Annotated in this window: 94 protein-coding genes and 1 tRNA gene (1 of these 95 running past the window's edge); 66 read left to right on the top strand and 29 right to left on the bottom strand. The window is 62.7% G+C overall.

What is annotated here, in order from left to right:
• From VIF40_RS04630 to VIF40_RS04560, 15 genes are all read left to right on the top strand, one after another.
• Window positions 1–93, top strand: partial view of a D-2-hydroxyacid dehydrogenase gene (locus VIF40_RS04630; RefSeq protein WP_331936353.1) — the final stretch only. Its footprint begins 849 nt before the window's first position; 93 of the gene's 942 nt are visible here — the last part of the coding sequence; its start codon lies beyond the left edge, outside the window; the stop codon is at window positions 91–93.
• A gap of 118 nt (window positions 94–211) precedes the next feature.
• Window positions 212–1,072, top strand: coding sequence for an NADP-dependent methylenetetrahydromethanopterin/methylenetetrahydrofolate dehydrogenase (locus VIF40_RS04625; protein ID WP_331936352.1), 861 nt, complete (start codon window positions 212–214; stop codon window positions 1,070–1,072).
• 21 nt (window positions 1,073–1,093) lie between these two features.
• On the top strand, window positions 1,094–1,723 hold the full coding sequence (gene fchA / locus VIF40_RS04620; RefSeq protein WP_331936351.1) for a methenyltetrahydrofolate cyclohydrolase: 630 nt from the start codon (window positions 1,094–1,096) through the stop codon (window positions 1,721–1,723).
• A 49-nt stretch (window positions 1,724–1,772) separates the two neighbouring features.
• On the top strand, window positions 1,773–2,942 hold the full coding sequence (locus VIF40_RS04615) for a malate--CoA ligase subunit beta (RefSeq protein ID WP_331936350.1): 1,170 nt from the start codon (window positions 1,773–1,775) through the stop codon (window positions 2,940–2,942).
• Between the two features lie 22 nt (window positions 2,943–2,964).
• Window positions 2,965–3,852: a succinate--CoA ligase subunit alpha gene (gene sucD, locus VIF40_RS04610; RefSeq protein ID WP_331936349.1), complete on the top strand. Its 888-nt coding sequence runs from the start codon at window positions 2,965–2,967 to the stop codon at window positions 3,850–3,852.
• Window positions 3,853–4,045: 193 nt separating this feature from the next.
• Complete coding sequence (locus VIF40_RS04605) at window positions 4,046–6,796, top strand: phosphoenolpyruvate carboxylase (RefSeq protein WP_331936348.1); 2,751 nt, start codon at window positions 4,046–4,048, stop codon at window positions 6,794–6,796.
• A gap of 29 nt (window positions 6,797–6,825) precedes the next feature.
• Window positions 6,826–7,800, top strand: coding sequence for a CoA ester lyase (locus VIF40_RS04600; RefSeq protein WP_331936347.1), 975 nt, complete (start codon window positions 6,826–6,828; stop codon window positions 7,798–7,800).
• A 96-nt stretch (window positions 7,801–7,896) separates the two neighbouring features.
• Window positions 7,897–8,367: an endonuclease domain-containing protein gene (locus tag VIF40_RS04595; RefSeq protein WP_331936346.1), complete on the top strand. Its 471-nt coding sequence runs from the start codon at window positions 7,897–7,899 to the stop codon at window positions 8,365–8,367.
• Between the two features lie 213 nt (window positions 8,368–8,580).
• Window positions 8,581–9,858 (top strand): glycerate kinase, encoded by a 1,278-nt coding sequence (locus VIF40_RS04590; protein ID WP_331936345.1) that lies wholly within the window; start codon window positions 8,581–8,583, stop codon window positions 9,856–9,858.
• 49 nt (window positions 9,859–9,907) lie between these two features.
• Window positions 9,908–10,081: a hypothetical protein gene (locus VIF40_RS04585; RefSeq protein ID WP_331936344.1), complete on the top strand. Its 174-nt coding sequence runs from the start codon at window positions 9,908–9,910 to the stop codon at window positions 10,079–10,081.
• A gap of 10 nt (window positions 10,082–10,091) precedes the next feature.
• Window positions 10,092–10,853 (top strand): ABC transporter ATP-binding protein, encoded by a 762-nt coding sequence (locus VIF40_RS04580; RefSeq protein WP_331936343.1) that lies wholly within the window; start codon window positions 10,092–10,094, stop codon window positions 10,851–10,853.
• Window positions 10,843–11,712 carry a metal ABC transporter permease gene (locus tag VIF40_RS04575; RefSeq protein WP_331936342.1) on the top strand — a complete coding sequence of 290 codons (870 nt, stop codon included), beginning with the start codon at window positions 10,843–10,845 and terminating at the stop codon, window positions 11,710–11,712. The genes VIF40_RS04580 and VIF40_RS04575 overlap by 11 nt, the downstream gene beginning before the upstream one ends.
• 5 nt (window positions 11,713–11,717) lie before the next feature.
• Window positions 11,718–12,677 (top strand): metal ABC transporter substrate-binding protein, encoded by a 960-nt coding sequence (locus VIF40_RS04570; protein ID WP_331936341.1) that lies wholly within the window; start codon window positions 11,718–11,720, stop codon window positions 12,675–12,677.
• 91 nt (window positions 12,678–12,768) lie between these two features.
• Window positions 12,769–13,338, top strand: coding sequence for a DUF3617 domain-containing protein (locus VIF40_RS04565; RefSeq protein ID WP_331936340.1), 570 nt, complete (start codon window positions 12,769–12,771; stop codon window positions 13,336–13,338).
• 10 nt (window positions 13,339–13,348) lie between these two features.
• The gene (locus VIF40_RS04560; protein WP_331936339.1) at window positions 13,349–14,479 is read left to right on the top strand and encodes a GTP-binding protein; all 1,131 of its coding nucleotides are present in this window, start codon (window positions 13,349–13,351) and stop codon (window positions 14,477–14,479) included.
• Between the two features lie 210 nt (window positions 14,480–14,689).
• Here VIF40_RS04560 and hisS read toward each other — a convergent pair whose 3' ends face one another.
• From hisS to VIF40_RS04545, 3 genes are read right to left on the bottom strand one after another with little or no spacing between them, the layout of a single operon-like run.
• Entirely contained in the window at window positions 14,690–16,180 is a 1,491-nt protein-coding gene (hisS, locus tag VIF40_RS04555; RefSeq protein ID WP_331936338.1) for a histidine--tRNA ligase, read from the bottom strand.
• A 41-nt stretch (window positions 16,181–16,221) separates the two neighbouring features.
• Complete coding sequence (locus VIF40_RS04550) at window positions 16,222–16,650, bottom strand: GIY-YIG nuclease family protein (RefSeq protein WP_331936337.1); 429 nt, start codon at window positions 16,648–16,650, stop codon at window positions 16,222–16,224.
• Between the two features lie 31 nt (window positions 16,651–16,681).
• A complete protein-coding gene (locus tag VIF40_RS04545) occupies window positions 16,682–17,212 on the bottom strand; it encodes a DUF4274 domain-containing protein (RefSeq protein WP_331936336.1) in 531 nt (176 codons plus the stop codon).
• A gap of 451 nt (window positions 17,213–17,663) precedes the next feature.
• Between VIF40_RS04545 and VIF40_RS04540 the strand changes: the two genes are divergently transcribed.
• Together VIF40_RS04540 and VIF40_RS04535 are read left to right on the top strand one after the other, a co-directional pair.
• Window positions 17,664–18,971, top strand: coding sequence for a TIGR03808 family TAT-translocated repetitive protein (locus tag VIF40_RS04540; RefSeq protein WP_331936335.1), 1,308 nt, complete (start codon window positions 17,664–17,666; stop codon window positions 18,969–18,971).
• 60 nt (window positions 18,972–19,031) lie between these two features.
• The gene (locus tag VIF40_RS04535) at window positions 19,032–19,829 is read left to right on the top strand and encodes a DUF1217 domain-containing protein (protein WP_331936334.1); all 798 of its coding nucleotides are present in this window, start codon (window positions 19,032–19,034) and stop codon (window positions 19,827–19,829) included.
• A 13-nt stretch (window positions 19,830–19,842) separates the two neighbouring features.
• Here the strand turns inward: VIF40_RS04535 and VIF40_RS04530 are convergent, their stop codons facing one another.
• Window positions 19,843–20,274, bottom strand: a complete 432-nt coding sequence (locus VIF40_RS04530; RefSeq protein WP_331936333.1) for a hypothetical protein — start codon at window positions 20,272–20,274, stop codon at window positions 19,843–19,845.
• Window positions 20,275–20,483: 209 nt separating this feature from the next.
• Between VIF40_RS04530 and VIF40_RS04525 the strand changes: the two genes are divergently transcribed.
• Together VIF40_RS04525 and rpsA are read left to right on the top strand one after the other, a co-directional pair.
• On the top strand, window positions 20,484–21,134 hold the full coding sequence (locus VIF40_RS04525; RefSeq protein ID WP_331936332.1) for an outer membrane protein: 651 nt from the start codon (window positions 20,484–20,486) through the stop codon (window positions 21,132–21,134).
• A gap of 254 nt (window positions 21,135–21,388) precedes the next feature.
• Entirely contained in the window at window positions 21,389–23,116 is a 1,728-nt protein-coding gene (rpsA, locus tag VIF40_RS04520; RefSeq protein ID WP_331936331.1) for a 30S ribosomal protein S1, read from the top strand.
• 229 nt (window positions 23,117–23,345) lie between these two features.
• On the opposite strand, the gene VIF40_RS04515 is transcribed toward rpsA, so the two are convergent.
• Both VIF40_RS04515 and VIF40_RS04510 read right to left on the bottom strand, forming a co-directional pair.
• A complete protein-coding gene (locus VIF40_RS04515; RefSeq protein ID WP_331936330.1) occupies window positions 23,346–25,064 on the bottom strand; it encodes an ATP-binding protein in 1,719 nt (572 codons plus the stop codon).
• Complete coding sequence (locus VIF40_RS04510; protein WP_331936329.1) at window positions 25,061–26,671, bottom strand: SagB/ThcOx family dehydrogenase; 1,611 nt, start codon at window positions 26,669–26,671, stop codon at window positions 25,061–25,063. Before VIF40_RS04510 ends, VIF40_RS04515 begins: the two co-directional genes overlap by 4 nt.
• 225 nt (window positions 26,672–26,896) lie before the next feature.
• Between VIF40_RS04510 and VIF40_RS04505 the strand changes: the two genes are divergently transcribed.
• From VIF40_RS04505 to VIF40_RS04490, 4 genes are all read left to right on the top strand, one after another.
• Window positions 26,897–27,214 (top strand): hypothetical protein, encoded by a 318-nt coding sequence (locus VIF40_RS04505; RefSeq protein ID WP_331936328.1) that lies wholly within the window; start codon window positions 26,897–26,899, stop codon window positions 27,212–27,214.
• Between the two features lie 294 nt (window positions 27,215–27,508).
• On the top strand, window positions 27,509–29,089 hold the full coding sequence (locus VIF40_RS04500) for a 2-isopropylmalate synthase (protein WP_331936327.1): 1,581 nt from the start codon (window positions 27,509–27,511) through the stop codon (window positions 29,087–29,089).
• A gap of 230 nt (window positions 29,090–29,319) precedes the next feature.
• A complete protein-coding gene (acnA, locus tag VIF40_RS04495; RefSeq protein ID WP_331936326.1) occupies window positions 29,320–32,049 on the top strand; it encodes an aconitate hydratase AcnA in 2,730 nt (909 codons plus the stop codon).
• A gap of 172 nt (window positions 32,050–32,221) precedes the next feature.
• Entirely contained in the window at window positions 32,222–33,136 is a 915-nt protein-coding gene (locus VIF40_RS04490; protein WP_331936325.1) for a LysR substrate-binding domain-containing protein, read from the top strand.
• 65 nt (window positions 33,137–33,201) lie between these two features.
• On the opposite strand, the gene VIF40_RS04485 is transcribed toward VIF40_RS04490, so the two are convergent.
• Window positions 33,202–33,783, bottom strand: coding sequence for a L,D-transpeptidase (locus VIF40_RS04485; RefSeq protein ID WP_331936324.1), 582 nt, complete (start codon window positions 33,781–33,783; stop codon window positions 33,202–33,204).
• Between the two features lie 241 nt (window positions 33,784–34,024).
• Here VIF40_RS04485 and mepA point away from each other — a divergent pair, with 241 nt between their 5' ends.
• Window positions 34,025–34,939, top strand: coding sequence for a penicillin-insensitive murein endopeptidase (mepA, locus tag VIF40_RS04480; RefSeq protein ID WP_331936323.1), 915 nt, complete (start codon window positions 34,025–34,027; stop codon window positions 34,937–34,939).
• 84 nt (window positions 34,940–35,023) lie between these two features.
• Here the strand turns inward: mepA and msrA are convergent, their stop codons facing one another.
• Both msrA and VIF40_RS04470 read right to left on the bottom strand, forming a co-directional pair.
• Complete coding sequence (gene msrA, locus VIF40_RS04475) at window positions 35,024–35,605, bottom strand: peptide-methionine (S)-S-oxide reductase MsrA (protein ID WP_331936322.1); 582 nt, start codon at window positions 35,603–35,605, stop codon at window positions 35,024–35,026.
• Window positions 35,606–35,837: 232 nt separating this feature from the next.
• Complete coding sequence (locus tag VIF40_RS04470) at window positions 35,838–36,155, bottom strand: hypothetical protein (protein WP_331936321.1); 318 nt, start codon at window positions 36,153–36,155, stop codon at window positions 35,838–35,840.
• Window positions 36,156–36,341: 186 nt separating this feature from the next.
• Here VIF40_RS04470 and VIF40_RS04465 point away from each other — a divergent pair.
• A tRNA-Ser gene (locus VIF40_RS04465) sits at window positions 36,342–36,431 on the top strand.
• Window positions 36,432–36,572: 141 nt separating this feature from the next.
• Here the strand turns inward: VIF40_RS04465 and VIF40_RS04460 are convergent.
• The 6 genes from VIF40_RS04460 to VIF40_RS04435 all read right to left on the bottom strand — a co-directional run bounded on the left by VIF40_RS04460 (window position 36,573) and on the right by VIF40_RS04435 (window position 46,670).
• Window positions 36,573–36,932, bottom strand: a complete 360-nt coding sequence (locus VIF40_RS04460) for a type II toxin-antitoxin system PemK/MazF family toxin (RefSeq protein ID WP_331936320.1) — start codon at window positions 36,930–36,932, stop codon at window positions 36,573–36,575.
• Entirely contained in the window at window positions 36,929–37,153 is a 225-nt protein-coding gene (locus VIF40_RS04455) for an antitoxin MazE family protein (RefSeq protein WP_331936319.1), read from the bottom strand. Before VIF40_RS04455 ends, VIF40_RS04460 begins: the two co-directional genes overlap by 4 nt.
• 201 nt (window positions 37,154–37,354) lie before the next feature.
• A complete protein-coding gene (locus VIF40_RS04450; protein ID WP_331936318.1) occupies window positions 37,355–40,621 on the bottom strand; it encodes an efflux RND transporter permease subunit in 3,267 nt (1,088 codons plus the stop codon).
• Window positions 40,618–43,734 (bottom strand): multidrug efflux RND transporter permease subunit, encoded by a 3,117-nt coding sequence (locus tag VIF40_RS04445; protein ID WP_331936317.1) that lies wholly within the window; start codon window positions 43,732–43,734, stop codon window positions 40,618–40,620. The genes VIF40_RS04450 and VIF40_RS04445 overlap by 4 nt, the downstream gene beginning before the upstream one ends.
• A gap of 39 nt (window positions 43,735–43,773) precedes the next feature.
• The gene (locus VIF40_RS04440; protein WP_331936316.1) at window positions 43,774–45,075 is read right to left on the bottom strand and encodes an efflux RND transporter periplasmic adaptor subunit; all 1,302 of its coding nucleotides are present in this window, start codon (window positions 45,073–45,075) and stop codon (window positions 43,774–43,776) included.
• Window positions 45,076–45,173: 98 nt separating this feature from the next.
• The gene (locus VIF40_RS04435) at window positions 45,174–46,670 is read right to left on the bottom strand and encodes an efflux transporter outer membrane subunit (RefSeq protein WP_331936315.1); all 1,497 of its coding nucleotides are present in this window, start codon (window positions 46,668–46,670) and stop codon (window positions 45,174–45,176) included.
• Window positions 46,671–47,295: 625 nt separating this feature from the next.
• Between VIF40_RS04435 and VIF40_RS04430 the strand changes: the two genes are divergently transcribed.
• From VIF40_RS04430 to VIF40_RS04285, 30 genes are all read left to right on the top strand, one after another.
• A complete protein-coding gene (locus VIF40_RS04430; protein ID WP_331936314.1) occupies window positions 47,296–48,327 on the top strand; it encodes a DUF1403 family protein in 1,032 nt (343 codons plus the stop codon).
• A 9-nt stretch (window positions 48,328–48,336) separates the two neighbouring features.
• Window positions 48,337–49,068, top strand: a complete 732-nt coding sequence (gene scpB, locus VIF40_RS04425; protein WP_331936313.1) for an SMC-Scp complex subunit ScpB — start codon at window positions 48,337–48,339, stop codon at window positions 49,066–49,068.
• Between the two features lie 182 nt (window positions 49,069–49,250).
• A complete protein-coding gene (locus VIF40_RS04420) occupies window positions 49,251–49,616 on the top strand; it encodes a DUF6481 family protein (protein WP_331936312.1) in 366 nt (121 codons plus the stop codon).
• 1,598 nt (window positions 49,617–51,214) lie between these two features.
• Complete coding sequence (locus VIF40_RS04415) at window positions 51,215–51,934, top strand: polysaccharide biosynthesis/export family protein (protein WP_331936311.1); 720 nt, start codon at window positions 51,215–51,217, stop codon at window positions 51,932–51,934.
• Between the two features lie 203 nt (window positions 51,935–52,137).
• Complete coding sequence (locus VIF40_RS04410; RefSeq protein WP_331936310.1) at window positions 52,138–54,444, top strand: GumC family protein; 2,307 nt, start codon at window positions 52,138–52,140, stop codon at window positions 54,442–54,444.
• Window positions 54,445–55,200 (top strand): hypothetical protein, encoded by a 756-nt coding sequence (locus VIF40_RS04405; RefSeq protein WP_331936309.1) that lies wholly within the window; start codon window positions 54,445–54,447, stop codon window positions 55,198–55,200. It begins immediately after the preceding gene.
• Window positions 55,181–56,896 (top strand): hypothetical protein, encoded by a 1,716-nt coding sequence (locus VIF40_RS04400; RefSeq protein ID WP_331936308.1) that lies wholly within the window; start codon window positions 55,181–55,183, stop codon window positions 56,894–56,896. Before VIF40_RS04405 ends, VIF40_RS04400 begins: the two co-directional genes overlap by 20 nt.
• Before the next feature lie 174 nt (window positions 56,897–57,070).
• Window positions 57,071–58,354 (top strand): Vi polysaccharide biosynthesis UDP-N-acetylglucosamine C-6 dehydrogenase TviB, encoded by a 1,284-nt coding sequence (tviB, locus tag VIF40_RS04395; RefSeq protein ID WP_331936307.1) that lies wholly within the window; start codon window positions 57,071–57,073, stop codon window positions 58,352–58,354.
• 110 nt (window positions 58,355–58,464) lie between these two features.
• A complete protein-coding gene (locus VIF40_RS04390) occupies window positions 58,465–60,483 on the top strand; it encodes an acyltransferase family protein (RefSeq protein WP_331936306.1) in 2,019 nt (672 codons plus the stop codon).
• A 280-nt stretch (window positions 60,484–60,763) separates the two neighbouring features.
• On the top strand, window positions 60,764–62,089 hold the full coding sequence (locus tag VIF40_RS04385) for a DegT/DnrJ/EryC1/StrS family aminotransferase (protein ID WP_331936305.1): 1,326 nt from the start codon (window positions 60,764–60,766) through the stop codon (window positions 62,087–62,089).
• Between the two features lie 10 nt (window positions 62,090–62,099).
• A complete protein-coding gene (locus tag VIF40_RS04380) occupies window positions 62,100–62,669 on the top strand; it encodes an acyltransferase (RefSeq protein ID WP_331936304.1) in 570 nt (189 codons plus the stop codon).
• Window positions 62,608–64,305, top strand: a complete 1,698-nt coding sequence (locus VIF40_RS04375; RefSeq protein WP_331936303.1) for an oligosaccharide flippase family protein — start codon at window positions 62,608–62,610, stop codon at window positions 64,303–64,305. The genes VIF40_RS04380 and VIF40_RS04375 overlap by 62 nt, the downstream gene beginning before the upstream one ends.
• 66 nt (window positions 64,306–64,371) lie before the next feature.
• Window positions 64,372–65,493: an FkbM family methyltransferase gene (locus tag VIF40_RS04370; RefSeq protein WP_331936302.1), complete on the top strand. Its 1,122-nt coding sequence runs from the start codon at window positions 64,372–64,374 to the stop codon at window positions 65,491–65,493.
• A 215-nt stretch (window positions 65,494–65,708) separates the two neighbouring features.
• The gene (locus tag VIF40_RS04365; RefSeq protein WP_331936301.1) at window positions 65,709–66,659 is read left to right on the top strand and encodes a glycosyltransferase family 2 protein; all 951 of its coding nucleotides are present in this window, start codon (window positions 65,709–65,711) and stop codon (window positions 66,657–66,659) included.
• 40 nt (window positions 66,660–66,699) lie between these two features.
• Window positions 66,700–67,365 (top strand): class I SAM-dependent methyltransferase, encoded by a 666-nt coding sequence (locus VIF40_RS04360; protein WP_331936300.1) that lies wholly within the window; start codon window positions 66,700–66,702, stop codon window positions 67,363–67,365.
• A gap of 30 nt (window positions 67,366–67,395) precedes the next feature.
• Window positions 67,396–68,388, top strand: a complete 993-nt coding sequence (locus VIF40_RS04355) for a glycosyltransferase (protein ID WP_331936299.1) — start codon at window positions 67,396–67,398, stop codon at window positions 68,386–68,388.
• 177 nt (window positions 68,389–68,565) lie between these two features.
• Window positions 68,566–69,687, top strand: a complete 1,122-nt coding sequence (locus VIF40_RS04350; RefSeq protein WP_331936298.1) for a glycosyltransferase — start codon at window positions 68,566–68,568, stop codon at window positions 69,685–69,687.
• A gap of 23 nt (window positions 69,688–69,710) precedes the next feature.
• On the top strand, window positions 69,711–70,928 hold the full coding sequence (locus tag VIF40_RS04345; protein ID WP_331936297.1) for a glycosyltransferase: 1,218 nt from the start codon (window positions 69,711–69,713) through the stop codon (window positions 70,926–70,928).
• Window positions 70,925–71,608 carry a haloacid dehalogenase-like hydrolase gene (locus VIF40_RS04340; protein ID WP_331936296.1) on the top strand — a complete coding sequence of 228 codons (684 nt, stop codon included), beginning with the start codon at window positions 70,925–70,927 and terminating at the stop codon, window positions 71,606–71,608. The genes VIF40_RS04345 and VIF40_RS04340 overlap by 4 nt, the downstream gene beginning before the upstream one ends.
• Window positions 71,605–72,387, top strand: a complete 783-nt coding sequence (locus VIF40_RS04335; RefSeq protein WP_331936295.1) for a hypothetical protein — start codon at window positions 71,605–71,607, stop codon at window positions 72,385–72,387. The genes VIF40_RS04340 and VIF40_RS04335 overlap by 4 nt, the downstream gene beginning before the upstream one ends.
• Window positions 72,388–72,391: 4 nt before the next feature.
• Window positions 72,392–74,338 (top strand): asparagine synthase (glutamine-hydrolyzing), encoded by a 1,947-nt coding sequence (asnB, locus tag VIF40_RS04330; protein WP_331936294.1) that lies wholly within the window; start codon window positions 72,392–72,394, stop codon window positions 74,336–74,338.
• 1 nt (window position 74,339) lies between these two features.
• Window positions 74,340–75,491: an EpsG family protein gene (locus VIF40_RS04325; RefSeq protein ID WP_331936293.1), complete on the top strand. Its 1,152-nt coding sequence runs from the start codon at window positions 74,340–74,342 to the stop codon at window positions 75,489–75,491.
• A 168-nt stretch (window positions 75,492–75,659) separates the two neighbouring features.
• The gene (locus VIF40_RS04320) at window positions 75,660–76,796 is read left to right on the top strand and encodes a glycosyltransferase family 4 protein (protein ID WP_331936292.1); all 1,137 of its coding nucleotides are present in this window, start codon (window positions 75,660–75,662) and stop codon (window positions 76,794–76,796) included.
• Window positions 76,793–77,809, top strand: a complete 1,017-nt coding sequence (locus VIF40_RS04315) for an acyltransferase (RefSeq protein WP_331936291.1) — start codon at window positions 76,793–76,795, stop codon at window positions 77,807–77,809. Before VIF40_RS04320 ends, VIF40_RS04315 begins: the two co-directional genes overlap by 4 nt.
• A 78-nt stretch (window positions 77,810–77,887) precedes the next feature.
• Window positions 77,888–78,583 (top strand): class I SAM-dependent methyltransferase, encoded by a 696-nt coding sequence (locus VIF40_RS04310; RefSeq protein ID WP_331936290.1) that lies wholly within the window; start codon window positions 77,888–77,890, stop codon window positions 78,581–78,583.
• A 277-nt stretch (window positions 78,584–78,860) separates the two neighbouring features.
• On the top strand, window positions 78,861–80,984 hold the full coding sequence (locus tag VIF40_RS04305; RefSeq protein WP_331936289.1) for a DUF4838 domain-containing protein: 2,124 nt from the start codon (window positions 78,861–78,863) through the stop codon (window positions 80,982–80,984).
• 199 nt (window positions 80,985–81,183) lie between these two features.
• The gene (locus VIF40_RS04300) at window positions 81,184–81,630 is read left to right on the top strand and encodes a hypothetical protein (protein ID WP_331936288.1); all 447 of its coding nucleotides are present in this window, start codon (window positions 81,184–81,186) and stop codon (window positions 81,628–81,630) included.
• Between the two features lie 64 nt (window positions 81,631–81,694).
• A complete protein-coding gene (locus tag VIF40_RS04295; RefSeq protein WP_331936287.1) occupies window positions 81,695–83,188 on the top strand; it encodes an O-antigen ligase family protein in 1,494 nt (497 codons plus the stop codon).
• Between the two features lie 251 nt (window positions 83,189–83,439).
• Window positions 83,440–83,796, top strand: coding sequence for a hypothetical protein (locus VIF40_RS04290; protein ID WP_331936286.1), 357 nt, complete (start codon window positions 83,440–83,442; stop codon window positions 83,794–83,796).
• 142 nt (window positions 83,797–83,938) lie between these two features.
• The gene (locus VIF40_RS04285; RefSeq protein ID WP_331936285.1) at window positions 83,939–84,370 is read left to right on the top strand and encodes a hypothetical protein; all 432 of its coding nucleotides are present in this window, start codon (window positions 83,939–83,941) and stop codon (window positions 84,368–84,370) included.
• A 1,347-nt stretch (window positions 84,371–85,717) separates the two neighbouring features.
• On the opposite strand, the gene VIF40_RS04280 is transcribed toward VIF40_RS04285, so the two are convergent.
• Window positions 85,718–86,053 carry a hypothetical protein gene (locus VIF40_RS04280; RefSeq protein ID WP_331936284.1) on the bottom strand — a complete coding sequence of 112 codons (336 nt, stop codon included), beginning with the start codon at window positions 86,051–86,053 and terminating at the stop codon, window positions 85,718–85,720.
• Window positions 86,054–86,208: 155 nt separating this feature from the next.
• Between VIF40_RS04280 and VIF40_RS04275 the strand changes: the two genes are divergently transcribed.
• From VIF40_RS04275 to tnpC, 3 genes are all read left to right on the top strand, one after another.
• Window positions 86,209–86,610 carry a transposase gene (locus VIF40_RS04275; protein ID WP_331936283.1) on the top strand — a complete coding sequence of 134 codons (402 nt, stop codon included), beginning with the start codon at window positions 86,209–86,211 and terminating at the stop codon, window positions 86,608–86,610.
• Complete coding sequence (gene tnpB / locus VIF40_RS04270) at window positions 86,607–86,960, top strand: IS66 family insertion sequence element accessory protein TnpB (protein WP_331936282.1); 354 nt, start codon at window positions 86,607–86,609, stop codon at window positions 86,958–86,960. The genes VIF40_RS04275 and tnpB overlap by 4 nt, the downstream gene beginning before the upstream one ends.
• A 139-nt stretch (window positions 86,961–87,099) precedes the next feature.
• Window positions 87,100–88,659: an IS66 family transposase gene (tnpC, locus tag VIF40_RS04265; RefSeq protein ID WP_414684758.1), complete on the top strand. Its 1,560-nt coding sequence runs from the start codon at window positions 87,100–87,102 to the stop codon at window positions 88,657–88,659.
• Between the two features lie 332 nt (window positions 88,660–88,991).
• Here the strand turns inward: tnpC and VIF40_RS04260 are convergent, their stop codons facing one another.
• Window positions 88,992–90,059, bottom strand: coding sequence for an NAD-dependent epimerase/dehydratase family protein (locus tag VIF40_RS04260; RefSeq protein ID WP_331936280.1), 1,068 nt, complete (start codon window positions 90,057–90,059; stop codon window positions 88,992–88,994).
• A 718-nt stretch (window positions 90,060–90,777) separates the two neighbouring features.
• Here VIF40_RS04260 and VIF40_RS04255 point away from each other — a divergent pair.
• Both VIF40_RS04255 and VIF40_RS04250 read left to right on the top strand, forming a co-directional pair.
• The gene (locus tag VIF40_RS04255; protein WP_331936279.1) at window positions 90,778–91,608 is read left to right on the top strand and encodes a tyrosine-protein phosphatase; all 831 of its coding nucleotides are present in this window, start codon (window positions 90,778–90,780) and stop codon (window positions 91,606–91,608) included.
• 197 nt (window positions 91,609–91,805) lie between these two features.
• Entirely contained in the window at window positions 91,806–92,435 is a 630-nt protein-coding gene (locus VIF40_RS04250; protein WP_331936278.1) for a FecR family protein, read from the top strand.
• A gap of 9 nt (window positions 92,436–92,444) precedes the next feature.
• Here VIF40_RS04250 and VIF40_RS04245 read toward each other — a convergent pair whose 3' ends face one another.
• Window positions 92,445–94,388, bottom strand: a complete 1,944-nt coding sequence (locus VIF40_RS04245; protein ID WP_331936277.1) for an adenylate/guanylate cyclase domain-containing protein — start codon at window positions 94,386–94,388, stop codon at window positions 92,445–92,447.
• Between the two features lie 345 nt (window positions 94,389–94,733).
• Here VIF40_RS04245 and VIF40_RS04240 point away from each other — a divergent pair, with 345 nt between their 5' ends.
• Genes VIF40_RS04240 through VIF40_RS04225 form a run of 4 tightly spaced genes read left to right on the top strand, consistent with a single transcriptional unit; the run spans window position 94,734 to window position 97,209 of the window.
• Window positions 94,734–95,018: a DUF2282 domain-containing protein gene (locus tag VIF40_RS04240; RefSeq protein WP_331936276.1), complete on the top strand. Its 285-nt coding sequence runs from the start codon at window positions 94,734–94,736 to the stop codon at window positions 95,016–95,018.
• Between the two features lie 45 nt (window positions 95,019–95,063).
• Window positions 95,064–95,933, top strand: a complete 870-nt coding sequence (locus VIF40_RS04235) for a DUF692 domain-containing protein (protein ID WP_331936275.1) — start codon at window positions 95,064–95,066, stop codon at window positions 95,931–95,933.
• A complete protein-coding gene (locus tag VIF40_RS04230) occupies window positions 95,930–96,709 on the top strand; it encodes a DNA-binding domain-containing protein (RefSeq protein ID WP_331936274.1) in 780 nt (259 codons plus the stop codon). Before VIF40_RS04235 ends, VIF40_RS04230 begins: the two co-directional genes overlap by 4 nt.
• Entirely contained in the window at window positions 96,706–97,209 is a 504-nt protein-coding gene (locus VIF40_RS04225; protein WP_331936273.1) for a DoxX family protein, read from the top strand. Before VIF40_RS04230 ends, VIF40_RS04225 begins: the two co-directional genes overlap by 4 nt.
• Before the next feature lie 51 nt (window positions 97,210–97,260).
• Here the strand turns inward: VIF40_RS04225 and VIF40_RS04220 are convergent, their stop codons facing one another.
• The 11 genes from VIF40_RS04220 to VIF40_RS04170 all read right to left on the bottom strand — a co-directional run bounded on the left by VIF40_RS04220 (window position 97,261) and on the right by VIF40_RS04170 (window position 112,686).
• Window positions 97,261–98,049 (bottom strand): DNA-binding domain-containing protein, encoded by a 789-nt coding sequence (locus VIF40_RS04220; RefSeq protein WP_331936272.1) that lies wholly within the window; start codon window positions 98,047–98,049, stop codon window positions 97,261–97,263.
• The gene (locus VIF40_RS04215) at window positions 98,046–98,891 is read right to left on the bottom strand and encodes a DUF692 domain-containing protein (RefSeq protein ID WP_331936271.1); all 846 of its coding nucleotides are present in this window, start codon (window positions 98,889–98,891) and stop codon (window positions 98,046–98,048) included. The genes VIF40_RS04220 and VIF40_RS04215 overlap by 4 nt, the downstream gene beginning before the upstream one ends.
• Window positions 98,892–98,979: 88 nt before the next feature.
• The gene (locus tag VIF40_RS04210; RefSeq protein WP_331936270.1) at window positions 98,980–99,243 is read right to left on the bottom strand and encodes a hypothetical protein; all 264 of its coding nucleotides are present in this window, start codon (window positions 99,241–99,243) and stop codon (window positions 98,980–98,982) included.
• Between the two features lie 287 nt (window positions 99,244–99,530).
• A complete protein-coding gene (locus VIF40_RS04205) occupies window positions 99,531–100,472 on the bottom strand; it encodes an alpha-amylase (protein ID WP_331936269.1) in 942 nt (313 codons plus the stop codon).
• Window positions 100,473–100,970: 498 nt separating this feature from the next.
• Complete coding sequence (locus VIF40_RS04200) at window positions 100,971–102,533, bottom strand: hybrid-cluster NAD(P)-dependent oxidoreductase (RefSeq protein ID WP_331936268.1); 1,563 nt, start codon at window positions 102,531–102,533, stop codon at window positions 100,971–100,973.
• A 22-nt stretch (window positions 102,534–102,555) separates the two neighbouring features.
• Entirely contained in the window at window positions 102,556–105,342 is a 2,787-nt protein-coding gene (locus VIF40_RS04195) for a cyclic nucleotide-binding domain-containing protein (protein WP_331936267.1), read from the bottom strand.
• Window positions 105,343–105,566: 224 nt separating this feature from the next.
• A complete protein-coding gene (locus VIF40_RS04190) occupies window positions 105,567–107,216 on the bottom strand; it encodes a cytochrome-c peroxidase (protein WP_331936266.1) in 1,650 nt (549 codons plus the stop codon).
• A 40-nt stretch (window positions 107,217–107,256) separates the two neighbouring features.
• A complete protein-coding gene (locus VIF40_RS04185; protein WP_331936265.1) occupies window positions 107,257–108,144 on the bottom strand; it encodes a hypothetical protein in 888 nt (295 codons plus the stop codon).
• A gap of 596 nt (window positions 108,145–108,740) precedes the next feature.
• Window positions 108,741–109,997, bottom strand: a complete 1,257-nt coding sequence (locus VIF40_RS04180) for a PepSY-associated TM helix domain-containing protein (RefSeq protein ID WP_331936264.1) — start codon at window positions 109,995–109,997, stop codon at window positions 108,741–108,743.
• Window positions 109,998–109,999: 2 nt separating this feature from the next.
• A complete protein-coding gene (locus VIF40_RS04175; RefSeq protein WP_331936263.1) occupies window positions 110,000–112,207 on the bottom strand; it encodes a TonB-dependent siderophore receptor in 2,208 nt (735 codons plus the stop codon).
• A 77-nt stretch (window positions 112,208–112,284) separates the two neighbouring features.
• Window positions 112,285–112,686 (bottom strand): hypothetical protein, encoded by a 402-nt coding sequence (locus tag VIF40_RS04170; protein ID WP_331936262.1) that lies wholly within the window; start codon window positions 112,684–112,686, stop codon window positions 112,285–112,287.
• A gap of 273 nt (window positions 112,687–112,959) precedes the next feature.
• Between VIF40_RS04170 and VIF40_RS04165 the strand changes: the two genes are divergently transcribed.
• Together VIF40_RS04165 and VIF40_RS04160 are read left to right on the top strand one after the other, a co-directional pair.
• A complete protein-coding gene (locus tag VIF40_RS04165) occupies window positions 112,960–113,637 on the top strand; it encodes a response regulator transcription factor (RefSeq protein WP_331936261.1) in 678 nt (225 codons plus the stop codon).
• Window positions 113,634–115,001, top strand: coding sequence for a HAMP domain-containing sensor histidine kinase (locus VIF40_RS04160; RefSeq protein WP_331936260.1), 1,368 nt, complete (start codon window positions 113,634–113,636; stop codon window positions 114,999–115,001). The genes VIF40_RS04165 and VIF40_RS04160 overlap by 4 nt, the downstream gene beginning before the upstream one ends.
• Window positions 115,002–115,343 lie beyond the last annotated feature (342 nt).

The following is a 115,343-nucleotide window of genomic DNA, read 5'->3' as shown; positions in this document are numbered from 1 at the left end:
TCCAAAGAGGCGATGCAGGTGCTGGCCGATCAGCTCGTGGACAATATCGACGCTTTCGTCGCCGGCGCGCCGCGCAATCTCGTGACCGCGTAAGCGCCGTTGCAGAACATCTCGCGCCCGACCCCTAGCGTCATGACCAGGACGGGCCGGGCCGGGTCGAGCACGGCAATGACGAGCCCGCCATGACAGCCAGCCTTTTGCAGGAACTGCTATGACTCAGAAGCTTCTCTTCCTTCTCGACACCGACGCCGTTCCGAGCGTGTTCGACACTGTGGTCGCCTATGACGGCGGCGCGGATCACGTCATCGGCTACGCCAATGTGACGCCTGCGAATGTCGGCGCGCTCGTCGACGGCGCCATCTACACACGCGGCCCGAAGGAGAAGCAGTTCACGGCGCTGTTCGTCGGCGGCGGCGATATGGTCGCCGGCGAGGCGCTGTTCAAAGCGGTGCGCAAGCGGTTCTTCTCGAATTTCCGCGTCTCCGTGATGCTCGACTCCAATGGCTCCAACACGACCGCCGCCGCGGGCGTGGCGCTGCTCGCCAAGGCCAAGCCGCTCGCCGGCAAGAAGGCGATCGTGCTCGCCGGCACCGGCCCCGTCGGGCTGCGCGCCGCCGCCTTCCTGCATTCGGAGGGCGCGGAAGTGGCCATCACCTCGCGCGTGAAGGCGCGGGCCGACGCCGCGGCCGCGGCGCTCCAGGAGCGTTTCGGCTTCACGCCCACGGCGATCGAAGCCTTCGACAATGATGCGCGCGCTTCCGCCGTCAAAGGCTCGCATATCGTCTTCGCGGCCGGCGCCATCGGCGTGCCGCTGCTCGACGAGAAGGATTGGCAGAACGATCCGACCATCGAGCTGATCGCCGATGTGAACGCGCAGCCGCCGCTCGGCGTCGGCGGCGTCGAGGCGATCGACAAGGCCAAGGAGCGTCATGGCAAGATCGTCATCGGCGCGCTCGGCGTCGGCGGCTTGAAGCTGAAGCTGCATCGCGCCTGCATCGCGCAGCTGTTCGAGAGCGCCGACAAAGTGCTCGACGCAGAGGAAATCTACGCGCAGGCCAAGGCGAACGCCTGATTTTTTTAAGGGATCGACGAGATGACCAAGAACGAGACGATCGGCAAGTTTCTCGACGATCTCGCCAGCGAGCGCCCGACGCCGGGCGGCGGCGGCGCGGCGGCCGTGTCGGGCGCGATCGGCGCGGCGCTGGTGTCGATGGTCGCCAATCTCACCATCGGCAAGAAGAATTACGAAGCCGTCGAGGACGATCTGAAAGCCGCGCGCGCCGAGGCCGAGCGCCTGCGCGCCGAGCTGACCGCGGCGATCGAGGAAGACGTCGTCGCCTTCAATAGCGTGATGGGGGCCTATGGCCTGCCGCGCGCCACCGATGAGGAGAAGGCCGCGCGCAGCGCCGCGATCCAGGCGGCGCTGAAGGACGCCACGCTCGCGCCTCTGCGCGCGGTGAAGGCCTGCTTCGAGGTCATCCGCCTTTCGGAGATCGCCGCCGACAAGGGCAATCTCAACGTCATCAGCGACGCCGGCGTCGCCGTTCTCGCGGCCAATGCCGGATTGCGGAGCGCCGCGCTCAACGTCTACATCAACGCAAAGGCGATCAAGGATCGCGCTTTCGCCGAGACGCAGATCGGCGAGGTCGAGGCTCTGCTCGCGGCGGCGGCCGAGAAGACCGAGGCCGTCTACACGACCGTGAGAAACAAGATCGGCTCGTGACGATTTCGCCGCTCGCGCGGCGACAATAACGGAAAGCGGGAGAGGGAACATGGACGTCCATGAGTATCAAGCCAAGGAATTATTGGCGAGCTGCGGCGTCGCCGTGCCCCCCGGCACCGTCGCCTTCAGCCCCGACCAAGCCGTATACGCCGCCACCGAGCTCGGCGGCTCGCATTGGGTGGTGAAGGCGCAGATTCACGCCGGCGCGCGCGGCAAGGCTGGCGGCATCAAAATGTGCCGCACCTATCACGAGGTTCAGCAGGCGGCGCGCGAATTGCTCGGCAAGCGTCTCGTCACCAAGCAGACGGGGCCGGAAGGCAAGCCGGTGCAGCGCGTCTATGTCGAGCTCGCCGACCCTTACGAGCGCGAGCTCTATCTCGGTTTCGTGCTCGATCGTAAGCTCGAGCGCGTGCGCGTCATCGCCTCCAAGCATGGCGGCATGGAGATCGAGGAGATCGCCAAGACCGATCCGGACGCCATTCTTCAGGTCATCGTCGAGCCGGCCGTCGGCCTGCTGCCCTTTCAGGCGCGCGAGCTGGCCTTTCAGCTCGGCTTGAACCTGAAGCAGGTTTCGCGCGCGGTGCAGTCGATCCTCGGCGCCTATCGCGCCTTCCGCGACAATGACGCGACCATGCTGGAGATCAATCCGCTGGTCGTCACCAAGGACGACAAGGTGCTCGCGCTCGACGCGAAAATGTCCTTCGACGACAACGCCCTGTTCCGTCGCCGCAATATCGTCGACATGAATGATCCCTCGCAGTCCGACCCGCGCGAGGCGCAGGCGCTCGAGCATGCGCTGAACTATATCGGCCTCGACGGCGAGATCGGCTGCATCGTCAATGGCGCGGGCCTCGCGATGGCGACGATGGACATGATCAAGCACGCCGGCGGCAATCCGGCGAACTTCCTCGATGTCGGCGGCGGCGCCTCGGCCGAGCGCGTTGCGACGGCGTTCCGTCTCGTGCTCTCCGACGCCAATGTGAAAGTGGTGCTGGTCAACATCTTCGCCGGCATCAATCGCTGCGACTGGGTCGCGCAGGGCGTCATCGACGCGGTGAAGGCGACCAACATCACCGCGCCGCTCGTCGTGCGTCTCGCCGGCACCAATGTCGAGGCCGGCCGCAAGCTGCTCGATGAAAGCGGCATCAATGTCATCACCGCCGATTCGCTGGCCGACGCCGCCCAAAAGGCCGTCGCCGCTTACCGCTCCGTGAAGTGAGCGGCGTGGCCGGGAGGAAACAATGAGCATTCTGATCGACGAAAAAACGCCCATCCTCGTCCAGGGCATCACCGGCGACAAGGGCAGCTTCCACGCCAAGGAGATGATCGACTACGGCACCAATGTCGTCGCCGGCGTCACGCCGGGCAAGGGCGGCAAGACGGTGCATGGCGTGCCGATCTTCGACACGGTGCGCGAGGCGGTGAAGCAGACCGGCGCGACGACGAGCATCACCTTCGTGGCGCCGCCCTTCGCGGCGGACGCGATCATGGAGGCGGCGGACGCCGGCATTCGCCTCATCTGCTCGATCACCGACGGCATTCCGGCGCAGGACATGATGCGCGTGAAGCGCTATTTCCTGCGCTATCCGCGCGAGCGCCGGCCGATGATGGTGGGGCCGAACTGCGCCGGCATCATCAGCCCCGGCAAGGCCATGCTCGGCATCATGCCCGGCAATATCTACCGCCAAGGCAATGTCGGCCTCATCTCGCGCTCGGGCACGCTCGGCTATGAGGCGGCCTCGCAGCTCAAGGAGCTCGGGATCGGCATCTCGACCTCCGTCGGCATCGGCGGCGATCCGATCAACGGCTCGTCGTTCCTGGATCATCTCGTGCTGTTCGATCAGGACCCGGAGACGGAAGCCGTGCTGATCATCGGCGAGATCGGCGGCCCGCAGGAGGCCGAGGCCGCGGCCTGGATCAAGGAGAATTTCTCCAAGCCGGTGGTCGGCTTCGTCGCCGGCCTCACGGCGCCGAAGGGCCGCCGCATGGGCCATGCGGGCGCGATCATCTCGGCGACCGGCGACAGCGCCGCCGAGAAGACCGAGATCATGAAATCCTACGGCCTCACCGTCGCGCCGAGCCCGGCGGATTTCGGCTCCGCCGTCGCCTCGGTGCTGAAGCGCGCGTGACCTGAAACAGCGGCCTCTCCCCGCCCTGTGGGGAGAGGCCGTCGATGCGAGCGGGAAAGGCTCCGTGTGTCGCGCGCCATGCAGATGACGCCGGCGCATTCCTCCTGTCATCCGAGTTCCGGATAAAGCCCCGGCCCCTCACCCGGCCTCTCTCCGCAAAGCGGGGAGAGGAGCAAACCGCCAGGAAGACTGCATGACCGCCGAACAGAAGGTCTCATTGCCCGAATCGCCTTCGCCCGCCGCCCCTTCGGCGCTGGCGACGCGATCGGTCAAAGAGGCGTCGGCCTTTCTGTTCGATCAGCTCGTCGGCGTGGTGAATCGCCATCAGCCGGAGATCGCGCCGGTGCTGCGCGGCTTCGGCTCCTCCGCCGGACTGCCGCCGACGCTGATGGCGCGCGCGCTGCAGGCGCAGGGCATCTGGTTCCAGCTGCTGTCGATCGCCGAGCAGGCCTCGGCCATGCGCCGCCGCCGCACGATCGAGCGCGCCAAGGGCCGCGACGAATTGCTCGGCTCCTTCGCCCATGTGCTGGCAGACGCCGCCAAATCCGGCGTCACCGCCGACGAGATTCGCGCGCAGCTCAAATCGCTGCGCATAAGGCCGGTCATCACCGCCCATCCGACCGAGGCCAAGCGCGTCACCGTCCTCGAGAAGAATCGCAAGATCTATCTGCTGCTGAAGGATCTCGAATCCTCGCGCTGGACCGATCGCGAGCGCGCCAGCCGCATCGGCGCCGTCGGCGATCAGATCGAGCTTTTGTGGCTCACCGGCGAATTGCATCTCGAGAAGCCGACCGTCGAGCACGAGGTCGCCTGGGGTCTGCATTTCTTCGCCGAGAATATTTTCGATCTCGCGCCGGAGATGCTCGCCTCCTTCGAGAGCGCCTTGCAGAGCCATTATCCGAACGAGCGTTTCGACGTGACGCCGTTCTTCCAATTCGGCTCCTGGATCGGCGGCGACCGCGACGGCAATCCTTTCGTCACCAATGCGGTGACGCGCGAGACCATGGTCGTCAACGCGCTCGCCAGCCTCGAATATTATCGCCAGCGCATTCTCGATCTCGCTCGCGTGCTGTCGATCAGCGAAGGCTCGGTGACGATCCCGGCCGAATTCCGCGCGGCGCTCGAGGCGGAGCTGGCGCAGGTCGAGGACGCCGACAGGATCAAGACGCGCAATCACGGCGAGGCCTTCCGCCAATATCTCACCTGCGTGCTGCGCAAGCTCGACGAGACGATCCTCACGACGAAGGGCGAGGCGCGCGGCAAGCCGCGCTACGCCAACGCCGACGAGCTGATCCATGATCTGCGCATTCTCGAGCAGGCGCTGACCGAGAGCCGCAGCCCCTCGCTGGCCAATGACATGGTGCGGCCGGTGCGGCGCGCGGTGGAGATTTTCCGCTTCAGCACCGTGCGTCTCGATCTGCGCGAGAATACGACGCGCACCAATAACGCCTTGCGCGACATCTATCGCGTCAAGACCGGCAAGGACGCGCCGGAATGCGAGTCGCCCGAGTGGCAGGCCTGGCTCATCGCCGAGCTGGCGCAGCCGCGCAACGGCGTCGCGCTCGCCGGGCTCGCGCCCGAGTCGCAGGACACGCTGGACATGTTCGCGCTCGTCGCGGACATGCGCTCGCGGCTCGATCGCGAGGCCTTCGGCAGCTTCATCCTTTCGATGACGCATACGGTCGCCGATGTTCTCGGGGCCTATGTGCTGGCGAAGGAGGGCGGGCTCTATCTCGACGACGCCGGCCTCGAGCTCTGCACTCTGCCCATCGTTCCGCTATTCGAGACGATCCCCGATCTGCGCGCCGCGCCGGTCATCATGCGCGAGCTGCTGCGCGTGCCGGTCGTGCGTCGCAGCACGCGCTGGCAGGGCAATGTGCAAGAGGTGATGATCGGCTATTCCGACTCCAATAAGGACGGCGGCTTCATGGCGTCGAACTGGGAGCTGGCGAAGGCGCAATCGAAGCTCACGCGCCTCGGCGAGGAGCTGGGCGTCGCCATCGCCTTCTTCCATGGCCGCGGCGGCTCGGTCAGCCGCGGCGGCGCGCCGACCGGTCACGCCATCGCCGCGCAGCCGGCCGGCTCCATTCGCGGCCGTTTCCGCGTGACCGAGCAGGGCGAGGTCGTCTCCTTCAAATACGCCAATCGCGGCACGGCCTCCTATCAGATGGAGCTGCTGGCGAGCAGCGTCTTCGCCCATGCGCTGAAGTCCGAGCGCGAGGATGCGCTCGTGCCCCGCGCCGAGTTCGACGATGCGCTGGAGGCGCTGTCCGGCGCCTCGCTCGCGGCCTATGGCAAATTCATCGCCGATCCCGATCTCGTCGCCTATTTCCAGGCGGCGAGCCCGCTCGAGGAAATCTCGCTGCTCAACATCGGCTCGCGGCCGGCGCGGCGTTTCGGCGCGCGCAGCCTCGCCGATCTGCGCGCCATTCCGTGGGTCTTCGCCTGGGCGCAGAATCGTCACGCCATCACCGGCTGGTATGGCGTCGGCTCCGGCCTCACCAGCTTCATCGAGGTGCGCGGCGAGCGCGGCCTTCAGCTGCTGCATCGCATGTTCGAGGATTCGCGGCTCTTCCGTCTCATTCTCGACGAGGTGGAGAAGACGCTGGCGATGGTCGATCTCGGCATCGCCCGGCAATACGCCTCGCTCGTCGCCGACGAGGCCGTGCGCAAGAATATCTTCTCGGCGATCGAGGCCGAATATCATCTCACTTGCGAGAGCGTGCTGCGCATCACCGGCGGCGGCGAGATCGGCGCGCGCTTCACCGACTATCAGGCGCGGCTCGCGCATCGCCTCGTCACCATCAACGAGGTCAACCGCGAGCAGGTGGAATTGCTGCGCCTGTTCCGCACCACCGAAGAGGAAGCGCTGAAGGAGGAATACAAGTCGGCTCTGCTGCTGTCGATCAGCTGCATCGCCGCCGGCCTCGGCGCCACCGGATAAAGTCACAACGAGGGAAAGGAAGAATACCCATGAGCTTCACTTTGATCGAGCAGGCGACGCCGCGTCTCCACCGCTCCGAGCTGGCCGTTCCGGGCTCCGCTCCCGGCATGTTCGAGAAGGCCGCGACCTCCAAGTCCGACCAGGTCTTCCTCGACCTCGAGGACGCCGTCGCTCCGGACGACAAGGAGCAGGCGCGCAAGAACATCATCCAGGGCCTCAACGAGATCGATTGGGGCACGAAGACGATGACTTTGCGCATCAATGGTCTCGACACGCATTTCTGCTATCGCGACGTCGTCGACGTCGTCGAGGCCTGCCCGCGTCTCGACGTGATCCTCATTCCGAAGGTCGGCGTGCCGCAGGACGTCTACGCCATCGACATGCTGGTCACGCAGATCGAGAGCTACAAGAAGCGCACCAAGCGCATCGGCTTCGAGCTCTTGATCGAGACCGCGCTCGGCATGGCCAATGTCGAGGCGATCGCTCAGGCGTCCAAGCGCAATGAGGCGCTCTCCTTCGGCGTCGCCGACTATGCCGCCTCGACCCGCGCCCGCACCACCGTCATCGGCGGCGTGAACCCGGATTACGGCGTTCTCTCGGACAAGGACGCCGAGGGCAATCGCCAGTATTTCTGGGCCGACCAATGGCATGCGGCGCAGACGCGCTTCCTCGTCGCCGCGCGCGCCTATGGCCTGCGTCCGATCGACGGTCCGTTCGGCGACTTCGGCGATACGGACGGCTATATCGCCGCCGCCAAGCGCGCCGCGGTTCTCGGCTTCGAGGGCAAGTGGGCGATTCATCCCTCGCAGATCGAGCTGGCCAATCAGGTCTTCACGCCGTCCGAGGCGGAAGTGAAGAAGGCTCGCCGCATTCTCGAGGCGATGGAGCAGGCGGCGAAGGAAGGCCGCGGCGCCGTGTCTCTCGACGGCCGCCTGATCGACATCGCCAGCATCCGCATGGCCCAGGCGTTGATCGACAAGGCGGACCAGATCGGCGCTGCGTAAGCTCCGAGTCGTCGGGCGCGCTCCTTCTCCCACTCGTGGGAGAAGGTGGCCCCGCCATAGGGCGTCCTTTAGGACGCCCGTCGCACGCGACGGGCTATGGCCGGGTCGGATGAGGGTCCTCGCATGCCGACGCGAGTCTCGAAATCCAAGACGGCCTTCGCGAGAAGGCTGCGGCGCGAGATGACGAACGCGGAGGAAATCCTCTGGCGTTCGTTGCGCAATTCTGGGCTCGACGGTCTGAAATTCCGGCGGCAAGTCCCGATAGGGAATTATGTCGCGGATTTTCTCTGTGTCGAACTCCGGCTCATCGTCGAGCTCGACGGCCGGCCTCACGAACAAGAAGACCGACGCCGCCATGACGTGATCCGGGATCGCTGGCTGCGTGAGCAAGGCTATCATGTCCTTCGCCTAGACAATGACCTCGTCATCGGCGGCGGCAATATCCCGCTGGAGCGGATTCGAGAGGCTGTCAGGACGATCGCAAATCGTCGCGGACCCTCATCCGACCCGACTTCGTCGGGCCACCTTCTCCCGCCTGCGGGAGAAGGGAGAACACGAAGATCGTAGCGCGCTCTTCCTTCTCCCGCAGGGCGGGAGAAGGTGACCCTCGCGTCAGCGAGGGTCGGATGAGGGCCGGCGCGGCGACTCGGATTCGGTTGGAAACACTTCGCGAGGCGGATAGAACGATCGCGAAGCGGCGAGGACCCTCATCCGACCCGGCTTCGCCGGGCCACCTTCTCCCACGAGCGGGAGAAGGAAAGAACACCGAAGGCGTAGATAATGTCTGACGACTACCGCACGCTTCTCCGCGCCATGTTCGACGCCGCTGTCGGCGCGGCGCATCCGTCCGTCTGCCTGCCGGCCTTCCTCGAGACGATCGCGCCGCCCAAGGGCCGCACCATTGTCGTCGGCGCGGGCAAGGCGGCGGCGTCCATGGCCGCGGCGGTCGAAAAGCACTGGCCGCATCCGCTCGAGGGCCTCGTCGTCACCCGTTACGAGCATGGCGCCCCCACCGCGAAGATCGAGGTGATCGAGGCCTCGCATCCGGTGCCGGACGCCGCCGGCCGCGCCGCCGCGGGCCGCATCCTCGCCAAGGTGCAGGGGCTCACGGAAGACGATCTGGTGATTGCGCTCGTTTCCGGCGGCGGCTCGGCGCTGATGGCCTTGCCGGCGGACGGCGTCAGCCTCGAGGAGAAGCAGGCCGTCAACAAGGCGCTGCTGAGAAGCGGCGCGACCATTTCCGAGATGAACAGCGTGCGCAAGCATCTCTCGGCGATCAAGGGCGGACGCCTCGCCCGCGCCGCGGCGCCGGCCAGGGTCGTCGCGCTGATGATCTCCGACGTGCCGAACGACGATCTCTCCGTCATCGCCTCCGGCCCCACTGTGCCGGACCCGACGACGCGCGCGGACGCGCTCGCCGTCATCGCCAAATATAAGATCGACGCGCCGGCCGCCGTGCTCGCCTATCTGTCGACCGACGCCTGCGAGACGCCCAAGCCCGGCGACAAGATTTTCGATCGCGTCGAGAACATCCTCGTCGCGACGCCGCAAGGCTCGCTGGACGCCGCCGCCGAGGTGGCGCGCAAGGCCGGCTTCACGCCGCTCGTCCTCGGCGATCTCGAGGGCGAATCGCGCGACGTCGCGCTGGTCCACGCCGGCATCGCCCGGCAGATCGCCCGCCATGCGCAGCCGATCGCGCCGCCCGTCGCCATCATCTCCGGCGGCGAGACCACCGTCACCGTGCGCGGCAACGGCAAGGGCGGCCGCGACGCGGAGTTCCTGCTGGCGCTGACGCTGGCGCTCGAGGGCTTCGGCGGAATCTCCGCCATCGCCTGCGACACCGATGGCATCGACGGCAGCGAGGATAACGCCGGCGCGATCATGACCGCCGATACCTTCGCGCGGGCGGCGGCGCAGGGCGTCGACCTCAAGGCGCTGTTCGCCAACAATGACGCCTATACCGCCTTCGAAAAGCTCGGCGATCTTCTCGTCACCGGCCCGACGCGCACCAATGTGAACGATTTTCGCGTCATCCTTGTGCCCGGACGCGCGCGCTGAGGGGATTCCGAGCTTGCCGGCGGCTGGTGTTATAATATAACATTTGGAAATGAACCGTCCGCAATCGGCGACTTTCCAAACTGCGGCGCCCGCCGCTCACGCGCATAACGAGCGCGCGGGCGACCGCGTCTCGCTGCTTCGCCTGTCGGCGGCCCAGCGGCTGCTCGCCGCCGCCGTCGTGCTGGCGCTGCTGTGGGCGGGCGTCTATTGGGCGTTGAACTGAGGCGCGACGCATGAGCGCTGCTGGCTCGATCCGGCTGGACAATGTGACGCTCGGCTATGAGCGCCGCCCGGCCGTGCATCATCTGACCGGCGTCGTCGAGGCCGGCGCGGCGCTCGCCATCTGCGGGCCCAATGGGGCCGGCAAATCCACCCTGCTGAAGGGGCTCGCCGGCCTGCTCGCGCCTATCGGCGGCCGTATCGTCTGGGACGGCTTCTCGCCGCGCGATATCGCCTATCTGCCGCAATCCGCCGAGATCGACCACGCCTTTCCGATCGACGTGCTGGATTTCGTCTCCATGGGCGCGATGCGGCGCATCGGTCTTTTCGGCCGCATCGGCGGAGAGGAGCGCGCGCGCATCGCGACGGCGATCGCCTCGGTCGGGCTCGAGGGGTTCGAGGATCGCCAGATCGGGACGCTCTCCGGCGGCCAGATGCAGCGGGCGCTGTTCGCGCGGCTTCTGGTCGAGGACAGCCCGATCATTCTGCTCGACGAGCCCTTCGGCGCGATCGACGCCAAGACGATCGACGATCTCGTGACGATCATGGCGGGCTGGCGCGAGGAGCGACGCACGGTGATCGCCATTCTGCACGAGCTCGATCTCGCCCGTCGCGCCTTTCCGCAGGCGCTGCTGCTGGCGCGCGAGCCTGTCTTCTGGGGTCCGACGCGCGAGGCGCTGTCCGACTCGCGGCTCGCCGAGGCCAACCGCATGGTCGAGGCTTTCAATCGCGACGCGGAAGACTGCAGGCGTGACGAGACCCCCCATGCTGCATGAACTCCTGGTAGCGCCTTTCGTCGATTATGAATTCATGCGCCGCGCGCTCATCGGCGCGGTGGCGCTGTCGATCTCGGGCTGCCCGCTCGGCGTGTTCCTGATCCTGCGGCGCATGTCGCTCGCCGGCGACGCGCTCTCCCATGCGATATTGCCGGGCGCGGCGATCGGCTATCTGGCCTGCGGCCTGTCGCTGCCGGCCATGACCTTCGGCGGGCTGGTCGCCGGCCTCGCCGTCGCCGTGGCGTCGAGCGCGGCGGCGCGCTGGACGGCGTTGCGCGAGGACGCCTCGCTGGCCGCCTTCTATCTGGTGTCGCTCGCGCTCGGCGTGGCGCTCGTCTCGCTCAAGGGCTCCAATGTCGATCTTCTGCACGTGCTCTTCGGCTCGGTGCTGGCGCTCGACGACGCCACGCTGATCTTCCTCGCCGCGATCGCCAGCGTCACCTTGACAGCGCTCGCGCTCGCCTATCGGGCGTTGGCGCTGGACACTTTCGATCCCTTGTTCGCCCGGCGCGCGAGTCCGCTGGGGGAATGGATTCCCTTCGCCTTTCTGGCGCTGGTCGTGCTCAATCTGGTGGCCGGATTTCACGCGCTCGGCACGCTGATGGCGGTGGGAATCATCATGCTTCCGGCGGCCTCGGCGCGGTTGTGGACGCGCGATCTCACGATGACGCTCCCGCTGGCGGCGGCGATCGGCGTCGCGTCCTCCTATTTCGGCCTGGTCCTGTCCTTTCACTCGGGCCTCGCCGCGGGCCCGGTCATTATCCTCGTGGCGGGCGCCGCCTATTTCGCCTCGCTGATTTTCGGACAGACGGGCGGAGTCGTTCGCCTGTGGCGGCCGAAGCGACATTTGGAAGGATGACGCGCATGGATTTGTCTCGCGAGACTCGCGCAGCCTGCCCCCGGCCCCACACGCTCGTGTCGAGACGCGCGCTCCTCGGAGCGCTCGCGCTTCTCGTCGCCGCGCAATTTCCGTCGGCGCAATTTCCCTCGGCGCTCGCCGCCGAGAAGGCGCCGCCGCCGCGGCTTCCCGTCGTCGCGAGCTTTTCCATTCTCGGCGATCTCGTCCGCACAGTGGGCGGCTCCCGCGTCGATGTCGCCGCCATCGTCGGGCCGGATGGCGACGCCCATGTCTACCAGCCGACCCCTCAGGACGGCCGCCGTCTCGCCGCGGCGCGCCTCGTCTTCGTCAACGGCCTCGGTTTCGAAGGCTGGATCGACCGGCTCGTCGCCGCCTCCAAGACCAAAGCGCGGATCGTCATCGCGAGCCGCGCCGTCACGCCGCGCACGGACGGGGAGGGCGTCGATCCGCACGCCTGGCAAGATGTCGCCAATGTGAAAATCTACGTCGCCAATATTCGCGACGCCCTCGTCGACGCCGATCCGGAGGGCGCCGAGCTCTATAAATCCAACGCCGCTCGATATCTCCACGATCTCGGCGGGCTCGACGCCGAGATCGTGGCGGCGATCGGCGGAATTCCGCAGGCGCGGCGGCGCGTCGTCTCCACGCATGACGCATTCGGTTATTTCTCCGCGCGCTACGGCGTCGAGTTCATCGCGCCGCAGGGCGTCTCCACCGACGCCGAGGCGAGCGCGCGCGACCTCGCTCGCATCGTCGACGCGGTGAGGGCGCATAGGGTGGGGGCCGTGTTCCTCGAGAATATCGTCGATCCTCGCTTCGCCCGCCGCATCGCGGCGGAGACGGGGGCCAAGGTCGGCGGCACGCTCTATTCGGACGCGCTCTCCGCGCCCGACGGGCCGGCCCCGACCTATCTGCGGCTGATGCGCCACAATGTGAAGCAATTGACCGAAGCGCTGGCGCCGTGAGGCCGGCGGCCGGGCCGGCCCCTTTCGGCCCGATTTTCGTCTATAATGGGCGATAGCGCGCCGACGATCGCGCGCCGCGGAGCCCGACCCCATGCGATTTCACGTCTCTCTCGGCGCGGCTTTTTGCGTTCTCGGTCTGCCGGTCCTCGCGGCCGCGGCGGACGACATCCCGCATCGCAAGGCCGGGCTGTGGCGAATCGAGCGCATGACGCAAGGCGCGCCGTCGCGGTTCGGCCCGATGGAAATGTGCATCGACGAAAAGACCGACGACATCATGCGCCAGCGCATGGGCGATCAGGAGCAGAAATGCGACAAGATCAGCTTCAGGCGCGAGGGCGATAAATATCGCGTCAGCTCCGTCTGCAAAATGGAGCAGACCGTCGCCACGACGGAAGGGACCTTCACCGGCAGCTTCGACTCCGCCTATCGCGCCGAGCTGCATGTCACCTTCGACCCGCCGCTGCGCACGCGCGCCTCTTCCGATATCGTGCGGTCTTCTTCCGATATCGTCATGGAGGCGAAATGGCTCGGTCCCTGCAAGCCGGGGCAGAAGCCCGGCGACATAGACGCGCCGGGGCTCAAAGGAATGGGCGGCCCCGGCCAGATGAATGTGCAGGAGCTCATGAAAATGCGCGACCAGCTCCGCAAGGGCGCGCAATAGGAGACAGGCCTTGACCGACAAGATTCCCGTCACCGTCCTGACCGGCTATCTCGGCGCCGGCAAGACGACGCTTTTGAACCGCATCCTCACCGAGCAGCACGGACGGCGCTACGCCGTCATCGTCAACGAGTTCGGCGAGATCGGCATCGACAACGACCTCGTCGTCGGCGCCGACGAGGAAATCTTCGAGATGAACAACGGCTGCATCTGCTGCACCGTGCGCGGCGATCTCATCCGCATCATCGAAGGGCTGCTGAAGCGCCGCGGCAAGTTCGACGCCATCATCGTCGAGACGACCGGCGTCGCCGATCCGGCGCCGGTCGCGCAGACCTTCTTCGTCGACCAGGATGTGAAGGCGGCGGCGCGGCTCGACGCGGTGGTGACGCTCGCCGACGCCAAATTTTTGGCGCAGCGCCTCGCCGACGCGCCGGAGGCGAAGAATCAGATCGCCTTCGCCGATGTCATCGTGCTGAACAAGACCGATCTCGTGACGAGCGAGGAGCTGGCCGAGGTCGAGGGCCGCATTCGCGCCATCAATCCCTACGCCACGCTGCATCGCGCCGTTAAGGCGCAAGTGCCGATAGCGGCGGTGCTGGAGCGCAACGCCTTCGATCTCGAGCGCATCCTCGAGATCGAGCCGCATTTCCTCGAGGTCGAGGCGCATGACGAGCACGACCACGGCCATCATGAGCATGGCCATCACGAGCATGACGAGGCGTGCGGGCCGGATTGCGGACATGATCATCACGACCACGCCCATCACGACCATGGACATCACGACCATGGCCCCGCGCATCACGACGATCACGATCACGGGCTGAAGCATTATCACGACGAGGAGATGGGCTCGGTCTCGATCCTCCACGAGGGCGAGGTCGATCCCAACCTGTTCGTGCCCTGGCTCAATGAGTTCGTGCAGCGCGAAGGAGCGGATATTCTGCGCTGCAAGGGGATCGTCGCCTTCGCCGACGAGCCGAAGCGCTTCGTCTTCCAGGGCGTGCATATGATTCTGGACGGCGACCTTCAGCGCGAATGGCGCGCCGACGAGAAGCGCAACGCGCGCCTCGTCTTCATCGGCCGCAAGCTGAAGGAGGAGACGATCCGCGAGAGCTTCGAGAAGGACGTGCTGCGGCGGACGTAGTTTTCCAACAATCTCGACGCGCGACTCCTTCTCCCGCTCGTGGGAGAAGGCGGCTCGGAGAAGCCGGGTCGGATGAGGGCGCTTCGAGAGCGGATGTTTTGTCGCGAAAGCGAATGACGAAGACCGCGCGGCGGCCCCCTCATCCGTCGCGCATTCGCGCGACGCCTTCTCCCGCGAGGGGAGAAGGGGCGCTAATGATCGGCGTCGTCGTTATCCCTGGCGGGAGAGCAGCGCCTTGATCTGCTCCACCAGCTCGCTCTCCGGCGTGGAGAATTGCGCCGGGCGGGCCGATTTCCATTCCTCATTGGTGGCGATGGCGGCGCTGGCGCGGGCGCCGGCGATCAGATCCTTGATCTGCACCTCGCCCTTGGCGCGCTCGTCCGAGCCCTGGATCACCACGGCCGGGCTGTTGCGCTTGTCGGCGTATTTCATCTGCGCCTTCATGCCGGAGGAGCCGAGATAGAGCTCGGCGGCTATTCCGGCGTTGCGCAGCCCGGCGACCATGCGCTGATAATCGGCGATATGGTCGCGGTCGAGCGCCAGCACCACCACCGGGCCGAGCCGCGTCGTCGCCGAGACGACCGGGCTGCCGACCAGCTTCAACGCCGCATAGAGACGCGAGACGCCGATGGAAAATCCCGTCGCCGGCGTGCTCTCCGAGCGGAAACGGCCGATGAGCCCGTCATAGCGCCCGCCGCCGCCGACCGAGCCGAAGCGCACCGGATGGCCCTTCTCGTCCTTGGTCTCGAAAGTGAGATCGGCCTCGAACACCGGGCCCGTGTAATATTCGAGCCCGCGCACGATGGAAGGATCGATGCGGATGCGGTCCGGGCCGAAGCCGGCGTCGCGGACCAGGTCCTCGATCTCCAGCAGCTCCTCGGCGCCTTCCGCCCCGACATTGCTGCGGCCGAGCAGCTCGAACAGGCCGAAGCGCGGCTCGCCGTCCTTATATTGCCCGCCGAGCGTGAAGGAGAGGATCGTCGCGACGGCGTCGTCGGGAAGGCCGGCGCCTCTGGTGAAATCGCCGCTCTCGTCCTTGCGGCCGGGACCGAGCAGCAGCTTCACCCCGTCGGGGCCGAGCCGGTCCATCTTGTCGACGGCGCGCAGCACGGTGAGGCGGCGGCCGGCGTTCTCGTCGCCGTCGAGGCCGATGGCCTTCATCACCCCGTCCAGAACCTTGCGGCTGTTGATCTTGATGACGTAATCGCCGCGCGGGATGCCCAGCCGCTCCAGCGTGTCGGCGGCCATCATGCAGATTTCGGCGTCGGCGGCCGGCGAGGCCGCGCCGACGGTGTCGGCGTCGAACTGCATGAATTGGCGGAAGCGCCCCGGCCCCGGCTTCTCGTTGCGGTAGACATTGCCGAAGCGGTAGCTGCGGTAGGGCTTGGGCAGCCGGTCGAAATTCTGCGCGACATAGCGGGCGAGCGGCGCGGTGAGGTCATAGCGCAGCGACAGCCATTGCTCGTCGTCGTCCTGGAAGGAGAAGACGCCCTCATTGGGGCGGTCCTGATCCGGCAGGAATTTGCCGAGCGCGTCGGTATATTCGATCGCCGGAGTCTCCAGCGCCTCGAAGCCGTAGAGCTCGTAGACCGAGCGAATCACGTCGATCATGCGGCCCGTGGCGGCCAGCTCGGCGGCGTCGCGATCGGCGAGGCCGCGCGGAGAGCGGGCCTCGATCTTGGATTTTTTTTCGTCTGACATTTTTTCGTCTGACATGAGGATGCGCCTTTTCGGCGCTCTTCCTAGCATTTTTGCGCGGCGAGGAAAGCCGGGCCTTCGCCCTCGGGCCAGAACAGCAGATGGCTGCGGCAGCGTGGGCAGTCCGAGGAGCCGAATCCGGCGAGCGGAGCCGGCAGCGTCGCGAGCGCCGCGACGAGGTCGCATTCGCCCTTGTCCGGCGTGATCCAGGCGCCGGGCGATTCGCCCGCCTCGGTCAGCTGGTCGATATGCCAGCGGCGCGTCTTGCCCCGTCGCATATGCCGGCCGAGACGGGCGCGCAGGCCGCCCGGCCCTCTGGCGGAGCCGCAATAGAGATAGCGCCCCGGCGCGAGCGTCGCCTCGCTGCGGCCGGCGCGGGCTGCGAGCGGATGCGCAAGCGCGACGAGCAGCACATAGGCGCCCGGCGTGGCGGGCGCTCGGGATGCGGCGTGGAAGAAAGCGAGCGATGACAAAAATTCATGCGTCGTGTCGGCGGTCGAGCGGCTAAGCTTCGAGGAAGCCGTTTCTGGCGTCATGCCGCAGGCCGAGCTTTCTTCCGACGATCGAAATTCGCATGTCCGGCGGAATGACGAGGTCGACAGTCGTTTCGTCGAAACGCGCCGGCGGCCGGGCGTCTCGGCGCAGAGCTTCGGCCGTGTCGAAGCCGATCGTCGCCGCCCGATAGAAGCCGTTGACATAGCGCATTCTGATCTCGCCGATCAAATCGAAGGCGCGCTTCATCCGATCGGGAACTCTGTCGCGGTCTTTTCCATAGGCGAGCAAGAGGCCGGGGCGGGAGAGAAAGAAAATGGCGAGCGCGGTGGCTTTCTCGCAGCGGGCCTGCCGTATGATCCAGAATAAGGGCGCGTCGCCGAGGGCGCGATTATGGCCGAGGATCATTCGGTGCCAATCGTCGCTCGACGCGAGCGGCAGCCAATCGGCGATGAATTGCGCATATTCGCCGTCGCCCGGCTCGGGGCTCGCGGCTCGCTCCGCGACCCAGCGACGCAGCAGATCGTCGACCGCGGGCGGCATCGGTTGAAGCTCCTGATGTTCGAAAGGGTAGAGCGGCGTCGCGCGATCGCTCTTGATCTCTTCCCGCGCGACGGATTTTCGGGATAGATTTGAGGGGCTCCCCGCCCCGCGCGTGCGCGAGACGGGGAGTTTGGACAACACCGTGAGAACCTGGACCGCAAAGAGACCGACCTCGACGGATGAGGCCGCGCTCCGGAGGGAAGAGCGTGATCGAAGGGAGAACCGCCTCTACGAACAGAGCGATGTCGCAAGTCGCAGAGCCATCGAGGCGGGACCTAAGCGAGTTCTTTGCAAGACGATTACCCGTTTGGGCGCACTCTTTATGCCTCGTCTCGTTATGTAATGCAACTACATAAACGAGGCAGCCTGCCCAATTTGGCGCGCCGCCGGCGCCGAAACAACCGGCAATTCGCGCTCGACGCGCCGCGTCGCGCGCGCTAATCCGGCGCTGGTGCGACAGACCCGACGAGACATTTTCGCCTTTGGAGCGGCGGCCATCGCCGCCCTCGCGTCGCCCGCGCGCCTTCACGCCGCCGCGCCCGACTCCACCGAATGGTTGCGCCGCCGCCTGAGCGAGGCGGCCCGCGCAGGCGGCGCGCTGCGCCTGCCGGCCGGCGTCTTGCGCATTCGCCCCATCGCGATCGAGGCCGAGGTCACGCTGCTCGGCGCCGCGGCGGGAACGGTGCTGCAGGCGATCGAGCCCGGGCCTTTGCTGCGCGCGGCCAATGTCCCGGCGCTGACGCTCGAGAATCTGCGTTTCGAAGGCTCCGGCGCGCGCTTCGCCGATCCGAAGCAGGGTCTCGTCGCGCTCGCCGATATTCCCAAGCTCGCCATCCATGGCTGCACGATTCGCCGCTCCGGCGGACGGGGGATCGATCTCCTGCGCTGCGGCGGGCGTTTCGCGCAGAATATCGTCGAGGATGTGCGCGACGCCGGCTATTTCTCGCTCGATGGTCTCGGAATCGACATCGACAATAATAAAGTGCGCCGCTGCGGCGACAATGGCGTGCAGGTGTGGACCACATCGGCCGGGCGCTATGAGGGCTCGCGCGTCCGCAACAACGAGATCAGCGATATTCGCAATCTCTCCGGCGGCGACGGCGCCTATGGCAATGGCGTGAGCATTTGGGGCTCCGGCTTCGTGCGGGTGGAGAAGAATGTCATCCGCCGCTGCGCCTACACGGCGGTGCGCAACAACGCCGGCCATGACGTCGAGGTGGTCGGCAATGACTGCTCGGGCTTCGGCGAGCGCGCCATGTATGCGGAATTCGGCGCCAAGCGCGCCAGCTTCCGCGACAATAAGATCGACGACGCCGGCGCCGGCATAGCGCTCGCCAACGCCGAGCGCGGGACCGACATCGGCTTCGTCATCGGCAATCGGATCACCGGCCTGCACGAGACCCATCCGGACGAAGAGTTCGGCCCCATCATGAGCTGGCTCACCGGCATAGAGGCGGAGAGCAATGTCGAGATCGCCGGCAATACGGTGGTCGGCGGTTGGATGGGCGTTCGCTGCGGCGGCTATCGCCAGAATATTCGCGTCGAGGGCAATCGCCTCGTCGACAATGATTATGGCGTGACCTTCCAGATCGGCGAGGGCGTCGGGCCGGCGGTCATCGCGCGCAACACCATCATCGGCGCGAAAAAGGCGGCCATCGCGGCGATCGCGGGCCAGGACATTCTGCCGGGCGACGTCGCGCGGCCGGGCGCCGCGGCCAAATATCCGCGGCTTATCGTCGAGGCCAATGAGCTCGGCTGAACCTTAACATTGCGTCAAGACATTCGGGCGCATGATGGAGCAGTCCTTTGGAATGTCACGATGACGACGCTCTCGACCTATCTGCAGATCACCAATAATCTGCCCAAATGGCAGGCGATGACCACCGCTTCGCCGGACGTTGCGACGCAGACCAAATATTTCAAGGACAATATCGGCAAGGTGACGTCGGCCGACGCCTTCATGAAGGATGCGCGGCTGTTCAATTACGCGATGACCGCCTTCGGCCTCAGCGACCTGACCTACGCCAAAGGGCTGATGCAGAAAGTGCTGGCGGGCGGGGTCTCCAGCAGCTCGGCGCTCGCCAACACGCTCAACAGCGCCAATATCAAGGCCTTCGCGACCGCCTTCGATTTCGCCGACAATGGCGAGACGACGACGACCTCGTCGACGCTGGTCGACAATGTGGTCGGCAAATATACGGAGCAGGCGCTGGAGACGAATCAAGGCCAGCAGAATCCCGGCGTGCAGCTCGCGCTCTATTTCCAGCAGCATGCGCCGAGCCTCACCAGCGTCTACGGAATACTCGCCGACAGCAAAATTTTGACCGTCGTGCAGACGGCGCTCGGCATTTCGTCGAGCACCTCGTCACAGTCGATCGACACGCAATATCGGCTGCTGTCGTCGAAGGTGAATCTCGCCGACTTCAAGGATCCGACGAAGCTGCAGCAGTTCATCTCCCGCTTCGCCGCCCAATACGACTACAACAATGGCGGCGACGCCAATTCGCAGAGCTCGCTGCTCTCGACGCTGTTCGACACCTCGGGCTCCGGGTCGAGCTTTGGACTCGACACGAGCCTGCTGATGAGCGTCCAGGGGACGAAATTCGGCTATTTCTGATCCCGCGCGAGCGCTACAGAATATTCACCGAGACGGTGAAATGCGCGACGCCGCCCGAGCCGGAATACCAGTCGTAAGAGAAGGTGTCCGTCCCGGAGGCGTTGGGATTGGCGTGGTAGAAGAGCTTCGTTCCGGGCACGCGCTGGGTGTTGCAACGCGACCGCGGATTGGCCGGACGGAAATAGGCGTAGCCGCTTTCGTGCCGGATATCGACCCGGCCCTGCGACGGCGCCTGGGTGAGGGTGACGCGATCGGGGCTGTCGGCGCGCGTGCAATCAGGATTGATCTTGGCCGCAAAGCCCAGCGAGGCGGTGGACCCGCGCGGAACGGAGATGGTCCGCTGCACGGATGCCTGGCTGCCGCCGGCGTAGATATAGGCGTGCGGACCGTTGCAGGCGGACAGGCCGAGCGCGGCCGCCAAGAGAGCGATGCGTGGAAATGACATTTTCCGCAATCCATTCGAGAGTGACGACGCTTTTCTAGCGCGACCGCAATTTGTCCACAATAGCGACGTTCGAGTCGGCCGGCCGCCGATCCGTCGGAAATTCGGCCCGGCTTCGCCGCGAGCCGGAAATATTTTCAACCGGCCGGACAAACCGAGGAAATCCTGATCGACCAAGCCCGAGCGGGGGCGTCGAAACGAGGGATTTTTCTATGAAGCATGACAATACGGCTCTGGCTCTGGCCGCCGTTTTCTCCTCCGGCGCGGCCTTGGCGGCGGATCTGCCGTCTCGCAAAATCGCGTTCGAGCCGCCCCCGACGCCGCCGGCCTTCGCCTGGAGCGGCGTCTATGCGGGTCTCGACATCGGCGCCGGCTCGCTCGCCTCCGGCAAGTCGGACGTCGGCGTCTCCGGCGGCGGCCTCGTCGGCTATAATCATCGCATCGGCCCGCTCTTCGTCGTCGGCCTCGAGACCGATATTCAGGGAACGAGCCTCAGCGGCGGCGGCGCGGACCCTCTCGGCCTGCGCCCGCCGGGCGGCGCGCGGACGCTTCCCTGGTTCGGGACCGTCCGCGGGCGCGCCGGCGTCACCGGCTTCGATTCCCGCGTTCTCTTCTACGGAACCGGCGGCTTCGCCTATGGCGAGACCGGCCAGGCCATCCGCGAAGGCTGGACCGCGGGCGGCGGCCTGGAATGGGCCTTTGCGCCGTATTGGTCGGTGAAGACCGAATATCTCTTCACCGATCTCGGAAAGGGCGGCGGCCGCGACCTCGGGCCTTTCCGCGCCGCCGCCGATTTCCATACGGTCCGCGTCGGCGTGAACTATCATTTCGATTTGCTGAAGCAGCCGGCCGGCGCACGCTGAAGCGCTTGCCCCGAACGGTTCGACTTGCTAAATAAATCGGTGGATGGCTGGCGGGGTTTCCCTTCCAGCCTCTCCGTTTTTGAAAACCCGGGCATTTTTGATCGGGCCGCGCCGGCCAGTTCTCTCGACAGAACGCTCGTTTCCTCCACAGGCTCGCCTCGGCGGCCGGAGGGAACTTCCGATCGAAGACGCCCGTTTCGCAACGCAAACCTCAAGCCGGCGCCACGCCCGAAGAGGGCATTCCAGGAGAACTCATGTCAACTGCTACTGAGCGCACCCCGTCGCGCGAGGATTTTGCCGCCCTGCTCGAAGAAAGCTACGGAGAAAACGAAGCTTTCGAGGGTTCCGTCATCAAGGGCCGCGTGGTCGCCATCGAGAAGGACGTCGCCGTCATCGATGTGGGCCTCAAGACCGAAGGGCGCGTCGCCCTCAAGGAATTCACCGGCTTCGGCCGCGACCCGGCCCCGAAAGTGGGCGAAGAGGTCGAGGTCTATCTCGAGCGCATCGAGAACGCGCTCGGCGAGGCCGTCATCTCGCGCGACAAGGCGCGCCGCGAGGAGAGCTGGGTCAAGCTCGAGAAGGCCTTCGAGAATAATGAGAAGGTCGAAGGCGTCATCTTCAATCAGGTCAAGGGCGGCTTCACCGTCGATCTCGACGGCGCCGTGGCCTTCCTGCCGCGCAGCCAGGTGGACATTCGCCCGATCCGTGATGTCGGCCCGCTGCTGAACGTGCCGCAGCCCTTCCATATTCTGAAGATGGACCGCCGCCGCGGCAATATCGTCGTCTCTCGCCGCACCGTGCTCGAGGAGAGCCGCGCCGAGCAGCGTCACGAGATCGTGGCCAACCTCGAGGAGGGGCAGGTCATCGAGGGCGTCGTCAAGAACATCACCGATTACGGCGCTTTCGTCGATCTCGGCGGCATCGACGGCCTGCTGCATGTCACCGATGTGGCCTGGCGCCGCGTCAATCATCCGAGCGAGGTTCTGTCCATCGGCCAGAGCGTGCGCGTGAAGATCATCAAGATCAATCACGAGACGCATCGCATCTCGCTCGGCATGAAGCAGCTGCTCGAGGATCCGTGGCAGGGCATCGAGGCCAAATATCCGATCGCCGCGAAGTTCCATGGCCGCGTCACCAACATCACCGACTACGGCGCCTTCGTGGAGCTGGAGCCGGGGATCGAGGGCCTCGTCCACGTCTCGGAAATGTCCTGGACGAAGAAGAACGTGCATCCCGGCAAGATCGTCTCGACGAGCCAGGAAGTCGACGTGCAGGTGCTCGAGGTCGATCCGGTCAAGCGCCGCATCTCGCTCGGCCTCAAGCAGACGCTGCAGAACCCCTGGGAGGCTTTCGCCGAGAAGCATCCGCAGGGCTCGACCGTCAGCGGCGAGGTCAAGAACAAGACCGAGTTCGGCCTGTTCATCGGCCTCGACGGCGATGTGGACGGCATGGTCCATCTCTCCGATCTCGACTGGAACCGCCCCGGCGAGCAGGTCATCGAGGAGTATAAGAAGGGCGACGTCATCACCGCTCAGGTGCTCGACGTCGACATCGAGAAGGAGCGCATCTCGCTCGGCGTGAAGCAGCTCGCCAGCGATCCTTTCGCCTCGATCTCCGCCGAGGAAGGCGCGGGCGAGGTGAAGAAGGGCGCTGTCGTGACGACCGAGGTGCTCGAGGTGAAGGAAGCCGGCCTCGAGGTGAAAATCCTCGGCACCGACCTCACCACCTTCATCAAGCGCAACGAGCTGGCGCGCGATCGCGCGGATCAGCGTCCGGAGCGTTTCGCCGTCGGCGAGAAGGTGGACGTTCGCATCACCCTCTTCGACCGCAAGGCGCGCAAGGTCGCGGTGTCGATCAAGGCGCTGGAAATGGCCGAGGAGAAGGAGGCGATCGCCCAATATGGCTCCGCCGATTCGGGCGCTTCGCTCGGCGACATTCTCGGGGCGGCCCTCAAGGCCCGCGAGGACGCGCCGAAGAAGTAACAGCACTTGGCGAGAAGCCTTCTCCCACTCGTGGGAGAAGGCGGCCCTCGCGTCAGCGAGGGTCGGATGAGGGTCCTTCGTGTCTTGTGGAAACCACGAGGACACGAAGGACGAGAAAGAAGTGGCGAAGGCGGCGTCGGGCCCTCATCCGACCCGGCTTCGCCGGGCCACCTTCTCCCGCAAGCGGGAGAAGGAATACGCCCTCTCTGCTTAGATTGCGTGAGCCGCTTCACTCCGCCGCGGTCTTCAACTCCTCCACGCGCATGACGTCCAGCCCGCGGAAGATGGCGCAGCGCTGGAACACGCCGAGATCGGGCGGCACCTGCTTCTGATGGCAGAATTTCGCCGTCAGCTTGGCGAGGCCCTTGATGTCGCGGCCGGTGGCGCGGGGGAACACCGAGACCAGATCGTCGATCAGCGCGTCGGCGAGCTTCAGCTCGAATTGATCGGCCATCACGCGCCAGATGCGCCGCTTCGCGTCATCGTCCGGCGGATTGTATTTGATGAGCGCGATGCAGCGCGACACGATCGCCTCGTCGATGTCGTCGACGCGATTGGTGGTCAGGAACAGCAGGCCGTTGAAATATTCGAGCACGCGCAGGAACACGCCGACGACGGCGTTCATGGCGATATTGTCGTCGCGCCGCTTGATATAGACGTCGGCCTCGTCGATCAGCATCACCGCGCCCCAGCGTTGCGCCCGGGTGAGGATTTCCTTCAGCGCCGTCTCCATCGTCGCGACATTGAGGCCGAGCTGGCCGGAATGCACGCGATAGAGCGGGCGCTGGATGATCTCCGAATAGACCTCCGCCGTCAGCGTCTTGCCGACGCCGGGCGGGCCGGCGCAGAGCACTGTGGTGCCGCCGGACTTGCCGGCGACGATATCGTCCATCAGCATGTCCATCTCGGCGGTCAGAATGTCGATGAGATCGGTCTGCTCGGGCGGCAGCACCAGCTTCTGCTTCAGCGCCGGCTTGTATTGATAGAGCGCCATCTCGTCGACATGCACCCACACATGGTGATGCAGATCGAGATGGAACATCAGAATGTAAGGATGCACGGGAATGCGCTTGAACAGCCCCTCGGGGATGTGCTGCTGCATTTCCGCGAGCTCGTCCTCGACATTGAAGCGATTGCTCTTGGACGCCTTGCGGATGAAATGGCCGAGCACGTCGCCGGGCGATTCCAGCGTCAGGCTGCGGGCCGCCAATATGGCTTCGTCATTGACGAGGCGGGCGTCGCCGCCGCTCGTCGACAGCACGACGACATCCTTGCGCGACCAGTCCATGTCGCGATGCGAGGCGTTGGGGTCCTCGGCGTGAAAGCCGGTGCCGCGGCCGGTGAACTGCTGGCCATAGCGTCCGCGCCAGTCGAAATAAGTCTCGGTCGCCGCGTCGAAAGCCTCGATCAGCTCCGGCGTCTCGCGCAGAAAGCCCCGGCTGGCGAGGATCTCGTTGATGGTGCGCCCCGCGACGTCCGCCGCCGTGATGCGAATGGCGTTGGTGGTCAGCACGCCCTTGGCGTTGGACTTCAACTCGATCATCACCTTGCCGGTCTCGTCGTTCGACGCCGGCACATAGTCGAAGCGCGAGATGACATAGGGCAGCGGCTTGGCGGCGACGCTCGCGGTGAACAGCCAGCCGTGAATGGCGTCGGCGGTCAAATAGCGCACCATCGCCGGGAGCACTTGCTCGAGCTCATTGGGCTCGAAGCGCTTGCCGCCGGCCTTCAGCGCGTCACGCAGCGTCGCCAGCTGCGCGGCGCGCGCCCGCATGTCCGGACCCGCCGCGCGGTAGATGTCCTCGAGGAAGCTCAACTCCTCGTCGGAGAGCTGGACGAAGTCGACCTCGACCTTGTCGCCGAAGCGCAATTGCTCGGCGAGTCCGGCGCGGGCCGGAAAACGCTCCATCAGCGCTTCGACATATTGGCGTTCGATTTGAATATTCATCGCCGCACTCGCCTGTCATCGGGATAGGGGGGAAGCGTCAGAATGCGCGTGTCCTCGACGGGCGCTCCGACCGTGAAGTGGTAGACATCCTGGAATTGCGTGTCTCCCGGCGGCAGGCCCAGGAGCTCGTGGACCGTGTCGTCGAAAAAGCAGCCTATGCCGGTCCCCGCGACGCCCAGCGCGGTCGCCCAGAGATAGAGCGCCTGGCCGATGAGCCCGGCCTCGAAATGCAGGCGGCGATAGGCGAAGGCGCCGTCGTCCGCGAGTCCGCGATCGAAATCGGCGATCATCGCGACGCTGAAGCAGCCCTTGCCGGAAATGGGCTGGAGACAGGCGAGCTTCGTCGCCTCTTTTTCCACAGAGCCGGCGTAGAGCCGATAGAGCGGAAGCCCGTCGAGATCGACGAGCGCCCATTCGAACTCCGGCCGGCTGGCGGCGCGCAGCCGCGCGGCGACGTCGGAACAGCGTTGCAGCGCATAGAGGCCGGGCTCCACGCCCTCGACGCGATGCACGAAGACGATGAGCGTCACCGAGGTCGGCCAGGGGAAGGCCGCGAGCAAAGTCGACTCGCTCGGCAGAGTGGAGGCGAGCAGCGCCACAAAGGCCTCGCGCGACATGCCGGTGGCGCCGTCCATGCGCTGGGCGCTGCGCCGCTTGCGCACGGCGGCGCCGATCGAGACGCCGTCGATCCCCGGCGCCGGCGCTTGCGCGCGGGTCGGCGTCGTCGGCCTCGGCTGGCGCGGCTTGCGGCAGAATTGGCCGGCGAGATCGATGATCGGCCAGCCGTCGTGATCCTCGCTCAGCCGATTGGCCTGGCCGTGGAACGCGCGCGGCGCGTCGATCAGCGCGAAAAGGTCGAGCGGCGTCGCCGGTCCCGGCTCGGTCGCGATCCACATCAGCAGATCGGGATGCTCCGGCTCACGCTTGTGCCAGGCGTCCTCGCGATCGAGGCCGATGAGCGCCGCGATCTCGCCGTCGGAGGGCTCGGCCAGCGCCTGCGCGCGCCAGCCGAGCGCGGCGGCGGCCTGGGCGACGGCGCCGATCGCATGGCCGGCGTCGAGCTGGCAATAACGATAGGCGCGCTCGCCATATTTCCAGGCCTCGCGCCAGGGAACCGAGGAGAGCGCGAACAGAAAGCCGCCCTTCGGCAGCACGCGCGCAGCCGTATAGACCGCCCGCTCCTCGAGCGCGTGCAGCAGCGGCGTGTAATGATAGAGCGCCGCTGCGCCCGCGAGGCCCTCGACCGCGTCGAGCAGCACATAGGATTCGGTCGGATGCAGATTGCCGGAGGAGGGGTTGTTGCGCAGCGCCCAGGTCGAGCCCTCATAGTTCTTCCAGGCGCTTATGCCGAAGGAGAGCTCGAGAAACAGCCCCAGCGCCGCGAGATCGAGCGCCGCCGGCTGCGGCGCCGGCCCGGGGAAGGCCGGGGTTTCGTCGATCAGCGGCAGCGGCGTCTGGGTCGCGCCCTCGAACAGGCGGAAAGGCGCCGGCTGCGACGTCCAATCGAGAAAGCCCGGACCCATCGCATAGCGGTTCGGCGCATGTTTGGTGCGCCGATGATAGCCGCGAATATCCGTCGGCATGGTGTCGCGGTCGTCGGAACTCATCTCGTCTCCCGCTCCGCCGCTCTTCAAAGCGGGGAAGGTATGGATTTTGATTGTCGGTCCCCTCGCGAGACCAACTCGGCGGAGCGCGCCCCGCGGCCTATAGGATTCAAGGATCGTGCCTTGTTCGCTGCGCCGCAAAAAAATGATCGATACTCGTAAAATCAACAGGTTAAAAAATCAAAGCCGTATCGTGTCGGGAACGGCTCGAACAAAAGGAGCCTCCGAATGTCGCAAATCGTCGAAGTCGCGGCCGTCGAGCACAGGCATTTTGGCGCATTGGTGACGATTCGCGTGGGCGCGCAGCCGGTGCGGCGGCTGACCCCGAACGAGGCCGGCATTCTCTCCCGCGCGCTGGCGGCGGTCGCCAATGGGACCAGCGCCGAAAAGCAGATTTTCATGAGCCCGATCGCCAGCGACCATGAATTCGAGGCGCTGGCCCAGGACGATGGCGTCGCCGTGACGGCGCCCGGCTTCCCCGACATATTTCTGGACTGGACGCAAACCCGCGTTCTGGCCGAGGCGCTGGCCGGGCTGTCGGTCTGACGCGCTTTCATGCGTCTCGAGCTTGCAACCAGAGGCGAAGGCGCGTATTTTCGTGGCGGATCGGCGTAGCGCCGATGAGACCGAGGACGTTTGGATTTGGCGGCAAGGGCCACCATCACGAATGACGCGACGCGCTCCTCGGCGCGTGGAGCCGTGCGTCTTCTTTCGAGCCTGCTGCTTCTTAGTCGCCCCTGAACGCCCGCAGGGCCATCCGGCCCAGGCATTCAGGGGATCCACGACCGAGACGATAGAAAGCGCCCGCGCGCCGGGCCGAGCAGCTCAGGACGAAACATCATGACCGACAATTCCCCCGCCGCATCAATCGCCGATCGCGCCGCCGACCGCGTCGTCATTTTCGACACCACTCTGCGCGACGGCGAGCAATCGCCCGGCGCCTCCATGACCTTCGAGGAGAAGCTCGAGGTCGCCGATATTCTGGACGAGCTGGGCGTCGACATTATCGAGGCCGGCTTTCCCGTCGCCAGCCAGGGCGATTTCGATTCGGTGCGCGAGATCGCCGAGCGCGTGAAGAATGCGACGATCGCCGGTCTCGCCCGCGCCGGCGCCAAGGACATCGACCGCTGCGCCGAGGCGCTGCGTCACGCCCGCAATCCGCGCATCCACACCTTCATCTCCACCTCGCCCGTCCATATGAGATACAAGCTCCAGATGGAGCCGGAGAAGGTGCTGGAGATGATCGCCTCCTCGGTCTCGCGGGCGCGCAATCTCGTCGCCGACGTCGAATGGTCGGCCGAGGACGGCACCCGCACCGAGCACGACTTCCTGTGCCGCTGCGTGGAGACGGCGATCGCCGCCGGGGCGACGACGATCAACATCCCCGATACGGTGGGCTATTCCACGCCGCAGGAATATGAGGCGCTGTTCCGCATGGTGCGCGAGCGCGTGCCGAACGCCGACAAGGCGATCTTCTCGGTCCATTGCCATGACGATCTCGGCCTGGCCGTCGCCAATTCGCTGGCCGGCGTGCGCGGCGGCGCGCGACAGATCGAATGCACCATCAACGGCATGGGCGAGCGCGCCGGCAACGCCGCGCTGGAAGAGGTGGTGATGGCGATGCGCACGCGTCCCGACGCGCTGCCCTTCCACACCAATATCGACGCGAAAATGTTGACGCGCGCCTCCAAGCTGGTGTCCGCGGTGACGTCCTTCCCGGTGCAATACAATAAGGCCATCGTCGGGCGGAACGCCTTCGCGCATGAGAGCGGCATCCACCAGGACGGCATGCTCAAAAATGCGCATACGTACGAAATCATGACGCCGGAGAGCGTCGGCGTGTCCAAGACCTCGCTGGTCATGGGCAAGCATTCCGGCCGCCACGCCTTCAAGGAGAAGCTGAAGGAGCTGGGCTATGAGCTGGGCGAGAATGCGCTGGAGGACGCCTTCAGGCGCTTCAAGGATTTGGCCGATCGCAAGAAGCTCGTCTATGACGAGGACATCGTCGCGCTGGTCGACGACGAGATCGTGACCGCCAATGACCACATAAAGGTCGCGGCGCTCACCGTCATCGCCGGCACGGCCGGGCCACAGACGGCGGCGCTGACCCTGGACATAGACGGCGAGAAGAAGACGCATCAGGCGACCGGCAATGGTCCCGTCGACGCCATTTTCAACGCCATAAAGGCGCTGGCGCCGCATGAGGCCGCGCTCGAATTGTTCCAGGTCCATGCCGTAACGGAAGGCACGGATGCCCAAGCGGAAGTCTCCGTGCGTCTTTCGGAGGACGGAAAATCGGTGACCGGCCGCGGCGCCGATCCGGATACGCTGGTCGCCTCGGCGCGCGCTTACGTGGCCGCGCTCAACCGACTGATGGTCAAGCGCAACAAGACCAAGCCCGAGGCGATGAAGGCGGGCTGAGGCTCGCATTTCCATGGGGACGCGACGTCGCGTCCCCGCTTCGTCTTTGCTCACTGGCCTGAAATTCTCTAGAAGGATGTGCCGCGGGCGCGACGCGGTCTTTACGAGGAGCGGAACGACGAAGCAATCCAGAGCCGCCCCCATGGCTCTGGATTGCTTCGTCGTTCTTAATGATGCAACGACCAGCGTCCATATTCCTTATCTGACCCCACCATCGAAGGAAGCGCGAAATGCCGTCGCTCGACAGTTTCAAAGCCCTAGAGACGCTAAAGGTCGGAGACGACGCCTATCACTTTTTCTCGCTGAAGGCGGCGGAGGCCAATGGCCTCGAGGGCGTGTCGCGGCTGCCTTACTCCTTGCGCGTGCTGCTCGAGAATCTGCTGCGCCATGAGGACGGCCGCTCCGTCACCAAGGAGCATATCGAGGGCTTCTCCAAATGGCTCGTCGAGAAGGGCAAGGCCGAGCGTGAGATCGCCTTCCGCCCCGCCCGCGTGCTGATGCAGGATTTCACCGGCGTGCCCGCCGTCGTCGATCTCGCGGCCATGCGCGACGCTTTCGTCGCGCTCGGCGGCGATCCGCAGAAGATCAATCCGCTCGTCCCCGTCGATCTCGTCATCGATCACTCCGTCATCGTCGACGAATTCGGCACCAAGAAAGCGCTCGACGCCAATGTCGAGCTCGAATACGAGCGCAATGGCGAGCGCTATCGCTTCCTGAAATGGGGCCAATCCTCCTTCGACAATTTCCGCGTCGTGCCGCCGGGCACGGGCATTTGCCATCAGGTCAATCTCGAATATCTCGCCCAGACCGTCTGGACGAAGAAGGAGAAGACCCGTAACGCCGATGGCAAGAAGGAGACGATCGAATACGCCTATCCCGACACTCTGGTCGGCACCGATTCGCATACGACCATGGTGAACGGCCTGGCCGTGCTCGGCTGGGGCGTCGGCGGCATCGAAGCGGAGGCCGCCATGCTCGGCCAGCCGCTGTCCATGCTCATTCCCGAGGTTGTCGGCTTCGAGCTGACCGCCGAGCCGAAAGAGGGCGTCACCGCCACCGATATCGTGCTCACCGTCACGCAAATGCTGCGCAAGAAGGGCGTGGTCGGCAAATTCGTCGAATTCTACGGCAAGGGGCTCGCGCATCTCTCGCTCGCCGATCGCGCGACCATCGCCAATATGGCGCCGGAATATGGCGCGACCTGCGGCTTCTTCCCCGTGGACGAGGAGACGCTCGACTATTTGAAAATGTCCGGCCGCTCCAATTCGCGCATCGATCTCGTCGAGGCCTACGCCAAGGCGCAGGGCCTTTTCCGCGAGGCGGACGCGCAAGATCCGGAATTCACCGACACCATTTCTCTCGATCTTTCGACTGTCGTCCCCTCGCTCGCGGGGCCGAAGCGCCCCGAGGGGCGCGTCGCGCTCGAGGATGTCGGAACCGCTTTCGCGAGCGCGCTCGCGACCGAATATAAGAAGCCCGGCGACACGACGCAGCGCTTTTCCGTCGAGGATACGAATTACGATCTCGGCCATGGCGATGTCGTCATCGCGGCGATCACCTCCTGCACCAACACCTCCAATCCGAGCGTGCTGATCGGCGCCGGCCTGCTCGCCGCCGCCGCCCATGAGCGCGGGCTGAAGGTGAAGCCCTGGGTGAAGACCTCGCTCGCGCCGGGGAGTCGCGTCGTCGCCGAATATCTCGAGAAGGCCGGGCTGCAGAAGGATCTCGACAAGCTCGGCTTCAATCTCGTCGGCTTCGGCTGCACGACCTGCATCGGCAATTCCGGCCCGCTGCCGCCCGCCGTCTCCAAGACGATCAACGATCATGACATTGTCGCGGCGGCGGTGCTGTCGGGCAATCGCAATTTCGAGGGCCGCGTCAATCCGGACGTGCAGGCGAATTATCTCGCCTCGCCGCCGCTGGTCGTCGCCTTCGCGCTGGCGGGCTCCATTGCCAAGGATTTGACCAAGGAGCCGCTCGGCCATGACAAGAAGGGCGAGCCGGTGTTCCTGCGCGACATCTGGCCGAGCAACGCCGACATTCAGAAATATATCCGCAAGAATGTCACGCGCTCGCTGTTCCGCGACACTTACGAGGATGTCTTCGAGGGCGACAAGCATTGGCGCAAGGTCGACGCTCCCTCGGGCGAGACCTATAAATGGTCGGGCGGCTCCACCTATGTGCGTAACCCGCCCTATTTCGAGGGGCTGACCAAAGAGCCCAAGCCCATCGTGGATATCGTCGACGCGCGCATTCTGGCGCTGTTCGGCGACAAGATCACCACCGATCACATCTCGCCGGCGGGCTCCATCAAGGCCGCCTCGCCCGCGGGCCGCTGGCTCACCGAGCGCCAGGTCGCGCCGGCGGACTTCAATCAATATGGCACGCGCCGCGGCAATCACGAGGTGATGATGCGCGGCACTTTCGCCAATATCCGCATCAAGAACCATATTCTGCGCGACGAGGCCGGCAATACGCCCGAGGGGGGCGCCACCAAGCATTTCCCCGACGGCGAGACGCTCTCCATCTATGACGCCGCGGCGAAATATGCCGAGGAGGGCGCGCCGCTGGTCGTCTTCGCCGGCGCCGAATATGGCAATGGCTCCTCGCGCGACTGGGCGGCCAAGGGCACGATGCTGCTCGGGGTGCGCGCGGTGATCGCGCAGAGCTTCGAGCGCATCCACCGCTCCAATCTCGTCGGCATGGGCATATTGCCGCTGACCTTCGAGGCGGGGACGAGCTGGGCCTCGCTCGGCCTCACCGGCGCGGAGACGGTGACGATCCACGGCCTCGCCGGCGACACGCTGGCCCCGCGCCAGACTCTGCACGCCGAGATCGTCTATCCCGACGGAAAGGTCGCGACCGTCCCGCTGCTGGCGCGGATCGACACGCTCAACGAGCTCGAATATTTCAAGAATGGCGGCATTCTGCCTTACGTCCTGCGCCAGCTCGCCGGCTGAAAAAGCGCGAGCTCGCCGTTCGCCCCTTCTCCCGCAAACGGGAGAAGGGAGCGCCCTTCCGGATAGATGATCTGAATTCATCTATCTTCGCAATCTCTTCCTATTGCAAAGCCTTTGACAAAAGGGCAAATCGCGTCCATGAGATGAGTTGATTTCATCTATGGAGACGTCGATGCGTTCTCTGCCCTCGCTGGTGTCCTTACGGGCTTTCGAGGCGGCCGCTCGGCGCGAGAGCTTCAAGCTCGCCGCCGCGGAGCTCGGCGTCACGCCGACGGCGATCAGCCATCAGATCAAAGGTCTCGAAACCGAGCTCGGCCTGCGTCTCTTCACGCGAAAGGCGCGCGAGGTCGTTCTCACTCCGCAAGGGCTGGCGCTCTATCTCGATCTGCGCGTCGCCTTCGACGCCATCGCCGAGTCCATCGATCGCGCGCGGCGGCCGGCCGAGCGGCGGCAGGCGGCGACGCTCTCCGCGACAGTCGCCTTCACCTCGCGGGCGCTCGCGCCGCGCGCCGAATCCTTCCGCTCCCGCAGCCCGGGCTGGGATCTGCGGCTGCATGCGTCCGATCGCCCCGCCGATCTGCGCGCCGGCGAGGCGGACGCCGCGATCCGCTGCGGCGCCGGCCAATATTCCGGCCAGGTGGCGACGCCGCTGTTCACCGATCGCTACGCGCCGGTCTGCAGTCCGCGTCTCGATATTCGCCGTCCCAAGCATCTCGCCGGGACGGTGCTCATCCATCGCGAATGGGGGCCGCACGCCAGCGGGCCGCGCCTGCCGAGCTGGCGCCGCTGGGCGGAGGAGCGCGGCGCCAAGAGCGTCGACCCGGAAGCCGGCGTCGTCGCCGCGGATGAGGAGAGCGCAATTCGAGCCGCCGTCGCCGGACAGGGCGTGGCGTTGGCGAGTCTGACGCTCGTCGCCGCGGAGCTCGACGCCGGGGCGCTGGTGCAGCCCTTCGGCCCCGTGCTCGACGGGTTGCAATATGACTTCGTCCACCCTCTCGGCGCCGACGATCGACCAGCGGTCGCCGCGCTGAAGGAATGGGTCGTCGCCGAATTCGGGGCGGACTCGGCCCGCGTCTCCGCCGGCTGAGCCGAGAGCAAGAACGCCGCCCTTATGAACGGCTCGGGAGGCGCGCCGCGCCTCCGCGCTTTCCGTCAATTGCCGAAGGGGCTCGTCATCGGCGCCGACTGCCAGCTCTTCACGCTGGTGACGGAGCGATAGCGGTGGCCGGGCGCATAGGCGAGCGCATGGGAGTGATGCGACCGATGCAGGCTCGCGACATTGGTCCGGTGCGGCTTATGCGCCGCATAGCGCGCGGGCGACGAGCCGGTGATGGAGATTTGCGCTCCCTCTTCCTGCACCAATTTATAGAGGGTCGCCGCATTGCCCGGCGAGACGCGCACGCAGCCATGCGAGGCCGGACGGCCGAGCGCGCCGGTCGCAGACGTGCCATGGATCGCGTAGCCGCCGCTGAAGAAGATCGAATGCGGCATGGGCGACATGTGATATTTGCGCGAATAGTGCATTTTCTGCAGGCCGGTCGGCGCATAAACGCCGCGCGGCGTCACATAGCCCGCGCGCGCCGTCGAAACCGGCCAGCTATACGAGCCCTTGGACGACTCGACCTGCATTCGCTGGGTCGAGAGATCGATATGGATTTGCACGGTCGCCTGCGCCGCTCCGATCGATGCGATCATCGCAGCGAGAACGAGCACGAGGGCTTTGAAACAACGCATCACAAACACTCCCCGCGAACACTGAGACACACGCCGCACAGTTAGGGCGGCATAAAATCGTGATCCCTACGTAGGGGCAATCTATATCCGACGGTAAGGTTGACATGAAAGAGGAAAAACGAGGCGAATCGAATCACCTCTTCTTCGTGTTGCCGCGCGGGCTGGCGAAAAGCCCGAAAAGCGACGAGAATCCGACCGATTCTCGCGTCCCGTCACTCACCTCGCCACGAAAGCCGCAGACATGGTCCATTGGAGATCGGCCGCATTCGTTCTCTGGCTCGCCGCAGCGGGGCCGGCCTTCGCGCAGGACAGGGGGACGCTCGACCCCAAGCCCTTGCCGCCTCTCGCTCATCCGGATGATCCGTCGACGCCGGCCAAGGAGCTCTTCGGCCGCGCGACGAGCCCCGCCCCGCTCGATCCCGATCCGATCGGCTTCTATTCGCACGGCTGTCTCGCCGGCGCCGAGCCGCTGCCGGTCAATGGGCCGAGCTGGCAGATCATGCGGCTCTCGCGCAATCGCTTCTGGGGCCATCCGGCGCTCATCGCCTTTTTGCAGCGCCTCGCGCCGGCGGCGGCGCAGGCCTCCGGCTGGCCGGGCCTGCTGATCGGCGATATCTCGCAGCCGCGCGGCGGGCCGATGCTCACCGGCCACGCCTCCCATCAGATCGGCCTCGACGCCGATATCTGGCTCACGCCGATGCCGCAGCGGGAATTGTCCCGCGCCGAGCGGGAGGAGATGTCGGCGACCGACATGGTGCGCGAGGATCGGCTGGATATCGATCCGAGCGTGTGGAGCGAGGGCCATCTCGCCGTTTTGCGGACGGCGGCGCGGGCGCCGGAGGTGCAGCGCATCTTCGTCAACGCCGCCATCAAGCGGGCGCTGTGTCGGCAGGCGACGGGCGACCGCTCCTGGCTGGCCAAGGTGCGCCCGATGTTCGGGCACAATTATCATTTCCACATAAGGCTCTTTTGCCCGCGCGGCGCGGAGAGCTGCAAGGATCAGGACCCCGTGCCGCCGGGCGACGGCTGCGATTCATCGCTTGCCTGGTGGTTCACCGACGAGGCGCTGCACCCGAGGAAATCGACCAAGACCTGGCCGCCCATGACCATGTCGAAGCTGCCGACCGAATGCCGCCGCGTGCTGAAGGCCGATTAGCGTCTCCCCGCGCAAAGGAGATGAATTGAATTCAGCCGAGCGGGCGTTCGTCCGCTCGGGCTGTTCTGTCCCGCTCGGCCCGCCTCACGCCGGATCGACGCCGAGGCCGACCGGGCAGGCGACGCCCGTGCCGCCGAGCCCGCAATAGCCGTCCGGATTCTTGGCCAGATATTGCTGGTGATAGTCCTCGGCGTAATAGAAGTGCGGGGCCGGCGCGATCTGCGTGGTGATCGGTCCGAAGCCCCGCGCCGCGAGCGCTTCCCCATAGGCGCGCTTCGAGGCCTCGGCGAGCCGCAGCTGCTCATCCGAATAGCAGAAGATCGCCGAGCGATATTGCGTGCCGATATCATTGCCCTGGCGGTTGCCCTGCGTGGGGTCGTGGCTCTCCCAAAAGACGCGGAGCAGCTCCTCGAACGAGATTTTCGCCGGATCGAAGACGACGAGCACCACTTCCGCATGGAAAGTGCGGACGGTGCAGACGTCCTTATAAGTGGGGTTTTCCGTGGTCCCGCCGGCATAGCCGACCGCGGTCGAATAGACGCTCTCGCCGAGATTCCAGAAGCGCCGCTCCGCGCCCCAGAAACATCCGAGCCCGAGGACGATCTGCTCCAGCCCCGGCGGAAAGGGGCCGTGAATCGGATGGTGATTGACGAAGTGATCGCTCATGTCGGTCGACCTTTCGCGAGAGTCTCTCCCAGTTTCAATGGTGAGCGGGAGAGACTTTCGGCTCTTGTTTTGACCCGTTTCCGACGCCGAGCCGGTGTCCGCTTCGGCTGGAAACGCTCTGTATCGCTCCGAATGGAAGGCCGGATCGGTTTCGGATCCCATTGGATCGCAAACTGGTCCGAGCGTCGCGACCCCCGATATGGCCCCAGGGCGCCGGCGGCGAAAGGGGCGGTCAGCGCAAGGGATAGTCGATCGGGCGGCGGCGCTTGCGGCTCAATGCAATGAGCAGGCCGCCGAGGCCGGTGAGCGTGAGGCTCAATGGCGCGAGCAGCAGGGCGAAGATGACCGAGCCCCAGATTTGCGGGGCCTTCTGCTCGATGGCGATGCGAAACGCCTTCATCTGAGCAGGCAGGAGATCGGCGGCCCCCTCGCTCAGCGGCGTGACATGGAGCCCGTCGCCGGCCAGCGAGCGCGTGCCATCGACGATGAGGGCCGCGAATCCCCCGGCCAGGAGGATGAGACCGAGGAAACGGATGAGCAATCTCAGCATGACGGTTTCGAGCCCGATGCGGAGGCATAGGAATAGAATGAGTGGGGCCGTCTGTCCACGGCGGGCCGCTACGGGCGTCGAGCTGCATCTAGAGTGTGGACGCCTTGCGGAATGATTTGCACTCTGGCGGCTTGTGAATATAGTGCGCGCCGATCCGGGGCCGAATCTGAGCCGGCCGGGATTCGCGGAGGGGTGGCCGAGTGGTTGAAGGCGCACGCCTGGAAAGTGTGTATGCGGGAAACCGTATCGCGGGTTCGAATCCCGCCCCCTCCGCCAGCTTCTGACCCTGAGTGAACACTGCGTTTGCGCCGCGATTCGCCACGAGCGGTCTGGAGCAGCCGGGACTTCGATCCTCGGCGCGCGCGGCGTCGGCTTTCGCCTGATCGCGGATGGCCTCCAGGCCGTTGATGCGATCTTTTAGCGCGCGGGGCGGCGGCCCGTTCTCGGCGATACCGCCAGACCCAGGAACACCATCACGGCCTGGTTGAGCCGGACCATGTCCTCATCGTCCAGCCGCCCGATCCGCTCGCCGACCTTGGACTTCGGGACGGTCGTGATCTTGTCCACCATCAGCCGGGAGGATAAGCGCAGCCCGTTGCGCTCGCTCGGCTCCACCGGCAGCCGGAACAAGGGCGCCTCGATCGGATCCGTGGTGAAGGCGCAGATGGCGATCGAGTTCGTCGCGTCGAAGGCGTCGTCCTGCACGATCACGACGGGGCGCGGCGTGCCCGCGTAATCCGCGCCGCCGGAGACGGTCCAGACCTCGCCCCGCCTCATTCATCGTCCCAGTCGGACACAGCGTCGATGAACGCCTGATCCTCGGCCGCATGGGCGCTCGCCGCCACGGCCAGCGATTGCCGATGCGCCTCCGCCCGGAAGGACGAGGCGCGAACGTCGGGCACCCAAATCTGGATAGGCCGCAGGCCTTGAGCGCGCAGACGATCGCGATGCTCCTGAACCTTCACCTTGGTGGGCTTCGCGCCCCGCGCCTGCGCCATGGCTCGGTTCTCCGCTTTAGTTACATGTAACTTAACATGCGACGCTCGGCATGGAAACGATTCGATCCCGCAGATCCCGCTGTCGATGAAACAAGGTTATTCGACAATAGGTCGACGGCGCTGCGCATATTGTGATCCTTGCGCGATCCCTTCGATCGTGATCATGCGCCGACGCTCCGGCGTCGCCCGCGCTTTATGGAGTCATCGCCACACGCGCCGGCCCCAGAAACCCACGACCCGGTCGCGCAAGTCGCTGAAGGTCAGATAGAGGACGGGCGTCGTGTAGAGCGTCAGCATCTGGCTGGCGACGAGCCCTCCCACAATGGCGACGCCAAGCGGGCGGCGCAGCTCCGCCCCGTCGCCGAATGCGACGATGAGCGGAATCGCGCCGAGCAGCGCCGCCGCGGACGTCATCATGATCGCCCGAAAACGAAGCCGGCACGCCTCGACGATCGCGTCATGCGGGCTCAGCCGTCGCTCGCGCTGCGCCTCGAGCGCGAAGTCGATCATCATGATCGCGTTCTTCTTGACGATGCCGATGAGCAGGAAGAGGCCGATCAGCCCCATGACGTCGAAGGGGAAGCCGAAGACGTAGAGCGTCGCCAGCGCGCCGAGGCCCGCCGAAGGCAGCGTCGACAGGATCGTGATCGGATGCACGAAGCTCTCATAGAGCATGCCGAGAACGATATAGACGGCGATGAGCCCCGAGAAGATCAGAAATGTCTGGCCGTCGCGGGACGACTGGAATATGCGCCCCGTTCCCTGCATCGAGCCGTGAATCGACGCCGGCAGATGGATCTCGGCGACGATGCGCTCGACCTCGTCGACGGCTTCGCCGAGCGAGGCGCCCTCGGCGAGATTGAAAGAGATCGTCGACGCGACGAACGGACCTTGGTGATTGATCGCGAGCGGCGTCGCCGCACGCTTGAATCGCGCGAAGGCGACCAGCGGCGTCATGGTCTCCGACGCGGTGCTGACCGCCGCGCCGATCGATCCGCCGCCGCGCGTCGAGACGGCGATCGAATTGGTCGAGGCGTTGCGTGCGGAGTCGAAGAAGGAGCTCGTCGCCGACGACCCCGCGCTCGCCGTCACCGAGCCGACCGGAAGGACGGTGGCCGCGGAGCCGCTCACCGGCTTGGCCGTCGCGCTCACATAGATATCGCGCAGGAATTGCGGGTCCTCGCGGTAGCGGGCGGCCGCCTCCATCACGACGCGGAATTGATTGAAGTCCCCGTAGATCGTCGACACCTGCCGCTGGCCGAAGGCGTCGTTGAGCGTGCTGTCGACCTGCGCCGGGGTGAGGCCCAGCCGCGACATCGTATCGCGGTCGAGCTCCAGATAGGTCTCGACGCCGTTCTGCTGCTGATCCGAGATCACGTCGAGGAGGATTTTATTGTGCTGCAGCGTCTTGGTGATCTTCTCGGTCCATTCGACCAGCTCCGCATAGCTGTCGCCCAGAAGCGTATATTGATAGAGCGCGTCGCTCTCCCTTCCGCCGCCGACGAGGTCTTGAACGGGACGCATGACCATGCGCGCGCCGACGACCCGGCCGAGTTCCGGCCGCAGTCGCTCCATGACCTTGGCGCTGCTCACGTCGCGTTGCGCGCGCGGCTTGAGCGCGATCGAGAGTGTCCCGCCATTCGATCCGCCGCGGCCGCCGCCGCCGCCTCCCCCACTCGCGCCGACCGAGCCCGTGACCAGTTCCACCGCCGGGTCGCTTTGCACGATGGCGGCGAATTCCGCGAGCTTGGCGCGCGCCACCTGGAAGGACGCTCCTCGGTCCGTTCGGAACGAGCCGACCAGGCCGCCGGTGTCCTGCTCGGGAAAAAAGCCTTTGGGAATGATGAAGAGCAGCTCCAGCGTCAGCACGAGCGACACGCCGAGGGCGGTCAGGATCAGGCCGCGCCGACGCAGCGCCCAGGTCAGGCTGTTCTCGTAGGCGCGCGCCATGCGCGAGAATAAATCGTTCCATCGCCGCTCGCGGCGCGGCGCGGCTCCGAGGAGGATCGAGCAGAGCATGGGCGTCGTCGTCAGCGACACGACGAGCGAGACGAGAACCGCGATGCAGAGCGTCACCGAAAACTCGCGGAACACGCGCCCGAGAAGGCCGCTCTGCAGCAGCAATGGCAGAAACGCCGCGACCAGCGACAGGCTGATCGAGACGACGGTGAAGCCGACCTGGCGCGCGCCGCGAAGCGCCGCCTCGCGCGGGGACGCGCCATTTTCCGAATGGCGTTGGATGCTCTCGAGCACGACGATCGCGTCGTCGACGACGAAGCCCGTCGCGATGGTGAGGGCCATGAGCGACAGAATGTTCAGACTATAGCCGAGAAAGTCCATCGCGATGAATGCGCCGATGATCGACACCGGCACGGCGACCGCCGGCACCAGCGTCGCGCGCCAATCGCCGACGAACAGATAGACGACGCCGACGACCAGCACGACGGCGAGCGCCAGGGTCAGCTCCGTGTCGGCGAGCGACGCGCGGATCGAGGTGCTGCGATCGGACGCCTGGATGAGCTCGACGTCGTTCGGCAGCGACGCGGCGAGCTTTGGAAGCTGCGCCTCGATCCGATCGACGGTCTCGATGATGTTCGCGCCCGGCTGCCGGAAGACGGTCACCAATACCGCCGGCTCGCCGCGCGCGATCGCGGCGTTGCGCAGGTCGACGTTCGAATCCTCGACCTCGGCGACCTCGCTGAGCCGCACCGCGAAGCCGTTGCGATACGCGATGACGAGATTGCGATAATCGGCCGCGCGGCTGGCGCGGTCGTTGGTGTAGATCTGCCAGCGTTCCCCATTGCGCAGAATGTCGCCCTTGGGGCTGTTGGCGTTGGCCGAGGCCAGCGCCGCGCTCACATCCTCGAGGCCGATGCCGTATTTGAATAAGGTGGAGATGTCGAGGTCGACGCGCACCGCGGCCGAGGCGGCGCCGCCGACCGTCACCTGCCCGACGCCGGCGAGCTGGGAGAGACGTTGCTGGAGAATGTCGTTCGCCGCGTCGTAGAGCTGCGCGCGGGTGAGCGATTTGGAGATCAGCGCGAGGGTGACGATCGGCGCGTCCGCCGGATTGAACTTGCGATAGGACGGACTGGACGAGACGCCAGCGGGCAGATCGGCCGCCGCGGCGTTGATCGCCGCCAGCACGTCGCGCGCGGCGCCGTCGAGGTCGCGGCCAAAGCCGAACTGCAGCATTATGTTCGTCTGGCTCGCATTGCTCGACGAGGTCATCGTCGTCACATCGGCGATCGTCCCGAGACGGCGCTCCAGAGGACCGGCGAGGCTCGTCGCGACGATTTCGGGCGAGGCGCCGGGCAGCGAGGCCGACACCGACAGGACCGGAAAATCCATCTTCGGCAGCGGCGCGACCGGCAATCGCATGTAAGCGGAAACGCCCGCCAATGCGAGCCCCAGCGTGAGCAGCGTCGTCGCGACCGGCCGCTTGATGAACGGAGCCGAGAAATTCACTTCGCCGCCTCCTCTCGCGCGTCGCGGCCGGAGGCGCCGAGCCGTCTGACGCGATGCGCCAGGCGATCGAAGTAGAGATAGACGACGGGCGTCGAGAAGAGCGTCAGAATCTGGCTGAAGACCAGGCCGCCGACGATGGCGACGCCGAGCGGCTGCCGCAGCTCCGATCCGACGCCCGAGCCGAGCAGCAGCGGAACGGCGCCGAGAATGGCGGCCATCGTCGTCATGAGGATCGGACGGAAGCGCAACAGGCAGGCGCGATAGATCGCCTCGCGCGGCGAGAGTCCGTCGACGCGCTCCGCCTCGAGCGCGAAGTCGATCATCATGATGGCGTTCTTCTTGACGATGCCGATCAGCAGAATGATCCCGATGACGCCCATCACGTCGAGGTCGTGGCCCGTCGCCATCAGCGCGAGCAGCGCGCCGACGCCCGCGGAGGGAAGCGTCGACAGGATCGTGATCGGATGCACGAAGCTCTCATAGAGCACGCCGAGCACGATATACATGGTCACGATCGCCGCGATGATGAGCATGAGCCGATCGGTGGAGGAGGTCGTGAAGGCGGCGGCGGCGCCCTGCATGGCGAGCGTGAAGCTCTGTGGCAGGTCGATTGCGGCCTTCGCGGTCTCGATGGCGCTCACCGCCGCGCCGAGCGAGACGCCCGGCGCGAGATCGAAGGAGATGGTCGTCGCCGGGAATTGCCCGAAATGCGTGATCTGCAGCGGGCCGTCGCGCTCCTCCAGATGCACGATCGCCGCGAGCGGGACCTGCCCGCTCGACGAGGCGGACGATGGCAGATAGAGGCTGGCGAGCGCGGCTTCCGACGCTTGAAATTTGGGATCGATCTCGAGAATGACGCGATATTGATTGGATTGCGTGTAGATGGTCGAGACGATGCGCTGGCCGAAAGAATCGTAGAGCACATTGTCGACGGCCGCCATGGTGATGCCGAAGCGCGCCGCCGTGGCGCGGTCGACCACTATGTCGAGCGCCTTGCCGCGGTTCTGGAGATCGCTCGCGACATTGGCGAGCGCGGGCGCCTCGCGCAGCCGCTCGACGAGCTTGGGGGTCCACTCGGCGAGAAGCGGCATATTGGCGTTCTGAAGCACGAAATGATAGGCGGCCTTGCTGACGGTGGAGTCGATCGTCAGATCCTGCACCGGCTGCATATAGAGCCGCATGTCCGGGATCTCCGCCGCCGCCGACTGGAGCCGCGCGATCACATCGGCGACGCTCGATCTGCGCTGCGGAAGCGGCTTCAGCGAAATATAGAAGCGGCCGGCGTTGAGCGTCGTGTTCTGACCGTCGACGCCGACCAGCGAGCCGACGGTCTCGACGTCCGGATCGCGCAGGATGGCTTCGCCGAGCGCATGCTGCTTCGCGACCATGGCGGAAAAGGAGATCTCCTGCTTGGCTTCGGAAATCGCCTGGATCGCGCCCGTGTCCTGACTGGGAAAAAAGCCCTTGGGGACGACGACATAGAGAAGGCATGTCGATATGAGCGTGGCGATCGTCGCCGCGAGCATGGCGGGTTGATGCTCGAGAACGACGTCGAGCGCGCCGGCATAGGCGCGAATGATCCGATCGAGGAGGCGCTCCGCGGCGATGTCGAAGCGTCCGCGCTGCGCGAGCGTCCTGTGGCGCAGCAGCTTGGCGCAGAGCATCGGCGTGAGCGTGAGCGAGACGATGGCCGAGATCACGATGGTGACGGCGAGGGTGACGGCGAATTCGTGAAACAGCCGTCCGACGACGTCGCCCATGAACAAGAGCGGAATCAGCACGGCGACGAGCGAGACGGTGAGCGAGACGATCGTGAAGCCGATCTGCGCCGAGCCGCGCAGCGCCGCCTCCAGGGGCGAGACGCCGCGCTCGACATAGCGCGTGATGTTCTCGATCATCACGATGGCGTCGTCGACGACGAAGCCCGTCGAGATGGTGAGCGCCATCAGCGAGAGATTGTCGAGGCTGAATCCCAGAAGATACATGATGGCGAAAGCGCCGACGAGCGAGAGCGGCGCCGACAGGCTGGGGATGAGCGTCGCGGGAAGATTGCGCAGGAACAGGAAAATGACCAGAACGACGAGCGCCATCGCGAGGACGAGCTCGAATTGGACATCCTCGACCGAGGCGCGGATCGTCGTCGTTCGGTCGCTGAGCTCGGACACTTCGATCGACGGCGGCAGCGAGTCGCGCAGCCGCGGCAGCATCGCCTTCACATTCTCGACGACCTCGATGACATTGGCGCCCGGCTGGCGGCGGATCTCGACGATGACCGCCGGCGTCGAATTGGCGAATGAGGCGATCTTGTCGTTCTCGGAGCCGTGCTGCGCCTCGGCGACGTCGGAGAGGCGGACCGCATTGCCGTTGCGATAGGCGACAATGAGCTTGCGGAACAATTCCGGATCGTCGATCTGGTCGTTGGCGTTGATCGTCGAGGCTTGCTGCGGACCGTCGAAGGAGCCCTTCGGCGCATTGGTGCTGGCGTTGCCGATGATCGTGCGCAGATCGTCGATGCGCAGCCCGTATTTGGCGAGCGCCGTCGGGTTGAATCGAATGCGCATCGCCCGGCGCTGGCCGTGTCCGACGCCGACATATCCGACGCCGGGCAATTGCGAGAGCTTTTGCGCGAGCCGCGTTTCTATGAAGTCCTCGACATCGACGAGCGGCAGCGACTTCGACGTCACCGCGAGCGTCATGATCGGCGCGTCGGCGGGATTCATCTTGGCGTAGGTCGGCGGGGCCGGCAGATCCTTCGGCACGAGATTGCCGCTCGCATTGATCGCCGCCTGCACCTGCTGCTCGGCGACGTCGAGGCCGAGGCCGAGATCGAATTGCAAGGTGACGAGCGAGACGCCGGCGGAGCTCGTCGAGGTCATCTGGTTCAAGCCCGGCATCTGCCCGAATTGTCGCTCGAGCGGCGCCGTCACGGCGGAGGTCATCACCTCCGGGCTCGCGCCGGGATAGAAGGTCTGCACCTGGATGGTGGGATAATCCACCGACGGCAGGGCCGAGAGCGGCAGCAGCTGATAGGCGAAGCCGCCGGCGATCAGGATCGCCGCCATCAGCAGTGTCGTGGCGACCGGGCGCAGAATGAAGAGCTTCGATGGGTTCATGTCAGAGCGCCTTTGTCGAACGCGTGATCGTCGGCGCGCTCACTGCGGCGTCGTCTGTCGGCGCCGACGCCGCTCCTGCGGCGGCTCCTGGCTCGGGTCCTTGCTGGGCGTTTCGGAAGGCGGCGTCGCCGACGCCCGGCCGTCGCTCGCCGCGAGTCGAACGGAGGCGCCGTCGCGCAATCGGTCCGCTCCGTCGACGACGACGCGATCGCCTTCGGCGAGGCCGCCGGCGATCTCGATCATGCCATCGTTGAATCCGGCGAAGTCGTCGAAATGCTCGCCTTCCGCGGGCGTCACCGACTGCATGACGACGCGACTGTCGTCCGTCACCTTGTAGACGAATGGTCCGGAAGCGCCGGTCCGGATCGCGGCCTTGGGCGCTGCGATCGTTTTTTCGCGCACGTCGACCAGCAGATGGACGTTGACGAATTGATTGGGGTAGAGCGTCTCCTCCTTGTTCTCGAACTCGGCCCTGCCGCTCACCATTCCGGTCGTCGAGTCGATCGAATTGTCGAGCGTCAGCAGACGGCCGGTGGCGATCTGCTTCGTATCGGAGCGATCGAAGGCGGCGACCTCGAGCCCGCCGCTCTTTTTCTGCGCGCGCATGATGTCGGGAATGTAATCTTCCGGCACGCCGAAAATCACCGTGATCGGATCGATCTGCGTGACGAGGGCGATGACGTCCGCGGTCGTCACGTAATTGCCGGCGTCGACCTTCCGCAGCCCGACTCGGCCGGCGACGGGAGCCACGATGCGCGCATAGGCGAGATTGAGATTTTGATTGTCGATCTGCGCCTGATCGGCTTTGACGGCGCCTTCATATTGCTTGACGACCCAGGTCTGATTGTCCGCCTGCTGGCGCGAGATCGAGTCGAGCTTCTTCAGCGACTGGTAGCGGCGAAGATCGTCGCGCGCCTGCTCGAGCGAGCCCTGGTCGCGCATCATCTGCCCTTCGAGCTGCGCCTTTTGCGCCTCATAGGGCCGCGGATCGACCTGCGCGAGAAAGTCGCCCTTCTGAACGAATTGTCCCTCCTTATATCCGACCTTCATCAGATAGCCGCTGATCTGCGACTTGACGGAGACATTGGCGATGGGAGTGACGGTTCCGAGCAGACCATGGCGGACGATTTTGATGTCGCGGCGCGCGATGGTCGCGACGGCGACCGGCTGCGGCGCGGCGGGCGAGCCCCTCTTGTGCGTCGATCGCGACGCCTGCGGCTCTGTCGGAGCGATCGCGTGATAGGCCGCCCAGGCGAGCGCGGCGGCGATGAGCGCGGAAAGGCCGATCGTCATCGGCGCGCGCCGCGCCTGCCTGAGCCGGGCGGCGAATCGCGCGGCCATCGGCGCTCGCGCTGGCGCGGCTTCGGCGTCCGTTATCCGGGAAAGGACCTTCTCGTCCATTTTCGTCTCGCCGCTATGATCTTTCCACATGGCCTTCGTCACCTCGAATCGGGTTGCGCCACGGAGGCCGCGAGCGCGCTCGCCGGGACGGGCGGAGGCGGCGCGGCGATTCGGGAGAGCTCGTCGATCGGCGGCAGGCGCGACGCGTCCCAGCCGCCGCCGAGCGCGCCGACGAGATCGACGGTCGCGACATAGAGGCTCTGCCGCGCCGACACTGCCGACCGAATATTGCTGATCAATGTCGACTGCGCATTGGCGACGCTGGTGAAGACCACCGTGCCCTCGCGATATTGGTTGAGATAGATCGACACGGCTTCGCGCGCCTCCTCGACCGCGCGATCCAGCCGCGCGACTTGCTGCGCGGTCAGGCGGATCGTCGCGAGCTGGTCCTCCACTTGGCCGAACGCCGTCAGCACGGTCTGCCGATAAGATGCGACGGCTTGGCCGTAGGAGGCGACGGCCGCCTCGCGCTGCGCGTCGAGGAGGCCGCCGTCGAACAGCGTCTGCGCGGCGCTGCCGGCGAGCGACCAGCTCTCATTGGCCACGGCCACCGGCCAGGGCTGCGTCGCGGCGAAGCTCAGCGCGGCGGTGAGGCTCACGCGCGGATAGAAATTGGCGATGGCGACGCCGATCAGCGCATTGCGGCTCTGCAGATCGCGCTCCGCCGCGGCGATGTCGGGACGGCGCTCCAGCAGCTCCGAGGGAACGCCAGCGGGAATGGCGGGCGGCTTTTTGGCCTTCCACCTGCGTTTGGGAATGGAGAAATCCGACGGGCTGCGTCCGATCAGCACCGCGATCGCATGCTCGAATTGCGCGCGCTGCACGCCGGTCTGGATCGCGGCGGCCTCGGTCGTCAGCAGCTGATTGTCGGCGGTGATGAAATCCGCGCGCGACGTCGTGCCGACCGAATATTGATTCTTCGAGATGTCGCGCGTGCGGCGGAACAACACGAGCGTCTCTTCGTACAAGGCTTGAAGCTCGTCGGTCGCGCGCAGGTTGAAATAGGCGGCGGCGAGCTGGATTTGCGCGGAGAGCTTCGCATTGGCGAGATCGGCGGCGCTCGCCTGCGCCGACGCCGCATCGGCCTCGATCGTGCGGCGGATGCGGCCCCAGACGTCGAGCTCCCAGCTGGCGTTCGAGGCGTTGGAGAAGCCGTTCGAATAGACCGCGTCGCTGGCGGAGGAGGGCGTGCGGCGTCGCGTCGGCGCATAATTCGTGGTTATGGTCGGAAAAAGGCCGGACTGGCCCTGCCGAATGATCTGCTGGGCCTGGTCATAGGCCGCGGCGGCGGCTGCGACGTTCTGATTGGAGAGTTCGACCTCGGCGAGGAGCTTCGAGAGCGGCGGATCGTCGAAGACGCGCCACCAGGGACCGCGATCCGCCTCGTCGAGCGGCGCGATCGGCTTCCAGCCCTTGCGCGTCTCGGCGGTCCCCTTCGCCACGCCGCCGCCCTCCTTGAATCGGGCCGGGACGACGTCCGCGGGGCGGACATAGTCGGGGCCGGCCATGCAGCCGGCGAGCGATGCGATCGCCATTGCCGCCGCGCCCATGCGCGTCAGCGCGCGGCGCCGCCGTCTCGCCGCTCGACAGAAACTCATCAGAACCATAAGCGGGCGTTCGCCGACCAACTCGAACCACTTCCGACACGCCCGCATATCGTCTCTCGCTCATCGTCTCGATTCGTCGCTACGCGCTCATCGGCGGGCCGCGCCGATGATCCGCGATCTCGCGCCGGCGCGTCAGGCGGCGTTCGCCCGTATCGAACCCATTGGCGGCGTTGCATTTATGATCCGAGCCCTTTCGCTCTATCGCCCTTGCCGAAGACGAATGCGACCCCGCCCTCGGAGACGCGAATATCGGCGAGACGCTTCCGACAGGCGCCGAGCATTCCGAGCCTTCGCGGCGCCGAATTCATGCGATGTCGGAAGTAGTCGCCCGATGCAACATCTCTTTACGCTTCCCGTTCGATTTATAGCCATCGATGCTGACATGGTCATTTCAAGAGGCTGGCTCGGCCGAAAAATTCTGATCGGCGATGCGACAGTCCAGACTGTCGGACGCGTCCTCGCCGTCGGGGTTCTGCGACGGCGCGTCCGCTCGGGGCGGCGGATCCTGCGCGAATCCCGGTGACAAAGCGCCGCTATCGGCTACGATCCCGCGATGCGCCGATTCGATCCCGCCGACCCGCTCGCCGCCACGGCGCCCGCGACGCCGCCCGTCCGGCGGCGGGCGGTTCGCGTCGACGCCACGCCGCCATCCAGCACGCTGATCTCCAACGTCTATCCCGCATGGGCGCGTCTGCCGACGCCGGCCGGCGCCGTCTTCTCCGCCGGCGCTGGGCTGGCGTTGTTCGACCAGATCGTCCGCGCCGAGCCGCCTTTCGCCGGCGCGCTTCGCCGGCGTCTGGCGTTGCGCGCCGCGGCGGCCGCGGCGACGGCGCTGCGCCTGCGCGAGGACGAAGCCGCCTTGCGCGACGCCGAGCATCTGGCCTCCGGCGGCGGGGAGACGAGCCCCGCCGGCCGTCTTCATCGCCTGTGGCGGGCCTTCGCCGATCGCCCGGCGACGCTGGACGCCGCCGCATTTTGCGCGGCCGCCGAAAGCGTCGATCTGCCGCGCGGCTCGGATTGGGTGACGCTGGCCTCCGAGGCGCGCGCCGCGGCGGCCGGATGCGCGCAGCCGCTCGCCGCGGCGGCGGCGGCCGGCGCCGTTCTGTCGCGGCGGCTGCCGGCGGCCGCATGCGCCGAGGCGGAGCTGCTGGCCTGGTGGGCCGCCGATGTCGCGCTCGCCGAACATTTGGCGTGGGAGCGGCCGGTCGCGCTCGTCGCCACGACAATGCTGCGCCCGGCGCTGCGCGTGGGGTCCAACGGCCGCCGGCCGCGGCCGAGCGATCCGCAGTGGCCCGACGCCGTCGCCGCCGCCGTCGCATTGGCGACCAGCGATGCGCTGGCGCTCGCCGCCGAGTTGGCGCGACGCGCGGACCGGCTGCTCGCCGTCGCGCCGAAGCTGCGCGCCAAGGGCGCCGGCCGCGTCGTCGAGCTGCTGCTCGCCGACGACGCCGTGTCGCCGGCGCGGGCGGCGCGGATGGCGCGGCTCTCCGATCGCGCCGCGCGCCGGCTGTTCGATCGGCTCGTCGCGCTCGGCGCCGTGCGCGAATTGTCGGGCCGCCCGAATTTTCGCCTCTACGGCCTCTAGGCGACGCCGATGAGTCGACCGCGGAAAGCCGAGCCAGAGGCGTCCTTCGACACGGAGCTCGCCGATTTGCCCGAGCCCATGCGCTGGCGCGAGTGGATGGGCCGCGTCGAGGGGGTGATTTTTTCCGCCCGCGATCCGGTGCCGCGCGAGACGCTGGCGCGGCTGGTCGGTCGGGAGTGCAATCTCGACGATCTCGTCGAAGACATTGTCGACGAGCTGCGCGGGCGCCCCTACGACATCGTCTTCGTCGCCGGCGGCTGGCAATTTCGCACGCGCCCGCGTTTCGCCGGCGCGATCCGGGCGGCGCGCGTGGCCGCGCTGCGCGACGCCGGCGCGCCCGAGCTGACGCCGACCGAATTGCTGGCGCTGACCGCCATCGCCTATCTGCAGCCGGCGACGCGGGCGGAGCTCTCGCGCCTCGCCGGCAAGGAGATCAGCCGCGACGTCATCGGCCGGCTGAAGCGTCTCGATCTCATCGACGGAGTCCTGCGCGCGCCCGAGCCCGGCGCGCCTTTCGCTTATGTGACGACGCGGACATTTCTGCAGGCGTTCGGCCTCGCCAACCTGCGCGATCTGCCCGATCTCGAGCGGCTGGAGGACGAGGGATTGTTGCAGCCGCCCCGATCGGTCGCCGATCTCGACAGCGTTTTGGCGGTGGCGGAAGAAGACGCGGAGCCTCCGGACGAAGCGGAGGACGATCGGGAGGAGTGGTCGGACGCCCGAAGCGAGCCGCCGAAATAGCGATGGCGCCGCCGGACGCGCGTGGATCGACGCCCCGGCCCGTTGGTCCGGGACCCTGCCTGCCTGCCGGCCCGCTCTCCCGTCCGAGCTACGGCTGTTCAGCCATATTTTGTTCCGGGAGCGCGATGCCTTAAGGGTCTCCGACGCAGTGCAACAATCCAAGTCAGCGAGGACGTGAAGGAATGGCCATTTTTAAGAACGCCGATTTTGACGAGCGCCGAAGCGCCGCCGAGGCGGCGAAAAAAGCAAAGCTGGAGAAATTCCGCGCCTTGACGGCCCAGATCAACGAGGGCGCGGCCGAGCGGCTCGCCGCCCGACAGGCGATCATCGCCGCGCGCGACGTGCGAGCCGCAGAACGTGAAGAAGTCCGGCTCGCCGCCGAAGCCCGTGCGGCGGAAGAGCGAGCCGCGCAAGAAATGGTTCTGAAGGCGGAGCAGGCGGAACGCGACGCACGAGCCGCCGAGGAGGCGGAGCGCGAAATAGCGTCCGCGGCCGAACGCAAGGCGGCCCGAGACGCCCGCTACGCCGCCCGAAAGGCCCGGAAATAGCGGCGACCGTCGTCAGACCGGCGATCGGCGTCGTAAATCGCCGAACCTCCCGCCGCCTCGAGGAGTCGAAGTCGAGCGATTGTTTCACTTTCGAAGAGGGCCGAGAACGGAAACGGCCCGAGACAGTCGCTCATTCGACGCTCGTCGTCGGCATTATGCTCGGAGGCGGCGCCGATCGTCGGTCCGCGACGTGATGTCGGGGTGAACGCCGCCAGCTGCGCAGGCATCGCTTCCGTCGTCGTCGATCGATGTCAGCATGGTGGCGGCGCGTGGCGTCTCCCTCTGGCCAGATCATCGTTCGCCCCCGAGGGCAAAGCTCCGACCGAGAGGCTCCGGACTCGGGCGAGGCTCTGCATTCTCGCTTCGCCGCTCGTCTTCATTTCATCGCGCCACGAGCCCGGCCGCGTCCATGCCTTCGCGCATGTCTTCGCTTCGTCCATGTCTTCGCTCTGTCCATGTCTTCGCTCCGTCCGTGCCTTCGCGCACGAGAGCCTTCGCGCCCCTTCCATCGAAAGCGCTCGAGATGTCGGCATAGCATCGCGCGCGTGATGGGCTGAAGAGCGCTTGCTGATTGGCTTTTCGAATGGTGGTCATGATGGACCGGCGGGAGTCGAGCGCGGGAATCCCCTCGCTCGCGAATTCACAACAATCGGAGTCGTCGGCATGACGCGCCGCTGCGCGTCTGTCGCCGCCGCGTCGATGACGCGCGCCGCCAAAGCACGAACAAAATCCACGAGCGTTCGGTTCCAGCTCGGGAAGAATGAGCCATGATTTCTCGGCATTCGATGCGCATCGGCACGCGGAGCGCGCATATTAGGTAATTTTCCTAGCGAGCCTGCCAGTGAATTGTATCGTATCAACGGTCCCGATCTAATCCTGAATAGAGCCATTCGACGGCTGTCGTCATTCGTATTTTGCGACCAGTGGAGTTTCTGCAATTGGAGACTACATTCGTCTGGCAATCACATGTGTTGATCGTCGAGATTTGCTTGCTCGCACGTTTATGCTCGTGTCGTGCGCCAATATCGAAATCTCCGCAGCGAGATTAATGGATCTGGCGTTTTACATTTTTTGTCCGGCGTAGCGCTGCGTAGCCGCGTGGGGGAGGCGTGTCGCAGGACACGCTGACGAAGACACGCTGACGAAGACACGCTGACGAAGATACGTCGACGAAGATAAGGACGAGGAAACGGGCGGCGTGTTTCACCCGAAGTGCGGTAGCGTGGAATGAATGCAGCATTCGCATTTTGGTCTTCGGCGCCGATGCTCGATTTGCCAGTGATCGGGACCGCGCGGCGAGGGTCGCGACCATGCGTCCATCCGCCTGTGCGCTGCGACGCCGAACTGGAATTCACAGATTGCGCGAGAGACGTCGAATCTGAACGGCGTCGACGTGAATTGCCGCGGTCGGAGACCGCGAGCGTTTTCTCGCGCCCATCGACAATCGAATGGCCGAGTCCTGCGCCGAAGCGCCGCGGCCTGCCATTCTCACAATGCGCTCGAAGCGTCCGACCGAGGCGGCGCGTCCGTGCTTGCATTCAAGAAACGATTGATGAAGAGGTTCGATCATGGACGCCAGCGGAGTGAGGTTTCGGCACATGCTGGCGGCGTCCTCCCTATTGCTGCTGCTCGGCGGCTGCGTCGCGTCCGGCAACCCTGCAGAGGATACGACGGCGTCTTTCGTTCGTGAGAACGGCGCTGCCGGAGCCTCGACGGCGCAGCGCAATAATTCGGATCCCAGCCAACTGGAAGCCGATTACCGCATCCAGCCGCTCGACGTTCTCGAAATCACCGTCTTTCAAGTGAAGGACCTCGATGGGACGCGGCAAGTCTCTCGCACCGGATATATCTCCATGCCCCTGATCGGAGAATTGCCGGCGAAGGGAAAAAGCGTCAAGGAACTCGAAATGACGATCGCCGCCCGTCTCGGCGCGAATTATCTACGCGCTCCCGACGTGCATGTTGCCGTGAAGGATTTCGCGAGCCAGCGGTACACGATAGAGGGCGAGGTCGCGGGGCCCGGCATCTACCCATTGGCGGGGCGCACGACGCTGTTGCAGGCGATTGCGCAAGCCAAAGGCTTGACCAGGGTGGCCGATTACAATGTCGCTATTTTTCGCGATGTGAACAATACGCGCGTCACGACGACATATGATATTTCGTCCATTCGCTCGGGTGCGCGCGAGGACCCGATACTCATTGCCGGCGATGTCATCGTGGTCGGCGAGTCCGCTATCCGATCCGCATGGACCGAGTTCAAAGATGTATTCGGCGTCGGATTGCAAGGGGCGGGGTTCGCAACGCGTCTCGCGCCTTGACGCCGCTGTCTCGCGCTTCGCTTTCAGTGACGGCTCTGTAGAGCCGGCCGCGCCGCATTCCCTCGTTCATAGCCCATCGATTGCAACGCGTCGCTCGGCTGCATTTCTCGACGTCTGAATTCTGGGGCGGGATTCTGGGACGCTTTCCGCGGACGGCGCGCGGATCGCTCTGCGACACACGAACGGTCTAGCAGGCAAATGGCATGAATTTGGAGAATGGAAACCGGTTCGACCAGTCGGGGCTGCCGAGCGTCAGCCCGGATAGCGGCGCGACGCGTGACCTCGCCGGACTTCAGCTGCTCGCCGCCAATCTGACCGGCTCCGGGGCGACCGGCCAATTCAATCTCGCCGCCTATTGGCAGCTCTTTCTCAAGCACGGCAAGCTGATCGGCAGCATTGTCGCGGCGTTCATCCTGCTTGCCGTGGTCGTCACGATGACGACGACTCCCGTCTTCCGAGCCACCGCCGTTATACAGATAGAGCGGCATGAGACCCGCTTCACGCAGCAGCAAGGATTTGAAACCGGCGAAGAAGGCGGAAGAAGCGACGTCGAGTTTTTCATGACTCAATATGATCTCCTTCAAAGCCGATCCCTTGCCGAGCAGGTCGCCGTGAGGCTCGGGCTGCTCGACGATCCGAAATTTCTCCCGTCGAAGCCGCATGGATTATTGTCCTCCATCAAGAGCCTTTTTTCGGCCGGCGACGGAACATCCGAAGCGGATGCGTTAGCGCGCCGGCGAGCGGCGGTGCTCAAATTCAGCGGCAATCTGCTCGTCGAGCCCAAGCGAGGATCGCGTCTGGTGATGATCCACTATTCCGACCCCGATCCCGGCGTCGCGCAGCTGATCGTCAATGGCGTCGCCGATGTGTTCACGAGCCGCAATCTGGAGCGTCGCTTCGAGGCGTCATCATATGCGCGCAACTATTTGGATGAGCGCCTTCGAGAGCTGAAAGCGAAACTCGAAAAGAGTGAGGTCGAGGTCCTCGCTTACGGCGACCACGCGCAAATCGTCAGCGCGGGATCGGGCGACAACAAGTCGACCCTGGCGGCCGTCAATCTCGCAGCGGCGAATACCAGCCTGCGGAGCGCAAAAATCGAAAGAACGAAGCTCGAGCAGCTCTGGGCCATGGCGCAGACCGACAATGTCTACGGACTCCCGCAAGTGCTCGACAATCGCGGGATGTCGGCCAATCGAGAAAAGCGGGCGAGCTTGGCGGCCGACTATCAACAAAAGCTGACGCTTTTCAAGCCGAGCTATCCTGAAATGGTCGCGATCAAGTCGCAAATGGACGAGCTGGATCATCAAGCCTCCAAAATCATCACGGTCGTCAAGGATTCCATTCGAACGCAATACCTCGGCGCATTGAACGAAGAAGCCGAGCTCGAGAAGCAGCTGGCGCAGCTCAAAGCCGAGCTCACCAATGAGCAAGGCCGCAGCATCCAATATGACATGCTGCAGCGCGAGGTCGCGACAAATCGAATTCTGTATGAGCAGATGCTTCAGCGCACGAAGGAAATCAGCGTCCTCGGAGCGATGGATTCCAACAATATCTCTGTGGTCGATCCGGCGGAAAGGCCGACGGCGCCATACTCGCCGCGTCCGATGCGCAATCTCGCGATCGGCGCGATCATCGGCCTCCTATGCGGCGTCGGCGCTGCTTTCGTCATCGAATATCTCGACAACACGATCAAATCTCCGCAGGACGTCGAGACGAGCTTCCGGCTTCCGGTCCTCGGGTTGGTTCCGGCGGTGGAAGACCCGGCGGCCATGAAGGCGGCTCTCGGAAACTTCCGGTCGAATTTCTCCGAAGCTTTGCGTTCATTGAAGACCGCGCTGCAGTTCTCGACCCCGACGGGCTTGCCGAGAAGCATCGCAGTTACGAGCGCGAGGCCCGGCGAAGGCAAGAGCACGCTGTCGTTCGCGCTCGCCAGCATCTGCGCGGAACAGGGAATGCGAGTGCTCTTGATCGACGCCGATCTCCGCAAGCCCTCGCTTCACAACCATTTCGAGGTCTCGAATTCGGTCGGATTGAGCAGCTATCTATCCGGAACCATGCAAGCATCGGAAGTCGTGCAGCGCGTGGAGCTGGAAACATTGTTTTTCATCGCGTCCGGTCCGTTGCCGCCCAATCCGGCGGACCTTTTCAGCGGTCCGAAGTTTTCGTCGCTCCTGTCGCTCGGCGGCGAGTTTTTCGATCTGATCATCGTCGATGCGCCGCCGGTCTTGGGACTGGCCGACGCGCCGCTGATCGCAAATGCGATCAGCGAGACGGTGTTCGTCATCTCGGCTGGAGAGACGAGACGGGACGTGATCGGAATAGCGCTCAAGCGCCTGAGCATGGCTCGCGCCCATGTGCTCGGCGGCATTCTCAATCGGTTCCGGTTCGAGAACGGTCCTACCGGCTATGACGCCCATTATGAATACGGCTATGGACGCCCCACCAGCGAGAGCGAATCGCCGCAGCTCGAGCGCTCCGAGCAATCTTCCGCGACAACCGTAGAGAGCTGAGTGACCGGACATTCCATTCAGCTCGCTCTGCAATTGGCGCAAATGCCTCGTCTCGCCATGGAGTTGAGGCATCGGCCGCCGCCGGAGGACGTTCTCGACCTGATCAAGGTCGCGGCAGGCTGCCACGATACGTGTCGCAAGCTCGAAAAGCTGACCGGGCGGCGGCCCGACGTCGTCCGCGCGGCTGCGATTCATTATCTGCATTTGGCGTTGCTTTTCCCCGGAGCGCCCTCGGCGAGCATCCTCGGCCTGCGTGGCTCGGAGACGCGCGAGATCATGCTGCGACACAAGCATTGGCTGATCAAATGGCTCCATCCGGATCTCAACCAGCAAGGTTGGGAATCCGCGCAGCTGACGCGGGTCTTGGCGGCTTGGCAGGATGTGACGTCCGCCCCCTCGAGGTCCGAGGGAAGGCCTTTCGATGTCTTGAACGAAAAGCGCGTGACGCGATCGTCGACCGGACGGCGCCAATCCCGCCTTCAGATCGCGGCGCCGACGCGAGCAACGCCGCAATCGGAGCATCGTTCGAAGGCGTCTAGAAGCATAGGGATCGCCGTTACCGTGGCGTCGGCCTTGGCGATTACGGGGATAGGGGCCCTTCTGGCGACGCTGCAAGAGGACGCGTCCGACGTTCGTGTTCTCGATCCTGGAACGTGGCGCATGAGCGTTGCGCCGCGGCCGACCATCGGCGAAGCAAATAGCGATTGCGTGAGAGAATCATTGGCGGTTTGCAGCAATGAAGTCGTCGAGCGGTGAATTGACGAGCGAGCGGAATATCGGAACACGATGGACGATCGCCGTCGAATGCAGCGTCGCCCTCGGCGTCACGCTCGTCTTGTTCCCGATCGGTTGGCTGATACTGTCGACCTCGATCGCAGATCATGAAGGAGCCACCGACCCCAAATCGGCGCTCGCTTGGCGATCGGCCCATTCGGTTGCGTTGCTGTCGATGGCCGAGGACTCTTTCGTGCGCGCGACTCGGCCGGCGGGACCCCTGCGGACCCAGAGCGTTTTATACCGACCGTTGAAAAGCAACGAATTGATATTGGGGGTCGATCGCATCGATGCGGCGCCGGCGCGTGCCGAAGCTCTCTTGATGGAAAGGGCCGAGCGTCCTTCGCTGCGCGATCTTGGTTCGATGGCGAGATGGATCGACTTGCAGGTCAGCAAGAGCGTCCGAATAAGGGGCGCTGGAGCTTTCGACCGCTCCGAATCGGAAAGCCGGCTGGCGGAAATCATTCGAGCGTCCGAGCCTATCGCAACCCCTCGGTCGCCGGTGGCCGCTCGCTACGCCGTCGATCATCTCGACGCCACCCTCCTCGAGAAAAATCTGGGCGCTGCGAAGGCGTTCGCGCAGCGCAGCTTGATTTCTGATCCTTTGCAACAAGGCGCTGTCGTCCTGCTTTCCGACATCGCTGCGCGCTCGGGCGACCGGGCGCGATCGGCGGCTCTCCTACGTCTCGCCGCAGAGCGCTCCTTCCGGGATGTGGTCTCGCAAACGAGATTGATGGACTTTCAAGTCGGCCAATCGGATTATCTCGGGGCGCTATCGACAGCTGATGCATTGATGCGGAACGGGGGCCAAATTCCCTATCTGATAAGGGAGTTCCTCACCAGCGCGGCGATGGACGCGCGAAGCTACTCGGCATTGAGCGACGTCCTCGCCGGCGAGCCCTTTTGGCGCCAATGGATTTTCCAGAGTCTCAGCGCCTATCAAGATACGGACTCCGGATTACGATTGCTTTCAGAGCATGCAAAAAAGGGGAATGCGCTTCACCCCTCTGATCTCGAGCCAATCCTGCAATCGATGACCAAGCAGGGTCGAACCACCGAAGCATATCTGGCCTGGATCGGTTTTCTTCCGCAAACGAAAAAGTCCAAAGCGAAACTCATCTTCGATGGCGGCTTCACAGAAGAGCCATCCAACATTCCGTTCGAATGGAACGTCACACCACTTCCGAGAGGGAGCGTCGGATTTGTCGGGAACCCGAATTCGGGAAGCGGAAGGACCATTCGCATCCAGTTTGTCGGAGAGCGATATCCGCGGCTTTCCGTGTATCAACTCCTGTCGCTATCGCCAGGCCGCTACGCGCTGACGATGGAGGCGATGGCCGACAGCCTGCGCGCTGCGCAAGGCGTCGTTTGGCGAATATCTTGCGTGCAAGAGCGCGAGCGCGTGCTCGCGGAAACGGCGGCCTTGCGGGGGTCGACGTCCTGGCGGGAGATCTCCGTCGATTTCGAGATGCCCGCCGATAGCTGTGACTTCCCGGTGCTGCGACTTGTGCTCAAGGCCAAATCTGCGCCCGAGCAGGTCGCGAATGGAACGGCGTTTTTTCGAAACATGGACTTGGTTCGCAGGCCGGCGCGGAGCGCAGAGTCCACCGTCGCGCCGCGAGGGCGCCGCGTCGACCTTCTGGAGGACGCCCGTCTGCATGGGGCCGCCCCGGACTGAGCGATCCCGGCGACGACGACAGGGCGGTATCGTCGCCCCGAAAGCCTGCATCCCCGAGCTCGAGGGATAGATCGTGCAAGCCGGCGAGCGCGCTCGCTATCGTCGCGGCGTATCGTAAGGTCGTAGATTTCGAATCTTCTTCAGCAACAATTTATCGTGGGATATCGGATCGCAATGGGCGCCATTAAAAGTCTTGCGGACATAAGGCTCGCCATTATCGGGCTCGGTTATGTCGGCCTACCGCTTGCCGTCGAGTTCGGCAAGCGCCGTAAAGTCGTCGGCTACGACATAAACCCTCTCCGCATCGACGGGCTGCGAGCAGGCCATGACACGACGCTCGAAGTCAGCAATGCCGAATTGTACGATGCGGCCGGCCTTTTTTACACGACAGAGATCGCCGATCTCGCGGACTGCAACGTTTATATCGTCACCGTGCCGACCCCGATCGACGAGCATAAACGTCCTGATCTGTCGCCGCTCATCAATGCGTCGAGAACAATCGGCAAGGTGCTGAAGAAAGGCGACATCGTCGTTTATGAATCGACGGTCTATCCAGGAGCCACCGAAGAGGATTGCATGCCGGTTCTGGAAAGCGTGTCGGGGCTGAAATTCAACGTCGATTTTTTTGCGGGCTACAGTCCGGAGCGCATCAATCCTGGCGATAAATCACATCGCGTCTCGACGATCAAAAAAGTTACTTCCGGCTCCACACCGGAGGTCGCAGAACTCGTCGACAAGCTCTACGGCGCCGTTATCGTCGCCGGGACCCATAAGGCGTCGAGCATCCGCGTAGCGGAGGCCGCCAAGGTCATCGAGAACACGCAACGGGATCTGAATATCGCGCTGATCAACGAACTGGCGATCATCTTCAATCGAATGGGCATCGACACCGAGGCGGTGCTGCAGGCCGCAGGAACAAAGTGGAATTTTCTGCCATTCCGCCCCGGTCTCGTCGGCGGCCACTGCATCGGAGTCGATCCTTATTACCTGACCCACAAGGCCATGGCGCTCGGCTACCATCCGGAGATCATTCTCGCCGGTCGCCGCCTCAACGACGGAATGGGCGCCTATGTGACATCGCAACTGGTCAAAGCGTTGATCAAACGCCGCATCCACGTCGAAGGGGCGCGCATCCTGGTGATGGGGCTCACCTTCAAGGAAAACTGTCCCGACCTGCGGAACTCCCGGGTCGTCGACATCGTTCGTGAGCTCGCTGATTACAACGCGAGTGTCGATATCTATGATCCATGGGCGAACGCGGAAGAGGCCCAACACGCATATGGCCTCGCCCTTGTCCAGCGACCGGAGCGTGGCGCATATGACGCAATCGTCGTCGCGGTCGCGCATGACGAATTCCGCGAGCTCGGCGAGGCGATCAGATCCTTCGGCAAATTCGAGCATGTGCTCTACGATCTCAAATATGTGCTCCGACAAGATCAATCCGACCTACGCCTATAGGCGCCGCAATCAGACGCATCTGCGATGGCGGAAATCGACTCGGAAAATTGATTCCCCGCCGGAAGCGCCTCTACGACTTCCGGACATGTCGAATTTGGACTTGCAAACATATGTCGACAGTGGATTTCAGATATCGACGAGACGTAGACGGGCTGAGGGCGGTCGCAATCGTGCCTGTCGTCCTCTTTCACGCCGGGGTCGAGACATTTTCCGGCGGCTTTATCGGTGTCGATGTTTTCTTTGTTATTTCGGGATATCTCATCACCAAAATGATTTGCGACGAGCTGAACGCCGGCGCCTTTTCGATTTTGAGATTTTACGAGCGCCGAATGCGGCGCATACTTCCTGCGCTGACGGTCGTCGTCGCGATATCGCTCGCGCTAGGTTGGATTTTCCTTCTTCCGCTCTCCTATCGCTCGCTCGCCAACTCGGCGATAGCGACCGCGGCCTTTGCCTCCAACATCTATTTTTGGCGACAGACCGGATATTTCGAGCAAGCGACCGAATTGTTCCCGCTCCTTCACACCTGGTCCCTCGCGGTCGAGGAGCAATTCTACATTGGCTTTCCTTTGCTCGTGCTCCTGCTTCGCCCAATGGGCCGGACGACGTTGGCCGTCGTCACGGCGGGGGCTGCTTGCGTCTCATTCGCTCTCAGCGCATGGGCGGTGGACACTCATCCTTCCGCTGCATTTTTTTTCCTTCCCACGCGCGCATGGGAACTCGCTCTCGGCGCGCTACTGGCGCTGGGCGCCGCACCTATCGGCGCGAGTCGACATTTGCGCGAATTCGTCGCTGCCGTCGGGCTCCTGTCGATTGTGATCCCTGTCATCGCCTACAGCCGGACGACTCCCTTTCCGGGGCTCGCCGCGCTGCCGCCCTGCCTCGGCGCGGCGGCAATCATATGGGCTGGGCAATCGGCTTCGGATCAATGCACGATATCGAAGCTACTCGGGCTCCGCTGGATCGCTTTCATCGGGCTGATTTCCTATTCGCTCTATTTGTGGCATTGGCCGATATTGGTTTTTACGAGGCACATGACCGCGTCGATTCATCTCGATCCGATGACGGCGACGGCAGCCATCGCATTGGCGACGCTTCTCGCGATCGTCTCATGGCGTTACGTCGAGACTCCCTTTCGTAATCGCGCGCTCTGGCGCCCGAGCATCATATTCACGGCGGGAGGTCTTGCAGCATCGACCATTGTCGCTGCGGCCTTGGCAATTGTCTTGTTGAACGGGGCGCCGTGGCGCTTCGAGGAGAAGGCGCTGCGACTGGCTGCCGGAGGCGATGATTTTTCGCCAAAGGGCAAAGCGTGCATGAATCTGCCCTATTCGGATGGCGACATCGATCCAGAGTGCAGATTAGGCGTCGCCGACGGCCGGCCGATGGAGTTTCTACTGTGGGGGGACAGCCACGCTGCGGCAATCGTGCCAGCGATGGATATTGTCGCCGAGCGAGCCGGAGTGACCGGCGGATTCGCCGTCTATCAAGTCTGCCCCGCATTGACGGATGTGGTTCATCGGGTTTTGACTGCCGGAGATCGTAGAGCATGCTGGCGACGAAACAAAAGCGTGCTCGAATTTGCGATGCATTCGTCGTCTCTGCGATTCGTCATTCTCGTCGGCTATTGGACCGAGTATCTTCGTCATCCCGCCTTCGTCCCGATTGCCGCCGATGATCGGACAACCAAGCGTGGCGAGGAGGGCCCCGAGCTTCTTGTTCGGGGATTGGAGGAAACAATCGCGCGATTGTCTGCCGCCGGAAAGCGCGTGGTGATTTTCGATAAGCTTCCGGAACCCGGCTTCGTCGTCCCATGGACGCTGGCGATGTCGACGCACTTGAGCAAACCTTATCCCGCCCCGCCAAGCGCGCCCGTCAGAAACGAACTCGGCGATCGGATGCGGTCTATCTTCGATCGGTACCGCGTGATCGAGATCGCGATGGATGATGCGATTTGCACGGACGGCGTTTGCAAGATCGTCGATGGAACAAGCCCGATTTTCAAAGACCAGAACCACCTCTCTGCATTTGGCGCGACGAACTATTATGCGCCGTTCCTTTATGAAAAGCTTTTCGGTTCGCATGGAGCGATGGCGAGCGCGGGGCGCATCCTCAGCGGAGCGCGATAAATCGGCTGCTCGTCGCGTCAGAGCACGCGTGCGGACATGTTCGTGACCTCCCGCGAAGTTCGGATCTTTCGTTCGACGGATGACTCTCGAACGACGATTTGAGCCGATCGCGAGAATGTCGAGCGCCGGTCCATAGAGTCGCTCGATCGATTGGTCAGGGTGCGAAGCGCGTCGTCTCGCGGTCCGTGTCTGCAATCGGCGTCGACTCCGAAAATAGTCGCGCCGAATAATTTCGCCGCCCAAAATCGTTTGCGCAGACGACGGTCGAAAGGTTTCTCGAATGGATCAATCGAAATCCGCGACTGGACAGGAGCCTCGAGGAGGCGATCGCGTCGACCAGAGTCTTGCTCACGTAAGCCTCGGTGAGGCTGTTCGGCGTCGCCTGGACTGCGCAAATTTCGAGCCGGACTCCGAGCGAGGGCGAATCGAAGACGGCGGCCGGCATGCGAGCCGAGAGATTTTGCCGGCATTTGCAGAACCGGTGCATGTCGGCCGTCCGAATATCGGCAATACGGAAGCGTTTCTCCGTCTCGCCGCTGCGATGCTAGAGCGCCGATGGTTGACGAACAATGGCCCTCTTCTCCAGGAGCTGGAGCGCCGTCTGGCTGCATTTCTGGGCGTCAAGCACTGCATCGCGATGTGCAACGGCACCATAGCGCTGGAAATCGCGATCCGTGCGCTCGGCTTGTCGGGTGAGGTCATCGTCCCCTCTTATACATTCGTCGCAACCGCTCATGCGCTGTTCTGGCAAGGCATTACGCCGGTCTTCGCCGATATCGACGCGGACACCCACAATCTCGATCCAGCGGCAGTGCGCCGGATGATCACGCCGCGCACGACGGGGATTATCGGGGTTCATCTCTGGGGCCGCGCGGCGCCGACCGCCGAGCTGCGCCAGATCGCCGACGAGCATGGATTGAAGCTAATTTTCGATGCGGCTCACGCTTTCGGCGCAAGTCACGGGAACCAGATGATCGGCAGCTTCGGTGACGCGGAGGTGTTCAGCTTCCATGCGACGAAGTTCTTCAACACGTTCGAGGGGGGAGCCGTTACGACGAACAATGACGATCTCGCCGAAGCTATGCGCCTCATCCGTAACTTCGGCTTTTCCGGCTTTGATAACGTCATCCACCCTGGAACAAACGGCAAGATGACCGAGATCTGCGCCGCTATGGGTCTCGTCAATCTCGACGCTATCGACGAAATGATCGCCGCCAACCGCCGAAACTATATGGCGTATAAGGCGGCGTTCGCCGGCGTTCCCGGTCTCACGCTTCTGCCGTATGACGAAGCCACGCACTGCAATTTTCAATATGTGGTTCTCGAAATCGGGCCGGAGGCGTCTCTCGACCGGGATGAGATCGTCGTCGCGTTGCACGAACAGAATGTGTTGGCGCGCAAATATTTCTGGCCAGGTTGCCATCGTCTGGCGCCCTATCGTGACCTGTTTCCCCACGCTGGTCTTATGCTTCCCAATACCGAGGTCATTGCCGACCGTGTCATCGTTCTACCGACAGGGACGGCGGTTCAACCCGACGTTTGCGCGCAGATCGCGAATTTCATCGTCGCCATCTCCAAAAACCGCAGCAATGGAGAAGCGGCATGAGGAAAGAGTTGTGAGCTATTACGACGAGGACGAACTGCTGCAATTGGGTTTCGCCGAGCTCGGTCGGGACGTCAAGCTGTCGCGCCGGACCTCCGTTTATGGCGCGAGCCGAATTGCTGTTGGGGATCATTCGCGGATCGACGATTTCTGCGTTCTCTCGGCAGGCGAAGGTGGAATCCATATCGGGCGATATGTCCACATCGCCGCCATGTGCACATTGATCGGCAAGGGACGCATCTCGATATCAGATTTGAGCACGCTTTCGGGGCGAGCGAGCGTGTACTCATCGAGTGACGACTACAGTGGCGCCGCCATGACCAATCCGACGGTTTCTGCAGAACTGACCAATGTAGACCATCGCCCCGTATGGATCGGTCGCCATGTGATCGTCGGTTGCGGCTCCGTGATTCTTCCCGGCGCGGTCCTCGAAGATGGCGTCGCGCTCGGCGCGCTCAGTCTGGCCAAAGGCACGCTGCAGGCGTGCAAGATTTATGCGGGTTGCCCAGCGAAAGAAATAAGTGATCGGCATCGGCGCTTTTTCGAGCTCGAACGGCGGATCGGGCTCGACGAGAGCAAATAGGATCAGTGACTCTCTGCGAGAGGTCGAGGAGCGCATGTCTCTTAAAAGTAACATTGTCGCTAGCTACGTAAGCCAAATATACGTCACCGTCATCGGGATTGTGATGGTTCCGTTCTATCTATCATATATGGGCGTGGAGGCTTATGGCCTCGTCGGCTTTTTCGCCTTGCTGCAGAGCTTGTTTCAACTGTTAGACCTTGGGCTGACACCTACTCTGGCGCGCGAGGCCGCGCGCTTTCGCGGCGGCGCGATCGATGGAGTGAGCTTGAGGCGCCTGTTGCGCGCGCTCGAACTCCTGTTCTTTACCGTGGCGGGCGTCGGCGCCGCGGCGCTCATTGCTGCTTCGTCCTGGGTCGCGGCAAATTGGCTGGAGGCAGAGCAGTTGACGCTCGCCGAAGTGACGCGCGCAATCATCCTCATGGCGTTGATCGTGGGGCTGAGGTGGGTGAGCGGTCTCTATCGTGGGGTGATCAGCGGCTTCGAGAAAATTGTCTGGTTGAGCCAATTCAACGCGGCGATCGCTACCGCCAAATTCGTGGCTGTGATTCCCTTCTTCATGTATGTCAGCGCTAGCTCCACGGATTTCTTCGCATTCCAGTTCGGCATTGCGATCGTCGAATTGGCCGTCTTATTCCTAAAAGCGAACAATCTGATTCCGGCGGTCGAAAAAACGGCTGACGTCCCCTCGACGAGATGGGATTTCTCGACGGTGCGGCGCCTCTCCAAATTTTCGTTAGGCATCGCATTCACCAGCTCCGCCTGGGTGCTGATCACGCAAATCGACAAGCTGCTCCTATCGAAGCTCCTCCCGCTCGCGGACTATGGCTATTTCACATTGGCTGTGCTTTTGGCGAGCTGCGTCCCCATGGTGAGCGGACCTATCAGCGTTTCACTCCTACCCAGAATGACACGATTGCACGCACAGGGTGATGAGCGAGGGCTCATGCGGCTCTATCGAAACGCGACGCAATTGGTGGCCGCAATTACGATCCCCACCGGATTGACGCTCGCAGTTTTCGCGAAGCCGACTTTGTTGGCGTGGACCGGCAATGCCGAAATCGCGACGCACGCTGCTCCCGTGCTGGCGCTCTATGCTGTCGGAAATATCATTTTGGCGCTCGGGGCGTTGCCCTATTTTCTGCAGTTCGCCATGGGGAACTTGGCGCTGCATGTGCGGGGCGTGATGCTGTTTTTGATGCTGCTCGTTCCCGGGATCCTATTGGGCGCGATGACATATGGAACGGTCGGCGCCGGCGTCGCCTGGCTTGTCTCCGACAGCCTATGGTTCGTCCTGTGGATTCCGGTCGTGCACCGGCGCTTCGCACCCGGGATTCATTCGAATTGGGTGTTCAATGATATCGGAACCATCTTCGTCTGTGCCGCAACGGCAGCCGCTGTCGCCTATTCACCTTTTGTCGAGCTCACGACGCGATCGACGGGACGATGGCCGATCGCGTTCGGTCTGGTTGCCGCGGGCGCGCTCGGTCTAATTCTTTCAAGCTTAGGCTCCCGCTATCTCAGAGAACTCGCTGCGCAGATCTGGCTCCGTAGAACCCATGTCGGCTTTAAACCAGATGCAGCCGCCTCCAAAGTCGATGTCGATGACGGCGCAGGAACATTGACGCGAGCTCGATGACGCCGAATCGATTTCGTGACATTTGGATTTACGACACAGCGCAAATTTCTGGCAGGACACCCGGTTATGCAACGCACGCTGAAATCGGTCGCACGAATGACGAGGCGAGCCTTTAGCCACATGGCGTTGCCGATCGTCGAAAGACGAGCCGCGGCACATCGTTTTTCTGGAGAGTTGATTGCCGCGATCGCGGAAGGCCGCAGACGACGAATTTCCGCGCCCGTCATCGACGAATGGCGGTTCCCTGACTTTCGACCTGCACGGTATGATCCGCTTGTCGCCTGGCGAATGATCAGATTCATTTCATCACACGAGGCGGACCTAAATCGCGTCGCAGGTTGGTACGAAAACGACGATTCACGCATGCTGTTGAAGTCGCTTTTCGCTTATCGGGCGCTTGGGCCTTCGCACGTGCAATTGCCGAAGAGCAGATCACTGCTCGATGGCTATCGAAAAGCTCGGCAAATGAAAGTCGGCGAAGGGGCGGATTTGTTTCCGCCGTTTGAACTCGCGCTATACGATGTTGCATTTAATGGCTCGAATATAGAGCTAGAGTGTTGGCTAGGGAACGTCGTATGTTCGTTTCTAGACGGCCAATATTATTTTCAGGCGCCGCAAATCGAAATCGCGCCGCGTCTCGGCGACATTGTTGTAGACGCCGGGGCATGTTTCGGCGATAGCGCCCTGGCCTTTGCTACGTCCGTCGGCGCCGCCGGCGCGGTGCACTCCTTTGAGCCAATTCCGCGTCAAATCGAAGTATTCAGGCGGAACATTCGACGTAATTCGACATTGAGCGACAGGGTTCAGCTTCACTGTTACGCTCTCAGCGACATCGCTGGGCGGAAACTGCGATTCTCCAACGGCGGCGCTGGGGCCCAAGCAAATTCCGCCGGTGCAGTCGAAGTGGAAACGACGTCGATCGATACTTTGATTGACCAAGGCGTAATCCCGCGCGTCGATTTTATCAAAATGGATATCGAAGGGGCCGAGCTGGCCGCCATCAAGGGAGCTTCGGTGAGCATCCAAAAATTCAAACCTCGTCTCGCGATATCATTATATCACAGGCTTTCCGACTTCATCGATATTCCAAGTGAAATAAAACGATTGCATCCTGAATATCGGTTCTATCTCGGACATCATTCAGTCCATCAAGAGGAGACGATATTGTATGCGTCTGCGGAAAAATAGTATGAATCGGCACGAGCAATGTGGAGAGGTTCGATTTTAATGTCGTCCTCGATTGGACCGCGATCACTGGCGGGAGTAGTGGCTCGGCGTCCCTTTCGCACACAGCGTAGGGTGGATTTACGTAGGCGTTCTTCTTGTGCGAGGTCGATACGCAGTCCGGTCGCACCGAGCATTTTTCGACAAGCCATTTTTGTTACTGCTGGAGACAGCGCCACATGACGAACGCCAGGGCACCAAAGATTTTTGCAACGCGTCCACTCGTGTCGGTGCTGATTTTGGCGTATAATCACGGACGCTATATTCAACAGGCGATCGAAAGCATATTATCTCAGGTCACGGACTTCGCCATAGAGGTCGTTATTGCCGAGGATTGTTCGACAGATGAGACCCTTTCTATATCCAAAAAATTTGTGGACTTAAGTCCGGAAATCGTTCGTGTGGTAACCGGCGATACAAACGTCGGCATGATGAAAAACCTACGGCGTGGGATTGCCGGCTGTCGTGGAGAATTTATAGCCCTCTGCGAGGGGGACGATTTCTGGGTCGATGCATTCAAGCTCGCTACTCAAGTAAATGGACTACGTCGACATCCAGAGATTGACTTTTGTTTGACGAGAGGCCTTATGTCGTATCCAGATGGAAGTTTTGGATACTCTTCTGGACTCGGAGATTGCGAACGAATATTGCGCCTTGCGGACCTATTGGGAACGGGGACATCGATCCAAACGGCGAGCTTTTTGTTTAGAGCTCGGTCGATTCGTGATCTACCGGACTGGTTCGACTCGGCGCCGGTTGGAGACCTGTTCCTGATTGTCGCCTCGGTGCGGATGACCGGTGGGGCCCTATATCAACCTGCAATCACAGCGTGCTACCGGGTCTTGACGGACGGCTCTTGGACGCAGCGAATGAAGCAGCGCTCCGCGGAATATTACGTTCTGCATTCAGAGGCTATGATTAAAGCGTATGAAAGCGCAGAGGAGTGTTTCGATGTCCCGAGAAAGATGTTGCGCTATCATGTCAGTGGATATTACTGGCTTGTCGCGAAGGACAGGCTTCGTAAATTGCACGTAGTTGATTGCATTACATATATTATCCGAATAGATATTGCCTTTATAATTGAACGGTTCGTGTTCCGCGCTAGATCTTGCTTTGTAAGTTCTTTGTAAGAAGCTCGACGTTTTGGTTTTCCGCAATTTAGAGGGCGTGATGGACAACCGCTATTTTTTCCAGCGCCGTGGCGAAATAATTGCTCTCATTCCAGAGAGGCGGCGGAGGATTCTCGAGATTGGCTGCGGGGCGGGCATCTTTGCTGCGTCCATAGAAGGCGCCGAAGAAATTTGGGGCATCGAGCCAACGGCTCATGCAGCTGAGCAGGCAGCTGGACGACTGTTCAAAGTTATTTGCGCTCCATTCGACATCGCGAAATCAAAACTGTCTGAACAATATTTCGATATTATTATCTGCAACGACGTAATAGAGCATATGCATGATCATGATTTATTTTTTGAAGAAATAAAAAAATTCATCTCGCCTGGTGGTGTGCTGATCGGATCGATCCCAAACGTAAGATATTATAATAATCTTTATAATATACTTTTTCACAAAGAGTGGAGTTACGCAGATTCTGGTATTCTTGATAAAAGTCATTTGCGATTTTTTACAGAAATTAGCCTTTTAAAATGCCTATCTGCGCATCAATTTGATATAGAGAGATTTTATGGCATAAATAGCGTAATACATGTTACTAAGTCAATTAGAGAAAATTTTGTATCTGCGATTGTATCGCTATTAATTATTATATCATTCGGCTTCAATAATGATATACAATATCTACAATTTGCATTCAGGGTGCGGCCATCAGATTTAAATTGACAAATCTATATAATAAATAGAGCGCTAAACATGAGTGAAATTGGAATAAAAAATGTTTCGATCGCGTTGGCGACATATAATGGAGAATCGTATATATCAAGCCAGCTCGAAAGTTTTGTTAGGCAAACGCGCTTGCCATCGGAGCTTATCATATCTGATGATGGATCACAGGATCATACGATCGCAATCATTCGTCGATTCTCGCGTCATGCGCCATTTGTTGTAAAATTAATAGAAGCAAAAAGCCGAGTAGGTTATACGAAAAATTTCGAGCGCGCCCTGTCCGCTTGCCAGGGAGATCTTATATTATTAAGCGATCAAGACGATGTCTGGTTTCAAAATAAGATCGAAACGATTGTATCGCAATTCGAAAAAAACGGTGATATTAAATGTATTGTAAATAATATATCTATAACAGATGAGAAATTATCTCCATCGGGCATAACGCAGCTCGATCTTATAGAGAGACTGTGCGGCTCTGATTTTCAATACGTCGCCGGATGTGGGACTGCGATGCTTCGAGACTGGCGAGAGTTCGTGCTGCCCTTTCCAGATTGCGGCATTCCATATGATTCCTGGATCAACGTATTAGCGAAGCGGCTCGAAGTAGGCTATGTTTATCCTGTCGCGCTGCAGTATTATCGACGACATGGAAATAACACGACGAGCTCTCAATTTGCTCAGCCGCGAGCACGGCGTCTTTTCCATCCAGACTTCTGGCGATGGCTCGGCGGCAAGGCCCCTCACGCATTCGATCGCGCGAGGAGCGAGTTGCAGGCGTATCGCGATCGCATAGCCAGCGCCGACGGGTTCGTCGATCGTGGGCGGCTTCGGCGAGCGATCGAGAAGCTAGATCACGAATTGGAGCTCGTGGCGATGAGGCGGAAAATCGTCGGACTGCCGAGGCGCCAGCGATTGCACTCTATAATGACGCTTCTGCTTCGCGGAGATTATCATTCCGCTTCCGGCATCTCGAGCGCGCTGAAAGATCTCGTCGGGCCGAGATTAAAGTCCGCCGATTAGATCCGGGATTTTGTCGATGCGATCAGAAGCAGTTCCAAAGCGGCGCCGGAACGGCTGCGCTGGAATTGACCGAGTGAGTCGGGGCGTAATGAGGTCTCGGTTCGCTGCAAGCGCCGAAAGCGCGCTTCATTGCGAAGCGCACGACGAAACGCTGCTCCGAAAAATGGCTTTCGTGAAATGAAAGAGACGGAAAAAATCGCTATTTTCCTCCCGAATTTGAAGGTCGGAGGCGCGGAACGGATATCAATAAATCTACTCAATGGACTGATGCGGCGCGGATATGTGATCGATTTGATCCTCGCCTCGGCAGAGGGAGCATTGCTTGTCGATCTACCGCCAAAAGTCAACGTGGTGGATCTGAAGGCGGCGCGAATCCGCAACGGACTTTTTCCTTTGGTCGCCTATCTGCGCAGGGCGCGACCGAGCGTCGTGATCGCGTGCATGTGGCCGTTGACCATCGTCGCACTCGCGGCGCGCAAGTTGGCGGGCGCGAGCACGCGCGTCATAGTGGCTGAGCACGCCACCTGGTCTACGGCGGAAGAGGTGGTTAAATCCGCTCTGTATCGTTGGCAAGTGTGCGCCTCAATGCACTACGCATATACGGGTGCCAATGGCATCATCGCGGTCTCGCAGGGGGCAGGAGATGACCTTTGTCGCTTCGCCGGTCTCGACCGGAGCGCCGTGACGATCATCTACAATCCGGTGGTGGCCGCGCCTGAACCAAAGCCAGCTCCATGCGGCCCATTATCGCCGACGGGTTGGTGGACGGGCGGCCACCGTCGGGTGTTGGCGGTGGGCACGCTCAAGCCGGTCAAAGATTACGGCACCTTGTTGGAGGCGTTCATGCAGTTGCGCCGAAATGTCGATGCGCGCTTGCTCATTTTGGGCGACGGGGAATGCCGGGGCGCGTTGGAGGCGCGAGCCGAGAGTCTCGGCGTCAAAGCCAGCGTGTTCATGCCGGGCTACGTCACCGACCCATCGCCATATTACGAGCACGCCGACTTGCATGTCCTTTCGTCCAAAAGCGAAGCGCTTCCCACGGTGATTATCGAAGCTCTCGCGGCCGGCCTCCCCGTGGTCAGCACTGACTGCCTTTCCGGGCCACGCGAAATATTGAGAGATGGCGAACTCGGCAAGCTCGTGCCGGTCGGCGATGCGACGGCTATGGCGATAGCCATGTCAGAGTCGCTCGCTGCGCCGCCAGACCGCTCGGCGCTGATCGCACGGGCGCAGGATTTTTCTGTAGAGCAGGCGGTGGACGCATATGAGAAAATGCTTCGCTCCGCTCGACCACGATAGGGCGATTCATGGCATCCGGAGCGATGTTTCTGACCTACGACGGACTCCTCGATCCGCTGGGGAGCAGTCAGATTCTGCCTTACGTGTTGGGCATCGCTCGACAACCGAGGCCAGTGCATATCGTCAGCTTCGAGAAGATGGACCGCTTCGACGCTGGCGCTGAACGATTACGGGAGCAGCTTTCGCAACAGGGCGTCGAATGGACCCCCTTGTCCTTCACAACGCGGTTCGGCAAGCTCGGAAAGGGATGGGATTTGCTGCGCATGTACTGCACCGCGATTCAACTCCAGCTTCGCAAGAAATTCGGCGTGATTCACTGCCGCAGCTACCAGGCCATGCAAGTGGGTTGCTTGCTTTCGAGATTGACCGGCGCGACAACGATTTTTGACATGCGGGGCTTGTGGGTCGACGAGCGCATCGACGGCGGATTGTGGAGTCCGGGCAAGTGGACCGATCGGCTCGCGTATCGGCTATACAAATATATAGAGCGTCATTTGCTCGCATGCGCCTCACATGTCGTGGTGCTGACGAATCGTGTCGCGCCGGAACTGAGTCGGCTTTCGCCTGACGTCGATTTATCGATTACGGTGATCCCCTGCTGCGCGGACTTCGATCACTTCCGGATCGCTTCGCTGGACGTTCGACAATCCGTTCGCGCCGAAATCGGCGTTGGGTCCGGTGCATTGCTGATCTCTTACCTCGGCTCTCTCGGCACATGGTATATGTTGGACGAGATGCTGCAGTTTTTTTCTGCGGCCGCTGGTCGATGGGACGAGGTGCATTTGCTCTTCATAACCAAAGATTGGCGCGCGGAGCACGAGGCGCGGGTCGAGTTGATGGGCCTGGCGTCGGCTCGTCGGCGGATCCACGTCCGCTCCGCCACACGCGATCAGGTGCCGGCTCTGCTCGGCGCATCGGATGTGATGCTGAGCTTTATCAAGCCTGCTTACTCGAAAATCGCGAGTTCGCCGACCAAATTCGCGGAAGCTCTGGCGCTCGGCGTTCCCGTCATCAGCAATGTCGGGATCGGAGACGTCGAGCAACTCACGAGAGAGCTCGATGCCGGAGGCGTGTTCGATCTCGCCGATCCAGCCGCGATGGCGCAGGTCGTCGAGGATTTGGATCTCATTTGCCAAAAGGGGGGCCAGCGCTTGCGCGATCGCGCGCGCCCGAAGCTCGGTCTGGAAGTCGCTGCGCGCGCCTATCGTGACGTCTATCGCTCTGTCGAGCGCTTGATTTGATCCCTGCTCACGAAATCGATGTGTATTTGGTCGATGTATGCGGCACGCTGGTGCGCGACGACACGACATTGGGCCTATTGCGACACCATTTCGCTCACACACAAAAGCGACCTTTGCGGAAAATCGCCTTTCGTCTGATGACCGCGAGAGGAAGCCCTGCGCGCCTCTGCTTCTCGGCGCTGGAGCATATGACCGGCAAGCACATTCTCAAGCGATTGGTGGTCAAATTGCTCGCGGGAGAGCCATCGGAGGCGTTCGCGCAGAGCGCAGTGCGCTATTGCGCCTATTTGCTGAAGGAGCGGCGTGTGGCATCCGTTTGGCGTTTGATCGAACAGCCGGGCAGCCGAGGCCGCGTGCTGCTCGCTTCGGCGAGCTTGGAGCCTATCGTCGCATGTCTGGCCGACAAAATCGGCGCGCGCTATGTCGCAAGCCAGCTCGAGCAACGGGGCGGCGTGTTGACCGGTCGCTACGCCGACGACCTCACAGGCTGCAAAGAACAGGCGGTAGTGGAGAAATACGGAGCGGATGCGTTAGCCGGCCGCGTCTGCGCGATCAGTGACAATTTCAGCGATCGCGCCTTGTTGGAAAAAGCGTCTTCGCCCTATGTCGTGCTGCACCGGAAAGCCCATGCCCGACGATGGCGGGGCGTTGCTGCAATTTTTCTCCGGGTGGACGGATGAAATTCGTTTATCTCCTGCCTTTCAGCTACTTCCTCCATACGCGCCTGAGCAAGGGCAGCTTGGAATTTCACGCGCTGTTCGAATGGGGCGCAGCGCTCGTGCTGACGGGGGCATTCGGCATCGCCGGGACATTCGGCTCCATGCTGTTTGCGTTTGAAGCCTATTTCGCATTCATCTCGCTTTATGAAGTCGGCTATCTGTTCAATGATTTGATCTCGACCAAAAAAGAGATCGCAGCGCGTTTGCGGGGACCGGCAGACGCGACACCGGCATGGCTCGCGGCATGGGTCTTTTCGCGGTTGGTGGCGTTCACGCTTCTGACGCTGCTTCTCGACATGGCGGGGCGTGGTGATTGGTGGTTGTTCTTTGGCGCGATGCTCGCCGTGTTCGCTTTGCACAATCTGTTGCAGGACAAGGAATCGAAGGCGTCCACATTCCTTTGGCTGGCGTGGTTCCGATTCATGGCTCCTGTCGTATTCGTGGTGCAGCCGGCGCAGCGAATGGGCATAGCGCTCGGCGCAGCAAGCCTCTATGCCGGATTTCGGCTGTTCGGCTATCTGGACAGCAAGGCGTTGCTCGTGATGCATCGTCGTCAGAGCATGACGTTCCGCGCCACCTTTTTCCTGATGCCGCTATTCTCCGCCATTTCAATGTTCGATTACCCAGAGGCAATGGGGTTCCGATGTATGGCTTTCTATTACGCAGCTCTGGTGTGTGTCGCTTTGGCCGTGCAAAACATTCGAGCGGGTTCGTGGCGGCGCGAAAAAAAGCAACACTGAAAATATGTGCGGCTTAGCCGGATTCATCGCTCTAGCGGGTTCGGCGACGCTAGAAGCCGACGGCGTGCGAATGGCGGATGCGATTGCTCATCGCGGGCCAGATGATTCTGGCGTGTGGAGCGACGCCGCGGCGGGCGTTTGTCTCGCGCATCGGCGCTTGTCCATCATCGACCGGTCTACGGCTGGTCATCAGCCTATGCGTTCGACCAGCGGTCGTTTCGTGCTCGTCTTCAATGGTGAAATTTATAATCATCTCGACATTCGAGACGAGCTGACAGCAGCCGGCGCCGGTCCCATTTGGCGGGGTCACTCGGATACCGAGACTTTGCTCGCCGCGTTCGAGCATTGGGGGGTGAAGGCCACGGTCAGTCGCGCCGTGGGCATGTTCGCAATCGCTCTTTGGGATCGACGCGAGCGTCGTCTGACATTGGTGCGGGATCGTCTCGGCGAGAAGCCGCTCTACCATGGCTGGGTGGGCCGCGGAGCGAATCGCACCTTGGTATTCGGTAGCGAGCTCAAGGCTCTGCGGGCCCATCCGGGGTTCGACAATGGCGTGAGCCGGGACGCGCTGGCTTTGTATATGCAACATTGCGCCGTACCGGCCCCCTATTCCATTTATCGGGATATCTTCAAATTGGCCCCGGGCCATATGTTGACCTTCGATCTGACCGGCTCGGCGGAGGCGACGCGCATTGAAACCTTCTGGCGCTTGAGCGATGTCGTTCGACAAGGGATGGCCGATCCCATTCGCAGCGAGGCGGAGGCTGTCGTTGCGTTGGAGGTTGCGCTATCGCGGTCGGTGTCGCTGCAGGCTGTCGCCGATGTGCCGGTCGGTGTGTTCTTGTCGGGCGGAGTGGATTCGTCGACGATCGCGGCGTTGATGCAGGCGCAGTCTGGGCGGCGGATCCAAACGTTTACGGTCGGCTTCGACGATGAGAGATTCGACGAGGCTCCCCATGCCCGCGCGGTCGCTCGGCATTTGGGCACAGATCATCATGAAACGCGCCTGACGCCTGCCGACGCGCTATCGGTGATTTCTTGCCTGCCGACGCTGTATGACGAGCCGTTTGCCGACAGTTCGCAAATTCCCAGCCATTTGATCTGTAGGGAGGCGCGGCTGCGTGTGACCGTCGCTATGTCTGGCGACGCCGGCGATGAGTTGTTCGGGGGCTACAATCGTTACTTTTGGAGCCGGCGCATCTGGCGCAGGGTGCGGTGGTTGTCGCCGGGCTTGCGTCGGCAATTGGCTACGGTCATTCACCTGTTGCCGACGTCCGTTTGGGACGGCGTCGGCGCTTCGCTGCCGGGCGGCATAGGCGTGTCGCGCCTCGGCGACAAAGCCTACAAGCTGGCGCATCGGCTGAAATCGGTGAACAGCGTGGACGATCTGTACCGCAGCCTGGTGACAGAGTGGCCGGCGAGCGTGGTTCGAGGCGCTGAGCGATTGCCAACCCTTTTAGACGATTCGGCCGCGGTGGAGGGTGTGTCGGAAGCCGAGCATCGGATGATGTTTTGGGACAGTCTCACCTATCTCCCGGATGACATTTTGACCAAGGTGGATCGTGCCGCAATGGGCATCGGCTTGGAGACACGCGCGCCATTCTTGGACCACCGCGTGGTCGAGCTCGCCTGGCGCTTGCCGCTACAGATGAAAATGCGCCAGGGCATGGGCAAGTGGGCGCTTCGGCAGGTCTTGTACAAATACGTGCCGCGCGAATTGATCGAGCGCCCCAAGACAGGGTTCGGCGTTCCGATCGGCGACTGGCTGCGAGGGCCGTTACGCGACTGGGCGGGAGCCCTGCTCGAAGAGTCACGGCTGATCGAAGAGGGATATTTGGAGCCGGCGCCGATCCGCGAGACTTGGAAACAGCATCTGAGCGGACGATATGATTGGACCGCCCGTTTGTGGTGCGTGTTGATGTTCGAGGCCTGGCTGAGGATCAATCGCTGATATGTGGGTTTATTGGGCGATGTTTTTATTGCCGGCGTCAGTCGCGCTGGCGTGCCGTGCGCCGGCCAGGACGACAGAGCCCTCCGGCGCGCGGCTGGCAGGCTCGAATTCCGCCTGGGTGTGGGTGTGGCTATCGATTACCTTGTTGATCGGTTTTCGTTACGCGGTGGGCGGTGACTGGGGAAGCTATGTCCTGCTTCTGGACGACATCCGTGGACAAGAGCTCGTCGACGTCCTGTTGCGAAAGGACCCCGGATACAAATTGCTCAATTGGGTGAGCGTGGAATTGGGTTGGGGAATTTATGGCGTCAATCTGACGTGCGGAGCACTTTTCGCGACTGGGCTCGTCGTGTTTTGCCGGCGTCAGCCAATGCCCTGGTTGGCGTTGACGGTCGCCGTTCCCTATCTGATGATCGTCGTTGCGATGGGATATTCTCGCCAAGGCGTCGGCGTGGGGCTGGCGATGCTCGGCTTGGTTGCGCTGAGCAAAGGGTCTGTTCGTGGTTTCGTCGCCTGGGTGCTGCTTGCGGCGACATTTCATGGCACAGCGGTTATTCTTTTGCCGATCTCGGCGTTAGCGGCTTCACAGAATCGATTCTGGACGGCTGTTTGGGTGACGGTGGTCGCCGCGGTTGCGTACAGCGTGCTGTTGGCGAAGGACGTCGAATCGCTCTATGCGAATTATGTCGACGCAGGATTGCAATCGGAAGGGGCGTTGGTGCGCTTGCTGATGAATGCGGCGCCGGCGGCCGTGTTGCTCATATTGCGGTCGCGATTCCGATTCGACGAGTCCGAGAAGCGCCTCTGGATGTTGTTCGCGATGATCTCGCTGGCGCTGTTGGGCGCCTTCTATGTCACCTCGGCTTCGACTGCATTGGATCGACTGGCGCTTTACATGATACCGCTGCAATTGGCGGTTTTTGCCAATGTTCCATATATATTCGAGAGGTCGGATAAGGAACAAGATGTTCTGAATTCTGACAATTATTATTTGCAGCAAAATTTTGAGATATCTCCAATCGGAAGCGCAAATGCCGTTTTTATAATCGCGATAGTGTTGCTATATTATGGCTCTATTCAGTTTGTATGGCTGAATTTTGGCGCAAATTCCATGTGGTGGTTGCCTTACCGCTTCTATCCCCTAGAGTTTTAATAGTATCGACAAGAACGAATTTTGCAGGCCCATGCCGTTCTCAGTATAGCCGTCGGGCCGCGATCCCGGCCTCTCGAGCGGCTGTCGTGCATGCCGCCAGACGCGGACCGGGGCCTTTACGAGTTGCTTTTGTCTCGACCGACGAAATCCCCAGCCTAGGATTGGGTTTTGAAAATAGCGCTCCTCGGCAACACCGGATGGTATTTATACAATTTCCGCCGATCGCTCGCTGTCGCGCTCCGTGATGCGGGGCATGATGTCGTGCTCCTATCTCCGCCTTGCGCTTATGGCGAGAAGTTGCAGGCGCTCGGGTTTCGCTGGCTACCGGTCCCGATGCGGCGTCCCAGCCTGAACCCTTTGCGCGAATTGGCGCTGCTGTTCCGGCTATGGCGAATGCTGCGACGAGAGCGACCCGATGTGGTGCATGGCTTCACCATCAAATGCGCCGTGTATGGGGCGCTGGTCGGACGACTCGTCGGCGCGGCGCGCATCAACGCCGTGGCGGGAATGGGGTATGTTTTTATCAGCGACTCGGCAAAGGCGCGTCTGTTGCGGCCAGCAGTGCGCGCCTTGATGCGCGCCGCGCTCGGCGGCCCCCGAGCTCGACTGATCCTTCAAAACGTGGATGACGTGCGCTTTTTCGAGCAAGCCGGGATCGTGCCGCTTCAGCAAATCCGACTGGTCCCTGGATCCGGGGTGGATTGCTTCCGCTTCGCGCCCCCTCTCGACGACCGAGGCGCGGAACAGCGTCCGACGCGCGTCGTGCTTGCGGCGCGACTCCTTTGGGACAAAGGCCTCGCCGAGTTCGTCGACGCGGCCCGCATCATCAAATCGCAAAACAGATCCGTGTGCTTCGTGCTCGCTGGCGCGCCCGATCCCGGCAATCCGGCGTCCGCGTCGGAACGGACAATACGGGCATGGCAGGCCGAAGGCTTGGTTCAATGGCTGGGGCATGTGAGCGACATGCCGGCCTTGCTGGCGGGCGCCGACATTGTCGTGCTTCCCAGCTACCGAGAGGGTCTGCCCAAATCCTTGATCGAAGCCGCGGCCTGCGCGAGGCCGTTGATCACCACCGACGTTCCCGGCTGCCGGGCAGTGGTGACACACGGGGTTGATGGTCTTTTGGTGCCAGCACGCGATGCGCGGGCTTTGGCCGGCGCCATCGCCTGCTTGCAGGATGATCCTGCGCTCGCACGTCGTCTCGGGCTGGCGGCTCGCGAGAAAGCGTTGGCCGAGTTCGACGAGCGCATCGTGATCGCGCGAACTCTCGCTGTGTATGGCGAAGTCGCAGAGCCGGCGATATGACGAGGACCATCAAATCGCTACAGGCGGGCCGAGCCATTGCCGCTATCGCGGTTGTTGCGCATCATTCGTGTATCGCAATCTCGGACTTTATCGGCGGCATGCCCGCGGTGCTCCAACGAATTCTCAATTACGGCTATCTCGGCGTCGATTTCTTTTTTGTTCTATCCGGCTTCATAATCTACTATAGCAATCGCGCCGTGGCTGACCGGCGAGGCTGGTCTGCGCGTTACGTAGCGAATCGCTTTACGCGCATTTTCATTCCTTACCTTCCAATCGGAATGAGCATGGCGTTCGCCTATACTCTGCGTCCGGACTCTGTCGGAGCTCAACGGGGATGGGCGTGGTTTCCCACTCTGACGCTATTCCCGGCGGGATCGCCTGCCTTATCCGTCGCCTGGACGCTGCAGCACGAAGTTTGTTTCTACGGAGTTTTTTGGTTGTTGCGTCGTGCCGGGCAATTATTGCCAGGAGCTCTCCTATGGGCGGCGTCGATTGTCGTGACGAACCTGTTTACGACGGCTCCCGTTATACCGTTGGATCTCATCAATCTCGAGTTTCTGTTCGGCATTTTCGCCGCTCGGTGCTTCTTAGACGATCGTATTCAAACGGGGCCCCCCTGGATAATGGCGGGTTTCATTGCGGTCATAATGTTCTTTCTTATCGGAGAGCGCAATACTTCAATCATATTTGGCTTTGGACTCGCCTGTCTCTTGGTCCCGCTCGTTCGAGCGGAGCGCGCGGGAAAGTTGGATGCCGGGCCGTTCCTTTTGTTGGGCGCGGCGTCCTATGCCATCTATCTCGTACATTGCCCGCTCATATCCTTGTCGATACGTTTGTCGGCAATGATCGGCGCGGGATGGCTGCCAACGCTCGTCGCGCTTCTGGTGGCGTCAACGGTTGCTGGCGTAGCCTATCATCTGTTGATCGAAGCGCCGGCAATACGGCTCGCGAGACGGCTCCTCTTCCTCAGTCGCGCACGTCCCGAGACTCCGGCGGCCCTGCATGTCGAGTGAACCGTTCAGTCGACGCGTGCTCGCCGCAGGCGGAATTCAAGCGGGTGAAATAGAGCTTTCAAATATGGAGAATAACTCATGCATAAAAGTTCGTTGCTGAGGATGGAGTGGTTCACGCAGACGTACCTGGCTAGGCAAGATCATAAAATAAGAGTTTTGGATGTCGGGAGTTGCGGCGTCAATGGAACCTATAGGGCGTATTTTCAGCATCCGAGATTCGATTACGTCGGCTTGGACATCGAGGCGGGCCCGAATGTCGATTTTGTTCCCCGGTCGCCATATTCCTGGAAGGAAATCGAAGATGATAGCTTCGACGTGGTGATATCGGGTCAAGCGCTCGAGCACATCGAATTTTTTTGGGTCACCATCGCCGAGATGACAAGAGTGCTGAAAAAGGACGGCATTTTGTGCATCATCGCGCCGAACGGCTTTTCTGAGCACAGATTCCCGGTCGATTGCTGGCGATTTTTCACGGATGGGATGATCGCTCTCGCGAGGTATGTGAATCTGCAAGTTCTGCATGCGCATACCAATAGCGCGCCGTCGAAAAGCGACAAGGACTGGTACAGCGCAAGCAATGCAGACGCGATGCTCGTGGCCAAAAAGCCCTATTCGGGCAAGCCGCTGCCTATCGATTTAGAGCACTATAGATGCAAGCCGGCGGACCAGGAAATACACAGACAGGGGATGATCCCCTATATGACGCACGGCGCTTCGAATAATATCGTTCACCGGCTGTATCGTAAAATCGGCCGCTCTATCGGCGCGATTTGACATGTCGCGCACCATCTTTGCGGTTTTCTTCGCCGCGATGGCGATCTGCGCGTTTCCGGTCCTCGGGGCTCAGCGGGCCGGCGCGCCGTTGGTCATCGTGGATCAGGGAAGAAGCGACGCGGTCATCGTCGTTTCGTCTCGGGCCGGCCGCTATGAACGGCAGGCCGCGGAGGACCTCGAAAAATATATAGAATTGATGACCGGAGTCGTTCTGCCGGTGGCTCGAACGCAGGAGGCGATCGACGGAGCGCTTTCCAGCGGGCGTCCTCTCATTCTCGTGGGCCAGGCGGCGCTGGCGGCTAGACCCGAGCTCGTGGACCGGCTGGCCGCGGTTCGCAAGAAGAACCCCTATTTTCGTGCTGACGCCGTGGTCCTCTGGCGCGACGGCGCGAGGGTCTATGTCGCCGGCGCCAATGACGAGAGTCACTATTTCGCCGCCGCGGAATTGCTGCGCGAATGGGGCGTGCGCTGGTTCATGCCAGGCGCGATCGGGGAATGCATTCCAGAAGAAAAGCGCCTCACGGTCGGGATGCTCGACGCAGTCTACGCGCCACCCTTCGAAATACGTAATTTTTGGGTCGCCTGGCTCGGCGAGAACGCTGGTCTCGAGGACTTTCAATTGCGTAATATGATGAATATCACGAGCAGCGTAAAAGTCGCCGGCCATGCGCTCGGAAAATATACGAAGGGGCTCGGAGTCGGTCCTTTCAGCGTCCCGCTCTCGGATCCCGATACTGCCGAATCGGTCGCTCGGGCGGTCGACCCTCTTTATACGAAGGGCGAGGATTTTTCTCTCGCGATGGAGGACGGGCTCTATGCGTCTTCATTTCCGCGCGACCATGAATTGATGGCGTTGCGCTGGGACAAGTATAGCCTACGCCCGTCTGTCACCGATGCGATGCTGGAGCTCTTGAACGGCGTTGCGCGGCGCGCGCGTGAAAAACATCCCGACAGCGGCTCGAAGATTCTCTTCCTCGCCTATTCGAACATGTTTCTGCCCCCGGCGCGTGACATGGCGCTGGAGCCTTCGCTTTTCGGGACTTTGGCGCCGATCGATATCGATCCGATTCATGCGATGGGCGATCCCCAGTCGCCGCCGAAGCAGGAATACAAGGCGATTCTCGAGAGATGGTCCAAGCTTCTGAATGGACGTCTCACTATCTATGATTACGACCAATCCATGCTCTTGTGGCGCGATCTGCCCAATCCGACACATCAGGCGTTTCAGCAGGACGTTAAAGTCTACCGCGACGCGGGCGTGCTGGGATTCACGACAGAAAGCCGCATGGCGCTGGCGACGACGATCACCAATCTTTATCTGCGGGGTCGATTGATGTGGAATCCCGACGAGAATGTCGACGCCCTGCTGGAGGATTTTTATGTGCGCTTTTTCGGTCCTGCGCAAAAGCCGATGCGGGATTACTGGCGCGCTATCTTCGATGCATGGAACAAGACAATCGTTACCGAACACGAGTATTTCATTGTGCCGGCAATTTATACGTCGGAACTCGTCGATCGCCTCGGCGTCCTTCTGCTCGAGGCGGAGAGAACCGTCGATAATTTGCGCGCCCCTGGACGACCTCTGTCACGCAATGAAGCCGCATATCTGGATCGGCTACATTTCGTGCGACTGGCTTATGAAACGCTCAAATCCTATGTCGCGATGGTCCGGGCCGCGGCGACGGACGTCGATTACCAAAGGGCGGTCGTCGCAGGTGAAGCTGGATTACGAGCGCGAAACGCTCTCACCGAGATGAATAAGTCATTCACGACCACGCCGCTCGAAAAAGGCTATGCGTTCTGGTCCGGCGAGGTTCAGCAATATCGCGCGCTCGATGCGCTCGTGAATGGCGAAAAAGGTCGATTGATCGTCAAGCTACCGCTCGAGTGGAGCTTTCATCGTGACCGCGACGGGAAGGGGAGGGCGATGGGCCTGCTCGACGGCCCACCTGATTTGACATACTGGCGCGCGCATACAGGCGACTATGATCTCGACCGCCGCAAGGATTATCCCGCGGACGAGTGGGAGATGCTTCGCACCGATCTCTATGCTCAAGCTCAGGGCGTTCGTGCGCCGGATCGGCAGGGCTTTACCGGCGATATCTGGTATCGCACGGATGTCGATGTGTCGGCAGACCAGCTCGCCGCTCGGCCTCATATTCATTTTCCCGGCCTTTTCGGCGAGTGCGATCTCTTCGTCAACGGGAGGGAAACCGCGAGGCGGACGCAAAACATTCTATGGTGGCTGAATGACGCTCGCTTCGAATGGGACGCGCCGCTGAGTGACACGCTCATTACTGGAACGAATGCGATCGCTCTTCGCTGTCGAGTTCCTCACCATATGGGCGGAATGTTTCGGCGGCCATTCATTTATGCGCCAGTGGATGCGCGGACGCAGTGAGGCGGCGTTCTGAGTGACCTGATCGAAATACGTACGCGGTATTTTCTTTCTTTCGCCGAAGCGCTTGCGCTCCTACGTCTTCGGCTTAGCTTGCCTCGATCTTCCCGCTGCGTTACAAACTCGATGCTTTCAACGCGTCCAATCGCATGCCGTTGCGATGCTTTCTTTATCGGCCAACGCATTCGAAGGGAGAATTCATATGACAATCTTACCGAAAATGTTTTCTGTCGTGGCGATCATGTTGAGCGCCGATGTGGCCTTGGCGGCGCCTATCGCTATCGTGAACGAATCGGCTGGCCAAGCGTCCGTTCAGACAGCCGAGGGAATCATTTCCGCCAGTCCTGGAACGCAGCTGTCGGAAGGCGATCGGCTCGCTGTCGGCGAAGGGTCTGTCAAAGTGTCTTATTTGCGCGGCAAGTGCAAAGGAGCGCGAGAAATCGGCCCTCGCACGATCGCCGTAATTTCGGCCTCCGAGGAACTGTGCTCGAAGCGGATCGAAGGAGCGAAGGCGCAGTCCACCGATACGAACCTACCTGACTATGTGGCCCCGGCTTTGGTTCTGGCGATCGGCGGCGGCATCGCCGGCGCCTTGGCGGCCACGAATAATGTTGGCAGCGCCTCCGTGCCTCCGTTGATTAGCCCGTAAAGACTCGGCGCGCCCTCCTCGAGGGCGTGTTTTTTCGACGTCCGGGGCATAATCAGAGAATCTGATGACGAACAGCGCGTTACCCAAATCGGGCGGCGAATGGTGGGCCGTGTCCGTCTTCGTCATTGCGCTCACTTTGGGCGGCGCGACGACACAAGGCCATTGGTCTGACGCGATCGTGCAGCTGGCCGGTTTGACGCTCATCCTCGTTGTCGCGCTCCAGGCGACACGTTCTGGTTCTTCGGCATCGTCGCTGGGCCCCATTTTGCTTGGGGTCCTCGCGGTTGCGGCGCCATTGACGCAACTCTTTCCTCTATCGCCGCGTGTCTGGTCCTCTCTGGCAGGACGATCGCAAATATACGACGGCTTCATTCAGGCCGAGATCGACCCGCCATGGCTCGCGCTCAGTCTCGAACCCGAGACGACCTTGCGGAGCTGTCTTTCGCTCGTTCCACCGATCGCAATTTTCTGGTCGGCGGCGCTATTGGGGCCGCGCGTGCGTCGCTCGATGAGCTTCATCGTCCTGGTTGTCGCGATTCTGAGCATTTTTCTCGGGGTCGCGCAGCTAGCCGGTGGGCCCAATTCGACGTTGCGCTTTTATTCGATGACCAATGCGAGCGCCGCTGTCGGCTTTTTCGCCAACCGCAATCACTATAGCGCCTTGTTGTATTGCGCGGCGGCGCTCCTCGGCGCGTGGACCCTCGGGGCGGCTCGCAAAAAGGATCAAAGAATTTCGGTCGCGATCGTGCTCTGTCTTTTGCTTTACGTCATGCTAATTTGCGGCGTCGTTTCCGCCGCTTCTCGAGCGGGATTGTTGCTTACGATCTCGGCGGGGCTCGGGTTTGCGGCAATGTCATTGCGCGAGGTCGAGCGATGGGATTGGCCGTCCTCGGCTCACGTCAGCGCGTTTCTACATTTTCTCGGCAAGCTGTCGCTGGTCGTGGTCGTTCCCGCGGTTCTGGCTGCGGCCCTTTGGAGCGATGAAATTTTTCGGATGATCGACAGGTTTGCTTCACATGAACCACGAATCGAAATTTACCGGACGACCTGGCGGGCAGCGAGCTCGTTTATGCCGTTCGGAGCCGGGTTCGGTACGTTTGCATCGATCTATCAGATGTTCGAAACGCCGCGGCAAATTACGCCGGAATTTATCAACCGCGCTCACAATGATTGGTTGGAGTTGTGGTTGGAAGGCGGCGTCGTGAGCATGGCGGTCGTCGGCGCATTTTTCGTGTGGTTCTTCGCCGCCAGCTCGCAGGTCTGGCGCGACAGCGAGGAAAGCGCTTGCGATTTCGATCGCCGATTGGCGCGCGGATCGACGATGGTCATCATATTGCTGGCGCTCCATTCCATGGTGGATTACCCGCTACGAACAACCGCGCTGTCCTGCGTATTCGCGCTTGCGTGCGGCAATCTGATCGGCGCTCGTAAAATCCAGAACAGTCGCGAAAAGGCTATGGCTTTCGACGGCGGCAGGCGAATTACGCGCTCGATGCGAGAGACGATTCCCAAATCTGCTTGCTCATTCAGCAACGAAAAGACCGGAGTCTCAGGGTAGTCGACACCGGTGGCGCATGACGCGTCGACGATAGGCTCTGGCTCGAACCTCGTGGACGCTTTTTCAAAGCGATCTCTACTCGATCGGATCGTTCGAGCTTGTTTCCGGCAATCTGCTGGGACTAAAAAAGGTTTGCGATCGTGACAATCGATCTGCTGACGAGGCTCATTGTGCGGAGTCCTTTCCTCAGTGTGAGATCGGCGCTGGTCGTCGGCTCGATCGTGGGTGCGGTCGGCGTGGCCGGATATTCGATGCTCGCAGCGAGAACGCATGTCGCAGTCGTCGAGGGGAAGAAGAAGGACAAGCCTCACCTTCTCGACGAACCATCGACAAGCGCCTTTGCGCCCAGCGAGTTTCGCGCCTATCTCGATTGGCGCGATTGGCGGATGGGCGTCGTTTTGGAATGGGAGCCGACGTCGGACGAGGTGAGGATATATCGCATTCCCGCCGGAAGATCGAAATACGTCCAAACGGATGGTCGATCGGGCCGATTGTTCGACGCGGACATCGTCCCCGGGCGTATCCATTGGTATGTGGCCTGTGTTCAGGTTCAAGGCCAGGAATATTGTGCGGATCCGATCGCCTTCGACGTCCCTGCAGGAATCTGACTCAATGGAACGGGGATGAAAAGCGTGTGACGAGATGGTTCGGCCGCTCCGGGACATAAATTCTTCGCCGACTTCCCGTGTTTCGCCGCCCGAGCGGTCGAGATCGCCGATCCGCAGATCTGCCTTGTACGAGGCCGTCGTCATGGCCTGTCTTCTTATTTTCGGCGATCCCGCTTTCGCGTCGTCGCACAATGAAGTGACTGATTGGGCGGAGTTCTTTGGGCCCCATCCTCTGGATCGCGGGGGAGACATACCGAGCTACATGAACGCTGTCGCCGCCGCCAACAAATCTGGGTCTCTCGTCGTAATCGAAGGGACTTGCGCTTCCGCTTGCACAATCAAATTGGGCGCAAAATACCGGTGCGTGAGGCCAAATGCGATCCTTTGGTTCCACGCCGCTGTCGAAGGTTCGATCATCTCGACCATGGGCAATAGCCTGCTGCTGGACACTTATCCTCCGCGCGTGCGGGAGGAAGTTCTTCGGCGCCACATGCTCGACGAGCTCGCTTTGAATCCAGAGCATACTCTAACCGGGGATGAATTGATCGGCTTGGGCGAGCGGGCCTGTCGATGAGCGCAGAGCGACCGACACGCTGGAACCCCATCCGGCGCGATCGACGGACACGTCGCCCGAACGTCGGCGATGCGAGGTCGCGGTCCGTCGCCAATCGTCTGTCGAAAAATTGACATGCGGATCTGATCCACCTTGATCGAAGTCCGCTTCAACGCCAACAATACAGATTGCCTGCATCGGTCATCCGCATTAGCTGTCATCGACTGTCCGGCATAGCGATTGAAATAAGCGCGAATATCTCTTGTGATTACGCAATCATACGTAAGGCGCATTCGACAAGGCCGCATCGTCCTCAAAGGGATGTCGCCGCAAGGCAGGAGCTCGATCGGGTGTCCGAAGAAGACATACGTCTCGGCGTGGAATTCGAAGCTGTCGTGGGTCGTCGTCCGACCCCGCGGAAGTCCCACAGCATCGACGATGAACCAGCCCAGCTCGCCTTGGAAAAGGAAGGGCTTCGGAGGCTGATTTTCGAACCGCAAGACCAAAGGTCCGAGCGAGCGTCTCTCGGCAAGGATCAGCGCGGGTCTGAGATCCGACGCGCCGATGAACATTATACGAACGTTGGACGGGGCTCGATCCGGGTCAAATCACGGCCTGACCGAAAAGAAAGTGTCGCCCCCGCGCGACCAGAAGCGAAGCGGAGCGCCATTTCGGGCGTACGATCCGACGACCCTCGCAGGTTGCGCATTTCGACCTATGTCGGGGCGGCGATCGTGTCTGTAGCGATGGGTTTCGGCGTCAGGCTCGCATCGCATGGCGACGCTATCGGCGGGCTCACGGATCGGAGCGACGTGGAAACGATGCCGGTGGCGAAACCAACTGCCGCCGAATTGGCCGTAAAGTCTGCGCAAGGAGATAAGCAATCGCCCGTCGAAGCGCCGGAGATAGTCGCCGACGCTTCGAGGCAACCGGCGAGTGATCCATCGTCGGAAAGTGCGGCGGAGAGCGCTATATTCGCACCTGTGGCTCCTACGCCGGAATCGGGGTCTCTCCAAGGCGCCGCTCTCGTAAAGTCGCAGGGAACCTTGTGGCCGAGCGGCTTTTCTTTCGTTGACAAGCAAGCACAGCAGGTCAGAGGCTCGCTAAGCCCTTCGGCGCGACCACAAGTCAATTCGGCTGCCGTCGAAACCGAAGTGAATCCGCGGCCCGAACCTGACGTGACCGGGCGTGGCAAAGGGTCGAATGGATCGGCGCAGTCCAAAAAGGGTCCACCGCCGCATTCGCGCGCCGCCGCTCCGATTTCGTCCACGCATTCGTCGAAGACGACGGCCACAGAGAATTCAACCGAGGCCGAGCGGGAACAAGCGGTCGATCGCCGAGCGGAAGAGGCGGAGCCGCGAATCGCCGCTACGCCGAGCGAATTCGAACGCCAGTCTTTGCAGGGCGCGTTGGAGTCGCTCGCCGGAATGCTTCGGCATCAGGGACAGCCAGTGGACAGTCCGCAGTGACATGACGCACGCTGACGCGGCGGGCGGGTTCGAGGCATTCTTCGGAGGCTTTCGCCGCGCCGGCGAGAAAAAGCCAGCAAACGAGAATCAGCGTGATCCATATGGACATGATCGGATCATCGAGAATCGAAATCATCGCCGCATAAGCGGCTACCGAAGTGGCTGCGAGAGGTCCTCGCGTATCGATTCGTGAACGTACGAAACGCCCTTCGAGGAACTTGTCGGTGAGCGACATGAGCTTTTTCCGGCGACGACCTTGGTGGAACGTCGAACGGGCGCGTCGGTTGCACAGTAAGCGCCGTTTTTGCGCCATAGATTTTTCGGGTTCGGAAGGATTTTCGGATGTGAGATTCTTCTGAGGGACAGCCATGTCTCTGGAAGGATCCGAAGATGAGCGAGAATGCGACGATCGATTTTGGCGCAGGATTTGTCGGACGTGTGGATTTTCGTCGTTCACGTTCGGGCAATCGGCTGTGGTCGAAGGAGCTGAAGGGCCGGATCGTACGAGAGAGCCTCGCGCCTGGAGCGCGCGTCGCCGATGTCGCCCGCAAATATCGGATATGCGCGCAGCAATTGACGCAATGGCGCCGCCATGCGCGCACCGGGCGGCTCGCGCTCGTGACCGACGGTCCCGCGGAGTTCGTAGAGATCGAGCTCGAGCAGACGTCCGTTCGTAATGAGAGCGATGCGAAGATCGAGATCGTCGTCGGCAAGGTCGTGCTACGATTGGAGCAGGACACCGCGTCGACGCGCATCGCCGAGATCATGACGGCGCTGGAGCGCGGCGCGTGATCATTCCGTCGCAAGGGTTGCGGATCGTGCTCGCCGTGCGCCCCGTCGATTTTCGCTGCGGGCATGATGCGCTGGCCGCTCTGGTGCAAAACAAGCTCGGACTCGATCCGCATTCCGGCCTCATCGTCGTGTTCCGCTCGAAGCGAAAGGATCGCTTGAAGATTTTGTTGTGGGACGGAACCGGACTCGTGTTGATCTACAAGCGTCTCGGCGATAACGGTTTTTCTTGGCCGCAGGTCAGCGACGGCGTCCTGCAATTGAGCCGGGTGCAGTTCGAAGCTCTATTCGACGGGCTCAACTGGAAGCGCGTCGGCGAGCAGATCGTGGCGACGCCAACCGCGGCGAACTGATCGCAACTTCGGCTTCATTCGGCGCATTGCTTGCGATAGATTCGCCGACATGACGCCGAGCTTCGATCCCGCCAGACTTGCAGAGCTGCCTGCCGATCTGCGCGCCGAACTACGCGCAATGTTCGAAGCGCAGCGCGCCATGCTCGAAGCTGAACGCATCCGCGCCGATTATGAGCTCGCCGCGCGCCTTCACATCGAGAGCGAGCTTGCGGCGTCGAAGGAGACGGTCGAACGTCTGCAATTGCTCGTCAAGGAATATGAACGCGCACGCTTCGGCAAGCGTTCGGAGAAGCTCGATCCCGATCAGTTGCAGCTCGTTCTGGAAGATATCGAGATCGCCATCGCCGAAGTCCAGGAGCGGGAGGACGATCGCGCGCGCCGCTCGGGACGCCCGGCGACGAGCGCGCGCGCCGGCCGCGCCGCGCGCGCCTTTCCTGCCCATCTGCCGCGCGTCGAGCGCGTGATCGAGCCAGAGAGCCTCGCCTGTCCCTGCGGCTGCGGCTTGATGGTTCGGATCGGCGAGGACCGCTCCAGCCGTCTCGACGTGACGCCGGCGCAATATCGCGTCATCGAGACCGTGCGGCCCCGCTACGCCTGTCCGAAAGGATGCGCGGGCGTCGCCCAGGCGCCGGCTCCCGCGCATCTGATCGAGGGCGGCGTTCCCACCGAGGCGCTGCTGGCGCAAGTGGCGGTCGCCAAGTTCAGCGAGCACATGCCGCTCTACCGTCAATCGCAGGTCTTCGCGCGCCATGGGATCATGCTCGACCGCGCCGTTCTGGCCGATTGGATGGGAACGACGGCCTTCCACCTCGCGCCGATCGTCGAGCGCATGAGCGTGCTGATGAAGCTGTCCGGCCGTCTATTCATGGACGAGACTCGGGCGCCGGTTCTCGATCCCGGCCGCGGCCGGACGAAGACGGGTTATCTCTGGGCCGTTCTGCGCGACGACCGCGGGCACGGCGGCGCCGATCCGCCGATCGTGGTCTATCATTACGCGCCGGGGCGCAGCGGCGAGCACGCCGAGCGGATGCTCGAAGGATTCGACGGCGTTCTCCAGGTCGACGGCTATGGCGGCTATCATCGTCTGGCGCGCCCCGAACGCAAAGGCGGCGCGCCGTTGCAGCTCGCCTGGTGCTGGAGCCACGGCAGGCGCGAGATCATCGCCGCCACGCCGAAGGCGGGCTCGCCCATCGCCGAAGCGATCCTGGCGCGCATCGCCGCGCTCTATGCAATCGAGGCGGAGATCAGGGGCAAAGAAGCGCCGATCCGGCAGAGCGTTCGCGCCGAGCGCTCGCGGCCTCTCGTCGCAGAGCTCGAAGATTTTTTGCGCGCCCAGGCCGCGCGCCTCTCCGGCCGCAGCGACATGGGCAAGGCCGTCGCCTATCTTCTGAATCATTGGGCCGGGCTGACCCTGTTCCTCGACGATGGCCGCGTCGAGATGGACACCAACCTCGTCGAAAATCAGATTCGGCCGCTGACTCTCACGCGCAAGAACGCGTTGTTCGCGGGGCACGACGAAGGGGGACGTTCCTGGTCACGTTTCGCTTCGCTCATTGCGACATGCAAGTTGAACAGCGTCGATCCCTATGCCTGGATGAAGGCGACGCTCGAGGCGATCGCCGACGGTCACCCGCAGTCGCGCATCGACGAGCTGATGCCCTGGGCCTTCAAATCTTCGCCGCCGGCGCCGGCCGCCTGATCGCTCGCCAGCGTGCCGACCAATCGCTGGCAAAGCATTGCGCCAAAGGATTGCAATGCCTTGTCACAATGAATTGCAAGCTGTTCCTCCGTTCCCGCGACAATGGGATCGAAACGGCGCTTACGTTGCACAGGCTGTGATTTTTTATGAACGAATGTCGTCTTCGTTCGAGACAAAGCCATCGACCGGTCAGCTCGATATCAGGGCATTGACGGCCGGCCATAGCGGCCAATTCGGCGCTTTGCGCTCCGCTCGCCTGCCTGCGAGCGGCGCCGTCATCCATGCGACGGCTCAGCCCGCGCCGCCGGACATACTGTCGGATCATGCCGCAATCATAGCCGATGATACTCGCGATACCATGCGACGAAGCGCTTGATCCCCTCATCCACGCTCGTCCGTGGTTCGAACCCGGTCAAAGACCTCAACAACTCGGCTCGCGCGAATGTCGCCGGCACGTCGCCTGTTTGCATCGGCAGCATGATCTTATTCGCTTCTCGGCCGAGATGATGCTCGATCAACTGGACATAGGTCATCAGCCCGACAGGATGACCGCCGCCGATATTGACGATGCGAAACGGAGCGGCAGGGGACAGAGAATCGGACGTGTCGGCGACGGCGTGTCCGACGGCGGGGATGGCCGGGAGCAGCCGAACGATCGATTCGACGAGATCATCGATATAGGTGAAGTCGCGCGACATCTCGCCATTTCCATAGATTTCGATCGGCTCGTCTCGAAGAATGGCTTGGACGAATTTGAATAGGGCCATGTCCGGGCGCCCCCAAGGCCCGTAGACGGTAAAGAAACGAAAGAAGGTCGTCGGCAGGTTCCAGACGTGAGCGTAGGAGTGAGCCATCGCCTCCGTCGCCTTCTTTGTCGCGGCATAAAGCGTGAGCGGATGATCGGAACGGTCATTCTCTCCGAATGGCATCTCCGTATTGGCGCCGTAGACCGAGCTCGTCGACGCCGCGAGGAAGTGGTCGGGACGAAGAACCCTGACCGCCTCCATTACGTTGAATGTGCCGATGAGATTCGCGTCGACATAGGCGCGGGGGTTTTCGAGGCTGTAGCGAACGCCCGCTTGCGCCGCGAGGTGAACGACGACGTCTGGCTCGAAGGCCCGAGCGACGTTCAGGAATGTCTCCGCATCCTCCAGCATGAACTCATGTGCGCTGAAAGCACTGGAGGCCATCAAAATGGAATGTCGTCGCCGCTTCAAGGCGACGTCGTAATAGGGCGTCATGCCATCGACGCCGCAAACGATATGTCCGTCGGCGAGTAGTCTGCGCGCGAGCGAGAAGCCGATGAATCCAGCGGTTCCCGTGACGAGAATTCGCTTTTGCGTCGCGATTGCCGAAGTCGCTAGCTCTCGAGCCTCGAACTCTGACCGCTCCACTGCCATGCTATCGATTCCTGCGTTCGTCTCGGCGCTATAGACCCGCCGCCGCGTTTCGGCGACGTCGCATCGGCCGGATGTCGAGACCCTTCGTCGAAGACACTCGAAGGGTCGGAGCGAAATGAGGCTCAGATCGAATTGCCGTTGGGCGGTCTGAGCATCCGATATCGAAATTCGAATTTGCGTTGTCGTGAAACAGCGTTTCGCCCGTTTCGCTGCGCCGGGTCATGCGCGCTCGTTTCGATGAACGCCGAGCGGTTCAGTATTTTGGCGTCTCGAAAGGCGTTGCATGCCACTCGACCCCTATTCGAAAAGCGTCGGTCGTCTGTGGTGCGACAATGAGATCGAGACGAAATAAGAACGGCGACGCGAAGAGCATCGACTCCAAGCGCGGGCTTTCATAGATGGCGGTCCCGTTTTTCGCAAGGTCGACTGTGACGCATGTGGTTAGTCCGTAGCTTCGACAGGGAGCGCGCGTTCGATGCGCTGTCTGATGTCGAAAGCGTCTGATTGCGAGGACCCGAGCCGACGACCGGCTCGAATCGGAAGCGGAGCTCAACTCTATGCCGCGCATTTATTCGAAGCGCCTGTCGATCCTGCGCGGACGCCGACGCGCGCCGATTCTGTGTGGCGACAGCTGGCGAGCGTAGCGCGAATGTGATATCGAAGCAGACTATTCGCGCTCATTGTCCGTATTTCGAGACAGGCGCCTCGAGGCATTGATATGATCGATTTGCACTGTCACATTCTTCCTGCGGTCGACGATGGTTCGCGTTCGCTCGACGAGTCGTTGGAGATGGCGAGGATGATGGCGACAGACGGCGTCGCTATCGTCGCCTGCACGCCACACATCATGCCCGGTGTGTTCAATAATGATGGCTGGACTATTCGCGCTGCGGTCGCGCAGCTGCAGCGAGCGCTGGACGACGCGAGCATCGCGATCCATCTCGTCGTCGGCGCGGACGTGCATGTCGCGCCCAATCTGGTCGACGGGCTGCGTTCGGGGACAATTCTCTCGCTGCACGACACTCGCTTCGTGCTGATAGAGCCACCGCACCATATCCTTCCGCCGCGTCTCGACGAAACCTTCTTCGCTCTGATGGCGGCCGGTCGCGTGCCGGTTCTGACTCATCCCGAACGATTGTCGTGGATCGACCAGCGCTATGACGTCATGAAGCGCTTTTTCAACGCTGGGGTATGGATGCAGATCACGGCCGGATCTTTGCTGGGTGATTTTGGTCGGGGGCCACGATATTGGGCCGAGAGGATGCTCGACGAGGGGATGTGTCATATTTTGGCGACGGATGCTCATGGCGCCAGGCGCCGAGCGCCACGATTGCGCGCCGGATATGAGGCTGCGGCCAAGCGCGTCGGGGAAAGTGAGGCTATCGAAATGGTCTTGCGACGGCCCTACGGAATTTTGGAGAATCGTCTCGCCTCGGCGATGGCGGCGCCCGCAGGGGCGGAGCAAGCGGAAACGCTACCCGAGTCGAAGGGGTTGTGGAGACGCCTTTTGAAGGGCGTTGGGTTGGCTGCCGATAGCGCGCCGCAGTAGCGGCTTCCGCGGGCATGAGCTCGTTCGAGCCGTCGGAGATCGACGGCGTGGCGCTATCGCCTATGGCCATTCGGCTGGCGCGACGATTTTCTCACCGACTTCCCTCGAAGCGACTTCGGGCCGTCGCCCTGGCTCCGCAGGAGGGCTTGCGCCTCGGCCGTCGCCGCAGCAAAGTGCGGCGAAAGGGAAGCTGCGTCATGTCTAACCGTTCCTTCGCTATCGTCGCCGCGGCCGTCGCCTCGGTCGGTTTCTTCGGACCTACGCGCGCGGAGCCGGTCGGCTCGGTGGTCGCGTCGCGGGGGGAAGCCGCGCTGGAGCGCGCCGACGCGCGTTCGCCGGCGGCGGCGGGCGCAGCGGTCATGCTGAACGACCGCGCCACGACCGGCAATGCGTCGCGGCTCGATCTCAAGCTCGGCGCCGCGACGCGACTGCGGCTCGGCGCCAATGCGTCGCTGAAAGTCGACCAATTCGTCGGGAAGCTCTCCGCCAGATCCACGCTGGAAGAGGGCGCGGTTCTGATCGACCGCGCCACGGGGGCTGAAAAAGCCTTCGAGCTCCAGACGCCGTATGGGCTTTTGTCGGCGCGTGGCACAGTGTTTTTCGCGGGCCCCAGCCGCGGGACGTTCGGCATTTTCGTCCAAAAAGGCGTTGTCGACGTCGTCACGCGGACAGGGTCCGCGCGGCTGACGGCCGGAGAAGGCGTCGATTTCGCGCCGCCGCGCGTGATCGTGCTGCCCGGACTGCTCGACGGCGATCCGCCGGAACTGACCCCGGTTAAAAAATGGGGCGCGGCGCGCATCGAGGAGGCACTCGACTCCGTCCGCTGACGCGCTGCGTCAGTCGCCCTCGAGCGTGAAGATCATCGTGTCTTCGGAAAGGCCTTTGAGTCGTAGCGCGCCCAGCGGCGTCAGATCGCGCCGCTGGGCCGCCGCCGCCGCGCCCGGACCGATGCAGATTTGCGAATCGAACTGCTTGTTCGCTTGCTCCAGCCGTGACGCGACGATCACCGCGTCGCCATAGGCGGTGTAGTTCAAGCGACGTGCGCCGCCGACATCGCCGACGATCGCCGGCCCCGTCTCCACACCGACGCGCGTGCGTCCGAAGCCCGCCTCCGCCGCGAGCGGCTCTTTGCGGAAGCTTTCCGAAAATTCGATGATCGCCGCCGCGCAGGCGATGGCCGCGTCGGCGTGATCGGCGCGCTCCAGCGGCACGTTGAAAAAGGCGTGAATGGCGTCGCCGGTCACGCCGTCGACCATGCCGCCGTGATCGGTGACGATGCGCTCCAGACCGCTGAGATAGATGTCGAGCAGGGCGATGAGGTCATGCGGCGCGAGGCGGTGGGTCATGGGCGTGAAATTTTCGATGTCGGTGAAGAGCGCCGTGATGACGCGCATCTCGCCTTCGCGTCGCAGCCGTTCTGGATGGGCGATGATCTCGCGCACGACGTCGACGGAGATATATTGCTCGAATTTGCGCGAGATGAAGGCCTTCATTCGGCGTGTGCGGGCGAAGGCGGCCGCTGCGGCCATATTGCCGGAGAGCAAGACGATGAGCGGAGGTCCGGCGGGATCGAGGACGAGATCGTAGGAGATCAGCGCCGTCGCGGCGATTGCGATCCAGAGCGCGGACAGCGTCAGCTGCAGGGCGAAGGCGGTCGTGGGGCCGACGCGCCCGGCGACGGCGGCGGCCATGCCGGCCAGGGCCAGGGCGGCGCCGACCTCGATCGGAAGCGCGGATTGCGGGCGCAACGGCGCTGTTCCGGCGAGGATCTGCTCGGCTGCTTCGGCGTGGATCTGCACCGTAGGGGTCAGCGGGCCGAGCGTCGTCGGACGCAGTGCGCCCGCCTCCGGCGCGCTGGCGCCGACGATGACCACGCGTCCCTCGAACTGCTCGGGGGCGACGCGTCCTTCTAGAAGATCGGCGGCGGAACGCGTGCGCTGCGCCCAATGGGCGGAATCGGACCAGCGCAGGCGGAGCGCGCCGCCTTCGCCCAGCGGCAGACGGCGCGTTCCCGTGTCGAGCCGCCCGCTCGCGTCGACGGTGAGCATGGCGACGCTTTGCGCGAGGCGCGTCGCCTCCAGCGCGAGGCCCGGAACGAGCTGACCGCGGACAGAGAGCAGCAGCGGCGCCTTGCGCACGATACCGCCGTCCTCGCCGAACAGCGACGATACGCCGAGGGCCAGAGCCTCGCTCGCGAGCGGCTCATAAGGCGCGAGCGCGCCGGAGATCGGCCGCGCCATGTCCAGGCCGGCTCGACCTTCGACACGCACAAAATTGAACGCGGCGGGCGGCGCCGCGCCGCCGGCCAGCGCAGCCAGAATCGTCTGGCCGCGTTCGAGCGTCTCTCCGAAGGCGTGGTCCGGATCGGGCGCCTCGGCGAGAAAAGGCGCGAGCGCGGCGCGCAATCTCGAATCGGCCGCGCCCTCGAGATGGGCGCGCAGCGAATGTCGATCCGGTCCATCGAAGAAAATGTCGAAAGCGACCGCGGCGGGGCGCCCTTCGAGAATGCGCTCCGCGAGCCGCGCCATGTCTGCGCGCGGGAGCGGCCAGCGGCCGGCGCGCGCGACGCTAGCCGAGTCGATATCGACGACCAATACGCCGGCGCCGCCTGTCCCACGCGGCGCGGCTCGCTGAATCGCGTCGATCGCGCGCTCGCGCAGCACGCTCGCGACGCCGTAGAGATCGCCGGCCGAGAGCGCCGTGAAGATCAGCGCGCCGAGGCCGCCGACAGCAGCCGGCGCCGTGAGAAAGCGTTTGATGTGGCGGCGCAGGTCGATCATCCGTGCGGTTCGGCCATTTGGCGCCGACCCGCGGGATCGAGCGGGCGCCGGCGCCTTTTGCTACAGCGCCCGCGATAGCGTCAATCGCGATGGCGCGCAGGAGGAAATCATCGGGTTTTCCGGCGAGATTGCCACGCTCGGCCGATTGCCGGAAAGCCTTTGCCATTTTCTATCATAAAATCAGACATATAAATCGTCAGCAAACCGACATGCGGTTTCGTCTTCATCGCCTGTATCCCCGTTCTCCGGCCGCTTGCACCCGAAATCGAGAGCCCGTAACAATTTCTCGGGCCGCCCGAATAGGGAATCGTGGGCCGCCATTCGCCGCCTCGAGGAGAATAAATCATGGATCGTCGTGCATTCAGCTTGGCTTTGGTCGGATCGCTGTCGGCCGCCCTGACCCTCGTGGCATCGACCGCCTCCGCGGAAGAAGAGGGAAAAGAAAAGTGTTACGGCGTGGCTCTCAAGGGCCATAATGATTGCGCCGCCGGTCCGGGCGCCACCTGCGCCGGAACGTCGAAAATAGATTATCAAGGAAACGCCTGGAAATACGTTCCTCGCGGCACTTGCGTCACCATAAAGACTCCATTCGGCGACGGTTCTCTGGAAGCGCTCAAGCGACGGACGTGAGCGCTCGCGATTGCGTGTAGCCGGCGAGGCAATTCGGAGGGACGCATGGACGAAACAGTTTCGACCTTCTCTTCGACTCTGCCCGCCGGCGCCGGGGTCGCCTTCAAGCCCGCGCATTTCGAAGCGATCCTCGCGAGCGCCCCTCGGGTGGCGTTTTTCGAGGTTCATGCCGAAAACTACATGGGCGATGGCGGGCCGCCGCATCGGCAGCTCACCCGTCTTCGGCAGGATTATCCGCTGTCGGTCCATGGGGTCGGGCTCTCGATCGGCTCCGCGGAGCCGATCGACGCCCGGCATCTGGAAAGATTGCGGATTCTTTGCGATCGCTATCAGCCCCAAGGCGTCTCCGAACATCTGGCGTGGTCGACCTATCGCGGCGTATTCTTCAACGACCTCTTGCCGCTGCCCTATGACCGTGAGACGCTCGCACGCGTGATCGAAAAGATCGACGAGGTTCAGAGCGCTCTCGGGCGCCAAATTCTGCTGGAAAACCCCGCGACCTATCTTTCCTTCGCGCAGTCCGAGATATCCGAGCCGGAGTTTCTCGCCGAAATCGCGCAGCGCAGCGGTTGCGGCCTTCTTCTCGACGTCGAGAACATCTTCGTGACGGCGACGAACAAGGCTTTCGACGCATGCGGCTATCTTTCGCAATTCGCATTCGAGCATGTGCGCGAAATTCATCTGGCCGGCCATCTCGAAGCGAGAGACGCGCGGGGCGATCCTTTTTTGCTCGACGCACATCGCGCGCCGGTCGCCGAGGCCGTATGGGCTTTGTTCGGTCAGGCCATCGCTCGGACGGGCCCCATCGCGACGTTGGTCGAGTGGGATAATGACGTGCCCGATTGGTCGGAATTGGCGCATGAGGCGCGGAAAGCGCAAGTCGCGCTCGACGTCGCCTCGCACAGATCCGCATGAACGAGACGCATCCGATGTGGGAAAGAGTCCAAGCGCAATTTGCCGCCGCTCTCCTCGAGCCGAGCCTCGCAATGCCCGTTTCGGTCATTTCCGAAAGAGGCGAGGTCGCCGAGCGCTTCGAGGTCTATCGGAGCAGCGTCGTCGGAGGACTCGTGCGCGCGCTGGCGGTTCGGTTCCCGGCCATCGAGCGTCTGGTTGGGCAGGCGTTTTTCGCCGCCATGGCGGGCGAGTTCGTATGTCGCCATCCGCCCACATCTCCGGCGCTGCTCGATTATGGCGAGGGCTTCGTGGGTTTCATCGCGACCTTCGCGCCCGCCACGGAACTGCCCTATCTGGCGGATGTCGCGCGGCTCGAGAATGCGCGCGTGCGCGCCTATCACGCCGCCGACGTCGAGCCGCTTTCGCCGCAATCGCTGGCGTCGGTTCCTCATGAAAATCTGGCGGAGCTCACATTCGAAATTCACCCGTCCGTCACGATCGTCACGTCGGATCATCCGGTCGTCACGATCTGGTCTATGAACGTCGGGGAAGCAGAGGTCGGCCCGATCGATCGCTGGATCGCCGAAGATGCTCTCGTGACGCGTCCACGCGCATGCGTCGAGACCCGTCGGCTCGCGCCCGGCGGCGCGCTTTTGCTCGCTCGGCTCGCCAGCGGCGCCGAATTGGGCGCAGCCGTGCAGACAGCATCGGCGGACACGCCGAATTTCGATCTCTCGGTGATCCTTGCCGAAGCGCTGTCGGCGGGATTTTTCACAGCATTCAGAGGTGATGCATGAACGCTACCGCAAATATGAACGCTACCGCAAATCAGCCGACGCATTCGGCGACATGTGGACCGCTCTGCGGTCCGACTCGACGATCGATCGCGCTGCTCGAGCGCATCCCTTACTCACTCGTCGCGCTCGGCGCTCGAATTTTTCCGGCCGCCGTCTTTTGGCAGTCTGGACAGACGAAGCTCGACGGGTGGCGCGTTTCGGAAAGCGCCGTTTATCTCTTCAAAGAGGACTACAAGCTCCCACTGCTCGACCCTGTCGTCGCGGCGCATCTGGCGGCGGTGATGGAGCATGTGTTTCCGGCGCTGCTCGTTCTCGGGCTCGCGAGCCGGTTCGCGGCGGCCGTTCTTTTCGCAATGACCCTGGTGATCGAAGTCTTTGTCTATCCGGATGCTTGGCCGACGCATGGCGTCTGGGCGACCTGCTTCCTCCTCATCGTCGCGCGCGGGCCCGGCGTTGTTTCTATCGACCATCTGTTGGGCGGCCGCGCGCGTAAGGCGTGAGCCCGACTGCACAAGGCGGAAGACCGGCGATTCATGCAGGTCTTCCGCCCATCACTCCGACGTCGAAATTTGCGTGACGAGACCGTCCACGAACCAACGAGCGAGAAAGCCGGCGGCTCGCCCCATGAGATTCTCGTTGCCATTCTGAAACGCGAGGAGCGTGCAAATCTCGCCGAAATTCTTCCCCGCACGCGATTCGATGAGCGCGAGACGCTCGTCTTCGGCGATCTCGCGATAGACAGGCTGATCGTCGCTGCGCCACAGAAGAGTCGTCTCCGCCCCGTCGTCGACCGGCGCGGCTTCCCGTTCCTCGGCGAGAGCGCTGTAGAGTCGCGTGACGCCTCTTGCGAGATCCAGCATTGCGACGCTCGGATGAAACACGAAGATGAGGCGAGACCAATCTCCGGCGTCGACCGCGGCGAGGGCGTCGATCGCGAGCGCCGGCATATCGGCCGCATCGAAGGCGTCCGCCAGTCCTCTTTCGAGCAGCGCGAGATCGCAAGAGACGCGGTCGGCCTTCCATCTTTCGCTCTCGCGCATGACCTCGGGCAAACGCCATGCATACCATCGCGCGTTGCGCTGACGCGACGGCGCCGAATCGATGTAGTCGCCGACGAGCGAACCGAAGTCCGCATCTCCCATGGAATCGCGAAGGATCGGGAAATCGTTCGAAACGAATTCAGCGAGGCGCAGGCGATAGGCGTCGACATAGACGCGGAACAGCGTCTCCCGATCCGTTCGTGGCGAATCTCTGACGAAATCGAGGATTTCGGCCTTGCCGGAGTCGAGCCCTTCGATCACGCTCGCTTGAAACCGAGCTTGGTATTCATGGAGCCTCATGTCGCGCTCCTCGAGCGGCCGGCGTCGGCTCTCGCCGCGATGTCCCGCATGCGCCACAGTTCCGCGAGCAATTCGTCGAATGGCGGAAAATTGTCGTCGCGCTCGATCATGGCCGAGACGTCGCCGAACCGGTGGCGCGCTTGCTCGAAAAGCGTCCAGACCTCGTCGCAGACGGGCTGATCATGCGTGTCGATCTTGCGCGTTTCATAGGTCGTATGGCCTGCGACGTGCAGTTGGGCGACCCTCTCCACCGGAATCGACTCGATGAAGCGCGCCGCGTCGAACCCGTGGTTGAAGCCGGAAACGAAGACGTTGTTCACATCGAGCAGAAGCAGGCAGTCGGCGCGTTCCGCCATTTCCCGGACGAACTCCCATTCCTCCATCTCGGAGTCTCGGAACGTCGCATAGGTCGAAGCATTTTCCACGACGAGCCTGCGGCCGAGGAAATCCTGCACGCGTCGGATCCGTTCGACGACGTGATCCAAGGCTTCTCGGATATAGGGAATCGGCAGCAAATCGTGCAGATTGACGCCGTCGACTCCGGTCCAGGCCAAATGATCCGATATCCAGGCCGGTTCGATGCGCTCGGCGAGCGCTTTCAATTGCGTCAGATAGTCGAAATCGAGCGGATCGCTCGATGCGAGCGACATCGAAACGCCGTGCATCACGATCGGGTAATCCGCGCGGACACGCTCGAGAATAGAGAGCGGCCGTCCGCCTGGAATCATGTAGTTCTCGGAAACGATCTCGAACCAGTCGACGCTCGGCTTTTGCTCGAGAACCGCCGGATAATAAATCGATCGAAGTCCGAGACCGAAGCCGAGCGACGGCCAAGCGCTCATGTCGATCTCCCTGATCGCGTCATGCGCAGTATGATGAGATCGGCGCGGGCGAGAGCTCATCGCCGATGATTTGCCCGCGCCGTGACGATCACATTTCGGCGACGGAGCCGCCCGCCGCCTTGCAAGCCTTGGCCGACTTCGCCGGCAGCCATCCCTGGCCCTTGCAGGTGTTCTGGCCTTTGCAGGCGCTGCTTTCGGTCTTGCAGGCGCTCTGGCCCTTGCAGGAGTTGATGCCCGTGCAATGAACCGGCGCCGCCTTCTTGGCGAGCGCGGGCGTGACGACAGCGCCGCTCACCGCGAGAGCGATAGCCGCCGCGGCGATCGAGGCGCCTGAAACGATATTGGTTTTCATTCTTGTCTCCTTGGACATTCAGTCACTTCGGGAGCGACCCGCGGGCTCGGAACATCGGTCCCGCATGTTTGATAATACGTCCCTCGGAGAAGAGAGTTACAGGAGAAAGGTGGGTTCGTGGCAATTCCGTCCCCGATTGGCGCGGGAGTCGGCGTATTCGTGCTCTACACGAGCAGCGCCAATGCGCGCCGTGGCGGTTCGCGAGTCTGAAACAAAAAGCGACGCTGGCGCGATTGCACCCAGCGTCGCTCAATGATGTCGAGCGCGCGTTTCCGCGTCGATCAGAACTATATCTTGAGACGAAGCGACATTCCCGCCTGCCAGTTCTTCATGATCTGAGGACCATTGAGATCCTGGTAGACCGGAAGTCCGGCTTCCACGGCGAGCGTCAGATTGTCGAAGCCGATGAACTTCCCGCTGACTGTCCAGCCACCGAAGAGCTCGACGCGCTTGCCGCCATAGAAGAGCGGATTGGTCGGCGCGGCGATGCCGCGAATCTCCGGATCGAAGCCGGCGATGCGTCCCTGCACAGTGCCGAGCACGCGAAACGTCGTCGTCAGGCCCGCAATCCAAGTGTAGCCCGCCCAGCCATTGAACTCATGCAGATTTCCCCACATATAGCCTTGCGGATTGGCGGCCAGCGGGTGACGTCCGCGGTAGGAAACGCCCCACGACCATTGGTCGAGATGGCCCGCGTAGACGATGCCCGGCATGATGTCGAAGGTTCCCGTGCCTTGCTGCATTCCATAGAAGGCGCGGACCACGGCGCGCGCGCCATCCGGCAGGAGCAGCCCGTTGAAAGTCGCGTGATCGCTGCCGGTCGGGAAGGAGAATCCCAGATTGATCTGGATGCGGTGGATGTCGTCCTGATAGACGCGATAGACACCCGACAGTGAGAAGTCGACCAAGCTGACCGTCCCCACGTAGCTTCTTCCGCGCTGGAGACTGCCCGCGGCGCCGCTGAAGGTCAGCGGCTCCAGGTTTTTCTCGCCCATGCCCCCTGTGAAGATCAGCGAGAGGTCTTTGGTCACGCCATAGGCGAGGCCGATGACTTGCGTCTTGGCGGCAATATTCTGAGGAACGATGCGCACGGTCCGCGTCGGATTGAGGAAGAAGGGGACGTTGTTGACGATATATTCGTTCGAGACGTTCCGCGTTCCGATCCGCATGCCGGACAGATTGGCGAAGTTCGGCGTGATCGAGAGCACGAGCTTTTCGGCAGGCGGCATGTCGGCGCCGAAAACGCCCATCGGAGCCGGCGGCAATGGGGCGGGCGACGGAGAAGTGAGAGACGAGACTTGCAGCGATCCTCTAGGGGATTGCGACTCGGCTGCAATGCCGGCGCTGGACAATGCGACAGTGATTGCTCCAGCAATAGAAATCAACTTCATGATCGACCCCCGAAATATCGGATCGATGTCGACCCGCGCCCCGAACGGCAAAAATTGAGGATCGAGATTACGGGAGCGTATGCTGCAGCTTAAGCCTAAATTGTGCTTTCTGGTTCCTCACCTAGATATTTCCACGCAGGTGTGGCTTTTCGGCAACGCAAGATTTGGCCGAGCGAGTGCGATGCGCTTCCCGAGGACGCCGCCGTGCGTTTCGACCTCACCGATATGCGTGCGGAGGCATTGTCGTCGCGGGAGCGTCGACGAATGGCGATGATGCTCGCGCCTGCGAAGGGCATGCGTTCGGCGCGCAGGGGAACGCCGCGTGCGGTGATGATTTTAAAGATCGACGACCAATTTTCCATCCGGTCTCGCTCGACATGCGAGGATCAAGCCGAGGTCGACGTCATCCTCGGTCAGACCGTCGGTGCAGTCGTGAACGACTTTTCCTTCGAGCGCAGTCGTCTTGCAGACCCCGCATTGCCCGGCGCGGCAAGAGTGCGCAGCGTCGATTCCGTTAGCGAGCGCAATGTCGAGCACATAGTCGGTGCTCTTGCACTCGACTTCCTTGCCGGTCGCGGAAAACACGATTCGCGCCGAAGTCGCTTCGACATTGGACGGCGGGGCGGTTGTCTTGCCAGGCGCTCCGCCAAAGCTCTCTTGCGCAAATCGCGACATGTCGAAGCCCGCATCCGAAAGTGCGCCGCGGACGCTTTCGGTGAATCCATCCGGGCCGCATAGATAGATTGCGCGCGTCATCATGTCCGGCGCGAGCTTGGTCGCGAGATCGATCGAGAAATGGCCGGTCGGGCCGCTCCAGATATCGGGTGTTGCGCGCGAGCATATGAAATCGCTTCGAAAGCCGCCGTAACGCGACTCGAGGAGGCGTAGTTCATGTCCGAAGACGAAATCCTCTGGTCGTCGAGCGAAATGCAGGAAGCGAATGTCAGGGTCGGCGGTCGTGTCGCATAGCCAGCGCGCCATCGACATGACCGGCGTGACGCCGCTGCCGCCGGAAATGAAAAGATAAGGTCCCGAGGCGGCGTCGATACAGGTGAATTTCCCGTGCGGTCCGTCCGCGAATAGCGTCCTTCCTACGTGCAGGTTGTCGTGCAGCCAGTTGGAGACGAGACCATTGTCGACACGCTTGATCGTGACCGAGATCATATGCGGTCGTGATGGCGACGATGAAATCGTGTAGCTGCGTCGCACGGTTCGGCCGGCGATCGGCAACTCCAGCGTGACGAACTGCCCTGGCTTGTAACAGAAGAACTTGCGCGGCTCGGAGACGAAGTCGAAGGTCTTGACGTCATGCGTCTCTTCGATCACGCGAACGCAGCGGAGCGGAAGCCTTCCGCCTCGCCAGAACGCTTCGTCTCCCGCGAGAGAGAGGTGGAGCGCGCCGTCGCTGTCCGTCGGAACCGGCCGTGTTTTCGACATTCGATGAAGAGCGGCCGCATGTCCGCGGGCAGACGGTCGGCGGATCAGCTCGTTCAGCGCATCGAAGGAGGCATGCGCCTTCTCATCGGCTTTGAACCACCCGGCTTGGCGATCGGCGGCCTCGAGAATCCGTTGCGAGAAGGACAGAAGATCCTGCTCGACGAGCGTACGTTCCTCGGCCGGGAGATCGCTGAATAGGCTGTCCAGCGCCACAGCGACGGCGCCGGAATCTGCGGAAAGGTCGCCATCGATATAGCGACGCCACAGCGCGCTTTTTTCCTTCTCGGTCCGGGGTAGAGACCGCCGGAGAAGAGAGGAGCGGCACCAGTCGGGAGAGTGGAGCAGGGCGTCGAAGCGTTCCATCTCCTGAGCCGACAACGCGCCGTCGCCATCGGCGATCCGCAGGAAGAGGAGCATCGGCAGCTCGATGGCCGCCGCAGATTTGTCTTTCATTGCTGTCATGATCGGCGTCCGCCAGCGGCTGTCATGATGTTTGCAGTTCCTGTTTCGCTTTGGCCGACGCAGCGGCCATATTGTCGAGCAGATACCCGGTGACGGTTTTCAATATGCTCTGAACCGCGCTCGCATCGCGCCCCAGCAGATCGTCGACCGCGCTTCGTGGAATGACGATGACTGTCGCTTCGTCGCTCGTCACTTCGACGGAGGCCGCACGCGGCCTGCCGCTAATGACGCCGAGCTCGCCGAACACCGTGCCGGAGCTGCCGCAGCCGATGATATCGCGGCCGTTCTCGCCGGCGACCCAGGCGATTGTCTCGCCGCGAACCAGCACGAACATGCCGTCGGAACTGTCCCCCTGCCGGCAGATCTCGGTTCCTTTCGGGTGGCGTTCGATCGTAGAACGTCGAGCGATCTCGGCGAGCACCGACAAATCGACTCGTGAGAAGACCGAAGAGACGAGAAGCTCGGCCATGATCACCACTATGGGCGAGCGTTCGCCGTGTTTCGCGCGGGAGACGATTTCCTCGGCGAGCGGCGGTAGAGCTTCGTCTCTAGCGAAAATCGCGCGGGCGAGAGCGGCGCCCTCCGCGGACTCTGTCGCGAGCGCGGAGACGGCGAGCGCGCGCACGAGCGCGTCGCGGTCGTCGAGAAAGGTACGAAACACCACATCGGCCGGCCGCGACATTTCGATGATCTCGAAATAAGACGCCGAAGCCTCGGTTCTGAATGCGTGAATTGCATCTCGCAGCGTCGGTGGCGCCGCCGCGATCGATTCCGTGAGAGCGGACTTTCCTTCCGTCCCGAGAATGAGCGCGATCGGCCGCACGATCTCGGCCGCGCGTGCGGCGTCATCGAGCGTTGCCGCGAGGGCGATGATTTCGCGGACCAATTGCGCCTGCCATTTGACGATCGTCTTTGCGAGCAGCGACGCTTCGGGTCTTTTTTCCTGGCAGAGCGTGAAGCGGGCGGACTCCGCCCATTTCAAAGAGTGGACCAGCGCCTCGATTCGCTCGATCAATCGCGTCTGATCGTTCGTCGCTTCGCCGACGATCTCCGCATGTTCTTCGTCCGAAATATTGAACCAGTTCCGCATCTGCCGGATCGATGCGAGCGTGTCCACTCGCGCTAGCCATGCCTTTGGAGCGATTCCGGCCGCCAGCCCCTTCTGGACGATATCGGTCACGAACTCCCGATAGTTCCGGCGACGGGAATGCTCTTCGACGGTTCGCGCGAGATCGGAGTTGAAGAGCGATGGGTCCTCGACGCCGAGCGCGTGAGCGATCGCATCATGGTCGGAGTCGGAAAGGCCGAGTTGAATGCGCAAATCCCGCAGCAGCTTCAGGCTTTCCGACGAGCGCGTCTGCCCCGTCGCCAGCGCGTCGGCGAGAATGGCGCGATAGGCGTTGCGCTTCTGGTCGATCGAGAAGTTCGGCAGCGTTTTGGCGAGCACATAGATTTCGTCGGCGGACAATGCATCGAGCGAACGACCGTCGAGGAACTCTTCCGATCGAAAGCCCAAGCGCTCGAGCTCCTGCCGTAGGGCGTGGCCGAGGCTCTCGTGCCGGTAGACATCGGCGTTGCGCGCCAGCGAGCGGATGAGCCACGCCACCGAGCTCGCAGCGACGGCGAGGTCGATGAGCTTGACGGCGATTGGCGGCATCAGCAGAATATTGGGCCGGCCGGCGAACGCATAGAATAGCGTGAATGCGGCGAAGCCCGAAATAGTCAGCATGTGGTGTCGACGCTGCGCCTTGGAGAGCGAGACGCCGCGCGCGGCGCAGATCCGCGCATAGAGTTTCTCGAGCGTGACGAACAGCCCGAATGAAACGATCATGCACAGAAGGATGTAGAGTGGCGTTGCAATGATCTTGGGAACGGGCAGAGCTTGGCCGCCGATATAAAGACCTGGTTTGAACAATGCGCCGAACTGGTCGCTCTCATGCGTCCAGAACCCGCTCATGTAGTAATCCCAGGTTCCGGAATAGACAAAATAGTAGGTGTAGAATCCAAACACGAGGCCAAAAAATAGATAATATACATTCCGCTTTTGATTGAGATCGACTGATTTCCAATAATTATTTTCGAGGTCGATATCGGGGCAGTTCGTCATGCAGCCGACGCAGATACTGCGATCGGAGGCCTGCGAGGCGGCGCGACAAGTGGATTGCTTGATCGCCACGCGTTCGATATGCGGCTTGGAGTCGAAGAGTCCTCCGGGGCCAGTGTAGATCTGCTGCACCACCGCCGTAGGACAGAAATAGTTGCACCAGCTCTTGCCGCCGTAGATGAAGCCGACGAACACCGCGAATGCGATGATGAAAATGAAGGCCGAGGCGAGGGCCAAATGGCTCGAATTATAAAAAAGAATGCGTCCTGTCACGCCGAGCGTCAAAAATCCGAGCTGAAAGTAATAATGATTGCGGCGTAGCCAGGATTGCGAGGGGAGAAGCGCCAATGCGCGGTCCACGCGTCCGGTCTTGCGATTCAAATTCGGCAGCTTGCGCTCGAAACCAAACATGCGGGCGAATTGGCTGGCGTGCGAGAGCGGGCAGACTCGTCGCCAAAATTCATGTCCGAGGAGCATGATGGAGAAGGGGACGAGCGGCACGGCCATCGTCCAGAAAATGCGGTTGGTCATCGAATATGGCGTTGAATAGCGGGGGATTCCCTGGATGACGACAGGGTCTTCGCCAATTCGAAACGGGCTGCCCGAATTGTCGGGCATTGTAAGCCAGGTGGTCAGCGGGTCGGAGAACAGCGCGACGATCAGCATGCCCCAGGCGAGCAGCACGATGGCTCTGACACTCCGCATGGAGCGCTCGGATGTCTGCGATAGCACCTATTCCCCCCGTTCAGCCGGCTTCATGCGCCGGCCGACCCGCTAAATTAGCCGATAGCGCGCCGCTGTGCTCCTGCGCAAACGTCGCAGCGGCCTTATAGCGCCATTCGATCCCGTTGGATCGAATGGCGCTCTCGCTTCGCTTCTTTGGAGCGCATTCTGATCGACCGGGCGATTCCGTTCGATCAGAAAGCGCTTTAGCGTCGAGCGCCCGACCTCTTGCAGGAGCCGGGCAGATACTCCCGACCGTTCTTGTCGACGGCGCAGAGCCGCAGGTCATCCGGGTCTGGATCGCTCGCGTTCGGAATCCACTGCGCGAGGCATTTATTGCTCTTAAGGCAGGGATCCGTGAGCGACTTCAAGAAGTTCACAATATCGGATACTTGGCCGTCGCTCAATTCGATATCTCGAATGACGCCCGGAAGTCCGGCCGCTCGCTGCGAGCGAAGCATATCGAGCGCGTATTGCGTATGCGCCTTCGCATTATTCGAGTTGATCGGCCCGCCAGTGGTCGGGATCGTCCCGTAGTCGAAGCTCGCAATCGAGCGCTCGACATTGAGGTGATGCCTGACGATGTCCTCGAGCGTGTTGAACACGCCGCTATGGCCAAAGGGCGCCGTGACCTCCACGCCGAGAAGGGTGGGCGTGCGATAGGCGTATTTGTCGTCACGGTGACCGGTGACATGGCCCCGGCCCCAATCGTCGATGCCGTCGCCGAAATCATTGAGGTCGGTCTTGCCGCGGCCGATTTGCGGGACTGCGAGCACCCAATATTTCTCGTCCGAGAAGAAGTCGCCGGAGTGGCAAGAGGCGCAGTTCGCTCCGCCCTGCTCGACGGTGGCGAAGAACATCCGCGCGCCGCGCTTGGCCGATTCGCCGATCGCCTTGGCGTCGCCACGGACATAAGCGCGCCAGGGCGTATGGGTGAAGGTCATGGTTCGTTCGTAATCGGCCAGAGCGATCGAGATATTGTTGGCCGTGATCAATTGCTCGGACGGCGACTGATCGTCTTTGAAGCCGGCGCGGAACAAGGGCAGCCATTCATTCTTGGCGAAACGGTCGTTCGGATCGCTATAGCCGCCGAAACGCGCCGCGAGCTTCTGGCGCACATCGAGGTCGGTGGAGCCGGGAGTCTGCGGACTGCCCGCCGCCCCATAAGCGCCGCCGCGCATGGCGGCGTTGACCGCAGCCGGGAACATTCCATGGCCGGAACTGATCGGCATGCCAGCTTTGAACTTGTCCTCGTAGCGGATGTATTCCTGCCGCGGGAGCATGAAATTGGTGAACTCTCCGCGCACCGGGGGCGAATCGACGGGCGCGATGAGGCGGCCGTCGACGCCGCTCATGCCGGGCGTGCCGGTCGCGCTGAACACCGTGCCGTCCCATGTGATCGACTGGTCCCAGAAAGCGAGGCCGATCAGCGTCGGCGAATTGCGGGGCATTGCCGAATCGCCGGTTCCGAAAGGCGGAAACGTGCCGGGCTTGTTGACGCGCTTGCGGCCTGGGCCGAGCAACTCCGGATTATCGGCGCCGACGCCGACCGGAAGAGGCATGGCGTCGCCGAAGCCGAGCATCGGATGATGGCAGGTGACGCAGGCCACATCCTTCGCGGGGCTCATGCCCTTCGACCAGAACAACAGCTTGCCGAGCCGCGGAAGCGGGTCTGTCAAGGATGGAATCGGTAGTTTGCGACTGTCGATAGCGTCGCCGGTGAGGCGATGCTCGGCAATGAACGCGCGCAGCTCTCGATCGAGAGACGAGCCGCCGTGACTATCCTCGCTCGCGGCCGCGCCGATCATTGCGGTCGCCGATAGAATTGCTCCCGTGAGAACGGTCCGGATTTCCATCGAATTCTCCCGCTCCTCCGAGCTTTCTTTTTGCGTTGAACTAGCGCGCCGCGAGCGCCTCTGCAGAGTTGACGGGCGCTGGCGCGGCCGGCGTGTAGATCGGGATGATGAATTGTAGGCCGAGCCGTGTGTCGCGTGCTGCATTCTTTGCGTAAAACGTGTGAGACAGCTTGATTTGCGCGCTGATCTGATTGCCGATCAGATAGCCGTAGAGCGCGCCGAGCGCGACGGAACTCTGTCGGTTCATATAGCCGATCGCGGGCTTGTCGAGGTCCACCTCGCTGAAGGCGATGAAGCCCCATTCGGCGCGTCCGTCGCGCTTGATCGCGGTCAAATCGAAATTCAACGTCTGCGGCGAGCTCGCGAAGGGGTTGGTGTGTCCCGTCGCATAAAAACTGTTGAGGGTGATGTTCCAATTATCGCGCAAGTAGGTAATTGCGAGATTCTGTTGGAAGGCTGTGAAATCCGTGCCGAGCGCCCGTGTCAGGGGCGAGCCCGTCGATATCCATGCTCCCTCGCCGATCGCCACATTGAGGCCATGGCCGAGAAACCACGAAAACCATGTTCCGACATAGGAGTTATAGGTGCCGATCCTGTGCAGGCCTTGCATATTGACGTTGGCGACGACGAGCGGGACGGTCTTGAGTTGCACGCGCGCGCCGGCGACTTCGAGCGGCGTGGAGAAGTTGAGGAAGGCCGGCACTCCGACCGTCGAGTTGAACTTCTCGTCCGCGCCGGAATTGAATGCCGCGACGCCATAGAGGCCAGGCTCCGGCGCCCAGCCTTCCGGCAGGCCGGTCATGAGCCCGGGCTGCTGGATCGATCCTGCGGAAGCCGGCGCGAAGCCCAACGTGGATGCGAGCAGCGACGCGCCGACGATATGAGCGTACGAAAACGCCGCCGCGCTGAAGCGCTTCAAATTGAACATCGCCCGCCCCCGCGAAGCTTGACCGTATGAACTTGTGATTAATGGTTGCGCTGAAGCTGGATGTCAATCCCGACTGGGGTTTGCAGTCGCCGAGGCGAAGCGATTCGAGCTCCTCGACGAAAAAGGCGGAGGTTGTCGAAGAAGCCGGATGATGGTCGGGCATTGCGCGGATCGGCCTGGTCAGCCCGATCGTCGCATAGCCCGGCAGTTGAAAATCATTGGCGTTGTCGCCCTGGCGGACGCCACGCGCCACGACGCCGCCACCGGGCCTCAGCCCGCGCCAGTCGACGCCGCGCGGCGGCGTGACCTTCGAAGTGTCGCTCGAGAGAATTGCGACGTGTGCCACCGATAGTGCGTCGGAAGGTTCCTCTCAGAAGCGCTTGGCAAATCCGCATCGACGTTTCTTGTGCGGGCGCTCTGCGCGCGGCGGAAGCGAGAAATTCGATACAGTCGAATGACGACCGCTAGGTCGACAAACCGTCCTGGTCGACAGACTCGGCGCCCTTCGTCGTTGCGCGAGCTGTTCAACGGGCCTCGGTCCACGGGCGCCCCATTGTTCGCAATCAATCGCTGCAGCAGTTCATGCTTGGTCGGTTTTAGGGCCCCGCCGGCTTCACGCCGGCGGCCGTTCGCGCGCGTTCAAAGCGGGGGGGGCGGCGCATACGGCGTTTCTGCAGCCAGCGCAGGACGCCGGAGGCGTAGAGCAGGGCGGGAACAAGCCCCACGAGCGCGATGAATGCGCGGCCCGGCTCTCCGAAGGCCTCGCCCGTATGCAGCGGAAATTGCCATTCCAAAAATCTCTCGCCGGCCGAATAAGCGTGTGGATTCTGAATCTGGAGAATCTCTCCGCTATATTGGTCGACGGCCGCGAGGCGTTTCGGTTCGCTCCGGCTGACCTCGTCGTCGGAGCGCTTGCCGACGACATAGACGCCATCCTCCCCAAGCGGAAGCGCCATGCTCATCAGGCGTCCGTCCGGGAACAGGCGATCGACCGCGGTGACGGCCGCCTCCGGGTCGATCGGCGAACGGCCGAGCGAGGGCGAGGACTTCAGCCCGTCGGCGAGATGATGCGCGCCGACGGGAGAGAAGACGCCGATGAGCGCCTGCACCTGCGAACCGAAAATTAGATAGACGCCCGAGAAAATGACGACGAGCAGAACGCCGAGCGCGTAGACGCCGGTTGTCTTGTGCAGATCGAGCGTGAGACGCTCCGCGTTCGCGCCGCGCTTGATCGCGAAGGCCTGACGCCATTTGCCATTGCGCGGCAACCAGAGATAGACGCCTGTCGCGAGCGAGACGAACAAGAACAGCCCGACGAAGCCGACGAACGTCGCGCCGGCCTGACCCTGCAGCAACGTGTAATGGAGATGCATCAGGAAGAGCGTGAAGGGTTCGGCGAAGTGATTATCGTGGCGGATGATGAGCCGCTGTCCGATCACATGCGCGTCCCCCGGATCGACGACGATCTGATATATGTCCTCGTGCGCGCCCGCGCCATGCGCGCCATAGACAACGTCGAAATAGCCGCCCGCGCCTTTCGGGAAATGGACCCAGAAAGGCGCGGAGCCTTCCGGCGCGGCGGCCCGGCTCGCTTCTATGATGCGCTCGATCGAGGCGCGTTCGCCATCCGGCGCATAGCGCGTCGGAGCGAACAAGTCCTTGTTGAGCCATTCGTCGATCTCGACGCGAAAGGCGAGCAGGCTGCCCGAAAGGCCGATGACGACGAAGACGGCGCCGGCGACGAGGCCGAGATAGAGATGCGCGGCGAGCCAGAGCCGTCGGCTGTGGACGAATTTCATCGCACGGCCCTGCGCTTCGAGCGGAGGAGTCTCGCATCGTGGGCCGTCCGTCATGCTCAGAACTCCGCGCGGATCGATGCGAGGAAGGCGCGCGGCGCGCCCGGAGTGATAGACATCCGCCCGTTCGCGCCTTGATAATAGGTCGTGTCGAGCAGATTCGTCACATTGATCTGGAATGTCAGATCAGGCGCAAAGGACAATAGCGCCGCCTTGAATTTATAGGAGGCCATCGCATCGACGCGCGCATAGGCGGGAAGCTCGAAGCTGTTGGCGTTGTCGCCGAACGCCTTATCGACATAGACGCCGCCGCCGAGCGTGAGCCCTTCGAATTCGCCGGAGGCTTGGTATTTCGCCCAGAGATTTCCAGTATTGTGGGGCACGGAGGAGAGGCGCTTGCCGGTGTCGCCGCCGCCGCCCGAACTGTCGTCGTCCCTTGTGATGCGCGCGTCGAGGTGGCTGAAGGTGGCGATCACGCTCCAATTGTCGTCGATGCGTCCCGTGACGTCGAATTCGACGCCATTGCTGCGCGCCGCTCCCACCGTGGTCACGAATTGCGTGTTGGCGACAGGAACCGTCAGATTTTTCTTCTCTATGTCGAAATAGGCGAGCGTCGCGGTCAGCTTGCCATCCAGCAGCTCCGCCTTCACGCCGCCTTCGAACTGGACGCCGATCTGCGGCTTCAACGGCCTGTTCTGCGAATCTATTCCATTGCTGGCGCCGTAGGAGCGTGTGTAGTTCCCATAGAGCGACAGCCAGGGGAGCGGCCGCAGCAGCAGGCCGACGCGCGGGCTGTTCGCGCTGAGGGGAACGATCACGCGTCGCGCGTCCGTGATCGCGAAGGGCTCGCTATCGAAGGTCGAGGCGCGGCTCGATTCCGCCCAGTCGTGCCGACCTCCGAGCAGCAGTTGAACTCGATCGTCCCAGAAGGAGATCTGATCCTGCAGATAGAGTCCCGTCCACTTCTCCTTCTGACTGACCCGGTAGTTCGCGGTGAAGGCCTCGCCGACGATGGGCGTGTAGACCGGATTATAAAGATTGATGCTCGAGATCGAGTCGCAGCAATGGCCATGCGATCTGCTCTCGAAGCCGTAATAATCGAATCCGGCGAGCAGCCTGTGCGTGAAGGGGCCGGTTCGCGCCTTGCCCTCGAGGTCGATGTTCGTCGCATAGGATCGCCTATAATATGTCGAATCCGGCGCGCCCGGGACCGGAACGAGCCACATGGAGCGCTGTATCTCTCCGGTTGCTTCGTTCAACGAATCGAGACCGGGGCCGCGCTGTCGATAGTCGACATTGGTGTAGGCGAATCGATTGGTCATTCTCCAATCGTCGGCGAACTCATAGGTCCAGTCGAAAGCGAACAGCGTCCGCTCCTGGAAATTGGGGAATTTCGCCGCGAAAGTCGGGTCGATGAGATAAGTGCTGATCGGGACCTTCGCTGGCCGGAAGCCGATCGCGGGAATTGTCGAGACGTCGGTGAAGTAGACGCGGTGATATTCGCCGTCGATGTTCAATGTGAAGCGATCGGTCGGTTTCCAGGTGATCGTCGGGGCGACCAGCAGATTGCCTTGCCAGACATTGGGCTGGAAGTGGTTCTTGTCGAGATAGGACGTGTTCAGGCGGTAGAGGAGGGTCTTGTCCGCCGTCAGCGGGCCTGTCGCGTTGATCGACGTGCGCGTCGTCCCGAAGGCGCCGGCCTGCTCCTGGATCGAGTAATAGGGCGTCGACTGCGGGCGCTTAGGCACGAAATTGATCAATCCTCCCGGCTCCACCCGGCCGAAGAGCATGGCCGCCGGGCCTTTCAGCACCTCGATGGACTGAAGGTTCGTCGTTTCGAAATTGCTGGTGTTCTGCTGGCGCAGACCGTTGCGATAGAGCTGTCCGCCGCTGTCGAAGCCGCGAATGACGAGGGAGTCGTAATAGCCCGCCGCGCCGGAAATGCTGCTGACATTGGTGAACAGCGCGTCGAGGACGGTGACGGCCTGCCGATCGTCCATCGTCTCGCGCGGCACGATCTGGACGGCGTAGGGCGTCTCCAAAATCGGAATATTGGTCTTCGAGGCGGAAACCGGCCCGGTCTGATTATAGCCCGTCTCGCGTCCTCCCGACCGCGCCGGCCTGTCGCCCGTTCCGGCGGCGGAGCCGTGTGAGGTCTGTCCGGCTATGTCGATGGCGGGCAGCGCCTCCTGACCGCGCGCCGGCAAGACGAATGTGAGAGCGATCACGCAGGCGGAGCCGCCGCGCAGCAGATGGGAACGGAGCATAGGCGTCGTCTCCTGAAGTGGCCGTGTTCGGCCCTTGCAAATCGAGAAGCTCGCGGCGTACGGCCGCATTCGGTCGATCAGGAGACACGGGGAGGCGGCGCGCGCGGCGATCCGAGATTGACGCGGGCCGGCCAACGGCCGGCGGCGCGGGCGGGAATGTGGGCCGCGACGCGGCCCGGCGCCGCCGGGGGCGGATAGGCGACCGCATCCGCGAGAAGCGGGACGCTCGCCGCCGCGCCTGGACCGCTCGCCGGACAACAGGGGCTGTCGATCGGGCAATCGTGCGCGCGGCGGCGCCGTTCGTCGCCGAGCGCGCATCGATCGAGGACGACGCCTTCGACGGCTCGAGCGCCCGCGGCCGCCTCCCACTTTGCGACGGCGGAGGCGGAAGCGAGCGCCTGGGCGGCGAGGAGCCACAGCGCCGCGAGCGCCATTGCCGCGCCCGAGAAATTTCCCTGCCGTCGGAACCATCGCATCATTCAGAAAGACCCTGGGAGCGGTTGGAGCCGTCCCCGCTACGAGGAATTTGCCGCTCGGCCTCGAGCGCTTGCTTCCTCGCATGTGAACGTCTCACGAAGCTCTCACCTCGCCGCAGCTCCGAAATTCCGAACGGCTGTGGCGCCTTTGCCACATCGACGCCGCGCTATTTTGCGCTTGTCCCGGCGCTTGCCATCGCGCTCCGCACCAGGGAGAATCGGGCGGTCCCGCTCTCGGCGGGGAAATCGCTATTCGAGACGCAGGGAGCGGCGCCCATGCGAATTCTATTGGTGGAAGATCAAGGCGAGCTGGCCGGCGAGATTCGGCGGCGAATGCGGCGCGACGGGTTCGCGGTGGACCATGTCGGCTCGGTGGGCGACGCGCTGGAGGCGTTGAGGGCGAATGCTTACGCCGTCGCCATGCTGGACCGCCGTCTGCCGGACGGCGACGGGCTGGCGATCGTTCCCGAGATCAGGCGGCGCCACCCCGGCAGCCGCGTTCTCGTGCTGTCCGCGCTGGACGCGGTCGACGAGCGCATCAGCGGCCTCGACGCCGGCGCCGACGACTATCTGACCAAGCCCTTCGACCTCGACGAGATGATGGCGCGCATTCGCGCCGCGTTGCGCCGGCCGGGCGCGGAGGCCGCCCCGCCGATCCGCGTCGGCGCGCTGGAGTTCGATCCGGGAACGCGGACGGTCTCGATCGACGGGCTCCCGGCCGTCTTCCATCACCGCGAGCTGGCCTTGCTCGAGGGGCTCGTGCGCCGTGCCGGCCGCGTCGTGGAGCGCGAGACGTTGACGTCGGAAATCTGGGGGTTCGACGAGCCCGTCCAGTCGCATGCGTTGACGATCATCGTCTCCCGCGTGCGCGCGAGGCTCGAGAGGCTCGGAGCCGGCGTCGACATTCATATGGTGCGCGGCGTCGGCTATTTTCTCTGCGAGGCGGACGCATGACGCGCACGCCGTCGCTGACGCGCCGATTGATCCTCGACCTCTCCTACACGCAGCTCGTCGCCGTCGTCCTCGCTTGGTTCATGACGACCATACTCGGAGGATTCGGGATCATCGGCGCCTATGACTATTGGCTCGAAGACTATTACAGCTACTATCGCATTCGCGATCTCGTGTCGCAGTCGATTGCCCGCGCCGCCGACGGTTCGCTTCGCATCGAGCCGAACGACGAGCTGCGCGCCGAAATCCTACGGACGCCGATGCTCAGCTACGCGGCGTTCCAATCGATGCGCCAGCCTGCCCTGCCCGGCTCTTCGGAAGACATTTCCGCCGCGCTTCTCGGCGTCGCCTCAGTGGAGGTGCGCGGCATGGACTTCTACTTCCTGTCCGCCTGGGGACAGAAAACCGCGGGCTCGGTGTGGCGGTGGAAGACGCCGGTCGGTCCGCTATTCATCGCCGCCGGCAAAGGCAAATTCCAGTGGCTGGACATCCTGCATGCCTTTCGTAACGAGCTCGTCTCGCAGAGCCTCTATCTCGTCGCCGTATTCTCCGTCTCGTCGGTGGTGGCCTGGCTCGCCGTTCGGCGCGGTCTCGCGCCGCTGCGCCGCGCGGCGGAAGCGGCCGAGCGCATCGATCTCGATTCGCTCGGCCAGGGCATTCGTGTCGACGACGCGCCGATCGAGATTCGTCCGCTCGTGGACGCGGTGAACCGCGCGCTGGCGCGTCTCGACGCCGGCGTCGCGCGCATGCGGCGCTACACGGCCAATGTGGCGCACGAGCTGCGCACGCCCGTGGCCATATTGCGCGCACGGCTCGAAAATCCCGAGGAACGCGGCTTTCGCGTCGATCTCCAGCGCGACACGCGACGCATTCAGACGATCGTCGAGCAGATGCTCATCGCCGCGCGTCTGACCGAGGGGCAAGCGCCGCGGGATCAGGACGTCGATCTCAGCGCCACTGCGCGCGGCATCGTCGCCGATTATTCGCCGCTGATTTACAAATCCCGCCGGCGCATCGCCTTCGAGGCGCCTGACGCACCGGTCCGCCTGCGCAGCAATCGCATGGCGATCGAATGCATCATCGCCAATCTCATCGACAATGCGTTGCGCGCGGAACCGGAGGGCGGAACGGTGCTGGTGCGCATCGACGCCGATCGTCGGGTGTCCGTCATCGATCACGGCGGGGGCGTCGCCGAAAGGGATCGCGAGCTGATCTTCGAGCCTTTCTGGCGCCGCAACGAGTCCGAGCCGGGCGCCGGGCTCGGGCTCGCCATCGTAAAGGAGTTGATCGACAAGCTCGGCGGCCGCGTCCTCGTCGAGACGACGCCGGGCGGCGGCGCAACATTTTCGGTATCTTTTCCGGTGTAGCGCGATTTATGAACGCGAAGCGGCGGGCGGTAGACACGGACCGCCTCGCCGACGCCGCTGCTTCTTCATGGCCATCGGAGGGTAGTGACGGAGACGGCCGACCGAACGAGAGTTGCAACGATTGTAAGCGACGGTATGATTGGTCGAAGACGTCGAAGTGGTGGGGATGCCGGGAAAGATCGGATCGGCCAAGCTGATGAGTAATACCAACTCTCTGAGAGGCCGACTCACGTGTGGGATTCCCGAATCGGCTGAAATTTGATTCGACCAGGCGAACACATGGAGGTTCGCCATGGCGGCGGCGATTGGGCTTCGAGGCGATTATGACGCGCGCTCCTTGCG

This window comes from Methylosinus sp. (assembly GCF_036560965.1).
Lineage (GTDB): Bacteria > Pseudomonadota > Alphaproteobacteria > Rhizobiales > Beijerinckiaceae > Methylosinus.
Note: the sequence above shows the minus strand (reverse complement) of the source record. Positions and strands in the feature narration are given on the sequence as shown.

Coding starts and splice junctions, on each gene's coding strand:
- VIF40_RS04625 (WP_331936352.1), top strand. CDS start 212: ATGACTCAGAAGCTTCTCTTCCTTCTCGACACCGACGCCGTTCCGAGC.
- fchA (WP_331936351.1), top strand. CDS start 1,094: ATGACCAAGAACGAGACGATCGGCAAGTTTCTCGACGATCTCGCCAGC.
- VIF40_RS04615 (WP_331936350.1), top strand. CDS start 1,773: ATGGACGTCCATGAGTATCAAGCCAAGGAATTATTGGCGAGCTGCGGC.
- sucD (WP_331936349.1), top strand. CDS start 2,965: ATGAGCATTCTGATCGACGAAAAAACGCCCATCCTCGTCCAGGGCATC.
- VIF40_RS04605 (WP_331936348.1), top strand. CDS start 4,046: ATGACCGCCGAACAGAAGGTCTCATTGCCCGAATCGCCTTCGCCCGCC.
- VIF40_RS04600 (WP_331936347.1), top strand. CDS start 6,826: ATGAGCTTCACTTTGATCGAGCAGGCGACGCCGCGTCTCCACCGCTCC.
- VIF40_RS04595 (WP_331936346.1), top strand. CDS start 7,897: ATGGCCGGGTCGGATGAGGGTCCTCGCATGCCGACGCGAGTCTCGAAA.
- VIF40_RS04590 (WP_331936345.1), top strand. CDS start 8,581: ATGTCTGACGACTACCGCACGCTTCTCCGCGCCATGTTCGACGCCGCT.
- VIF40_RS04585 (WP_331936344.1), top strand. CDS start 9,908: ATGAACCGTCCGCAATCGGCGACTTTCCAAACTGCGGCGCCCGCCGCT.
- VIF40_RS04580 (WP_331936343.1), top strand. CDS start 10,092: ATGAGCGCTGCTGGCTCGATCCGGCTGGACAATGTGACGCTCGGCTAT.
- VIF40_RS04575 (WP_331936342.1), top strand. CDS start 10,843: ATGCTGCATGAACTCCTGGTAGCGCCTTTCGTCGATTATGAATTCATG.
- VIF40_RS04570 (WP_331936341.1), top strand. CDS start 11,718: ATGGATTTGTCTCGCGAGACTCGCGCAGCCTGCCCCCGGCCCCACACG.
- VIF40_RS04565 (WP_331936340.1), top strand. CDS start 12,769: ATGCGATTTCACGTCTCTCTCGGCGCGGCTTTTTGCGTTCTCGGTCTG.
- hisS (WP_331936338.1), bottom strand. CDS start 16,180: ATGTCAGACGAAAAAAAATCCAAGATCGAGGCCCGCTCTCCGCGCGGC.
- VIF40_RS04545 (WP_331936336.1), bottom strand. CDS start 17,212: ATGCCGCCCGCGGTCGACGATCTGCTGCGTCGCTGGGTCGCGGAGCGA.
- VIF40_RS04535 (WP_331936334.1), top strand. CDS start 19,032: ATGACGACGCTCTCGACCTATCTGCAGATCACCAATAATCTGCCCAAA.
- VIF40_RS04530 (WP_331936333.1), bottom strand. CDS start 20,274: ATGTCATTTCCACGCATCGCTCTCTTGGCGGCCGCGCTCGGCCTGTCC.
- VIF40_RS04525 (WP_331936332.1), top strand. CDS start 20,484: ATGAAGCATGACAATACGGCTCTGGCTCTGGCCGCCGTTTTCTCCTCC.
- rpsA (WP_331936331.1), top strand. CDS start 21,389: ATGTCAACTGCTACTGAGCGCACCCCGTCGCGCGAGGATTTTGCCGCC.
- VIF40_RS04515 (WP_331936330.1), bottom strand. CDS start 25,064: ATGAATATTCAAATCGAACGCCAATATGTCGAAGCGCTGATGGAGCGT.
- VIF40_RS04510 (WP_331936329.1), bottom strand. CDS start 26,671: ATGAGTTCCGACGACCGCGACACCATGCCGACGGATATTCGCGGCTAT.
- VIF40_RS04505 (WP_331936328.1), top strand. CDS start 26,897: ATGTCGCAAATCGTCGAAGTCGCGGCCGTCGAGCACAGGCATTTTGGC.
- VIF40_RS04500 (WP_331936327.1), top strand. CDS start 27,509: ATGACCGACAATTCCCCCGCCGCATCAATCGCCGATCGCGCCGCCGAC.
- acnA (WP_331936326.1), top strand. CDS start 29,320: ATGCCGTCGCTCGACAGTTTCAAAGCCCTAGAGACGCTAAAGGTCGGA.
- VIF40_RS04490 (WP_331936325.1), top strand. CDS start 32,222: ATGCGTTCTCTGCCCTCGCTGGTGTCCTTACGGGCTTTCGAGGCGGCC.
- VIF40_RS04485 (WP_331936324.1), bottom strand. CDS start 33,783: ATGCGTTGTTTCAAAGCCCTCGTGCTCGTTCTCGCTGCGATGATCGCA.
- mepA (WP_331936323.1), top strand. CDS start 34,025: ATGGTCCATTGGAGATCGGCCGCATTCGTTCTCTGGCTCGCCGCAGCG.
- msrA (WP_331936322.1), bottom strand. CDS start 35,605: ATGAGCGATCACTTCGTCAATCACCATCCGATTCACGGCCCCTTTCCG.
- VIF40_RS04470 (WP_331936321.1), bottom strand. CDS start 36,155: ATGCTGAGATTGCTCATCCGTTTCCTCGGTCTCATCCTCCTGGCCGGG.
- VIF40_RS04460 (WP_331936320.1), bottom strand. CDS start 36,932: ATGAGGCGGGGCGAGGTCTGGACCGTCTCCGGCGGCGCGGATTACGCG.
- VIF40_RS04455 (WP_331936319.1), bottom strand. CDS start 37,153: ATGGCGCAGGCGCGGGGCGCGAAGCCCACCAAGGTGAAGGTTCAGGAG.
- VIF40_RS04445 (WP_331936317.1), bottom strand. CDS start 43,734: ATGAACCCATCGAAGCTCTTCATTCTGCGCCCGGTCGCCACGACACTG.
- VIF40_RS04440 (WP_331936316.1), bottom strand. CDS start 45,075: ATGGCCGCGCGATTCGCCGCCCGGCTCAGGCAGGCGCGGCGCGCGCCG.
- VIF40_RS04435 (WP_331936315.1), bottom strand. CDS start 46,670: ATGGCGATCGCATCGCTCGCCGGCTGCATGGCCGGCCCCGACTATGTC.
- VIF40_RS04430 (WP_331936314.1), top strand. CDS start 47,296: ATGCGCCGATTCGATCCCGCCGACCCGCTCGCCGCCACGGCGCCCGCG.
- scpB (WP_331936313.1), top strand. CDS start 48,337: ATGAGTCGACCGCGGAAAGCCGAGCCAGAGGCGTCCTTCGACACGGAG.
- VIF40_RS04420 (WP_331936312.1), top strand. CDS start 49,251: ATGGCCATTTTTAAGAACGCCGATTTTGACGAGCGCCGAAGCGCCGCC.
- VIF40_RS04415 (WP_331936311.1), top strand. CDS start 51,215: ATGCTGGCGGCGTCCTCCCTATTGCTGCTGCTCGGCGGCTGCGTCGCG.
- VIF40_RS04410 (WP_331936310.1), top strand. CDS start 52,138: ATGAATTTGGAGAATGGAAACCGGTTCGACCAGTCGGGGCTGCCGAGC.
- VIF40_RS04400 (WP_331936308.1), top strand. CDS start 55,181: ATGAAGTCGTCGAGCGGTGAATTGACGAGCGAGCGGAATATCGGAACA.
- tviB (WP_331936307.1), top strand. CDS start 57,071: ATGGGCGCCATTAAAAGTCTTGCGGACATAAGGCTCGCCATTATCGGG.
- VIF40_RS04390 (WP_331936306.1), top strand. CDS start 58,465: ATGTCGACAGTGGATTTCAGATATCGACGAGACGTAGACGGGCTGAGG.
- VIF40_RS04385 (WP_331936305.1), top strand. CDS start 60,764: ATGGATCAATCGAAATCCGCGACTGGACAGGAGCCTCGAGGAGGCGAT.
- VIF40_RS04370 (WP_331936302.1), top strand. CDS start 64,372: ATGCAACGCACGCTGAAATCGGTCGCACGAATGACGAGGCGAGCCTTT.
- VIF40_RS04365 (WP_331936301.1), top strand. CDS start 65,709: ATGACGAACGCCAGGGCACCAAAGATTTTTGCAACGCGTCCACTCGTG.
- VIF40_RS04360 (WP_331936300.1), top strand. CDS start 66,700: ATGGACAACCGCTATTTTTTCCAGCGCCGTGGCGAAATAATTGCTCTC.
- VIF40_RS04355 (WP_331936299.1), top strand. CDS start 67,396: ATGAGTGAAATTGGAATAAAAAATGTTTCGATCGCGTTGGCGACATAT.
- VIF40_RS04350 (WP_331936298.1), top strand. CDS start 68,566: ATGAAAGAGACGGAAAAAATCGCTATTTTCCTCCCGAATTTGAAGGTC.
- VIF40_RS04345 (WP_331936297.1), top strand. CDS start 69,711: ATGTTTCTGACCTACGACGGACTCCTCGATCCGCTGGGGAGCAGTCAG.
- VIF40_RS04335 (WP_331936295.1), top strand. CDS start 71,605: ATGAAATTCGTTTATCTCCTGCCTTTCAGCTACTTCCTCCATACGCGC.
- asnB (WP_331936294.1), top strand. CDS start 72,392: ATGTGCGGCTTAGCCGGATTCATCGCTCTAGCGGGTTCGGCGACGCTA.
- VIF40_RS04325 (WP_331936293.1), top strand. CDS start 74,340: ATGTGGGTTTATTGGGCGATGTTTTTATTGCCGGCGTCAGTCGCGCTG.
- VIF40_RS04315 (WP_331936291.1), top strand. CDS start 76,793: ATGACGAGGACCATCAAATCGCTACAGGCGGGCCGAGCCATTGCCGCT.
- VIF40_RS04310 (WP_331936290.1), top strand. CDS start 77,888: ATGCATAAAAGTTCGTTGCTGAGGATGGAGTGGTTCACGCAGACGTAC.
- VIF40_RS04300 (WP_331936288.1), top strand. CDS start 81,184: ATGACAATCTTACCGAAAATGTTTTCTGTCGTGGCGATCATGTTGAGC.
- VIF40_RS04295 (WP_331936287.1), top strand. CDS start 81,695: ATGACGAACAGCGCGTTACCCAAATCGGGCGGCGAATGGTGGGCCGTG.
- VIF40_RS04290 (WP_331936286.1), top strand. CDS start 83,440: ATGCTCGCAGCGAGAACGCATGTCGCAGTCGTCGAGGGGAAGAAGAAG.
- VIF40_RS04285 (WP_331936285.1), top strand. CDS start 83,939: ATGGCCTGTCTTCTTATTTTCGGCGATCCCGCTTTCGCGTCGTCGCAC.
- VIF40_RS04280 (WP_331936284.1), bottom strand. CDS start 86,053: ATGTCGCTCACCGACAAGTTCCTCGAAGGGCGTTTCGTACGTTCACGA.
- VIF40_RS04275 (WP_331936283.1), top strand. CDS start 86,209: ATGAGCGAGAATGCGACGATCGATTTTGGCGCAGGATTTGTCGGACGT.
- tnpC (WP_414684758.1), top strand. CDS start 87,100: ATGCTCGAAGCTGAACGCATCCGCGCCGATTATGAGCTCGCCGCGCGC.
- VIF40_RS04260 (WP_331936280.1), bottom strand. CDS start 90,059: ATGGCAGTGGAGCGGTCAGAGTTCGAGGCTCGAGAGCTAGCGACTTCG.
- VIF40_RS04255 (WP_331936279.1), top strand. CDS start 90,778: ATGATCGATTTGCACTGTCACATTCTTCCTGCGGTCGACGATGGTTCG.
- VIF40_RS04250 (WP_331936278.1), top strand. CDS start 91,806: ATGTCTAACCGTTCCTTCGCTATCGTCGCCGCGGCCGTCGCCTCGGTC.
- VIF40_RS04245 (WP_331936277.1), bottom strand. CDS start 94,388: ATGATCGACCTGCGCCGCCACATCAAACGCTTTCTCACGGCGCCGGCT.
- VIF40_RS04240 (WP_331936276.1), top strand. CDS start 94,734: ATGGATCGTCGTGCATTCAGCTTGGCTTTGGTCGGATCGCTGTCGGCC.
- VIF40_RS04235 (WP_331936275.1), top strand. CDS start 95,064: ATGGACGAAACAGTTTCGACCTTCTCTTCGACTCTGCCCGCCGGCGCC.
- VIF40_RS04230 (WP_331936274.1), top strand. CDS start 95,930: ATGAACGAGACGCATCCGATGTGGGAAAGAGTCCAAGCGCAATTTGCC.
- VIF40_RS04225 (WP_331936273.1), top strand. CDS start 96,706: ATGAACGCTACCGCAAATATGAACGCTACCGCAAATCAGCCGACGCAT.
- VIF40_RS04220 (WP_331936272.1), bottom strand. CDS start 98,049: ATGAGGCTCCATGAATACCAAGCTCGGTTTCAAGCGAGCGTGATCGAA.
- VIF40_RS04215 (WP_331936271.1), bottom strand. CDS start 98,891: ATGAGCGCTTGGCCGTCGCTCGGCTTCGGTCTCGGACTTCGATCGATT.
- VIF40_RS04210 (WP_331936270.1), bottom strand. CDS start 99,243: ATGAAAACCAATATCGTTTCAGGCGCCTCGATCGCCGCGGCGGCTATC.
- VIF40_RS04205 (WP_331936269.1), bottom strand. CDS start 100,472: ATGCCGCCTGCCGAAAAGCTCGTGCTCTCGATCACGCCGAACTTCGCC.
- VIF40_RS04200 (WP_331936268.1), bottom strand. CDS start 102,533: ATGACAGCAATGAAAGACAAATCTGCGGCGGCCATCGAGCTGCCGATG.
- VIF40_RS04195 (WP_331936267.1), bottom strand. CDS start 105,342: ATGCGGAGTGTCAGAGCCATCGTGCTGCTCGCCTGGGGCATGCTGATC.
- VIF40_RS04190 (WP_331936266.1), bottom strand. CDS start 107,216: ATGGAAATCCGGACCGTTCTCACGGGAGCAATTCTATCGGCGACCGCA.
- VIF40_RS04185 (WP_331936265.1), bottom strand. CDS start 108,144: ATGTTCAATTTGAAGCGCTTCAGCGCGGCGGCGTTTTCGTACGCTCAT.
- VIF40_RS04180 (WP_331936264.1), bottom strand. CDS start 109,997: ATGACGGACGGCCCACGATGCGAGACTCCTCCGCTCGAAGCGCAGGGC.
- VIF40_RS04175 (WP_331936263.1), bottom strand. CDS start 112,207: ATGCTCCGTTCCCATCTGCTGCGCGGCGGCTCCGCCTGCGTGATCGCT.
- VIF40_RS04170 (WP_331936262.1), bottom strand. CDS start 112,686: ATGATGCGATGGTTCCGACGGCAGGGAAATTTCTCGGGCGCGGCAATG.
- VIF40_RS04165 (WP_331936261.1), top strand. CDS start 112,960: ATGCGAATTCTATTGGTGGAAGATCAAGGCGAGCTGGCCGGCGAGATT.
- VIF40_RS04160 (WP_331936260.1), top strand. CDS start 113,634: ATGACGCGCACGCCGTCGCTGACGCGCCGATTGATCCTCGACCTCTCC.